The sequence below is a fragment of the Falcatimonas sp. MSJ-15 genome (assembly GCF_018918265.1).
GTDB lineage: Bacteria > Bacillota > Clostridia > Lachnospirales > Lachnospiraceae > Falcatimonas.
The window spans coordinates 1-115343 of record NZ_JAHLQC010000009.1; the positions used below are offsets into that span (position 1 = coordinate 1).

Below are 115343 nucleotides of genomic sequence, written 5' to 3' on the forward strand. Positions count from 1 at the left end.
ATGATATTTATAAATAAAGTAAGAGAATACTCAGATGACAAAGGCGTAGATATCAAGACAGCAATAACCAATGCAATAGATTACTGCATAGAAGAAAATATTATGAGAGAATTTTTGATGAAGCATAAGGCGGAGGTGTTTAGTGTGTGTATAACAGAATTTGATGAAAAAATATATGAAGCAGAGTTAAGAGAAGAAGCTCGTGAAGAAGGACGTACTTTAGGACGTGAGGAAGGACTTAAAGAAGGCCGAGAGGGAGAACGAGCAAAGAATATTCTGACAATGGTATCAATATTAAGAGGACTTGGACTAGATGACAGCACGATAGCCCAGCAGATATCAGAGAAGTTTGAACTTACACCTTTGGAGATTGACAGATACTTTGATAAGTCCTTAAAGGATTAGATAAAAGTAATTGATAGATACTTTGATAAAGCCCCTAAAGGATTAGACAGAACGTTATGGAATATATAATAAGAAGTTAATATCTATTCCAACACCACAGTATGTAGTTTTTTATAATGGAACAGAAGAATATGAAGCAAGAGTTAAGCTGAGATTATCCGATGCATTTATAAATAAGGATGACAGTGGGGATTTTGAATGGATAGCAATGGTATATAATCTTAATACCGGGAAGAATGATGAACTGTTAGAAAAGTGTAGACCACTTAAGGAATATATGATATTTATAAATAAAGTAAGGGAATACTCAGATGACAAAGGCGTAGATATCAAGACAGCAATAACCAATGCAATAGATTACTGCATAGAAGAAAATAATATGAGAGAATTTTTGATAAAGCATAAGGCGGAGGTGTTTAGTGTGTGTATAACAGAATTTGATGAAAAGATATATGAAGCAGAGTTAAGAGAAGAAGCTCGTGAAGAAGGACGTACTTTAGGATTAGAAGAAGGACGTATATTTGAACGTATTGAAATGTACAAAGAGGAAAATTACTCAGATATGGATATTATGAAAAAACTCATTTTACGATTTGATATAACACTCCAAGAAGCCCAGGAATACCTTGATAAATACTATGAAGAGACCGATAAAAACAATCCATAAGTTTATAAAAAGTTTATACTTTTTCTTGAAATTCCCCCCTAAAAGGGGGGGGATTTTTTTAATTCTCCATGTTATTCTATCTGTGCAGTTAAGAGTTATTGACGAACAAAAACTGCACAGATAAGAGCATTTATTAATTGTAGATGGCACGATAAGTATTAGTACCACCTTTTCAAAGAAGTATGTCATATATTGGACTATCTTATAAAGTAAGCTTTACAAACTATTAAATTACAGCCGGCTCTTATCTGAACATAAAACATCAACAACATGTTGATGCGACAGATTATTTATTCATTAAAAACTGTATGGCTGTAGTTAACAATATGCTTACAATATCTTTTTAATGTAACTTATAATTTATAACATGTAAGTTAATCGTATTGAAATATGTTTTCAGTATGCAAAAAACTTAATATCGTACTCTGACCAAAGTATCTGGCACAGTGCATGCCTGTTTTTTCATCCATGCATTGATATGATTTATGTTAATTCTAACTTTTAATAGCAGTGAAACGCCATATATTATGATGCCAATCCCACGATATACGAATACCCAGCAGAATTGTGGGGGTGCGTAGCACGGAGCAATTCGTAGGCATCAAAGTCGGGGCTTTTGCCTCAAACATCATATTTATTATACTATTTATCATATGTTTTACTAAATGGGGAGTTTAAAAATCACCGCTATCATTCACCAGTCTTTGGTGTCATATTATGCATACGTCTGAGATTATGTTGATTGTATTGTAATTAGTTATACAATTGATATATCTTAAGTTGTTATGTAAGCAATCTGATATGAGTGTTGTGCTAAACAGAGTAATATAATGTGCATGATTGTCTAAAATATACTACTGTATTTAATATAAGATGGAATCTTTGATATTAGAATACATATAGTATTATCAAGAATTATTCGCAACTTTGAATCATACTAAACTGAACCGTATTATATATGTATGATTCTGCTTCTACAAGGTGTATAAAGATGTATCAAGTCTTTAATTCAGTACATCTTTGTATGCTGTCTATATACTTTCTTTTTTCATGCATGACTTACAGATTAGCATTATATTATATAGCACACATCTATTTTCTATAATGTATTGTGCCATGATGGTTGGAGTATTTATTATTAATTATTGATATTCATTTCTTATATCTAATCTAATTAAATTAAAACTAATATCTTAATCGTATATCATATCTACAATTAATAAAATAAGTTACATTTAAGGCATTCTCATTGATGGGAGTGCTTTTATTCTTTTTATTTTTTATAGCAAATGAGGACGCTTAACATACAGACAAGAGAGAATTTGTATGGCATCAACTAATGAAACAGTAGGTATTAACCGTACCTACAAGGACAGACTTTTTAGATTAAGATTCGGTTCCGAAGAATATAGCAACATGGCCTTGTGGAAATAGCAGAGTTCAATTAACCCGAATATGCCGGCAAGAGATTACTGCTAGAAAAAATATGGGTTAAAGTCTCAAATAGGAAAAGCAAATTCATATAGATACCTCTTAGTTTGGGTGGTTTTTCACAACAGACTAAGAGGTATTAGATAATGTAAAAAACTAATTATAAGTTTTTTATAAAGAATGTTTAACAGGATAAGTTTTTCACAAATTCTTTAAAAAGTTCAGTCCAGCAAGAACACTCAGGTTGATAGCATTTGCCATCAGAAGTAACAGTTTCTTCTGTTGCGAGTGCAAGTCCATGACTTCCATTAGGAAATACATGATATTCAAATTTAACGTTATTTTTTCTAAGTTCATTAGCAAAGTATAATGAATTCTCAAGTGGAACTGCTTGATCTTCAAATGTATGCCATATAAATGTAGCAGGAGTGTTAGAATCAATATGTTTTTCAAGAGATACAAAATCAAGGTATTTATCATAATTAGATCCTAGGAGATTGATGAATGAACCACGATGAGCATGTTCACCTGAAGTTATGACAGGATATGCAAGCATCATAGCATCCGGTCTTAGATTCATAAGATCGATGCCAAGATTTTTAACTAATTCTGTATTATATAAAGTTCCGGCAGATGCAGCTACATGAGCACCGGCAGAAAAACCTGCGATTATGAGTTTACCTTTTGCAAGTTTGAATTCCTCACTCCTTGAACGTATTATATACATTGCCATATCGGTTTCTAGTAATTGTGATGGAAAAATATCAGGATTAATGCTATAACGAAGAATTCCTGCATTAAAACCATAAGAATTGAACTTTATAGCGATTGGTTCAGCTTCACGAGGAGAGAGATGCTGATATCCACCACCTGGACAGATTAATATAAATGGCCTTTCTTTTTCTTTCGTAACACCTTCCATATTATCAAGAACAAAAAGTTCAAGAGTTGCTTTTTTATCACTATGATCAATTCCATAGTGCTTATAATCAACATCAAGATTAATTAATTCATGTATCATATATACCTCCCTATTCTGCTTCTACAGACTGACATAGAACTTGGCAATCATAATTCAGTAATATACTATGTTGATTGTATAAGGTCGCTTTTAATTGCCAGCGTAAGTTAAAAGATTATCTGATGCAGGTAATTAATAATTAATGTCAGTATGTCAGTAATTTAATTATTGTGAACTACCCATCACCTAAAGGTAGTGGGTTTTACGCTCTGGCTTATAAATATTAATATCATTAAAATTATAATACGAAAATGTTGACAGGTAAAGACAATAAACAGATTTTGTGGTAACAGATTTTGTGGTAACAGATTTTGTGGCAATAGATTTTGTGGTAACAGATTTTGTGGCAATAGATTTTTAAGGTAAACAGATTTTGGAGCAGATTTTTGAGATAACAGATTTTAGAAAATTATATGTCAAATAAGATATGGAATAAGTTAATAATATATGATATTATTAAATATAAGGCTAAATAAATGACAAGAGGGGATAGGTGACAATATGAATGATAAACTCTATAATCTTATGAACTGGCCGGAGATAGAAGCCATAGTTTATGCTGAATGTGAAAATCCGGGAAAGATACTTGGAGAGCATATTACAGACAAAGGATTGCTAATACAGGTATATATGCCATTTGCCAAGAAAGTTGTACTTATTAAAGATGAAGATAGTACAAGCTATACGATGGAGATGGTTGATGAGAACGGATTTTTTGCAATACTTTTGCGTGGTAAAAAAAAGATAAAATATACGTTGTCTATCACTCATCAGGATGGAACAATTGAAGAAATAGTAGATCCGTATATGTTTGAAAGTCAGATTACAGTTAAAGATGTAAAGCGATTTATAGAAGGTACTGAACCAGAAGCATATAAGATACTTGGAGCTCATGAGACGGTTGTTGATGGTATTAAGGGAGTGCAGTTTGCGGTATGGGCACCGGATGCTGTAAGAGTGAGCACTGTAGGCGATTTTAATAATTGGGATGGCAGAGTACATCCAATGCGTCCGGTAGGAGATAGTGGGATATATGAACTTTTTATTCCAAAAGCTAAGAATGGTGATTTGTACAAATATGAGATAAGGACAAAAGGAGGTAAGATACTTCTTAAGTCAGATCCGTATGCATATAGCAGTGAACTTAGACCTAATAATGCATCAAAAGTGTGGAATATATCAGATTATAAATGGAAAGACAGAACATGGATGGCAACACGCAAAGATGTTGATTCAAGATGTTCCTCGCTTAATATATATGAGATGCATATAGGATATTTTAGATGCGATGATAATGGCAATTTTAAGAATTATAGAGAGATAGCCAAAGATGTCTGTGAATATGTAAAAAATATGGGATATACACACATTGAGTTAATGCCGGTTATGGAGCATACACTTGATGAATCTTTAGGATATCAGACAACAGCTTATTATGCACCGACAGCAAGATATGGAACACCACAGGATTTTATGTATTTTGTAGATTATATGCACAGTAATGGTATTGGAGTTATACTTGATATGGTTATGGCATATTTTCCGGATAATGATTTTGGACTTACATATTTTGATGGAAAGCCACTTTATGAATATCCTGATCCTAAGATGTCATCATATCCGTCACTTAATGTTAAGATATTTAATTATGCTTTAGCACCAGTAAGGAATTATCTTATATCATCAGCTTATTTTTGGATAGACAGATATCATGCTGATGGCATAAGGATTAATTCTGTATCATCTATGTTATATCTTGACTATAACAAAGGACCAGGTGAATGGACTGCCAACATGTATGGTGGTACTGAGAATAATGATGCGGTTTTTATGCTTAAAGAGCTTAATAATATTATACATAAGAAGCAAAGTGGCGTTATAGTTATAGCTGAGGAGCATGCAGCATGGCCGAAAGTTACCGGTGATGATGCAGATTCACTTGGTTTTGATTATAAATGGAATAGTGGCTTTGTGAGTGACTTTTTATCATATATGAGTTGTGATCCTCTTTTTAGAAAAAAAAGATACAATGAGTTAATGAATGGAATGTTGTATGCATATAGTGAGAACTATATATTGGCAATTTCACATGATGATGTAATGAATAGAAGAGGAACTTTGTTAGCAAAGATGCCTGGTGATATTAAACACAAATTCACTAATGTGAAACTTATGTATGGATATATGTATACACATCCTGGTAAAAAGCATATATTTATGGGGCAGGATATGGCAGAGATGGCAGAGTGGAGTGGTAAAAGAAGTATTCACTGGGAACTGACAGAATATGATATTACAAGACAGATGATGAGATATATAAGTGATATTTCAAAGATATACACAGATGAGCCTGCACTTTATATAAATGACAGCGAACCGGATTCTTTTGAATGGATTAATAATTTTTCAGCAAATGATAGTATAATAAGTTTTGCAAGAAAATCAAAAGAAGATGAGCTTGTTATCATTGCCAATTTTGATGATGTCGTTCATTATGATTATATGACAGGAGTACCACATCCTGGTAAGTATAAAGAGATATTTAACAGTGATGCTGTTGAGTATGGCGGAGATGGAGTTGTCAATCCAAGAAAAAAGACTGCAAAAGAAGAAAAATGTGATGGCAGAGATTACTCATTGAAGGTAAATCTTCCGGCACTTGGAATTATAATACTAAGATATGAAGAGATGAAGGAAAAGTAATATGACAGAATTAATTAAATCAATAAGTGAGATGCTAACAGATAATAAAGCAGTTTCTTCTCTGATAGAGCTTATAATAAGGATATTTATAGCGATTCTTATATATTATATAGGTAAGAAACTGGTAAAAGTAGTATTAAGAATATTTGACAGATTCTTAGAAAGAGCAGGGACAGATATAAGTCTTAGAAAGTTCTTATACTCAGGACTTAGAATAATCTTATATATTGTTGTATTCATATTGATGATTCGAACAGTTGGGATTGGAACGAGTTCGATAATAGCAGTGCTTGGATCTGCTGGGCTTACTTTAGGACTTGCATTGCAAGGAAGTCTTTCTAATCTGGCAGGTGGAGTGCTTATTCTGCTTCTAAAACCATTCAGGGTTGGCGACTATATAATAGAAGATACAAAAGGAAATGAAGGAACTGTTCAGAGTATAGATGTATTCTATACAAGACTTCTAACAATAGATAATAGAATGGTTGCAGTTCCTAATGGAACATTAGCTAATAGCAGTCTTACCAATGTTACGTCGCAGACAAGACGAAGAATAGATATGATTATACCAATAGCATATAATGCAGATCTAAGACTTGCAAAAGAGAAGATAAAAGAAGTAGTAGATAGAACTGAGGATGTAATGAAAGATCAGCCGATAGATATTTTTGTAAGTGAGCTTGGTGAAAGTTCTGTTAATCTCGGACTACGAGCGTGGTTTCCAACGGATAGTTATTGGAAAGCTAAATGGAAAATAACAGAAGAGATAAAACTTGAATTTGACAGATGTGGCATTGAGATACCATATAATAAGCTTGATGTTAATATATTAAGTACACCTAGCGATAATTAAGATTATTAAAAAGACGATAATAAAATTTTCAAAAAAATGAAAATCCCCCCCTTTTTGGGGGGGAATTTTTTATTTTAGAAGTGATATAGTAAGTGGGTAATTAATAAAAAGTGCAAGGAGAATGAAAATGAAAAATAAAGAAAGATAGCTGTTTCGATAAGGCTATTATCGCTATACAGAAGATATTTAACTTTTACAATTAATTTGTTATACAATTTTATAAAACTCTTTAAAATATAAAAAAATTATGGTATAATTAATACATTAAAACAAAAAAGAAGAAATATGGAGGAATTGCGATGTATAGAAATTGTATATTTGACTTGTATGGAACTCTTGTAGATATAAGTACTAATGAGAACAAGAAAAGCGTGTGGGAGAAGATGTGTGAATTTTATGTATTCAATGGAGCTGATTACATATACACAGAATTAAAGAGAGATTACAGACGTCTTATGAAGATAATGTATTCAGAATATCCTTCATACACATGTACAGAGATTGATGTAAGAAAACTATTTAAGAAACTTTATGAGAATAAAGGTGTTGAACCTAATGATACGCTCATAGATTATACTTGCTGGATGTTTAGAATTATGTCTACAGAGAAGCTAAAGACATTCAGTGGAATGAATCAGATGATTGAAAAACTTAAGAGAAATAATTGCAATGTATATCTCTTGACTAATGCACAGAGTATATATACTAAAAAAGAACTTGAGTATCTTAAAATGGATGATATGTTTGATGGAATACTTATGTCATCAGACGAAAGTGTTATGAAACCATCAGAAGAATTCTTTGATAAGCTTTTTAATAAATATGGAATAGAACGAAAAGGAAGCATTATGATTGGTGATACTTATTCAACAGATATTGCTGGTGCGTCAAGATATGGAATTGATTCAATATATATTGACAATGAAGATGGCAGATATCTCGATAAGAATCTTCATACATATGCAGTTAAAGGCAATGATTATGATGCAATAGTAGATATTATACTAAAATAGAACAGGCTAGAATAGAACATCATACATAATATATAACATGGATAATATATAATGATGTTGGGGTCAAAAGCCCCAACTTTGATGCCTACGAATTGCTCCGTGCTACGCACTCCCACAATTCTACCGGATATTCGCATATCGTGGAATTGTCATCCCACTTTTATGCTCATATCGGGGCGGGTCCCAAGGTCTTTCACCCACCTATGAGCAAGCTCACGTGGTTTTAGACCTTTTGACCCTGGCATCATATAATAGTGTTAGTATATTGAAAAACAAAAAAGTGATATAATGGTATATTAAAAGGACATCTGAGTGACGCCTCTAAGATATGATATCTTAAAGGGTGGTTTACTCAGATGTCCTTTTTCTATGAATCCATTTTTATGAATTATCTATGGCATTATTTGATTATAGTACCTGTTTTTTCATTAACAGCTTCTTTAGCTTTGGTTACGTTAGCAACAATAGCACGTTTATCATCGCCTGACTGTATGAACCAAAGTGCTGAAAGTGCTTTAGGAAGAATAGTAGTTGGCTTGAAATAACCATCATTAATATAGCTTGTTAATTCTTCTTCATTGATATTACTAAGAACCTCGCCACCTTCTGTAAGTGAGATACCTTCGCCAGCAGTCAGGAACAAAAGAGTATCTGCATCAGCAAGTTCCGCAAGTTTTTCACTTGTATAATCTTTTTCAATAATAGCACTTGCACCTTTTAGCGTTGTACCTTGTTCGAGAACAGGAATACCACCACCACCGGCTGCAATAACTATCTGACCGGCATCGGCAAGAGCTTTAATAGCATCAATCTCATATATATCAATTGGCATTGGTGAAGCTATTATTCTTCTGTATCCACCATTTTCAGCAACTGTATAGTTGCCTTTTTTCTCTTCTATATCAGATTCTTCTTTGCTCATAACACGTCCGATAACTTTAGTTGGTTCGTTAAATGCTTTATCATAAGGATCAACTCTTACTTGTGTAATGATTGTAGATACAGGTTTAAAGATACCTCTGTCTAAAAGTTCTGTACGGATTGCATTTTGTAAATCAAATCCAATATATCCCTGACTCATTGCACCACATACAGACATTGGAGCTACTGTATATTTTGAATCAAGACGGCTGAATTCAGTCATGGCAGTCTGAATCATACCAACCTGTGGCCCGTTACTGTGAGTTATAATAACTTGATATTTTTCCTCAATAAGATCCGCGATAGCTTTTGCTGCTATTTTAACATTTTTCTGCTGCTCTGGGAATGTCTCGCCAAAACAATTACGTCCAAGAGCAACAACAATTCTTTTATTTCCCATATGAATTCCTCGCTTCTATAATAAGATGTCATTATTATGTACAGGTAATTGAAGAGATGATAATTAATAAAATAAAAATCTTTGATTACCTGATAATAAGATATACTTATTATATATGATAAGTGACAAAAATACAAATAGAAATATTAAATAAACAAAAATTGAGCAATATTAATCTGATAGTAATACAAAAAGACAGATAATATAAAAATAAATAACACAATTCGACATTTGAGCTAATAAATACTTATTAAAATTACTTATATTTTGAAAAGTCAAAATAGTCATACGGTACTTATATACCAGAAAATAGCCCCTGAGTACCAGAAAAAAAGAAATAGTATCCTAAAAATAAGGAAAAAGTACCATATACGAGGTTTTGAGAAAGTGATATTATAAAAAAGTCAGTTGAATTAATGAGAAAAACAAATAAGGCTGTTGTTAATGAGGACAGAGAACATTAACAACAGCCTATTATTTACACATGATATGAGATAAAAAATGTGTTTATGATGTTGTGAACTGTTTTTTTATTAATCAACAATAGTAAAATATTGCAAGGAGAGGAAATGTATGAAAAGTAAGAAAAGTCAGATTATTGCTTTTGTTATGGCTATAACACTTGTATTCCAGATGGTATTCATAAGTGGAAATGGTTTTATGGCATTTGCAGATGAAACACAAGCTAATAATCAATTGGCAACAATTGCTGCTTGGATGTATGCGGAAGATAACATTCCGTCAAGCAGTGAAGAAGGTGCATCAGTATATGATTCAACTTCAGGGACTGGAATTTTAACAACTACAGGAACTGTAGGAACACAGTCTAAAAATGGTATCTCAGTAAGTGGATGGGATAAAGAAAGTACTTATTGGGAGATACAATTATCAACAAAAGGATATACAGGTCTAACCATCAGTGCGAAGACAAAAGGTTCAGGAACAGGTCCGGCACATATGGGAGTTAAAGTAAGTACTGATGGAGAAGAATTTACAGAAACAGATACATTTGATGTATCATCATCCTTTAAAAATGTAAGTTTTAATCTTACAGAAGCAGCATCAGATGCAGATACATTATATGTAAGATTATATGCTAAAGATGCAGACAATATCAACGGTGGAACTGTTAGTGCGACTGGTACAAACTGGCTTAATAATATCGTAGTAAAAGGTAATACAGATGGAACAGAAGTTACAACAGAGGCTACGACAGAACAGACTACAACAGAAACAGAGTCTGCAACAGAGAATGTAACTGAAGAGACAACAGAACAAGAGGCAGAGAATTTATATGATCCAATAACAGAAGATATAGTTAGTGCAGACGTTCTTACTATAGATAAGTTCTATACAAGTGACGCTGAGACTATGACAGTAATTGGACAGGTTGTATATAGATATGGTAATAATGGATCTGTTAATACAACAATTCTTGAAGATGTTATTGACGGTGAAGTAATTGGCCTTCAGGTATATAGTGCATTAAGTGGATATAATGTAGGCGATATTGTAGAAGTAACAGGTACAGCATCAACTTATGGAGATGTGAAACAGCTTCAGGCAGTATCAAAAGTTAATCTTGTAAAATCAGCAAAAGCTATTGAAGCACAGAGAGTAACAATCAATGAATTAAAAGAAAATGCAGATAAGTATATGTCAGAATATGTTGTTATCAAGAATGCGACATTAGGTGCATATTCAAAATCAAATACACCTATAACTGATGAGACAGGTTCAATGAATATATATAAAGCAGCAGAATATTCAGACGGGCTTGCAGAAGGCAGTGAAGCAGATGTATATGCAGCATTTTCAAAATATAAGACAACATTACAGTTAAGAAATGGTTCATCATCAGATTATGTATCAATTGCAAAAGATGGTGAATATACAATTGATGATTCAGTTGTACTTCCGGTTGCAACATGGGCTGGAAGCGGTCCTTACGAAACAGGTATAACAGAGATTTATGCTGATCTAGACAGTGCTAATGATCAGAAAAATACACAATCAAAAGTATCACTTTCAACAAAAGGTCAGCCATTCATTGCTAATACATCAGGAACAACAGGCTCAACATCATATTATATGGGAGCTAAAGGTTTACAGCAGGGCGATTATTATCTTATTGAGACAAGCACAGCTATGTATGGTAATGTTGAGATGTCATTCTCTATGAAGACATCAGCAACAGGTTCAAAGACATATAATATATTATGCAGCACAGATGGAACAGAATATGTTAAATGTGACACAATAACAATATCAGCAAAAGGCACATGGGAGAATTTTACAGTAACATTACCTAAGAGTGCTTCTAATGCAGATAAATTATATGTAAAAGTAGCAGTACCGGAAGATGGAGTTAACTTTAATGGAACAACTCCTGGTACAGGAGCTAATAACTATTTTACAGCTCTTACATTCACCGGAAGCCCTATAGTATCAGATACAATATGTGGAATTGCAAAAGTAACACCTGATGCAGGCGAAGTGACACTTAATAGTGAACTTACAATGACATCAGTTACAGATAACGCATCAATATATTATTCAATTAATGGAAGTGAATATGCACTTTATGATGATGCTAATAAGCCTGTATTAACAGAATTACCTAGTATTGTTACAACATATACATCAAAATCAGGACTTAAAGACAGTCTAAAAGTGACATATGGATATACTCAGTTACAGGTTGCACCTGTAAAAGCATCACCTAATGGTGGTTCTGTAAAAGCAGGAACAAAGCTTACATTAACTGATGCAACAGAAGATGCAATAATCTTATATTCAACAGATAATGGAGCAACATGGAATGAATATACAGATAAGATAGTATTAGATACACTTCCAATTACAGTACTTGTAAAAGGAACAAAAGAAGGATACAAAGAAAGCGAGACAACAACACTTTCATTTACAGAGAGATTAAATGAAAACTATAATATCTATTTTGGTCAGATTCATGCACATACATCATATTCAGATGGTGCAGGTACATGTGAAGAAGCATTTCAATATGCAACTAATGTAGATAATCTTGATTTCCTTGCAGTAACAGATCATTCTAATTCACTTGATAATGTGAACAGTGCAAGTATAAGCGATGGCTCAATGAGTACAGAATGGGTTGAGGGACATGAACTTGCAGATAAATATACAACAGATGATTTTGTAGGTCTATATGGATTTGAGATGACATGGTCTAATGGCCTTGGACATATTAATACATTTAATACTGCAGGATTCCAGTCAAGAACACAGACAGAATACTCAACATATTCAACAGCATTACAGAATTATTATGCAACACTTAAAAAAGATACTGGATCAATAAGCCAGTTCAATCATCCGGGAACAACATTTGGTGATTTTAGTGATTTCTCTTATTATGATGATGAGATAGATGAGTTAATCAATCTTATTGAGGTTGGTAATGGTGAAGGTGCAATTGGCAGCAGCGGATATTTCCCTTCATATGAATATTACACAAGAGCACTTGATAAAGGATGGCATGTAGCACCAACTAATAACCAGGATAACCACAAAGGTAAATGGGGAGATGCCAATACAGGACGTACAGTAGTTCTTTGTGATACATTAACAAGAGATAATATATATGATGCGTTAAGAAACCTAAGAGTATATGCAACAGAAGATAATAACTTAAGCATTACATATAAATTAAATGGCGAGATTATGGGTACAACAATGTCATATACACCTGACAAAGTTGAGATTACAGCAGATATCGCAGATGCAGATAATGAAGCCCTTGGAACAGTTGAAGTAATTGTTAATGGTGGACTTAGCATTGCAAGTGAAAAAGTTACATCAAATACAGCTAACTTAAAATTCGAATTACCTGCAGATTATTCATATTATTATCTAAAAGTAACAGAAGCTGACGGTGATATAGCAGTAACTGCACCAGTATGGATTAGTGATGTTGAAGCAGTTGGTATTACATCAATATCAACAGATGCACCACTTCCAGTTGCAGGACAGGATCTTAATGTAAAAACAGAATTATATAATAATGAAAAAGATGATTTTGAAATATCATCAATTGAATATTCTGTTAATGATGAAACAGTATATACAGTAGATACTGTAAAAGAAGGAATAACAACAATTCCATCATGTGGAACAGTATCAACAAGCTTTGCATTTAATCATGCAAAACCAGGAGCAGTTAATCTATATGTAACAGTAAAAGGTACACTTAATGGTGTAGAAAAAGTATATAAAGATGTACTTCAGCTTACATTTGTAGATGAAAGTATGGTAACAAAAGTAATTATTGATGGTACACATTACAATGACTATGTAACAGGATATTATGGCGGTAATGTTGGCAACTTCACAAAACTTGCTTCATCACAGAATATTGAAGTAAAAGTTGAGAAGAATGAGATTACTAAAGAGATGCTTAAAGATTGTTCTTTACTTGTAATATCAGCACCGGCTAAAAAAGAAGGAACAGCTAATGCAGGAAGTTATTATACATCACATTTTGAAGATTCATTCATTCAGATGGTAAAAGAATATACTGATAATGGTGGTACACTTGTTGTATGTGGTATAGCAGATTATCAGGATACAGCGTATGGACAGACATCAACAGAGATTAATAAACTTCTTGAAGGTATTGGCGCAACAACAAGATTATACAGTGATGAAGCATATGATACAGTTAATAATGGCGGACAGCCATATAGAATGTATTATACAGAATTCAATACAGCTAATAAGTTTGTTAACGGAGCAGTAGATGGCCAAAAATATAGTGCATATAGTGGATGTACTGTTAAGATGGATGAGACTGCACTTAATAATGGTACAGCTGATTGGCTTGTAAAAGGTCACAGTACAACATATTCAATTGATTCTAAGAAAGATGATGGTTCATATGGAGATTCATCAGTTGTAGTTCCGGAAGGCGAAGTAGTAGCACTTGGCGTTGAGACACTTGCAAGTGGTGCAAATGTATTCGTAGGTGGTTCAGTATTTATATCAGACTTTGAAGTAGAAGCAGAACTTGACAATATCTGGGATGTTCCATATCTTAACAGAACAATAGCATTAAACATTCTTGATGATGTTAAAGTAGAAGTACCTGTTACAGATATTGCAGATGTAAGAAAAGCAGAACTTGGAGAAGTATTTGCAATTGAAGGATACGTTACAGCGGGAACTGCAGTAGAAGGCAATACATTCTTTGATACAATATATGTTCAGGATAAGACAGGCGGTATTACAGTATTCCCATATTCAGTAAGTGGGCTTAAATTAGGTGCAAAAGTTAAGATTACAGGATATGTTGATGCATATCAGGGTGATAAGGAATTACAGGTTATCACATCAGAGATTATTGATAATGAGAATCTTAATGTCATTGAACCAACAGAGATGTCTAATGCTAATGCAATGGATTATGATGCGAATGGTGGCAGACTTGTAAAAGTAACAGGTAAAGTTAAAAAAGTAGAATCATCAAATGGAGTAGTATCACAGTTAATTCTTACAGATGATAATGGCGATGATGCAAAAGTATTCATAGATGGTTATATATATTCACAGACAACTGGAACTAATACAGTAGCAGAATTTGCAAAAGAGGGTAATATAGTATCAGCAGTAGGACTTGTATATCTTCATCCGGAAGGAGATTCAGAAGAATCAGTATGTGTATTAAGAGTAAGAAATACAGATGAGATTACTCTTGTAAAAGGAGCAGAAGAAGAGACAACTACAGAGATAACAACTGAAGAGACAACAGAGGCGCCAACAGAGAATCCTTCACATGGTCAGGAAGTTCTTAATCAGATAGTAGCTGCCATAGTAACAGTAGTGAAAAAAGTAATAGAGATTATTGGAAAACTGTTTGGAAGAAGATAATGTTAGTACATAATAATGCATAAAAAGTAATGGTTATAATTACTAACAGTGTGACGGAACCACCTATAAAAAGGCTGGTTCCGTATTACATATTCAATAATTTTTTTAATTCATTTTAGTAAAAATTTATGATATTGTACTAAAAAAAATACTTTAAAAAAAGGATTGATTTTCTACTATTATCGTGATAATCTAAATATGGACAAAGGAGATGTCAGTTGAAATAACTGAAAGCTTTGTTTGCCCGAATCTAATGTATACAATGTACACGCGTATATTAAGATACGCTATTACAAGGAGGATTTAAGATGTTAGAAAAGGAACAGTGGAACGGTTTCGAAGGTAGACTCTGGAAAGAAGAGATCAACGTAAGAGACTTTATTCAGAACAACTACAAACCATATGATGGAAATGAAGACTTCTTAGTAGGACCTACAGAAGCTACTAATAAGCTTTGGGGAAGACTTCAGGAGTTACAGAAAGAAGAAAGAGCTAAAGGCGGAGTACTTGAATGCGAAACTAAAGTAGTAGCAGGACTTACAGCATACGGCCCAGGATATATTGATGAATCAATGAAAGACCTTGAAAAAGTAGTAGGTCTTCAGACAGATAAGCCTCTTAAGAGAGCATTTATGCCATACGGTGGTATTAAGATGGCAGAGCAGGCAGCTCAGAACTATGGATATGAACCAGATCCAGAATTACACAAGATTTTTACAGAATATCACAAAACACATAACCAGGGTGTTTTTGATGCATATACACCAGAGATGAGAAAAGCTCGTCACAGCCATGTAATCACAGGTCTTCCTGATACATATGGTCGTGGACGTATCGTAGGCGATTACAGAAGAGTTGCTCTTTATGGTATCGATTACTTAATGCAGCAGAAAGCAAAAGATCATGCTAACTGTGGCGATGGAACAATGACAGATGATGTTATCCGTCAGAGAGAAGAGATCTCAGATCAGTACAAAGCACTTGCTGGAATGAAGAAAATGGCTGAAAGCTATGGTTACGATATTTCACAGCCAGCTAAAGATGCTAGAGAAGCTTGCCAGTGGTTATACTTCGGTTACCTTGCAGCTATCAAAACACAGAATGGTGCAGCTATGTCAGTAGGACGTGTTTCAACATTCCTTGATATCTACATTCAGAGAGATATTGAAGCTGGTAAGTTAACAGAAGAAGAAGCTCAGGAATTAATTGACCATATGGTTATGAAATTCAGAATGGTTAAATTCGCAAGAATTCCTTCATACAACGAATTATTCTCAGGAGATCCAACATGGGCAACTCTTGAAGTAGGTGGTACAGGACTTGATGGACGTTCAATGGTAACAAAGACAGACTTCAGATTCTTACATACACTTGAGAACATGGGACCTTCACCAGAACCAAACTTAACAGTATTATATTCTTCAAGATTACCAAAGAACTTTAAGAAATATGCTGCTAAGATTTCTGTAACAACAAGTTCAATTCAGTATGAGAACGATGATGTTATGAAACCAGTTTGGGGCGATGATTACTCAATCTGCTGTTGTGTATCTGCAACACAGACAGGTAAAGAGATGCAGTTCTTCGGAGCTAGAGCTAACCTTGCTAAATGTTTATTATACGCTATCAACGGTGGTGTTGATGAAAAATCAGGTGAGCAGGTTGGACCAGCTTACAAACCAATTACTTCAGAATACCTTGATTATGATGAAGTAGTAGCTAAATATGATGTTATGATGGATTGGTTAGCAGGATTATATGTAAATATCCTTAACTTAATTCAGTATATGCATGATAAATACTACTATGAAGCAGCTCAGATGGCTTTAATCGACACAGATGTTAAGAGAACATTCGCAACAGGTATCGCTGGTTTCTCACATGTAGTTGACTCATTATCAGCAATTAAATATGCAAAAGTTAAAACAGTACGTAATGAAGCTGGAATCGTAACAGATTACGAAATCGAAGGAGACTTCCCAAGATATGGTAATGATGATGACAGAGCAGATGAAATCGCTGTTGAATTATTAAGATCATTCTTAGACAAGATTAAGAAGAGACATACATACAGAGATTCAGAAGCTACAACATCAATCCTTACAATTACTTCAAACGTAGTTTATGGTAAATATACAGGAGCTATGCCAGATGGCCGTGAAGCTTGGACACCACTTTCACCAGGTGCTAACCCAAGTTACGGTGCTGAAAAGAATGGTTTATTAGCATCTCTTAACTCATTAACAAAATTACCTTATGAATGGGCACTTGATGGTATTTCAAATACACAGACAATGAACCCAGATGCATTAGGACACAATGATGATGAAAGAGAAGACAATCTTGTAAATGTACTTGACGGATACTTCGATCAGGGTGCTCATCACCTTAACGTAAACGTATTTGGCAAAGATAAATTACTTGATGCTATGGAACATCCAGAAAAACCAGAATACGCTAACTTCACAATTCGTGTATCAGGTTATGCTGTTAAGTTCATTGACTTAACAAGAGAACAGCAGTTAGATGTTATCTCAAGAACATTCCATGACAGAATGTAATTTTAAGTAGTCTTATATATAATTAGATAGTTAAGATTATAGGCGGGCAGAATACTGGTAACAGGATTTTGCCCGTTTTTTAAGTAAAAATATATTTTATGCATATACTAGTGGTAGAATATAATGCAGGCATAAGAGATTATATTTTGGTAAAGTAACCATGTGCAGAATTTTAGAACGGAGAGATTGAAATGAGCGATAAGAATATAAAAGGCCTTATTAATACTGTTGAGAGCTTTGGCTCAGTAGACGGACCAGGTGTCAGATATATAGTATTCCTTCAGGGATGCCAGATGCGTTGCAAATATTGTCATAATCCTGAGACATGGGCATTAGAAGGCGGTAAGAGTATGACAGCAGAAGAAGTATTTAAGCAGGCATACAGATATCGTAATTACTGGAAGTCAAATGGAGGAATAACAGTAAGTGGTGGTGAAGCACTCTTACAGATAGATTTTGTGATAGAGTTATTTAGACTTGCAAAAGAAAAAGGTGTTCATACTACACTTGATACATCAGGCAATCCATTTACAACAGAAGAGCCTTTCTTTAGCAAATTCAATGAACTTATGGAAGTAACAGATCTATTTATGCTTGACATAAAACATATAGATAATGACAAGCATAAAGAACTTACAGGATGTGTTAATTCTAATATTCTTCAGATGGCTAAATATTTATCTGATAATAATAAAGCAATGTGGATTAGACATGTACTTGTACCTGGATATACAGATGATGAAGAGTCATTACGCAGATTGTCAGAATTTGTTAAGACATTGAAAACTGTAGAGAGATTTGAAGTATTGCCTTATCATACATTAGGAATTGTAAAATATGAAGAGATGGGTATAAAATACAGACTTTCAGATGTAAAACCACCTTCAAAAGAAGAAATCGAAAGAGCTAACAATATCCTTTGTACTGCTGAGTATACAGGATATCTTAAATAATCCTTTATAAAAATAGAGGCAGCTGATTGCTGTCTCTATTTTTAAAATAAAACAAACTTAATAGAGACAGCGTAGTTTGAATATAACGAAAGAATTTGCAAAAAAATGCAATAAAATGAAATTTTTTTCTACTTTACGCAAGTATAGTGTTGACAATGTATGTATAATCGTATACAATGTTTTTATGCTTTAGCTTGCTAAATAGGAGGAAGAATAAAAATGGAAAACAGACCAGTTAAAATGAATGAACACACGAACCTGTTACAACTAGAGGAACATATATATCATCTTGATGATGTTCAGGTACCTAACGTGTATAGAAATCTTTTCCCTTATGATGAGATTCCTAAGATAGCTTTTAACAATAGGATAGTACCACATAATATGCCGGAGAATATCTGGATAACAGATACCACATTTAGAGATGGACAGCAGTCGAGAGCACCATATTCAACTGAGCAGATAGTTACGATGTATGATTATCTTCACAAACTTGGTGGACCTAAAGGAATAATAAGACAGAGTGAATTCTTTTTATATAGTAAAAAAGATAGAGATGCTGTATATAAATGTATGGAAAAAGGATATAAGTTTCCAGAGATTACAAGCTGGATAAGAGCAAGCAAGAAAGATTTTGAACTTGTAAAAGAGATAGGTATGAAGGAAACCGGAATTCTTGTAAGTTGTTCTGATTATCATATTTTTTATAAGATGAAGATGACAAGACGTGAATGTATGAATCATTATCTAAGCGTAATAAGAGAATGTCTTGAGACAGGTATAAGACCAAGATGTCATCTTGAAGACATTACACGTTCAGATATATATGGATTTGTAATTCCATTCTGTCTTGAACTTATGAAGTTACAGGAAGAATATAAGATACCTATTAAGATTAGAGCATGTGATACAATGGGATATGGTGTTAACTTTGCTGGTGCAGTTATTCCACGTTCAGTACAAGGAATAATATATGGTCTTACAACACATGCAGGTGTGCCTTCAGAACAGTTAGAATGGCATGGACATAATGACTTCTATAAAGCTGTAACAAATTCAACTACAGCATGGTTATATGGAGCAAGTGGAGTTAACTGCTCATTATTTGGTATTGGAGAGAGAACAGGTAATACACCTCTAGAGGCTATGGTATTTGAGTATGCACAGTTAAGAGGAACACTTGATGGCATGGATACAACAGTTATCACAGAACTTGCTGATTATTTTGAAAAAGAGATAGGTTATCATATGCCAGAGAGAACACCTTTTGTTGGTAAGAATTTTAATGTTACAAGAGCAGGTATTCATGCAGATGGACTTCTTAAGAATGAAGAGATATATAATATCTTTGATACAGAAAAATTCCTTAAGAGACCGGTACTTGTAGCTGTATCAAATACATCTGGATTAGCAGGAATTGCACATTGGATTAATACATACTTTAAGCTAAAAGATGATAAAGCAGTAGATAAGAACTGTGACCTTGTAGCAGCTGTGAAACAGTGGGTAGATAGTGAATATGAAGCTGGTCGAGTAACAGTATTAACAGATGACGAATTATTAAGTATAATAGACGAAAAATGTAAATTATTAGGAGTAGAGCTTGGAAAATAGGCGGTGAGTAAATGAATTATAGTATTGGGAAAGAGTCCATGGACAAGTATTCGCTGCGAGGGCAGGTATTTAACCGCATTAGAGAGAATATTCTGTCTGGAAAATATAATAAAAATGATGAGTTGAAAGAAGCTACGATAGGTGCCGAACTTGGAGTAAGCAGAACGCCTGTACGAGAAGCGCTAAGACAGCTTGAATTAGAAGGTCTTGTGTCAATCATACCGAACAAAGGTGCTTATGTTACAGGAATCACACTTGAAGATGTATCAGATATATATTATATACGTTCTCTTCTTGAAGGATTATGTGCAAGATGGGCAGCCGAGAAGATAACTAAGGAACAGCTTGATGAACTTGAAGAGATAACTTTTTTATCTGAGTTTCATTGCAATAAAGGTAATTATGAACAAGTACTTGAACTTGATAATAAGTTTCATGAGATAATGTATACAGCATCTGGAAGCAGAATGCTTAGACATACATTATCTGATTATCATCATTATGTTGAGAGAGTAAGAAAAGTAACTCTTAGCAATCCTGAAAGGGCTAGAAATTCTAACAAAGAACATGCACTTATAGTAGAAGCATTAAGGAATGGAAATGCCGAACTGGCAGAGCAACTTGCTAATGAGCATATGATCAATACTATTAAAAACATATCTGATAAGGGACTTAAGAATATTCTTGATGAACAAGAAGATAAAATTAAAATGTAAATTATAATTATAAAGAGGAACATACAGCCTGCCAATGGTGACAGGCTGTATTGTTTGCGTTTTAAACAGAAGTTGAGGTTAAATATGAATAAGAACTTTGATAGTGCAGGTGATACTGCAAATAAGAATATCAAAAAAGTAATAATTATAATAATTGCTGCTATTTTGTGGGGAGTGCTTATATGGCTGGCTAACCGCAATGCAGTATGGGTAGTCAGAGATGACGGAGTTAATTATACAGAATATGAAAAAGCAAAAGTAATTGAAATCTTAGAAGATAATACTGAAAAAGATCCGGCAACAGAGAATCGAAGACGTGGAAGTCAACAGGTTCTTTTAGAGATACTTACAGGCAGGCATACAGGTGATGAAGTACAAGTATACAATCCAATGAGTGCCACATATAATGTAGTGCTTAAAGAGGGAATGAAAGTAAGTGTGTCAGTAAGTACAACTTCAGATGGATATACAGTTAATATATATAATTACCACAGGACAACAGCGTTATATGTACTTATAATTGTATTTATGGTATTTATGGCTGCACTTGGTGGTAAAAAAGGAATAAAGTCACTTATAGGACTTATATTTACAGTTATAAGTGTGATATGGATATTACTGCCGTTATTGTTAAAAGGATATGCTACAATACCGGTAACAATGTTTATTGTAATTATAACAACAATAGTAAGCCTGGCACTTCTTGAAGGATTTACTAAAAAATCAGTTTCAGCTATGGCAGGAACGATTCTAGGTGTATTATTTGCAGGGCTTTCAGCATATATAGTTACAAAAATTGCTCATGTTGATGGATTCAATATGAATGAAAGCACTAATCTATTAGAAGAAGCCTATGACGGAGGACTTAAGATATCAGGACTGTTTATTGCAGGAATATTAATAGGTTCGCTAGGTGCTGTTATGGATGTTGCTATGAGTATAGCATCTTCGGTAAATGAACTTGCAACAGTTAACCCTGATATGACAAGGATACAGTTATTTAAATCCGGAATGAATATTGGTAAAGATGCAATGGGAACAATGTCTAATACATTAATACTTGCATTTGCCGGAACATCACTTAATATGATGCTTTTAATATATTCATACAATGTATCCTATTATCAGCTTATGGAGACAGATTTTGTAGCAACGGAGATAATTCAGGGTATTACAGGAAGTCTTGGAATAATATCAGCTGTTCCATTTGTAGCATTTATGTCATCACTTATAATGGCTTCAGCACATACAGAACGTAGATGATTAGCCACAATACTCTTCTTTAAGAATGAAAAAATAAAGAGAAAAATAGAAATATAAAATTAAATTAATATATGGAAAATAATTAAAACAACGAATATGCCGATAAATTCTGTGATCATAGAATTGTCTGGAGGTATATAATGTACGAAGTTTTAGTAGGAATACAGGGGATAAGCATAGTAGTCCTTTTTCTCATGATTTTTCATATATGGGAGCAGTATAATTGCAAAGAGCAGATGTATCTGATTATGTCCCTTGTATGTGTGCTTATCAATTTATTTGGATATCTTATGGAGATGTTATCGCAAAATATGGAAATGGCGATAGCTAGTACGAAAGTATCATATCTTGGAAAATGCTTTTTAGGTTGGTTTATGTTTATGTTTATAGTGAAATTTTGTGAGTATCATGTACCAAAGGCTTTTTCAAGAACACTATTGTATATACATTTGATTATTTTTATTATTGTTTTTACCTGTGACAGGCATAATTTATATTATACAGATATAAAGTTTTCAACAGATATGTTTCCACATATTGAAACAAAGAATGGAATTGTGTATTATATAAATATGGCAATTATGATATTCTATGCCCTGGCTATTCCATATGTATGTTTTTATACATATGCAAAGTTAAGATATTATAGAGATCGGATAGAATATTTTATACTTGGCTGTATAGGAATATTACAGTATGCTGGAATTGCAATATACTTTACAAAAGTATTTGAACCATATGATATTACATATCTATCATTTTTTGTATCAATAATACTTTTAGCGGTACTTGTATATAGGTATAAGACGTTTGATATGGTTGATTATGCCAAGAATTCGATAGTGGAAGAACTTAATCAACCAGTGATTGTATTTAATGTTAACTTACGGATTCTATATACTAATAGCATTGCAAAAAAGATATTTCCTGGGGTTGAAACATATTCGGTATATGCACTTGACATGCTTAAAAAATATCTTGTATCAGTTAAAGAAAATTATCTAAAAGATGGAAGATATTATGAACCTTCATTAAGTCAGATATATGACAGAAAGAAACTTAGTGGATATATCCTAATATTTACAGACATAACAGAGCATATCAAGAAGAATGTTGAGTTAGTAGAAAAAGTTGAAAAACAAAATACAGAACTTGAAATAATCCAAAAAAAGATTATAATTAGTTTTGCAAATATGATTGAGCTAAGAGATGATGTTACAGGACATCATGTTAAACGTACAAGCGCATATGTTAAGATACTTGTTGAAAAATTAATGGAAAAGAAGATATATAGTAATATACTTACTGAAGAATACGCAGAAGAAGTTGTTCAGGCGGCACCGTTACATGACATCGGCAAGATTGCAATAGATGACAGTATATTAAAAAAACCGGGAAAACTTACAAGCGAAGAATTTCAAAAGATAAAAGAGCATTCGTCAATTGGAGGACATATGCTTGAAGAGATATTACAGGAAGTTGATTCAAATGATTATCTTACAATAGCAAAAGATATGGCATATTATCATCATGAGAGATGGGATGGCTCAGGATATCCATTAGGTCTTTCTGGTGAAAACATACCACTTTGTGCAAGAATAATGGCGATTGCAGATGTATTTGATGCACTTACATCAAAGCGGACTTATAAAGAAGCGATGCCTTATGATGAGGCATTTGAAGTAATAAGAATATCAGCAGGAAGCCATTTTGATCCACTGCTTGTAGAGACTTTTCTTGAGGCGAGAGAAAAGATAATGAGTATAAAAGAAGAATAAGTAGGAGTACCGGTTATGAAAAATAATAGGTTGAAAATAATAAAATCTATATTGGCAACGACAGTAGTCTTTATAGCAATAATCGTTTTGTGTATGGGCTTTTCAAGATATTCGAAGAGATATTATAGTCAGGGCGAATTTGAAGATTGGGTAATAACAGTTAATGATTATGCTCCATATACAGGAACACTATATGATGAATCATATAAAGGCTTTGTATATGGAGATAAAATAACTCTCCAAAAGATGATCACACTTCCTAAAGATCAGGATATATGTGTGCTTAGATTTTTTTCAAGACATTTTGCAGAACAGATATATGTTAATAATGAGTTAGTCTATGAGAATGGATTAGATTCGATTGAAAAAGGAAGAGCAGTTGGAAACCATTATGCAATGGCACCATTAGAGACGGATAAGGATTTTTGCTATATAACAATTGTACTTACAGTTGGTGATTACAAATCAAGGGCATTACCTTATGTATATATAGAGAATGGATTTGAAACAACAGAACATTTTAATATTGATATATTTGTGGATATGATAATAGCAGCGATTATGGTTGTAATAGGTGTATCAATGCTATTTATAAAAATTGTTAACAAGAATTTTACAAAAGAATACAGAAAAGGAATATGGATTGGTGCATTTGCATTATGCGTTGCAGGATGGACATTTTGTAATTATGGAATATTGCAGACGGTTGTACATAATGTATATATAACGTATTTTATTACAGAGATTTCATTATTCATGATGCCGATTCCAATGATGCTATTTATTAATGAATATCAATTACCAAGTATGAAAAAGAAGATATATAGCATACTTATTGCGATGTTTATAGTATTTAATATAATAACATTCACACTTGAGGTAACAGGAATATATTCATATACATACTTTGTTCCACTGTATCAGATGATGACAATAGTGGCAATTGTATATAGTATAATAATGTTATTTGGTGGAGTAAAAGATAACGTTGATAATATATATTTGCTTGTTGGTGTTGTATATTTTGGACTCTCATGTCTATATGACCTTGCACGAAGCTATTATCATAGCTCAGAAAAAGTATTTAATTTTACACAGAGTGTAGTTCCGGTAGGAGCATTTATGTTCTTTGCATCTATGGTTATATTCTATGCAAATGGTGTTGCGAAGATGTTTTACAGAGATGCAGAACAGAAGATGTTATTTAAACTTGCATATACAGATGCATTAACGAATCTTGCCAACCGTGCAAAATGTGAAGAATATGCTAAAGAGATTGATGAAGATAAAGAGAATACTTATGCTGTCATTAGTCTTGATCTTAATGGACTTAAATATGTCAATGATACGTATGGACATGTTGACGGAGATAGTTTTATTATAGGATTTGCTGAGATTCTTATAGCTGCATTTGGAAAAGAGAAAGATAGCTTTATTGGCAGAATGGGTGGAGATGAATTCATAGTTATTCTTAAAAACTGTGAACCAAAGAAGATACAGGGACTTATAAATAATATGAATGGTATGATGCATCAGATTAACAAAGAAAAATCTACAGAGAATAAGTTTATCTTTTCTGCAGCTTATGGAGTATCAATTAGAACACTTGAAGATACACGCAAATTGTGGAAGGTATATGAAGAAGCTGATGCAAGAATGTATGAGTGTAAAAAATATCAAAGAGATCGTCTTGGAATAAGAGTAAGATAAATGCAAGAATATGCTAGCTTTTGAGACATCTGATTGAAAAATAAAAGAATAAAGTATGCAAATACAATGAATGTACGATAATGTGCAAAGAAAAACAAAAACAAATAAAGAACGGATATGGTTGTATATAAAAAAACAATCATATCCGTTCTTTTGCATGTGCGAATAATAACTTTAATAATTAATCATTACTACAATCAGTAGTACAATCATTATCACAATCAATATCAAACGGATGAACATAAGAAGCGACAATCGTCTTAACTGTTTCATTAAGATGAATACGATATTCGTCAATTGGCAATGGTTCACCATATAGAATAGAACTGTAACATGTTGAACCTACGAGTTCTATAATTATAAAGAGAAGAACTTCAGGATCATCACAGGTTAGATTATTGGCTTTCAGGCTTTCAAGATAGAAATCGTAAAAATTAAGTCCATCTTCTCCGATCGGTTCGTCTGTTGTATAAGTTTGAGCAAGAGCTTTTTTAAAGACACCCCATCCAAGATTCTTTGATATAAAAGTCAAAAGTGATTTATCCACTATTAGTCTGTCAACAATATGATTAATAACATATAGAAGTTCAGGAATAAAACTATCTATATCTGTCTGCTGTAACGAGTTAATAGCATTATTGAAAAGTTCACTTGCTTTATGTGCTATAAGTTTATTCCTTATATCATATTTGTCTGCAAAATACAAATAAAAAGTGCCTTTGGCAACACCGGCACGTTCTACTATATCTGAGATTGCAGTTTTGTTAATTCCCTTTGTTGTGAAAAGTTCAAAGGCGGTATTTAGTAATGCCTCTCTCTTTTTCTTTTTATTTGTTTCTAATTTGCTCAAAAAGCATTCCTCCAAACACCAAATAATATTAACGTTATACTTAATTTTAGGTAAAAAGTCAATAGAAATTTGACATTTTTTGCTTTGTGTATAAAACTAAAAAAACGATATTGACTAATGGTCATTTTTGCTTTATAACATTATAGAAAACAAAAATGAACGATGGTCATTTTTCATCGTAAGGAAAGAGAGGATTTTATGATAAATTTTGGAAAGAAAATAGTAAAACACAGAAAATTAGTTATTATAATCTGCCTTTTACTAATGATTCCGGCAGTAATCGGATATGCATTTACTCATGTTAATTATGATTTACTTAATTATCTGCCAGGTGACTTAGAGACAATGAAAGGTCAGGATATCTTAGTAGACGAATTCGGTATGGGTGCTTTTACAATGGTTATTGTGGAAGATATGCCGGATAAAGATGTCGCAGCATTAAAAGCTAAGATTGAGCAGGTTGACTGCGTAAAAGATGTATTGTGGTATGATTCAGTTGCAGACTTAAGTCTTCCAGTTGATTTATTACCAGATGAATTAAAAGATGCCTTTTATAAGGATAATGCGACAATGATGATTGCACTGTTAGAAGATACAACTTCAGCAGACAGATCAATGGAAGCAATCAAAGAGATTAGAAAATTATGTAATGAACAGTGTTTTGCAAGTGGTATGACAGGTCTTATCGAAGATGTTAAAGAGCTTTCAGATAAAGAGACTCCAATATATGTAGCAATAGCAGTTGTACTTTCACTTATTGTACTTGCACTTACAATGGAATCATTCATTACACCAGTGTTATTCCTTCTAAGTATTGGTCTTTCAATATTATATAATCTTGGAAGCAATATAATATTTGGTGAGATATCATACATAACTAAAGCGTTAACAGCGGTACTTCAGCTTGGTGTTACAATGGACTATTCGATATTCCTGCTTAACAGTTATGAAGCTAATAAAGAGAGATTTAACAATGATAAAGAGAGAGCGATGGCTCATGCAATATCTAATACATTCAAATCAGTAGTAAGTAGTTCAATTACAACAGTAGCTGGTTTCATCGCACTTTGCTTTATGTCATTTACATTAGGTATGGATATAGGTCTTGTAATGGCAAAAGGTGTTATTCTTGGTGTTATCTGTTGTGTAACATTTTTACCATCACTTATTCTATGCTGTGATGGACTTATTGAAAAGACGAAACATAAATCACTCATTCCTAATATGGATAGAGTATCAGAATTCATTACAAAGCATTCAATAGTATTCTTTGTATTATTCGTGGCATTATATATACCGGCAGTATATTGTAATAATCATACAGGAGTATATTACAATCTTGACAAGTCAATACCAGCAGATCTTCCAAGTAGTGTTGCTAATGAAAAATTAGCAGAAGAATTTGAGATGAATTCAGTATATATGGTTGTTCTTGACAATGATATGACTGCAAAAGATAAGATTGCAATGATAGATGAGATGGAACAAGTTGATGGAATTAAGAATGTAATTGGAATAAATAGTATAGTAGGCCCTGGTATTCCGGCAGAGATGATTCCTGGAAGTGTAGCAAGTATGCTTAAGTCTGATGAACATGAGCTTATGTTTGTATGTTCAGATTATAAAGCAGCAACAGAAGAAGTTAATACGCAGATAGCAACATTAAGCGATGTTGTTAAGAAGTATTGTCCATCAGGTATGTTAGTTGGTGAAGCACCATTAACTAAGGATTTACAGGAAGTAACAGACATTGACTTTAAAAATGTATCAGTTGCATCAATTGCAGCAATATTTGCAATTATTCTGTTAGTATTTAAATCAATATCACTTCCAATAATACTTGTACTTGTTATTGAATTCGCTATTAACATTAATATGGGTATTCCATTCCTTACAGGAACAACTCTACCATTTGTTGCCAGCGTTGTAATTGGAACAATTCAGTTAGGTTCAACAGTTGACTATGCAATTCTTATGACAAGCCGTTATGAAAAAGAGAGAAACAACGGAAAGAGCAAAAAAGAGGCAGTTTCTATTGCACATAAGACATCAATGAAATCAATTCTTGTCAGTGGTATAAGTTTCTTTGCTGCAACATTTGGCGTAGCAATGTACTCGGATATTGATATGATAAGTTCATTATGTACACTTCTTGCAAGAGGTGCAGCAATTAGTACAGTAGTAGTTATTCTTGTGCTTCCAAGTATGTTTATGATATTTGATAAAGTAATATGTAAGACATCTATTGGTTTTGGACCAGTAAAGAATACACTTGGAAGCAAAAAAGTTAAGATCGGTTAATTAATGGAGGTATATGATTATGAACGGAAATAGAAAAATGAAAAAAGTTGCAGTAGCAGGATTATCAGCAGTTCTTTGTACATCACTTGCAGCAGGTGGTGCTATAATTGCTAATCATAACAGCAATTCAAAAGCAGATACAGGTTCAACACAGGAATTAGCATCAGATAAATATGATGTAGAATATCTAAAAGCAGCAGTAGAAAAAGCAGCTAATGTTGTAAGCACAAGTGATACACAGGGCGAACTTTTTAAAGATGAAACAGTATATGCACTTGCAGATGCAAACGGAACAACTAATAAGATAATAGTATCAGACTGGTTAAAGAATGCAGGAAAAGAAACATCACTTACAGATGTGTCAAACCTTGAAAATATTACAAATATAAAAGGCGATGAGACATTCACACAGAATGGCACTAAACTTACATGGAATACTAATGATACAGACATATTCTATCAGGGAACAACTGAAGATGAACTTCCAGTAGATGTAAAGATTACATATTCATTAGATGGAAAAGAAATGACTCCTGAAGAACTTGTTGGAAAAAGTGGTAAATTAACAATTAAAGTTGATTACAAGAATAATTCAGCACAGAAAGTTACAGTAAATGGAAAAGAGCAGACAATCTATACACCGTTCGCAATGGTAACAGGTATGATGCTTCCACTTGATAATTTTTCTAATGTAACAATAGATAATGGAACAATTATCTCAGATGCTAAGAGCAATATAGTGATAGGTATAGCATTACCTGGATTTACAGATAGCCTTGGACTTGAATCTGACAAATTGGATATACCAGAGAGCCTTACAATTACAGCTGATGTAACAGATTTTGAGATGGGTGTTACACTTACAGCCGCAACAAGTGATTTCTTAAGCAAGATTCAGATTGGCGAAGTTGGAGACCTCACAGATCTTCAGGAGAAGATTAATACACTTATAGATTCTTCTAAACAGCTTGCAGATGGAAGTTCACAGTTAAAAGATGGTACAAAGACATTATCAGATGGATTATCACAGTTACAGGATGGTGCAGGCACATTAAATACAGGAATTGGTACATATGTAGATGGTGTTGATACACTTGCATCAGGAATTACATCATATACAGATGGAGTATCACAGCTTACAGGAGGTGTATTACAGTTAGCAGATGCAACCGGTGCACTTACATCTGGTGTTGGAACACTTGCAGACGGTGTTGCTCAGGCTACAGCAGGAGCAGATACACTTAATGCTAATATGGGTTCATTAACAGCAGGAGCTAATGCAGTTGTAGATGGTATTGGAACAGTTAATCAGGGCTTACAGACAGTAAATGGTGCATTTGACACAATGGATAACTATTATAATACATTATTACAGACAATACAGGCTAATCAGCAGGTATTAGATGGACTTAATGCAGCAGTTGCAGCCAATCCGGCACTTTCATCATCATTACAGCCTGCAATCACAGCACTTTCACAGACTGTAGCAGGACAGACACAGATTGTTAACGGACTTAAGGCAAGTATCGCATCCGGAAGTGATCTGAGAAATGGAATGAATGCACTTATTGCAACAACAAGCAGTTCAAATGCCGGTAACCAGAGTACATTAATAGGTGGTGCTACAGCAGTTGCACAGGGAGCAGGACAGATTCAGGCAGGTGTATCATCATTAGATGCAGCTATGCAGCAGATTAATGCAGGAACACAGACACTTAATTCATCAGTATCAGCACTTCCATCAGCAATTGATCAGTTGAAAAATGGTGCAATTCAGATTAATGATGCAACACCACAGCTTACATCTGGTGCAGGTCAGTTAACAGCTAACAGCCAGACTCTTAAGAATGGTGCATCATCACTTGCAACAGCATCAGTACAGTTAAATGATGGTGGAAAGACATTACTTGATGGAGCAACAACACTTAGTGATGGAATGAATAAATTTGACGAAGAAGGCGTTCAGAAGATTAGTGCCCTCTATGAGCAGGACTTAAAAGAAGTCGTAGATAAATTAGACGCAGTTTTAGACTGTGGCAAAGAGTATAAATCATTTACAGGACTTTCAGACAATATGTCAGGAAGTGTAAAATTCATAATTGAAACAGATGAGATAAGTAAATAATAAGCAGAAGATGCAATATTATAAGAATGTGAGTGATTATACATATATAATATGGATAATTAATTCAGTATTAACTGATTAATTATATGCTATTTCTTTCCATGAAAACGGTATAGACACAAAGATGTAGTCTGTACCGTTTTCTTTTAGTAAAAATCTTATATAGAATAAAAGGCTCTTTGTCAAAAGTAGTGGTAAAATCTATTTTTTATAAAAAAGTAATATCAAAAATACGATATTAAAGAAGTGATATTGAAAAGACGACATAGGAAATGTAGTATTGAATAGGCAATATTAAAGATACAGTGTGAAACTATAATATTAAGAATATACAGTATTGGACTACTATATTAGACGTCTAAGTCTGATTATAAAGGCTATGTATGACAGAAAATATTAAGGATATATTAAAAAAATGTAAGAAATATTATGTAGCTATTACAAAAATATTATGTTATAATATAACGAGTGCAAGAGAAAAGTAGTGGATGCAGGAGATTCTTCTATATGTGAAGTGATTGATTGCAATCATAAGATGTATTTTGCAATTAATTATGAAACCGTTGGGGGAACAAGGATGAACAGAAGAAAACAGAAAAATGGACCATTAATAGTACTATTATCAGTACTTATTGTAGTAATGCTACTATTAGTTGCTGTATGTATTACAATGATGCAGAAAAAAGATGCATCAGCTAATGAGAAGAATACTACACAAGAGACAACTCCGGTGCAAGAGGAGGCAACACCACTTCAGGAAGCGACAACTGAAGAAGAGACACCGGTAGCAGCAAGTAATGGTCATACAGTATGCATTGATCCAGGACATGGTGGGTACGATAGAGGTTCAGAAGCACTTGGATATGCAGAAGCAGCGCAGGCATATAAGTTAGGAATGCTTGTACAAAAAGAATTAGAGAGCAGAGGATATGCTGTTGTTATGACAAGAACTGATGATAATACAAAAGTAACACTTGATGAAAGAGTTGCGACATGTAATAATTCAGCAGCAGAGATAATGGTATCAATTCATCGTAATAAGTATGATGGAACAGAAGAAGTATCTGGAATGGAAGCATGGATTGGCAGTTCAGATCCAGAAGATGCACATGCACTTGCCAAGAATATACTTGATAATCTTCTTGCTACTAATACTATGCGAGACAGAGGAATAAAGACAGGAACAGAAGGTAATGCAGGAACAGATTATGCGATAAACAGAGAATGTAATGTAGCGAGTGTTATTTTAGAACTTGGATTTATATCCAACAAATCTGATAATAATTATTATGAGAAAAATATTGATGCATATGCTAAAGCGATAGCAGATGGCATTGATGGATATTTTTCAACATATAATGTAACACAATAAGTTATAGAGAGTAAGGAGGCAAAAAATATGCAGCACAGTTTTCAGCCTATAGACACAGAATTATTGGAGTTTAATCCATTTACCAAGATAGGTAAAGATTGGATGCTAATAACAGCAGGTGACGAGAAAAAAGCTAATACAATGACAGCAAGCTGGGGAGGAGTAGGAGTTCTTTGGGGTAAGAATGTAGTATATATATTTGTAAGAGAATCAAGATATACAAAAGAGTTTATTGACAATGGAGATTCTTTTTCACTAACATTCTTCGACAAGAACTTTTCAAAATCAGGGCTTAAATATCTTGGAGCAGTATCAGGAAGAGATGAAGATAAGATAAAGAATGCGAATATGTCTGTTGATTATTATGATGATGTTCCTTATATAGATGAAGGTAATGTAGTATTTATCTGTAAAAAATTATCAGAGACAAAGATTGAAAAAGAGCAGTTCATTGATAGTGATATAGATGAAAAATGGTACAAAGATGGTAATTATCATACAATGTATGTAGGTGAGATTACACAGATACTTGCAAGATAGAATGAGAATTATCAATACATAAGACAATAATATTAACATAAACAGATATTATTTTTTATGAATCCTGATAAAAATCTAAAGAGTATAAAATAAAAGAATAAAAATAGCCGGCGTAAAGTCAGATAATGAGATATTTTCTCCAATATTCTGGATACTTATGCCGGTTTCTTTTGTGAAGAGATTAAGAAAAATTAGAAAATTATTTTTTTGTCAAACTATGTGAAAAATCAGACGATTTAGTAGAATACTCTACTAAATCACTGATATTGAGAAGTATTGTAAAATCGTACTTTTTACATATTGACAAGATATATAGTTAGATGGTAAAAATATAAAAGATTATAAAGAAATTGCAAAAATTATCTATTTGAATAAAATAAATTGACATTTTTTTATCAATCATATATAATTTATTACAGAAGAAAAGCGTAGAAAACAAAATGGAAGGTGAAAAGCGTGGAACATAAAGAGATATCAAAGGCTGTTATCAGCAGATTACCAAGGTATTACAGATATCTGGGAGAGTTGTTAGAACTTGGTGTCGAGAGAATATCATCTAATGAACTTAGTTCAAAGATGAAAGTTACAGCATCTCAGATTAGACAGGATCTTAACAATTTTGGTGGTTTTGGTCAGCAGGGCTATGGTTACAATGTTAAATATCTTCATTCAGAGATAGCTAAGATACTTGGCATAGACCATAACCATAATATGATTATCATCGGAGCAGGTAATCTTGGTCAGGCAATTGCTAATTATTCAGCATTTGAAAAGAGAGGATTTATAATCAAAGGAATATTTGATGTGAATCCAAGACTTGAAGGACTCACAGTCCGAGGCGTTGAGATAAGAATGATAGATGAATTACCAGAATTCATTAAAGAGAATGATATTGAGATAGCAGCACTTACAATTCCTAAGGCAAAAGCTAAGGAAGTGGCAGCAATAGTAGTTGATGCCGGAGTTAAAGCAATATGGAACTTTGCACATACAGATCTTGTTGTGCCAAAGGATGTAATTGTTGAGAACGTTCATCTGTCAGAAAGTCTTATGAGATTATCATATAATCTGTCAAGGCTTGAGAATACTGACAAAAAAGAAAAATAATATATAGTTAAAGTAACTGCCATCATTATGCGAGAAGTATATTGATGGCAGTTTTTAAAAGCATAAGGGGGAATTAAGATGCGATATATTTTTACAGGAAGACAGATGAAAGAGATAGATAACTATACTATTAATACAACAAAAATTCCATCACTTGTACTGATGGAACGAGCTTCTTATGAAGTTGCCAAAGAGATAATGAAACGATTTGGCAAAGAAGAGAGAATTGTTGTAGTATGTGGTAATGGCAATAATGGTGCAGATGGTATGTGCACAGCAAGAATACTTAGTGAATATGGTTATCAGGCATCATATATATATGAATTTGATGCCAAGAAAGCGACTGATGAACTTAGAACACAGTTAACTATATGCGAGAATGAGGGAATAAAAAGAGCAACACTTTCAGAGATAAGTACATATAGTATTATTGTAGATGCAATATTTGGAATAGGATGTACAAGAGAAGTACTTGGTGTATATAAGGAATTAATTGAGCTTATCAATGAGCAACAGGCATATAAGATTGCACTTGATGTACCATCGGGAATTAATTCAGAGAATGCGAAAGTTATGAAGGTTGCAATAAAAGCAGATATGACAATTACATTTGGATATGAGAAGTATGGAATATTCATGTATCCTGGCAAAAATTATGCAGGTGAAATTGTCATAAAAAAAGCAGGTTTTTCAAAAAAAGCAATAAATCAGTTTGATAGAAAAATATATACTTTTGATAAAGATGATCTAAGTAATATTCCAAGACGTGATCAGGCATCTAATAAAGGAACTTATGGTAAACTTCTTGTTATAGCAGGTTCAAAGAATATGGGAGGCGCAGCTTATTTTTCAGCAGCGGCAGCATATAGAAGTGGAAGTGGATTAGTTAGAATTCTGACACATTCAGCGAACAAAGTAATGTTAAATATGAAAGTGCCGGAAGCTATAACTGAGACATATGATACTATTAGTGATGACGAGATTAGAAGGCTTGTTGCTATCTCAGATGCAGTTGTCATAGGTCCGGGGATAGGAACTGACAATGAAGCATACAGAATTATGTCAGTTGTACTATCATGTGCTGATATACCTGTTATAATAGATGCAGATGGTATAAATGTGCTTGCTAAGAATAGAGGATTATTGGATATAACGCACGATAATCCGGTTATTATAACACCACATATTGGTGAGATGCATAGATTATGTAAGATGAGTATATCAGATATAAAAGATAATCTGGTGACAGTATGTACAGATATTGCAAAAGAGTTACATGTTATATGTGTATTAAAAGATGCGAGAACTGTAGTTGGAAGAGAAAATGGTGACATATATATTAATTCATCAGGAAACAGCGGCATGAGTACCGGTGGAAGTGGTGATGTGCTTACAGGAATAATAGCAGGACTAATACTTAATGGTATGCAGCCATACGAGGCGGCAGAATATGGAGTATATATACATGGATTAAGTGGCGATGTTATGGCTAAAGAGAAAAGTGAGAGATCACTTATGGCATCAGATATTATTGAAGGAATTGGAAAAATTATATAAAGAAAATGAATATCAGATTTATGTAAATAGGTATTGAAAAACCATAAAAATTGGACTATTATGTGTAAGTATACATTAAAAAGCACAGGAAAGTTAATCTATGCTCCGACAAGATTGATAAGTATTAGTAAAACGCATTGAAGATATAATATAAGAGTGTTTGAGTAATATGATAAATCTGCCGGAGTTAATATATGCTTATAAAGCTATAATATATGTATAAAGAAATAAAAATATACAAGATAAAGAAATATTGTAAAGACATGTGTTATCAGAGTCAGTAACATAGCTGACGGAAAATGTCTGGGAGGAATTAGAATGGAAAAATATTACAGAGTGTATGCCAATGTTAATCTGGATGCCATTGTTGATAATATAAAGGAAATTAAGAAAAATATATCCGAAGATACACAGATAATAGCAGTAGTTAAAGCAGACGGCTATGGACATGGAGCAATACCGGTAGCAAAAGTATTAAGTGATTATGTATATGGCTTTGCAGCAGCTACAGTAGATGAAGCAGTTATGTTACGAGAAAATGGAGTAGATAAGCCAATTATTATTCTTGGTTTTTGTGCCTATCATGAATTTGCTAATCTTATAAGCCATGATATTACAGCGACAATATTTGACTATGAATCAGCACGTCATCTGTCAGAGATGGCAAAGACACTTGACAAAGTTGCAAAATGTCATATAAAAGTAGATACTGGAATGCACAGAATAGGTTTTGAACCATGCGAAAAGAGCGTTAAGACGATAAAGAGAATTAGTAAACTTCCTAATCTTGAGATGGAAGGGATATTTACACATTTTGCGACTTCAGATGAAGCAGATAAGAGCAGAGCTTTAGTACAATTTGATAAGTTCATATCATTTATTGATACATTAGCACAAAATGGCATTGAGTTCAAACTAAAGCATTGTTCAAACAGTGCCGCTATAATAGATATGCCACAGGCTAATCTTGATCTTGTAAGATCAGGTATTACAACTTATGGACTATATCCATCAGATGAAGTTAACAAAGACAGAGTAAAACTTACACCAGCATTAGAGTTAAAGAGTCATGTTGTAATGGTTAAGAATGTAAAAAAAGGCGAAGGAATAAGTTATAATCTTACATATGTTACTGACAAAGTTACAAAAGTTGCAACAATATCAATTGGATATGGTGATGGATATCCAAGAGCACTTTCATCAAAAGGTTATGTCCTTATAAGAGGCAAGAAAGCCAATATACTTGGAAAAGTATGTATGGATCAGATGATGGTTGATGTAACAGATATTCCTGATGCAGCAGTTAATGATGAAGTAACACTCATAGGAAGAGATGGTGATGAATTCATAAGCGTTGAAGAGATAGCTAATCTTGCAGGAAGTTTTAATTATGAATTTATCTGTGGGCTTGGTAAGAGAATTCCAAGAAACTATTATAGAAGTGGAAAGCGTATTGCAAGTAAAGATTACTTCCATGATACATTTTCATTCTAATATTTGCTGCGGATGATTATAAGAATTGGATATGATGGAGAGCAAGAATAGAATATAATGAAGAGTCAGAATAGAATATAATCGTTAAATGTGAATACACTTAAGAAAAAAGGACAATACTACGGATAGAATTAATAAAACCGGAGTGTGAGATTAAAGTGATTATAAGACGAGGAGATATCTATTATGCAGATTTGAGACCGGTTGTCGGTTCAGAGCAGGGCGGTATAAGACCAGTACTTGTTATACAGAATGATACAGGTAACAGACACAGCCCAACTGTGATAATTGCAGCAATAACATCACAGATGCACAAATCAAAACTTCCAACACATGTTGAGATTGATTCACAAAAGTACGATATAGATAAAGATTCAGTTGTTTTGTTAGAACAATTAAGAACAATTGATAAAAAGAGGCTAAGAGATAAAGTATGTCATCTTGATAATGACATAATAGCAAAAGTTGACAAAGCACTTTTAGTCAGCCTTGAGATGGATACATAAGTATGGAATAAGTGCTTAGATAGCTGATATGATTAAAAAAATATTCTAATGGAATACAGATGAAAGGTTTGGTTATAGAATTATGGACGACGGGAATCCGTATTTAGGGTTAATTGTATTTATTTTATTATTAATAGTTGATATTGTTATCTATGGATTTACGGTTGCTCTTGGAGAGATTAGCGAGGGAACGTATGAAAAAGATGCAGAGAATGGAGATAAAAAAGCTATAAAGATTCTTAAGTATGCAGAGGGAATAGACAGAGTACGAAAGACAAAGCAAGTAGTATTGGCATTCTCATATATGATACTTGGAACGATGCAGGTTAGAATGATAATTGCAATTATATATAATAATGTGCATACAGAGCTTATTATATTAAGACTCCTTGCAGGTGTTGTTGCAAGTATAATTGTGACAATGCTTTACATAGCAATTAGTATGTTTGCAATACACAGACTTGCATGCAAGCAGCCGCAGAAGTGGGTTAAGAATACACTTGGTGCTGCCGGAACTATTATGACTGTTACAAAACCGATAGTAAGAAGTATTAATTACATAGCTAAGATACTTGTAAGATTATGTGGCATAGATCCGGATGAAGATCTTGATAATGTTACAGAAGAAGATATTATGTCAATGGTTAATGAAGGCCATGAACAAGGAGTATTATTAGCATCTGAAGCAGAGATGATAACTAACATCTTTGAGTTTGGCGATAAAGAAGCAAAAGATATTATGACACATCGTAAGAATATAGTAGCAATTGATGGAAGTATAAGACTTACAGAAGTTGTTCATGTCATGCTTGCAGAGAATTATTCAAGATTTCCTGTATATGATGAAGAATTTGACAATATAATTGGTATAATACATTTTAGAGATGTTATGAAAGCATACGAAGATACAGGCAATCATGCAAAGACACTTAAAGAACTTAAAGATATTATGATGGAGCCACATTTTATTCCAGAGACTCGTAATATAAATGTTCTTTTTAAGAGTATGCAATCTGAAAAGATTCATATGGAGATGGTTGTTGATGAGTATGGACAGCTTGCAGGCGTTGTAACACAGGAAGATATTCTTGAAGAGATAGTTGGTAATATTCTTGATGAGCATGATGAAGAAGAAGAACTTATTAAGAAGATAGGTAATGATGAATACATAATGGCAGGACTTACAGAACTTGAAGACATTGAAGACGAGATAAATATTGAATTTGAAGATGAAGAATATGATACGCTTAATGGTTTTCTTATATCAAAACTTGACAGAATTCCACAAGAAAATGACAGGGCAGTAGTTGAGTATTCAGGTTTCCGTTTTAAAGTTCTTGAGGTTAAAAACAAGATAATTCAAAAAGTAAAAGTAACAAAAATAGAAGAACCAGTAAGTGAAGAGCCTTTGTCCGAGTAAGTCGGGCAGAGGCTTTTTTTGACGAAAAATTTATTAGAATGACGACACCGTATTACAAAAAACGCAATAAGAAACGTATATAATAGGCTCATAACGATAAAACGATTTCGGGGTGATTGCGAAATTAAATGTTCGTTATAAGAGCAAAGACAATATTGATAGGAAAGGGTGATGTGTTCCGTATGTAGTAGAACTTGATGTACTTTTTTTAAATAATTTCATTTTTGATATAGCTGTTATTGTTTTGCTGGGAAGGTTAATGCAGAAGAAAGTAAGATTTGGGGAAATATTACTTTCATCATGTATAGGATCAGTATATGTATGTGTTAAGATAGTTATTATAAATAAAATTATGCCGGTTGGGGTACTGGGCATGGTTATAGAAAATATAGCTACATATATTACTGTTCCATTGATAATGATTAGAATTGCTTTTGGCAGGTCTGATATAAGAGAAGGTTTTAAAAGATATTTTATGTTTGTTATGATATTTATATTTATATCGGGGGTATCTTCTTTTATAATATATAACATTTTTGCCTGGAATGTAGCAATAGACAATATAATGGGAAGGTTGTTAGTATTAGTTGGTTCGTGCTTATGTATAGAGGGTATTAAGATTTTAAGAGAGATATGTACAGAGAATATAAGAAAAAAGACCAAAGTAATAATACAGTATAAAGAAAATGAAATAGAAGGCGTTGGGTTATTTGACACAGGTAATTCGCTTATGGACCCGGTATATGGAAAACCGGTTACGATATGCGAGGATAGCTTATTCGGAATTGATGTAAGGGGGAATGTGAATTTAGAAGAGCTACAGGGTGCCCATCTGATACCGTTTAGAACGATAGGTAACAGCAGGGGGATGCTTTTAGCTATTAGAGTAAACTGTTTGAAGATATATAAAGGTACGAATGCTGCAATAGAAATACCGGATGCCGTTGTGGGATTGTATAGCGGAAAATTGTCCCTAAGTAATGAGTATAATATCATTTTGCATCCACTAAATAATAGAAAAGTAGGTGAAAAATATGTTAATTAAAGTATCGGTTCCAAATTATTTTCAATTTAAGGCAGTTCCAAGTTTTAAAAGCGTATTTTTATCAAAGGAAGGAGATGTGCACTATATAGGAGGCGCAGATGTGCTGCCACCACCACTTGAAGCTTTGGAGGAGCAGAGCGTAATTAGTGATTTGGGTACTGAATACGATAGTAATGCAAAATCAGTACTTATAGAGCACAATTTGAGGCTAGTAGTGTATATCGCAAAGAAATTTGATAATACAGGAGTTGGAGTTGAAGATCTGATATCCATTGGCACCATTGGACTTATAAAGTCTATTAATACATTTAACCGTAATAAGAATATTAAACTTGCTACATATGCTTCAAGATGTATAGAGAATGAGATTCTTATGTATCTTAGAAGAAATAATAAGACGAAGATGGAAGTATCAATTGATGAACCACTTAATGTGGATTGGGATGGCAATGAACTTCTGCTTTCGGATATATTAGGAACAGATGAGGACGTAATATATAAAGATTTGGAGAATGAAGTAGAGAAGAAACTTTTGACGAAAGCGATTGATAAACTTAATGACAGGGAGAGAATGATAGTAGATCTTCGCTTTGGTTTATCATCTGCGGACGGATGCGAAAAAACACAAAAGGAGGTTGCTGATATGCTTGGAATATCGCAGTCTTATATATCCAGGCTTGAAAAGAAGATAATAAAAAGACTGAAAAAAGAAATAGTACGATTTGAATAATCAAAATAAGAATGAGAAAAATAGAAAAAAGTAAGTAAAAATAAGACAGGTCCGGTACATTGATAATGCTTAGGTTTAACGCATAATAGATGTATCAGGATCTGCCTTTTGTGATTCTTGTAATTATATGCAGGTATTTGACTAGACAAGAAATCAGTTTAAAACATACTATCATATTATAAAGATAATGCAAAAACGAACATATTACGCCTGCAAAAACAACCTTGTTTTAACTAAAATATGTAAGATAAAAAATATATAAAAAAATAGAATTATAATAAGGCAAAAGTATAGTGAAATAAAACTATATAGAGAATCAAACTACAATAATATAAAAGTACAGCAAGATAAAGATTATATAATCTAAAGAACAATAAAGATTATGTGATAGATAATGGAATAATGTAAACAGATAAGCCTCTTAGCTTAAGTAGAAGTTGTAAAAAGCTTAAGTAAGAGGCTTATTTATAAAATAAAAGTTACTATATAAAATAAAAGTTACTACATAAAATATAAAAAGTGCTGCTACATAAACATAAAGAGTATTACTAAATATTAGACATCTGAAACTTATCTTAAGTACATTTTCATACTTTTAAGTGCATTTTTCTCAAGCCGGCTTACCTGTGCCTGTGATATCCCGACAATATCAGCAACCTCTGTCTGGGTTTTGCCAGAAAAATATCTAAGATCTATAATATTTTTCTCTCTGTCAGGAAGTCTCTTTAGTGCTTCTTTAAGGCTAAGATCGCATACCCATTCATCTTCACGACATTTCTTGTCGCTAATCTGATCCATTACATACAGAGTATCACCGCCTTCTGTATATACAGGCTCATATAATGAGACAGGAAGAGATATAGCATCAAGAGCCTGTATTATATCTTCACTTGCAATACCTATCTCAGAGGCAATCTCATTAATAGTAGGCTCTTTGTTATTTTTGTTAATGTAATTCTCTTTGGCATATATAGCTTTGTAGGCAGTATCTCTCAGAGAGCGACTTACTCTTATACTATTATTGTCCCTGAGATAACGTCTTACTTCACCCATTATCATTGGTACTGCGTATGTTGAGAATTTGACATTAAGTGTGCGATCGAAGTTATCGATAGCCTTAATAAGACCAATGCAACCTACCTGAAATAGATCATCAGGATTCTCAGAAGTGTTTTTAAAACGTCGTATAACACTAAGAACAAGTCTTAAGTTTCCTTCTATAAATTCCTCTTTGGCACTTTTAACACCTTTTTCGATTTCATCAAAAAGTTCTTCTTTTTTTTCATTATCAAGCATAGGAAGCTTAGATGTATTGACACCACATATAACAACTTTATTAAGGGACATAGTACCACCTCCTGTACGATATAATGCACAGAAGATGAAAGATTTATTCTTAATTAATAATTTTTAGTTACATTTATATAAAAAATTATATTGTATGTAATTTCGTACAAAAAATATCTATCATTCTTTTACATTTATGGTTATAATATAGATGTAAAAAATACAGATAAGATTTGTGACTTATCATTAAAGGAGATTATTATATGAATAATGTAGTAGCAAACAAATTTGAAGAACTTGGTGTAATTCCAGTAGTAGTATTAAACGATGTTAAAGATGCTCTTCCATTAGCGAAAGCATTAGTTGAAGGTGGACTTCCATGTGCTGAAGTAACATTCAGAACAGAAGCTGCTGAAGAATCAATCCGTTTAATGCATGAAGCATATCCAGAGATGCTAATCGCAGCAGGTACAGTTCTTACAACAGAACAGGTTGATCGTGCAGTTGCAGCTGGTGCTTCAATCATCGTTAGCCCAGGTTTTGATCCAGAAGTTGTTGATTACTGTATCGAAAAAGGAATCGAAGTATGTCCAGGTATCGTAACACCTTCAGAATTAGCTCAGGCTGTTAAACGTGGTTTAACAAGAGTTAAATTCTTCCCAGCTGAAGCAGCAGGCGGACTTGCTATGATCAAAGCTATGACAGCAGCTTATACTAACGTAAGAATTATGCCTACAGGTGGAATCAACGCTAAGAATATCTCAGATTATCTTGCTTGTGACAAGATTTTCTGTTGTGGTGGTAGCTGGATGGTTAAAGGTGATTTAATCAAAGCTGGCGAATTCGATAAGATCAAATCTATGACAGAAGAAGCAGTTGGATTAGTAAAAGAAATCCGTAAATAATTATTAGTACATAGAATATTGCTTATTTGAATATATAAGATGTATTGTACAAAAAGTATATTTTTATATCCGGCAGATTTTCTGCCGGATATTTTTTTCGATATTATCTGGTTCTTTGTGAAGAGTGTGGGTGGGGGTAAAATTCATTTTTTATCTACATTTAGGTCTTTATTTTTTTACATATCTATCAAAATGATGATGATAAAATAAAATAATGACGAAAACTATGTAATAAAGATAAATTAGATATTGAATAAATAATACATATATGAAAATATAATGATGTAAGAAAAGGATTGATATAAAAATATCAAAAAATATTAACAGTTTATATGGTTTTTCTAAAAATAATATTATATAATAGTAGAAAAGAGATACATAGATGCAAGCAGGGGGGGAACTAGAATGAATATATGCGAAAAATGTGGATTTGCACATAGCGATGAGAACTTTTGTCCGAAGTGCGGGGCTCCGGTAAAAGTTAATTTTGGGTTAAACGATAGTGAATTAGTGCAAAATACAGTAAGTAATACTAAAACTGAGAATTCAGATAAACCTCAGAAGCATATCAATAAGAAAAAAACTGCAATGGCTGCAGGGGTAGTTGCATTGGCGATAGCTATAATGGCAGGAGCGAGAATTCTTACAGATAAGCAAAATAGTAGTGATGGGACTAAAAAAGTTAATGATGAAGTCATGGTAGAGAATGTTAAGACTAAAGACTATACAGTAAAAAAACAGTTGCCTGTAGGAATATTTTATATGAATTCGAATGGTGAAGTCATTGATGCATCAAATGGTGAAGTATTATGCGATCAAGTTATGAACGCATCTATTGTATATGATATAGCAGTTTTTTATACATATAATGATGCTGGATATAGATACTATACAATAGAAGACGAGCAGGTTATAGAGATAAGCGAACAGGATGCAGTAGATAGAAATAGCATAATGAAAACTGATTCTAATGTATCTGTATATGAATTTCCTAATGGAGCTACAATCGGAGCAGCAACTTTGACATCTTCGGGACTTGAATATACTACAAGTGATGGAACAGTGACACAGATAGGAGGAGAACAGGCTTCATATCTCTATCTTAAGATGATGGCTACAGATGACGGAAAAAGTGTTGTTATATATGCAATTGACAATAGCGAGGATGGGACGAGCAATGATACAATCTATCTTGTTAATGAAGATGGAAGTATAAAATATACATGTACACTCCCAACAAGTGAGAAAGCGGATATAGATAAGAGAAAAATATACAAAGTAGATGATGATGGTTCATGTGTTATATCAACGCCAAAGGGTATATGTTATGTTGATGCATCAAAACAAATTATAACTAATGCTATATATTATTCAGGTGAATATGGCAGCCGTACGAATGATTGTACCATATATGATGAGAAAGCAAATGCATTCATAACATATTCTGAAGCTGAAAGCAAATTAAGTGTTATGACTGTTGATAGTAAAAGTGCAATGTCTAATATTATTGCTTATGATATAAAAGGAATATTAGCAGCAGCCAATATAACTCCGGAGAATATAGCACCAGATACACAAGGAGGAAGACTTGTAACAGGAATTAATGGTGATAATGATAACAAATATATAGTTGTGCGTAAGGAAAATTCAGGTGAATATGATTTTGTTAATGTAGCAACAAGAGACATCATAAGTGTGAAGACTACAGTTGAACGAGCCAGTATGTTCTATGAGAGCGACAAATATATAGTGATTCAGGGTGTAGATTCTGATTATGATAAACAATCAGACAGAATGGTAAGTAAGTTTGCGGTAATAAAAAAAGCAGATATGTCAGTTGTATATACAGGAACAAGACCTTTATATAGTTTCTTTGAGCAGACAGCACTTCCGTTTGAGATAGAAGAAGATACTATTATATATGACAAAAGTTATGATGAGATAGTATTTTATAATATGTCAACGGGTGAAGAAAAACAACTTATGAATAATAAAATATCATATTTTTCAAAAGCAGATATAAGTGTGGACGAAACAGATAGTGGTATATCAAATGGAATAATCATTGTAACGGATAATGGAATATATTATTACAGCCAGATAGATGGAATAGTAAATATTACCAAAGAAGATTACAATACGACAGATGGGAAGCTTGCAGAGAATTCAGGAGCATCTTTTTCATACTTCGGACAGATAAATGAACCTGTTTTATGTGGAAGAAAGATCATATACAAGAAGAAAAGCGGAGAATTGATAGTATATGATATGGACATGAAAACAGAAGACGTCTTAGCCAGCAATATAAAAGAATTCTATTCATTACATAGATAAGCCTATAAATACAATGACAGGGGGAATTGACATGATATGTGATAGATGTGGAGCGAAACATGAAGAAGACATATTTTGTCCGGTATGTGGTGCTCCGGTTAGAAAAGTTGCTATAAAGTCAAAAAGTGGATATAAGAAAAAGAACAGTCATCTTATGGGGAAGATATTGACTGTATGTGTGATACTTACAAGTGCAAGCATAATAGGGATTGCAGCTGTATCTGCTAATACAAAAGTTCAAAGTAACAAAATACAGGAAGAAGAGATGCAAAGTGAGAAACTGGTGGAGAAGAGTGATTTTAAATGCAACAATAGTGATTACAATCTGAATCTCTATTATATAACTAATAATAATGAACTAAAAAAGGCTGGGAGCGATAATGTCTATATGTCAGATACGCTTAATATTGGAAATATTGATGGAGATAATAGCATTAAGATTACATCATATAAGAATAATATAATACAGAGGAATTATGATGATGGTTCTAAGATTACTGTAGAGATGGATGTTACTGATAATGGCAGACAGAATGTAATTGTAAAAAAGGATGGCAGACAGACAAAACTTATTGAAGAATGTAATAATAATGTTACTGTAAAGTTCTCGCAAAATGGACAGTACTTTTATATCTATACGTATGATATCAGTACAAATGTAAGTTATTCTAAAGAAAATGAGATGACTTATGCAGATGTAACAGATATTATATATATAATGAATAGTGATGGTGAATGTATAAGAACGTATGAGAATGGTATGCATAATGCACTTGTGACATATTATAATAATTATGTGGTTGATATAACAGATGATGGAAGTATTTTGTATTATAATTATGGTAATGTTATTCTTGTAAGCTCGGACGGTACAGACAGAGATATGCGACTATGCGAAGATAATACAGAAGTATGTTCGCTTGCGTTTGTAGACAGAGACAGGCATATTGCAGGATTTCGCAGCAGCAGCAAAATGAATGTGATTACATACGCAAATGGAACAGTAGAGAGATATCTAGATACATTTGAATGTAGAAATGCATGGATATATGATGAAGATACAGCAGAGCTTATATATACAGATTTGAATAATAAAATAATACTTCTTGATATTATTAATAATATGCAAAAAGTATATGATAATAGTATTGCAATTACAAAGCTTATCATGAATGAGAGGTATTTTTGCATAAACCAGTATAATACCATAATTGTGATTGATAAAATAACAGGTCAGAACGTATATGAGTATAAAGTTAATGCGGAAGCTTCAGCAGGTGAACTTACTATGTCATTTATTAAAGGCAGTAATATTCTTGTGATTAATAATCCGCTTGGTGATTGTGTAATATGGAATGGAGATAGTCAAAAACTTATCAGAACTGAAAAGACGATATATAATCTTAATGTCAGTGATTCTGATGATACATATTATACAGCAGTTGTAGATGGCGAGTTAGGTCTGATTAGTGATAGTATGCAATTCTATCCGGTTACAACAGATTATATGACATATTCAGTAACAGATAATGATAAAACTGACGAATATAATTATTCAACATCAATGCCAAGAGTATATGATAATAGAGTGTTCTATATTAATTCACATAATGAACTTATAGAGTATAATATGCAGACACGTAATTCAATTACTGTAGCAGATGATGTAAAGGGATATCTGATAATAAAATGATAAAAATTGCTCAAAAAATGCGCAGAGTTAATATGACTTGCGCATTTTTTTGCGCATGAGAGAGTAAAAACAGCTAAAAAAAGTTAAAAATTTCACAAATATAATAGCAAAAACGACAAAAGATGTTGTTGACATTACTGATAACAAATGATATTATACAAATATGAACAACCGATTGCACAAAAAGCGGTGTATGTAAAGGAGATACACATGAAAGAAAATGAGACTAATACAAGATTAACAATTAATGATGTTGCCAGAGAACTTGGACTTTCAACAACCACGATATCAAGGGCGATTTCAGGAAAAGGAAGAATTAGCGATAAGACAAGGGAAAGAGTTCTTGAGTACATTAATGAACATAATTACAGGCCTAATATAATTGCCAAAGGACTTGCAGATAAGAGAACATATAATATATGTGTTAATATTCCATCTGATGCTAATATAGATGAGACTCCATTTTTTCAATGCTGCTTAATGGGAATATGTGAAGCGGCATCAAGTCGTGATTATGATGTTGTTGTAACGACAACGACAGATACAGATATTACTTATCTAAAAAGAGTAATTAATAATCACAAGGTTGATGGAGTAATCCTTACGAGATCACTTGTTAATGATATTGCAGCGAAGTTTCTTAAGGAAAATGGAATATCATATGTACTCATTGGAGATGACACCGATAAAAATGTAATCAAGATTGACAGCGATCATTTAAGCGGTTGCGCACAATTAACATCTTACATGATTATGTCTGGTTGCAGAAAGTTAGCCTTTCTGTGTGGAAGCCATGAACATATAGTTAATCGTAACCGGTATAATGGATTCTTAAAAGGTTGTGAGCAAAATGGAATGATACCATCAAAAGAATGCATCTACCTCGATGTGATAAATGATTCACAGGTAGCTCATAGTGTTGATAAAGCTTTAAAAAGTGGATGCGACTGCATTATATGTTCTGATGACCTTATTTGCACAAGGGTCTTGAGAAGACTTGATGAGATTAATGTGAGTGTTCCTGGTGATATAAAAGTTGCTTCATTCTATAATAGCTCGGCTTTAGAGAATCATACACCACCGGTTACAGCATTAACGATTAATGTAAAGGAACTTGGCGTAGCAGCGGGGAAGACACTGATTGAGATGATTAATGGACAGGAAGTCAGTGAGATGACGCTAATTGATTATGAGATTGTTCTAAAGGGATCAACAAAATAAGGAAGAGAAAGTATTTAGGAGGATTTAATATGAGAAAGAGATTTTTAGCAAGTGCATTAGTAGCAGTACTTGGATGCGTAACAGTAGCAGGTTGCGGGAGTAAGGATACTTCAAATAACAACAGTTCAGCAGATAACAAAGCTAATGACAGTTCTTCAGCAAGTGGAGAATTAACAACAGATGATATTACATTAACAGTATGGGAATCTACATTAGGTACTGATAAGTTCATAGAGCAGGCTGGTGAAGCATTCACAGAACTTCATCCAAATATTAAGATAGAATATGTTAATGTTGAAGTTGGTGATTCAACATCACAGATCGCTCTTGATGGACCAGCAGGTGTAGGTCCAGACTTATTTGCAGCACCACATGATAAGTTAGGTGAATTAGTATCAGGTGGATATGTATTACCAACAGCTGATGCAGATACTGTAAAAGACGAAGTATTATCATCATGTTCATCAGCTCTTACATATGATGGAACAATGTATGGATATCCGGTTTCAGCTGAGACATATACATTATTCTATAATAAAGATTTAATTGATGAAGCCGATGTTCCAACAACATGGGATGATTTAAAGACATTTGCTAAAGATTTTAATGATAAAAATAGTGGAAAATACGGATTTATGATGAATGTAGGTGACGGTTATTACTCAATTATATTCACAACAAGTGATGACAACCGTCTATTTGGCGCAGAGGGTACAGATACAGAGAATACTAATATTAATTCAGAAGCTTCAATTGAAGGTATGAAATTCTTCCAGGGCTTAAGAGATATTCTTGATGTTCCATCAGCAGACCTTGCAACAGCAACATGTGACGGTGCTTTTGCTAATGGTGATGTTGCATTATATATCACAGGACTTTGGAATGTATCTAACTTTGAAGAAGCCGGAATTAACTTTGGCGTAGCTTCACTTCCAAGTCTTCCAGGTAATGATGAACCTTGTGCATCATTCTCAGGAACAAGAGCTATGTTCGTATCAGCATATACAGATCATCAGGCAGAAGCAGAAGCTTTCGCACAGTTCTTGTTAACAGATGAGATGCAAAAATTAAGATTTGAACTTACAGGTTCACTTCCAGCAATCAGCTGTGATGTAGACAGTCCATATATTGAAGGATTCTTAAAACAGTTAGATTATGCATTCCCAATGCCATCAATTCCACAGATGACAAAATTCTGGGATGCTATGAACGCTGCAAGTGCTAATATCTGGGATGGAGCAGACGTAAAGACAGAACTTGATAAATGTAATGACGCAATCTTAGCAGAATAATTAATAGCTTAGAATGATTATGAGTGGTCCTGATTTGGGCAAATCAGGGCCACTTTTAAAAAAGAGAAAGCCGGTGAAATTGTGAATACTAAATTAAATACAGACGGTTCTTCAAAAAAGAAAGTCTTAATAACATCTATTATTTTTATGGGTCTTAGCCATAGTATTTATTTTAAACAGTATGTAAAAGGTATTCTATATGCCTTAATGGAAATATTATTCTTGATATTTATACCATCTATAATTGGAAAAATCACAGATATGATAACTCTTGGAAGTCCACAGCCTAATATTCCGGTAAAATTAAGAGATAATTCAATATTTATGCTGATTGACGGCGTTATGATACTTGCAATAGTTGCTATATTTGTTGCAATATATGTAATTTCTGTAAGAGGAGCATTACAGGAATACAAAGAATTCTGTATTAATAAACAATTTAAATCTAATAAAGATTCAATAAAGAATATTGAAGGAAAAGCATTCCCTATAATGGGACTTGCACCAAGTGTTGTACTTGTTGTATTTTTTGTACTTGTACCACTTGTATTCTCTGCACTTGTTGCATTTACTAATTATTCAGCACCTAATAATATTCCGCCTAATAATACAGTTGACTGGGTTGGATTTGATAACTTTGCAGCAATGTTTGGTGGCAATGCCACATGGACAGCAGCATTTGGACGAGTTGCAGTCTGGACTCTTGTATGGGGTATTCTTGCAACAGTAACATGTTATTTTGGTGGTATGATAATGGCAGTTGTTCTTCACGAGAGTAAGATTAAGTTTGCACCTGTGTTTAGAACAATATTTATTTTACCATACGCAGTTCCATCAGTAGTAAGTATGCTTGTATGGAAAAACCTTTTAAATGGTTCATTTGGTGTAGTGAATAGAACATTAATGCAATGGGGATTAATTAATTCACCGATTCCATGGTTAAGTGATCCGACAATGGCAAAATTTGTCTGTGTACTTATCAACTTATGGGCAGGTTTCCCTTATTTTATGATGTTAACAACAGGTACAATGACAGCCATTTCAGAAGATGTATATGAAGCTGCAAGAATCGATGGCGCATCAAAGTTCTATATCTTTAAGAAGATAACATTACCACTTGTATTATATCAGACGATGCCACTTATAATTATGTCATTTACACATAATATTAATAACTTTGGTGCAATCTTCTTCTTAACAGGTGGCGATCCTGTAGTAGCAGATACAACATCAACAAGTGCCGGTGGTACAGATATTCTTGTAACATGGATTTACAATCTGACAGTTAACCTTCTTAAATACAACTATGCATCTGTTCTTGCTGTAATGATATTTATTGTATTGGCACCATTTGCTATCTGGCAGTTCAGAAAGACCAAATCTTACAAGGAAGGTGAAGTATAATGGGAAACAAAGTAGTCAGAGTTATTAATAAAGTAGTAGTATATGCATTTTTACTACTAACAACATTATTTGTTATGTATCCACTTGTATATGTTGTGAGTGCGGCATTTGCACCTGGTTCATCAATTGCTTCATTAAGCATAATTCCTTTTGGAAATGGAGTAACAACAGAACATTTTAAGAATCTTTTTGAAAATACACTATATGTAACATGGTTTAAAAATACATTAATAATCGCAGTTGCAACATCAGGACTTACAATTATTGTCTCATCACTTGCGGCATATGTATTCTCAAGATTCAGATTCACAATGAAGAAGAGCATGATGATGTCAATGCTTATTCTTCAGATATTTCCATCATTCGTAGGTATGGTGGCTATATATGTAATTCTATTAAGAATTAATGGACTTGATACTCTTTGGGGATTAATCCTTGTATATCTTGCAGGTAACATACCATATAATACATGGATGGTTAAGAGTTATCTTGATACTATTCCAAAGAGTCTTGATGAAGCAGCGAGAATTGATGGAGCAAGCCACTTTAGAATATTTAGACAGATAGTTCTTCCTATTGCGAAGCCAATTATTACATTCCTTGGAATATCAAGTTTTACAGCACCATGGATGGACTATATCTTCCCTAAGATGGTACTTCGTTCATCTAATAAACAGACACTTGCATTAGGTTTATTTAATTTTGTAACAGATAAGAAAAATGAATTTACTAACTTTGCAGCCGGAGCACTTCTTGTAGCAATACCATTTGTAATCTTCTTTGCTTTAACACAGAAGATTATGGTTACAAGTCTTGGAGGTTCAGCAGTTAAGGAATAATATTATAATCTATAATGCACGAAGGCAGCAGAGGTGTTATCTTCGTGCATTATGAATAAGGAGAATAGGTAAATGGGCGAATATGGTTTTAATAGCAGATATTTGACAAGGGATGGAAAACCCTGGTTTCCTGTAATGGGAGAGATTCACTACTCAAGAGTGAAAAGTGAAGATTGGAAAAGTGAATTATATAAGATGAAAGCAGGTAATGTATCTGTTGTATCAACTTATGTAATATGGATTCATCACGAAGAGATTGAAAAAGAATATGATTTTTCAGGTAATAGAAATCTTCATGAATTTGTAAAGGCGATAAAAGAAACTGGACTTAAGATGATATTGCGAATCGGACCTTGGAGTCATGCTGAAGTCAGAAACGGAGGTTTTCCGGATTGGCTGTTAAAAAAAGAATATGAGCCAAGAACTAATGATTATAGATATTTTGAAGAAGTCAGACGTTTCTATAATAAGATATTTGAGCAGGTAGACGGTTTCCTTCACAAAGACGGTGGACCTATAATCGGTGTTCAGATAGAGAATGAATATGGACACTGTGGAGGTCTTACAGGTGAAGCTGGTGAAGAACATATGAGAACACTTACAAAGTTTGCAAAAGAAGCCGGTTTTGATGTGCCATTATATACAGCTACAGGCTGGGGTGGAGCTATGACTGGTGGACTTATTCCGGTTATGGGTGGATATTGTGAAGCACCTTGGGATCAGAGAATTACTAAGATAGAACCAAGTGGTAATTATATATTTACGCATGAACGTAATGACCATAATATTGGAAGTGATTTTGGATTCGCAGAAGGAATTACTTTTGATATTGATAAGTTCCCATTCTTAACAGCAGAACTTGGAGGAGGACTTCAGGTAACTCATCACAGAAGACCTGTTGCAACAGCAAGTGATATTGGTGCAATGACTATGGTTAAACTTGGATGTGGAGTTAATCTGTTAGGATATTATATGTATCATGGCGGTACTAATCCAATGGGCAGACTTTCAATATTAGAAGAGTCAAGAGCAACAGGCTCATGGAATGATCTTCCAATATATTCATATGACTTTAGAGCACCGATAAGAGAATTTGGTCAGATATCAGATACATTTAAAGAGATAAAACTTTTCACATATTTTGCAAGAGAATTTGAAGATGAATTCTGTGATATGCAAGTGCATCTGCCAGCAGAGAATCCTTTAAAACAGGATGATTTGGAGGATTATAGAATATCTGTGAGAGATAATGGAGAGAGTGGATATGTCTTTATTAATAATTATCAGAGAAGCTATGAGATGGCAGAACATAATGGTATCAGCCTAGAAGTGAGTATTGGCAACGAGAATATAACATTCCCTGCAATTGATATTAAGGATAGAGATTATTACTATTTTCCTGTTAATATGAAGATTGGTGATAGTGCAATTATCAAAAAATCATTATTATCACCACTTTTAAAACTTAATAATGATAAGATAACTTATATATTCTATGATAATGGAAAAGGTGATTATACAGAGATTACAGGAGAACTTAGTAATTGTGAGATTATAAAGATATCAAGGGCTGATGCACTTAATGCTTATAAGATCGTAAGAGACAGGGAATATCTATTTATATCAGAGTCACCAGTTATAGATTGTGAAACAACCATACAAGTAATTGATTCAACAATTAAAAAATTAAAGGTTTATCCAAAACCGGATTTTAAAATTGATAATTATGAATATTCACACAATGAAGATGAATTTGCGGTATACAGATTCACCGGCGAAGATAAATCCGCTATGGAACAGCCAAACATATCCTTTGAATTAACAGCAAAAGAAGCTGAATATGAGGAATATACATTCCATATTAAAGATTATTCAAAATGTGAAGATGCCCTTGTTGAACTTACTTATTATGGTGATAAAGCAGAGTTATATATTGACGATGAATTTGTCGGTGATAACTATTATCTTGGAGACAAATATGATATAAGTATGAAATATTATGGATTTCCTGAAGAATTCAAAGTAAGAATATATCCACTTAAGAAAGACCAAAAAATATTTCTTGAGAAATGGCCAGAGATAAAAGGTGAATCAATCTGTGAAATTGCTGATGTAAAGATTAAGAATGAATACAGAGTTAACATAATAAGCTTTGATACTAGCAGCTTGTAGTATGATTTTTCAGTAGATTTCTCAAATTGGTAGAATTGATAAATTCTTTAGTGAATTTTCAAATTGGTAGAATTGGTAGATTCTTCAGTGAATTTTCAAATTGGTAGAATTGGTAGATTCTTCAGTGAATTCTCAAATTGGTAGAATTGGTAGATTCTTCAGTGAATTCTCAAATTGGTAGAATTGATAAATTCTTCAGTGAATTCCTTAATTGGTATTGACATATAAGAATGAAATAATTACAATATAAACTGTAATTGGAAATTATTATTAGTGATTGTATAGTATATGCAGTCATGATGAGTTTAATTTAATAGAATTCGTTTCAGGGCAGGGTGTGATTCCCTACCGGCGGTAAAGCCCGCGAGCCGAGAGGCATGATTTGGTGAGATTCCAGGGCCGACAGTAAAGTCTGGATGAAAGAAATGAAATATGATTCATAAGAGTTATAGCGATATATAATTTGAAGTATAGCATAGTATATCTCAGACCGAGATATATGCTTTATAAGATTACAAAGCCGATGATATGAAATAGCCAGCAGAGCTGACTAGTGGTTTGTAACAAGATTTGAATTTGAAGAGTATATCAGGTGAATTATATATTTGCATTTTGCGCTGAGATTGTTATCTCAGCGTTTTTTATTTTAGTTTTATAAGAAAAAAATTTTCCTTACAAATTATAATGCTTCACAGGGATGCAACCTGTGTAGAGCAGGATATCCTGTGAGAATGAGAATTTTTCATATATTTCAAATTTTCCATCAATTTCCCGAACAATTCAACAATTAAATAAAGAACTCCAATAGACAAATTGTAGATATGCTAAAATGAAAGGAGTTTTGCAATGTGATAAAAGAAGAGTATATGCGATATGCAATTGAACTGGCAAAGCGTGCAACTGGTTTTACGAATCCCAATCCTCTTGTAGGTGCAGTGATTGTAAAAGAGGATAGGATTATCGGCAAGGGCTATCATGAAAAATGCGGTCAGCTTCATGCAGAGAGAAATGCATTTGCATCCTTAAAAGAGTCAGCAGAAGGTGCGACACTTTATGTGACTTTAGAGCCATGTTGTCATTATGGTAAGACACCACCGTGTACGGAAGCAATTGTGGAGCATAAAATAGCAAGAGTTGTTATAGGTTCAAGAGATCCTAATCCTCTTGTGGCAGGAAAGGGCGTACGCTTTTTAAGAGAGCATGGAATAGAGGTCATAGAGGACTATCTAAGAGAAGAATGTGACAGAATTAATCCTGTTTTTTTTCATTATATAACCACGAAGATGCCCTATGTAGTGCTCAAGTATGCAATGACTGCAGATGGAAAAATAGCCACAGTGACAGGAGATTCGAAGTGGATAACAAATGATGCTTCGAGAATGAAAGTGCAATATATGCGACACAGATATATGGGGATTATGGCAGGAATAGGTACAGTGCTTGCAGATGATCCAATGCTAAATGTCAGGGTAGAGGGGCTTAAGAGTCCGATAAGAATTATTTGCGACAGCAATCTAAGAATCCCATTAGACAGCCAGATAGTAAAGAGTGCGGATAAATATAAGACAATAGTAGCCTGTGTTCATCCTGATGATGAGAAGATTGCCAAATTGCAAGAGTATGGTGTGAGTGTGGAAGTGATTCCTTCAGGGGAGAAAGTGGATATGACTCGTCTTATGCAAAGACTTGGGCAGTTGGAAATTGATAGTGTTCTTGTAGAGGGTGGAGGAACTTTGAATGATAGCCTGCTACATGCCAATCTGATAGATCAGATAGATGTTTTCATAGGACCGAAGATATTTGGCGGAGGCAAAGCCAAAAGTCCGGTGGAGGGAACTGGAATAGAGAAAGTCAAGGATGCTTTAGAATTTTACCTTGATGGAATCGAAAGAATAGAAGATGATGTGCTTCTTACATATATGAAAAGAAGGTGAGAAATATTTTTACAGGAATAATAGAAGAACTTGGTGTGGTAAAAAGCATTGCGATAAATGGAGCATCAGGATGTATAACAATAAAAGCAAGAAAAGTCCTTGAGGGGACTAAGTTAGGTGACAGTATTGCGGTGAATGGAACATGTCTGACAGTGACATCCATTAACTCGGATGGTTTTAGTGCTGATGTGATGGCGGAGACAGTGAGGCGAACCAGTTTGTCGCAAGTTGGCAAAGGTGACATGGTAAACCTTGAGAGAGCGATGGCTTTAAATGGCAGATTCGGTGGGCATATTGTATCAGGACATATTGATGGAACTGGAACAATTATCAAATACACAAAAGAGGAAAATGCCATATGGGTGACTATAAAAGTACCGGAGGAGATTCTGGATTTGATAGTAGAAAAAGGCTCGATATGTATAGATGGAATAAGTCTGACGGTTGCAACAGTCAGTGATCGTGATTTTCAGGTATCAATTATTCCACATACAGCGAAGGAGACAACACTTATTCAGAAGAAAGTCGGGAGTCTTGTAAATCTCGAGAATGATATTGTTGGTAAATATATAAAGAAGTTTATGGAAAATAAGCAGGAATCACAGTCAAAGAGAGAATCTGGACTTACTATGGAGATGCTTGAAAAATATGGAATATAGAGAGGATGCAAATATGGAGATAGGTAGAGAATATAATACAGAGAAAGAATATAATGCAGATGGAAAATGTAATACAGATGGAGAATATAATGCAGATGGAAAATGTAATACAGATGGAGAATATAATGCAGATGGAAAACATAATGCAGATAGAGAATACAATACAGATGAAAAATATAATGCAGATGGAAAAGACAATACAGATAGAAAATACAATACAGTAGAAGAGGCACTAGAGGATATTAAAGCAGGAAAAATAATTCTTGTAACAGATGATCCTGACAGAGAAAACGAAGGAGATATGATATGTGCTGGTGAATTTGCGACACAGGAAAATATCAATTTTATGGCATCGTATGCCAAGGGACTTATCTGTACACCAATGAGTGCAAATTTGGCAGCAAAACTTGGCTTTCCACCGATGGTTGCTGAGAATACAGATAATCATAGCACTGCATTTACTATTGCCATAGACCATGTTGAGACAACAACGGGAATATCAGCGGCAGAGAGAGCTTTTACTATTATGAGATGCTGTGATGAGAATTCAAAGCCAGAGGATTTCAGACACCCGGGGCATGTTTTTCCACTTGTCGCAAGAGAAGGCGGTGTGCTTGTAAGGAATGGGCATACAGAGGCAACAGTTGATTTGATGAAGCTTGCAGGACTTAAGGAATGTGGAGTATGCTGTGAGATTATGGAAGATGATGGAACTATGATGCGTACCAAAAACCTCTGGAAACTTGCTAAAAAATACAATCTTAAATTCATAACTATAAAGGATTTGCAAGATTACATAAGAATACATGTAAAGCATGTAGAGAAGATGGCAGAGGCAAAGATGCCAACAAAATATGGTGAGTTTCGAATTGCTGGTTATGTAAATGATATAACGAAGGAACATCATGTTGCTCTCATAAAAGGTGACATCGGTGATGGCGAGAATGTACTGTGTCGAGTTCATTCAGAGTGTCTGACAGGTGATGTGTTTGGTTCAAGCAGATGCGATTGTGGAGAACAGTTAGAGTCAGCAATTAAGCAGATTGAAAAAGAAGGCAGAGGAATTGTTCTTTATATGAGACAGGAAGGACGAGGAATAGGTCTTATCAACAAGCTTAAGGCATATGAATTGCAAGAACAGGGATATGATACAGTGGAAGCCAACATCAAGCTTGGATTTGCACCAGACTTGCGTGAATATTGGGTAGGTGCGCAGATTCTTGCAGACCTTGGAGTGAAATCCATCCGTCTTTTGACCAACAATCCAGACAAGGTATATGGATTAGAAGAGTTTGGTCTAAAGATTAATGAACGTGTGCCAATCGAGATTAAACCACAGAAGTTCGATTTTTTTTATATGAAGACAAAGCAGGAGAAGATGGGACATATATTTAATAATATACAATTATAGGAATATCGATGTATACCTTAAAATAAATTAATATAAGAAAAGAGGAAAATATAATGAGAGAAATCAATTTATTAGAAGGAAAAGTAGTAGCAAAAGAAGGAATGAAAGTTGCAATTGTTGCATCAAGGTTCAACGAGATAATTGTAAATAAACTTCTTGGTGGTGCAGTGGATGGACTTGTAAGACATGGTGTAGAAGAAAACAATATTACAGCTGCATGGGTACCAGGAGCATTTGAGATACCTGTAGTTGCAAAGAAATTAGCATATTCAAAGAAGTATGATGCAGTAATCTGTGTTGGAGCAGTGATACGAGGCGATACATCACACTATGATTATGTATGCAACGAGGTGTCAAAAGGTATAGCACAGGTAGGATTAGAGACAGGTGTTCCAGTACTTTTTGGAATTGTAACAACTGAAAATATCGAACAGGCAATTGCAAGAGCTGGAAGCAAAGCAGGAAACAAGGGCTATGACTGTGCACTTTCTGCAATCGAGATGGTTAATCTGTTAGAACAGATTTAAAAGGTTATAGAATCAACTCTATCAATTAACTAAAAAATGTGTTAAAATTAGAAAAAAATGATATGGGGTGGTTACTATGCAGAAAAAAGCACTTGAAATGGCAGGAATTGTTATGGGAATAGTGGCTGTTTTAGTTATGGTATGTGTGATAATAAGTTATAACGATTCTGATAAGACTAATATATTCACAGCAAGGTCTAATAGTGAAGGACTTGTTATTACAGGAGTTATGAAGAATGCAGAAGTTGGAGATGAACTTGTATTTCCAGATACGATATCTGGTAAGAAAGTCGTAGGAATAAGTCTATATGCAAGCGAATATGCAAAACTTGCAAAAAATATTGAAAAAATAGAAGTAAATACAAAGATTGAAAAAGTAGATTCAAAGATGTTTTCATCATTTATAAATCTTAAAGAGATAAAACTACCTGATAGTGTAAGGATAATAGAAGATGGTGCATTCGAATTCTGTGAGAAGCTTCAGAAGATAAACATAGATGAGCTTGATAATCTTAAGGAGATAGGTGAGAATGCACTTTGTAATACACAGTGGTATAAAGATTCAATTAAGGATAAGCAGTTTCTTATAAAGAGAGACATATTAATTGGAGTTAACGTAGATACAGATAGAATAGAAGTACCAGAAGGTATTAAGATTATTGCGAAGGAAGCATTTGCTTCAAATGATACAGTAAGAGAGATTTTGCTTCCACAAAGTGTTAATAGTATTAATGCAGGTGCATTTTCTAAGATGTCATCATTAGAATCGATAGAACTTCCTAAGAATCTGCAGCGTATAGAATATGGAACGTTTAGCATGTGTAGTAATCTTAGTTATGTTAATACTGAAGAGTTACTAGAACTTACGATGATTGATGAGAAAGCTTTTTATAGATGTGTTAATCTCTATATTACATTGCCTGATGATAATATAAAAATAGGCAAGGAAGCCTTTAGAGATACAAAAGGTACTACAATATCAAATAATAATTAACCACTACCGATATAAATTGTAAGGTATACTGTGCTTATCAGTATAAAAATGTAATTCAATGGGGGTTTTGTAGTGGATAAGATAGATGAAAGAAATTTTAAAGAAAAGTTGGCATCAGCGATAGTTAAGCGTGAGCGTGTAGATTATGGAGAACATCAGATTGCAAGAATAGACCCTAACAAAGATGTCGATGCAATGCTTGAGATAGTAGATGAAAAAAACGTTAGTACATCGGCAATGATAAATGGACTTGAAGATACAGAAGAAAGTGCAGAAGCTATACTTGCACGAATTGCTAATGATAAAGCAAAATATTTGAGTAACAGCATTAATGTGGCGAAGGAGCGAATGAACGAATGAGATTCTGTGACAATTGTGGCGAGATTATTGAAGACGATACTATTATCTGTCCATTATGTGGAAAAGTAGTGAATGATTTTGTAGATGACTATATAGAGGACGATGAAGATAGTACGAAAGACATTAATATATCCAGAATAGATAATGATGAGACAAGAGTTCTTACAAAAGAAGAGAGAGAGATGCTTCTATCTGCCAACGAAGAATGTTACGAACAACAAAAAACAGCGCTATATACAAGACAAAGAAGGGTTGCTGTTAGTCTTGTAGTAGCGCTTATGCTTTCATTTGTATTTATGATCTTATTATTTTTAAAAGAAAAATCCCTAAATTCTAATATCTATTATGTAACAAATAAAGGTGATATGTATTCACTCAATGGAAAAGACAGTATCATTAATTCTGATGAATATCAGTTTATATATAATGACAGAAAGAGTGGATTGGCGTCATTAAGTGTTAAGGATAATTCAATGACAGTTGTTACAACTCTTAATACTAAGAATAATCAGCTATATTATGATAAAAATTCTAATATTTGTATATATCCATATATGAAACTTGCATATAGGTATAATTATATTAATGATTACATAGAATTCTATGAATTGTATAATATGAAAAGTCCATACGTAACTGTAAAAGCACCGGAAGGTTTTGAAGTTGCAGGTCTTCATTTTAGCTCAGATGGTAAGAAGATACTTGTTACATTTGAATATAAGAATATCTCAACTAAATATGATGCTGAATATACAGCATGTTATGTAGTTGTTGATGAAAAAAAAGTAAGTGATTATATAGAATGTAATTATGGTGAAAAACTTATATGTAACAATGGGACAGTGATTAATATTAAAAGCGATAAATATCTTGAGATATGCAATGCTAATTGTAGTTATGAGATAGGTGAAAGTAAGTGTATATTACTTGATTCACTCAATAATTATGTATATATATTAAAGGAAAATGGACAATTGTATAGGATATCATGTCGTGACAATACATTTGGAAATAGAGAGAAGATAAGTGACAATGCTGATGATATATATGCTGAAGTTACATCAATGTATACTAAAGATAAAGAAGCAAGAGAAGAATACTGCTATACAGTTACACAAGGATATGCGACAGCAAGAGAAAATTCAAAGTATATATATTATACAGAAAATAATGTTATGTATAGATATAATCTAGAGTCAGGAAAAAAGAAAAAGATGATGGAATTTGATTCAAAAGTAAGTAAAATATATAATATTCCGAATGGTAAGTGTGTAGCAATAACGCAGACTGATGTATATGATGTATCAGAAAAAAAGACAATATCTAAGTATTATAATACACTTGCTGTATGTTCGGTTCAGGTTCAGAATAATGGAAATATATATTTTATTAATGGTGAATCAGATCTTATAAAATATAATACTAATAATGGAAAACGGGAAAAATTATATGAAAATGTACAGCTGTTCTATGTATACGATAGTGGAACAGAAGCTATATTTTATTGCGGAACAGATAAAGGATATTATTATTATGATGGAAAGAAAGCACACTATCTTACACAAGCATTGGAGTGTAGTTGGCATAATGGAACATTTAATGATACTAATGATGCTGATAGGAGTAATTCTAATATGCCTGTTATTACGTATGATAGTGTCTATTATCTTATGACTAACGGAGCACTAATACAATATGATAAAGAAAGTGAAATAAAAACAGTTATTAAAGAAAATGTAGTTGAATTATTTTCACTTCCGTATTATAACTAAATATAGAGAAAATACATTTATAAAATTAGGAGGATGAAAAATGTCAAAAATTGAATTAGTAAGAGCTGAGATGATTAAAGCTATGAAATCAGGAGATAAGGAAAGAAAAGAAGCACTTTCAATGTTACTTAGTGCACTTAAAAACAAAGCAATTGATAAAAGAGCAGATCTTACAGAAGATGAAGAAAATGAAATTGTAATGAAAGAGATTAAACAGACAAAAGAAACTCTTGAAACATCACCAGCAGACAGAACAGAGATAATAGAACAGTGTAAATTAAGAATAGCTGTATATCAGGAATTTGCACCAAAAGAGATGTCTGAAGACGAGATAAAGGCAGTTATACAGGGAGTTCTTGAAAAACTTGGAATAGAAAAACCTGAAGCTAAAGATAAAGGCAAGATTATGAAAGAACTTATGCCACTTGTAAAAGGTAAAGCAGACGGAAAAGTTGTTAATTCAATTGTATCCGGATTCTTTGCATAAGTAGAATTAATGTTCATATTGAATCAGTTAGATTGCATTAATCATATTGAATTAGTTAGATTGCATTGATTAGATTATATTAATCAGATTGAATTAATTAAATTGAATTAGTTAGATTGAATTAATTAGATTGATTAGATATTTATGTAATATTAATAAAAAACAACTGTCCGATTATCAATATCACAGATATATGATAGCCGGACAGTTATTTTTATGGGCTCTTTGTCAAGAGCGGGATAAATTTTTATAAGTATTATAAGCCATAGCGTTTTTTTAGTGTGCTTTCAAGATTGTCAAGCATTGTAGGGTTAAACGGCGACAAAAGATTATTTTCTTCAAGAAGTTCAGTATAACTTAGAGATGAACCTTGAGTAACCATATTAACGTATATGTCAGCAGCTTTATCAAAATCTTTAAGAGATATCTCCCATAATTCAAAAGCAGGTACAGCTGATATAGCATAACTGATATAGTACATAGGCTGTGTAAAATTGTGAGTGACTTCAACCCAGTCATATGCTTCAGTAATAGGATCATTAGAATCTATTAAACCATATTCTTTGCATAATGAACAATATAGCTGGTTGATTTTTTCAACAGTCGGATTCTCCATTGAATAGACTTTTTGCTGAAATTCATCATAAAGGCATCCTTCAATGATTGTATCAAGTCTTTGAACAATTGTATAATCAATAGCAGAAGATACGTATTTTTCGCTTAACATATCACTGTAATGATTAGTATACATAAGTTCAAGAGCCTGTGAATAGATCTCAGATATATCAGTACTTGCAGCTACATTACCTGAAGTTATGTAATATTCATAAAAATGACCAAATTCATGTTCAAGAGACATAAGATCATAGAAATCTTCATCTGGGTTATTAAATAAAAAAGGTGAAGAATAACCATTTATATAAGTGGTAAAACCACCAGAAGCCTTATTCTCTCTGCCTTCAATGTCATAAAGATTATATTTTTTCATATAGTTAAAAGTCTCAACAAACGATTCATCAAAATCTCCAAGGTAATTACTAAGCATCTCTAAAAGTTTACGATCAGTAACTTTTGAAAAATAAGAATCAAGTTCGTCAAAACCTGCCTGATTTCTAGTTGAATAGATTTTTGAAAAAAGAGGAACAATTTTTCTTTTTACACTATTACATAGATTCAGAACGTCAGTTGGAGTGTAGTCACGATAATATGTATTGACATAACTATATTCTGCGTAAGTCTTGTAATTATAGGCTTTTGCAATACTGTTACGAACATTAATTAGTTCAATATATATAGGCCCAACAAGTTCACATTTTTTCTTTAGTTCATCATTATAGTCGGAAATGTTATCGTCAGAACCGTTATCAAGTATGCCAGGTGTATTATCGTGACCATTTATGTTATTATCATTGCTATTGTTATCGTTGTCAAAATTATTATTAGTGTTAGAAGAAGTTGCATCTTCATTATATATAAGTTCAGTATATTGATTGAGAAGCTCTTTTTCTTTAAGAAGAAGAGCACTTACTTCGGAGTTAGATGTAGCTGATGAGAATGATTCGAATAGATCATCTCCCCAATATTCACGGGCTGCATCACTACAATTTGAATTAATAATAATAGCAGCAGTATCAATCAGACTATTATACATATTCATATAAGTCTCATAAGAATAATTATATTCATCTATATAATATTGGTCAGTTACATCAAGGCTGTTGTGTATTGATGCAAGAGTACAATTAGTATCCATAGAATTATATATAGAATACATACTGTCAAAATCTTTTAATACCTGATTAGAATTATCACTGTCATTACATAGTGATGAGATCTCATCGATTAGAGAATTATATTCTGTCATATCAGTATGAGTATATGACATATTGTTAAAATCAGTTCCTTTTTTATTACGTTTATGTGAAGACGCAGAATTATCCTCATTAGAATTATTGCTATTACCAAAAAGATTAATGGAAGATAATCGGTCACCTAATTCGTTATTATTAGTTCTACTGCATCCGGAGATTGTAATAGGTATTACAACCAAAAGTGCAGTAATCTGTTTTGCTAATTTTTTCATATTCCTACCCCTTAATATATTATTTACTATAAATATATAGCAATTATTTACAAATCAACGTAGTAGATTATACAACATTAGGAGATGTTTGTCGAACAAAAAATGCATAAAATAACAATAAAAAGGCTGATTATATAATATCTGATATAAAATCCTGATGAAAATCATCAAAAAAACAGATATATATAGTCAGCCACCCTTAATAAATCACAAATTAAAAATAAAAACTATATAGAGTAAAACGGTTTATTATTTTAAATCAAATCCAAAATAACGAACAGCATTGTAGTATGAAATACCCTTTACGATCTTTTCAAGAGCTTTCATATCTGCTGGATATTCTCCATTATCAACCCATGAACCGATTAAATCACACATGATTCTTCTGAAGTATTCATGTCTTGTATATGATAAGAAACTTCTTGAGTCAGTTAACATACCAATGAAGTTACCAAGTAAACCAAGGTTAGCAAGTGAAATCATCTGATCTCTCATACCCTGTTTGTGATCGTTGAACCACCAAGCTGCCCCCTGCTGGATCTTGCCGATAGCTGCTGAATCCTGGAAACATCCAAGAATAGTACCAATAACTGCATTATCACAAGGATTTAATGAATAGATGATTGTCTTTGGAAGTTCATCTGTTGAGTTAAGAGCATTAAGGAAATCAGCCATTTCAGCAGATGGAGCAAAGTTGTTAATACAATCATATCCTGTATCTGGTCCTAACTGGTTGTAACGGAATACGTTATTATCACGTTTACATCCATAGTGAAGCTGCATAGCCCATCCAAGTCTGTTATATTCACGTCCAACGAATGTCATGAAAGCAGTTTTGAATTTTAATTCTTCTTCACGAGTAATATCATTTCCTGATAATCTCTTGGCAAAGATTGCTTCGATTTCTTCAGCTGTAGCTGGTTTGTACATAACATACTCAAGAGCATGGTCTGATACACGACATCCCATCTCATTAAAGAATGCAAGACGAACTTTTAATGCTTCACAAAGAGTTGCGAAAGATGTAACTTTAACACCACTTACATCTGATAATTTTGCAAGATAATCAGCATAATCAGGTTTTTCGATATTCATTGCCTTGTCAGGTCTCCAGGCTGGTAATACCTGAACATCAAATGTATCATCTCCAGCAATCTTTTTGTGCCATTCAAGTGAATCAATAGGATCATCAGTTGTACAGATTAATGTAACATTAGATTGTCTGATTAAGTTACGAACACTCATAGAGTCTTCCTGTAATTTGGCATTACAAAGATTCCATACTTCTTCAGCTGTATCTCCGTTTAATACACCTGTATAACCGAAGTATCTCTGTAATTCAAGGTGACTCCAATGATATAATGGGTTACCGATAGCTTTTTCAAGTGTCTCAGCCCATTTCTGGAATTTTTCTCTGTCTGTAGCGTCTCCAGTGATATATTTTTCATCAATACCGTTAGAACGCATCTGACGCCATTTGTAATGATCGCCGCCAAGCCATACCTGAGTAATGTTTTCAAACTTTCTGTCCTCAGCAATTTCTCTTGGATTGATGTGACAATGATAGTCAAGAACTGGTACCTGTGATGCAAAATCATGGTAGAGTTTTTTAGATGTTTCTGTTGTTAATAAGAAATCTTTGTCCATGAACTGTTTCATGATTATTCCTCCTAAAATTAAAAATTGGTAGTGCCTCTTTTGATTAAATCGGCAGAAATATTAGTCTTACTAGGGACGTTACTGCCATTAAAGACACCCATTAATGTATTAATAGTAGTGATGCATAAAGCCTCAACTTTACTATCTATTGATGTAAGCTCTGGTTCACATGCAAGTGATAGCAGTGAGTTGTTATAACCTACAATAGACAGATCATCCGGAATACTGATACCCTTAGACAGTGCGAATTTGATTGCACCTACAGCAAGGGAATCATCAGATGTGACAACAGCCTGAAACTTAGAACCCATTGAGTAAAGATCAAGAAGAGAATCTTTGGCACATTGGATATTCTTGTCACAAAGTTTAATAAAATGTGGCTGAGGAGTGATATTATGCACGAAGTGTGCACGCTTGTACCCCGCCATTTTGCGAAGACCACTATAAGAAGTGCTTGTGTATAGATATACAATATCAGTACGTCCGCTCCTTATAAGAGAGTCAGTAACATTAAATACAGCATCTTCATCATCACATAATGTACTGTATATATTAGGACCATCAAGATGCCCATTAACAAGCATTATAGGCAGTTCTTTGGCAGCATTGATAATATAATTGTTCTCTGCGGCTTTTTGTTCAAGATATTTTGAACCAACAAGAATAATAGCATCTACACGCTTAGACATAAGCAGATCAAGATACTTTTTCTTGGTCGCCAGATTAGGACCGGTACAGCAGAGAATTGAATCATAGCCGTTATTTCTAAGTTCCCTCTCAAGATAGTAGACCGCATTGGCAAGATATATATCAGATGAGTCCGTACACATGATACCTATAGTCTTCATTGTGTTAAGGCCTAGTCCTCTTGCGAAGACATTGGGTGTGTAACCAATCTCTTCCATAACAGCAAGAACTTTAAGACGTGTCTTCTCGCTGACATTGGAATTACCGTTTATTACACGTGAAACGGTTGCTATTGATACACCAGCCTTTTCTGATACATCATATATATTCATTATTTCACCTCCAGCATGTATAAGTACAGTTGTTAATATAATCTAGCAGTTCTGTACATGATAGATTATAAAGCACCTTATCTTACAGTGCATAATCTATGTAAGAAACTTGTAAGTACTTACACCTAATTACTATTATACATTGTAATTGAGATAAAAACAAGCTATAAAATTTTTTTTTGCAAACTAATAAAAGTTTTATTTCTTATATAAAAACAGTATAAAAATGCAGTGCAAAAAAAATATATTTAAAATTAGCAATTGACTTATTGCTAATTTATATGTACAATATCTAATGTAAGCACTTACAAAAGTCGAAACTACGATATGAAGCATATTAAAGTGTATAACAAGTAGAATATGAATAAGTCATGTTTTACTTAAAAAAATAGGCAATATGCCCTAAAATAATTATGAGGTGAAATGAAAAATGCAAAGATTAAACAAAAGTATTACAAAAGCAGTAGACAGACCTGTAAAGGTTCTTCAGTTTGGAGAAGGTAACTTCTTAAGAGCATTCGTTGATTACATATTTGATGTAACTAATGAAAAAACAGATTTCAACGGTGGCATTGTAATTGTAAAACCAATCGAATTCGGTAACCTTGACAGATTCCATGATCAGGAATGTCAGTATACTCTTCAGTTAAGAGGATTTGAAAATGGACAGCCTAAGAAGATTACTCGTCAGATTACATCAGTAGTTGACGCAGTTGCAGCAATCGATGACTATGATAAATACATACAGTATGGTCTTTGTGATACACTCAGATTTATTGTTTCAAATACAACAGAAGCAGGTATCGTATTTGATGAAACAGATGATTTTAATGCATGTCCACCTAAGACATACCCAGGTAAATTAACAAAACTTTTATTTGAAAGATTTAAGAAATATGAAGGAGCAAAAGATAAAGGTATTATCCTGATTCCTTGTGAATTGATCGCAGATAATGGTATTGAACTTAAAAAATGTATTATGCAGTTTATCGAACTTTGGAACTTAGGCGATGAATTCAAAAACTGGATTGATACAGCATGTTCATTCTGTCCAACACTTGTAGATAGAATCGTACCTGGATATCCAAGAGATGAAGCTGCGGCATTATGTGAAGAATTCGGATATGAAGATCAGCTTATTGATACAGCAGAATTATTCGGTTTATGGGTAATTGAAAGTGATTCAAATCTTGAACTTGATCAGTTAAGAAAAGAACTTCCATTTGAAAAAGCAGGTCTTAATGTAGTATTTACAAAAGATCATCACCCATACAAAGAAAGAAAAGTTAGAATCTTAAATGGTTCACATACATCATTTGTATTAGCTTCATTCCTTGCAGGCAATGACCTTGTAAAACAGTCAATGGATGATGCTACAATTAGAAAATACATGGAAGAAACATTATTTGATGAAGTAATTCCTACATTATCATTACCAGCTGACGAATGTAAAGAATTTGCTGATGCTGTAATTGAAAGATTCCAGAATCCATTCATCAAACATAAATTATTAGATATATCATTAAACTCAGTATCAAAATGGGAAGCACGTTGTATGCCTTCATTCCTTGGATATGTTAACAAATTTGGCAAATTACCAAAATATTTAACATTCTCAATTGCAGCATTAATGAGCTTCTATTCAACACAGAAAGATGGAGAAGTTAATGGAGGATATTGCCTTGTAGGTAACAGAAACGGAGAAGAATATAATATCCGTGATGACAGATTTGTTCTTGATTTCTTCAAAGAAAACTCAACTAAAGAACCAACTGAATTCGCAAAAGCATACTTAAGCAATACAAAATTCTTCGGTGGAGAAGATTTATCAAAGGTTGACGGACTTGTTGACGCAATTGCAGCTTATATTGCTGATATTAGAACAAGAGGCATGAGAGCAGTAGTAGAAGATTTAGTAAAATAATCTGGAGGACTATTATGCAGGAAATTATTAAAATTAATGAAAATGATAATGTCGCTGTAGCTCTAAAACCAATTGCAAAGGGAACATCACTTGATGTTGCCGGCACAAAGGTTGTAACAACAGAAGACATTCCACAGGGACATAAATTTGCTTTAAGACCGATTAAAGAAGGAGAACCGGTTATAAAATATGGCTTCAGAATTGGTTTTGCAAAACAGGATATTGAAACAGGTGCATGGATTCATGTGCATAATGTTAAGACAGCACTTGGAGAACTTCTTGATTATACATATAATCCAACAGGCGTTGATGTAGAGCCAACACAAGAAGCTTTCTTCAATGGTTATATCAGAAAGAATGGCAAAGTTGGTGTAAGAAATGATATATGGATTATTCCAACTGTAGGATGTGTTAATTCAGTAGTTCGTGAAATTGAGCATAGAGCAAAAGAGATGTTAAAAGACTATGCTAATGTTGAAGATGTATATTCATTCAATCATCCATATGGATGTTCACAGATGAATGATGATCAGGAGAATACAAGAACAATTCTTGCTGACCTTATCAATCATCCTAATGCCGGTGCAGTTCTTGTAGTCGGACTTGGCTGTGAGAATAGTAATATCGATGTATTAAAGAACTATATAGGTGAATATGACGAACAGAGAGTTAAATTCATCGTAAGCCAGGAATATGATGACGAAATCGAAGAATCTTTAAATCAGTTAAAAGATTTATTCGCATACGCAAATGCATTTACAAGAGAGCCTGTAAGTGCAAAAGAACTTGTAGTTGGACTTAAATGTGGCGGTTCTGACGGACTTTCAGGAATTACAGCTAACCCACTTGTTGGTAAATTCTCTGATATTCTTGTATCAAAAGGTGGAACAACAATTCTCACAGAAGTACCAGAGATGTTTGGTGCAGAGACATTACTTATGGATAGATGTGCTAACGAAGAATTATTTAATAAGACAGTAGCACTTGTTAATGACTTTAAGAATTATTTCAAGAGTCATGATGCTGTTATATATGAGAATCCTTCACCAGGTAACAAAAAAGGTGGTATCTCAACACTTGAAGACAAGTCACTTGGCTGTACACAGAAGTCAGGTTCTTCACTTGTAAGAGGTGTATTAAAATATGGTGAAACAGTACAGACAAAAGGTCTTAACCTTTTAAGTGCACCAGGTAATGACCTTGTAGCAGCAACAGCACTCGCTTGTGCCGGTGCACATATTGTATTATTCACAACAGGACGTGGTACACCATTTGCATCACCAGTTCCAACTGTTAAGATTTCAACTAATTCTAATCTTAATGGTAAGAAATCAAACTGGATTGATTACAATGCAGGAAGACTAGTTGAAGATGTCTCTATGGAAGAACTTTCAAAAGATTTCTTTAACTATATATTAGAAGTGGCATCAGGCAAAAAAGTAAAAGCTGAGATCTCAGGATTTCATGATCTTGCAATTTTTAAGCAGGGTGTAACACTCTAAAAGCTGATTCTGATAATAGATTATAATTAATCTTTAAGCAGCAGTAGTATTGCTATTACCAGATTGACATATTGTATTTCTGAAATATAATAGATATTGCTAATATTACCTGCAATGATATCTAAAACGTATCTATTGGTTGATATTAGTAATATAGTTAAAAATGAGAGGTATAGCATGAAGATAAATAGAACAACACAACGTACTATTGACATATTAAAACTTGTATCAAAAGCCAGTGAAGGCGTAACTCTTGATGAGATATGCGAGAAACTTGAGATCCCTAAGACAAGTGCGTATGATATAGTGACAACACTTGTTACGATGAATGTGATTAATGTAAATAAAGATCAGAAGATAAGATATTCAATAGGACTTACAGCATATAGAATAGGTATAAGTTATACCAATAATCTCAATTCAGTTGAGATGATGGAGCCAGTATTAAAAGCATTTGCCAAAGAAGTGGGTAAGACAGTATTCTTTGGAGTGCCAACTGGTCATGAGATAGTATATCTGTGTAAATATGAGCCGGAGAATCCGGTTATAACAACAGCAACAGTAGGCGTTAAGAATCCAATGTATTGCACTTCACTTGGCAAAGCAATGCTTGCATTTATGGATGATGATACAATAGAAGCAGTAATTAAGCGAACCAAGTTCAGAAAAAGAACGGATTACACGATCATAACTGGTGATGATCTACGTAATAATCTTGCAACCATAAGAGAACGTGGATATGCAATGGATTACCGTGAGCTTGAAGAACATATGGTATGTATAGGAGCTCCTGTCTATGACAGTACAGGCGAGGTTACTGGTGCTATTAGTATTTCAGGATTATACAGACCCGACGAAGATTATGAATGTCAGGGAGAACTTGTAAAGCAAAAAGCAGAAGAAGTTTCAAAACTTCTTGGATTTGTATATTGACAAAATAGCTTGGTAGGTTATAAACTAGATTATGAAGTTGCAATTATGAATTGCAATCGTATATACGAATTAATGCTTATATAAAGGGATAACATTAATTAGGTAACAAATAATAATTTTATAAGTTAAGGAGATTATTACAATGGCAAAAGTTATTACTATGGGTGAGATCATGTTAAGATTATCTACACCTAGCAATGAAAAATTCATTCAGGCTAATGAATTTGATGTAAACTATGGTGGAGGTGAAGCTAACGTAGCAGTTTCACTTGCTAACTATGGACATGATGTACAGTTCGTTACAGCAGTTCCTGATAACGAAATTGGTGAATGTGCAGTAGCTGCTCTTAGAAAATACAATGTTGGTACAGAAAACATCGCTAGATGTGGTGAAAGACTTGGTATCTACTACTTAGAGTCAGGTTCATCAATGAGACCATCAAAAGTTGTATATGATAGAGCTCATTCTTCAATCTCAACAGCAACAGCTGCTGACTTTGATTTTGATAAAATTTTCGAAGGTGCTGATTGGTTCCACTTCACAGGAATTACTCCAGCTGTATCAGATTCAGCAGCAGTATTAACTGAAGAAGCTCTTAAAGCAGCTAAGAAACATGGCGTAAAAGTATCAGTTGACTTAAACTTCCGTAAAAAATTATGGTCATCAGAAAAAGCTCAGAAAGTTATGAAGAACTTAATGCAGTATGTTGACGTATGTATCGGTAACGAAGAAGATGCTGAATTAGTATTAGGTTACAAACCAGGTAATACAGATGTTACAAGTGGTGAACTTGAACTTGCTGGATACAAATCAATCTTCGAACAGATGGTAGCTGATTACAACTTTGAATATTGTATCTCATCATTACGTGTAAGCCATTCAGCTTCAGATAATGGTTGGTCAGCTTGTATCTATTCAAGAGATACAAAAGAATTCTATCATTCAAAAGAATACGCAATTCATCCAATCGTTGACCGTGTAGGTGGTGGAGATTCATTCGCAGGTGGTGTTATTTGTGGTTTAGTTGATGGTAAGAACTTCAAAGATGCTCTTGAATATGGTGTAGCAGCTTCAGCTCTTAAACATACAATTCCTGGTGACTTCAACCTTGTATCAAGAAAAGAAGTTGAAGCACTTGCTGGCGGAGATGCTTCAGGACGTGTTCAGAGATAGTCTTTTCGATTAATCGAAAAAGATAATTATACAATATAATATATGCATTTGGATTGAATATATAAGATTCATATTGAGATGCGAATAAAAAAGCTGTTGCTTTAGCGATTGTATAATCGCTTAAGTAACAGCTTTTTTGATGGATTTTTGTTAAGAAATATTATCTAATTAAGTCCTTCTAATGATTCAAAAAAATTGATCACATCACCACCAATATTAATCAACAATAGAACAAAGACTATAATGAATAATACAACTGTAGTAAAGTACCATACAAGCAGTGAAGCAGGTGCTGGATTATTACCGACAACTTCAATGATATCTTCATCAGAAGATATAGCACCACAATTAGGACAATGTTCAAGCTTCTTGTCATGGCTTTCACCACAGAATCTACAGCGACATATTTTTTTACGTCTTATGAAGATAGAATAGAGAATGAATCCTATAACCGGCAGCAGAGCATTAATAACAGTCCAAAGTTCATATTTTAAATGGCGATTCTTACCATCCTTAATAGTCCATCGGCATATAAATACAAGACTTAGTATCCATAGTGCTAATAGAGCAATAATGAAAAAAACGTACTTCATCAAAAATTTCCTCCCGTAAGTAAACTCATTACATTATTATACATTGTTCATATTAATAGTGCAATATGCTAAATCATGCTGTATAATTGTAATTATGATGATGGTAGAATTGTGGGAGTGCATAGCATGGAACAATTCGTAGGCATCAAAGTCGGGGCTTTTGACCACGACATCATAATAAGAAGGACAGAATGAAAGGCGGAGATTTACATGAAGATTAATTCAGTTGCAATATTAGGAGCTGGAGCAGTTGGTTCGTATGTTATATGGGGGCTTATGGAGTCAGGTGTTACAGATTCTGTGAGACTTGGAGTAATAGCACAAGGAGAGAGAGCTGAGCGATTAAAGAAGGGAATTATAATTAATGATAAAGTATATAATCCTGAAGTATGGACACCAGAAGAAGCACAAGGAGTAGATCTCTTAATTGTATCTGTAAAATATGGCGCACTTACACAAGCAGTTACAGATATTAAGAAGATTGTTAGCAAGAATACAATAGTAATGAGCCTGATGAATGGTGTTGACAGTGAAGAGATAATAGCAAAAGAGATAGGAATGTCAAATATTGTTCATTCGCTAATAAAAGTTGCATCTCGTAGGGATGGAGAAGGATATAGATTTGATCCGGAGACTACAATAGGAATTATATTCGGGGAGAAAAAAGAACCTTATAGAAGTGAGAGAATAGTTGCTATTGAAGAACTTTTTAAAGATTCAGGAGTTCATTATCGAAATACAGAATATATAGTTGAAGAGATGTGGAGCAAATTCAGACTGAATGTATGTAATAACCTTCCACAGGCAGTTCTTGGTGCGGGAGTTGGATGCTATCAAGACAGTGAGCATATGAAAGCAATAAGTGACGGACTTAAAGGAGAGCTTGAAGCAATAGCGAATGCAAAAGGCATAGATATGAGTAAGTTAGACAAATCATCAGCACGAGGAAGTAAAGTACCAAAGACAGCAAGATATTCAACACTACAAGATCTGGATGCCAAGAGACATACAGAGATAGATATGTTCTCAGGTGCACTTATTCGAATGGGTAGAGAACTTGGAATACCAACACCATATAATGAGTACACATATCATATAATAAAGGCATTAGAAGAAAAGAATGATGGAAGATTTGATTACTAAAATACTAGCCGCTTAAAAACGATATTATAAAATAAATTTATGAAAAAATGAATTTATAAGAAAATGAATTTATAAAAATGGATATATATAGTTTTTTATAAAAGAAAGGTTAGGTAGTATATATGGGATTTTGGATATTTATGTTTACGCAGAATTTATTAATACCAATATTAATGATTGTTGCTGGAAAATGGATGCATTCGACTAAAGTATCTATAAACGGAATAATGGGTTATAGGACAAGAATGTCAAGTAAAAACGAAGATACGTGGTATTTTGCACAGCGGTATTGTGGAAAGCTGTGGATGAAACTAGGACTTGTAATGCTTGTTCCATCAATAATAGTCAATTTTTTTGTGATTAACCGAAATGATGATATTGTTGGCGTAGTAGGTTCAATTATTATATCAATACAATGTATAATAATGTTTGCGACTATTGGTATTGTAGAGAAAGCATTAAAGCAGGAATTCGACAAGGATGGACACAGAAGAACTGGAAAACCAAAATTAGAAGAATGAATGATATGAAGATGCAATTAAAGAATTAGAAGAGGCAGGAGCGAATGTATAGTGCGAGGCTTTTATTTTATCAGACGCATATTAAGTGAAGTGAAGGATAAAAATGTTACCAGTATGAGCGAAATTAAAAAAATTAACTGGGATACAATAAAGCCATATAATAATGTTACACTTACAAGATTATTAACTATATCAACAAGTGTTTTTTGTGCAATTGATTTAACAGATGCAGTTGTGACGGAACAATATTTTGTATCAGTTAATTATGTAGGATTAGGAAGACTTACACTAGCATTAGGAGCAGAATATGTAAATCTATTAAAGACTCGTAACCTTAAGAAAATAAGAGATATGTATAAAATTATTGAGCAGAATGTATATGCCAAAATGGATGAAAAAATATATGAGAGGATATATGCTGATATGAAAAGTGAAAAATTTGGATTAACATTGCAACAGACAGAGATATTATATAATATTGAATATCTGAAAGTACTTAATGACATTGAGCAGACAAAAGGTTTAATTGGCGGTGAAAAAGTAGCAGCTTTAAAAAGAGAATGGCTTCAAGAGTGGAAAAACTATATGACAATAGGTTTTCCAAAATTCATGAATAATGAGAATGTAAGTCTTAATTGGTATGATAAAGATGAAATTATAGCAATTGTTGAAAGCAATAATCCATCTGATACATGGTTTAGATTAGTGTTACTTGAAGCAATGCTTTTTGAACCATATTATGCATTAAGTACTGTTAAAAATGACAAGGGAGAAGAAGTACCATCTAAAAAATATAGAGAATTGCAAGTTCCAATTAAAAAATATTCTGAGTCAAAGGGTGATGATTTCTTAGATGAATTATTTGATGGCGAATATTATCAAAAAGGATATATAAAACGTTTAAGAAAGACATATAAAAAAGTAATATCAGAACTTAATGAAGTTATGAAAAACATTATTAAAGGTATAGCGATAGCAGCCGGAGTTACTATCGTTGCTGTCGTGACAGCCGGAGCATTTGCACCGTCAATTGCTGTAGGATTAGTCGGTTCTAATTTTGTAGGATTAAATGGAGCAGCATTAACAAGTGCGTGCCTTGCATATCTTGGAGGCGGCGCAGTTGCATGTGGTGGACTTGGTATGGCAGGTGGAACTATGGCTATTGTCGGCGGTGGAGCAATGCTTGGAATTGGTGCCGGAGCTGGAGTCGGAACATTAGTTGGAGCATCAGGAATTATTGGGAAAAAGAGTACTATTATTCAATCAGCAAAGCTTATTGTCTCAGTTAGAGAGATATTTCTTAACGATGAGCATGATATAGAATATTCAAACACGATATATGAACAGTACGTTAAGAATGTATCAGAACTTGAGAAAGCCTTAGTAGATTTAAAAATAAAAGAAGAAAATATTGATGATAAAGAAGAGAAAAAGAAATTAAAGACAGAGATTAAGGATACAGAAGAAACAGTTGAAGCTATGAAAATAGCTATGAGAAGCATGAAAAAATATAATACCGCATTTGCAACAGGAGAAAGTGCCAAAAAGAGTAAGTATCCCGTAATTACATTGTGTGGAAGTACACGATTTAAGAAAGAATTTATTGAAGCTCAAAAAAGGCTTACATTAGAAGGAAATATTGTGTTGTCGGTTGGATTATTCGGACATTCTGGAGATGAAGAAGTATGGGAAGATATGGACGAAGGAACTATAACAAAGACAAAAATAATGCTTGATGATATGCATAAGAGAAAAATTGATATGTCAGATGAAATATATGTTATAAATGTAGGCGGTTATATTGGTGACAGTACAAAATCTGAGATAGAGTATGCTAAAAAGAATGGTAAGAGAGTTAGATATCTTGAAACGGATGAAGATTAGCATTAAAAATACATATCATAAAAATCTTATAATTGATAAGTAAGATGTAAAGATATTGAAGCTGTCCTCTAATTTGATATATTATTAGTTATAGGGTACAGATATCACATTATAATAATTAAACAAAGAGCCGATTATATAGATGATAATAGCAGATAAGCATCATGGTTAATAAAACTTAATTATTATTAATTATAAGATTAAACATGGGTTAGAGAATGGAGGGTGTTGTTATGAGAGACTGGATGGATTTTGATGGTGACGGAGATGTTGATATTGTTGATATGCTTATAGCTGAAGACTTATTACGTGCAGATGAAGAGAAACATACAGGATTATCAGCTGATTATGAAGATGAAGAAGATGATGAGGATGATGAAGACGAGCTAGAAGCTGCACTTCTTGCAGCAGGGATAGATCCATTGGATTTGAGATTCATGGATCCGTATGAGAAAGCCGAAGTACTAGAAGAAGCCGGACTAGATCCGGATGATTATGAATTCTATTAGTAATGGTAAATATAGAAGCGAAAAGTGTAATATATACCTAAAATAGAGATGATAAAAAATTAAATATAGTAAAAAGCAAATATAGTAAAAGCAAACGATATTAGTTTAAATAAAAAATACTAGTATCGTTTGTTTTTATTTAAATGTTGGAGTAAATAAAATGGAAGAAGAGAAGAAAAAACGAGAGAAATGTGCTATGATAATAATAAAAATTATAATAAGGAAGAAAATAAGATGATGACAATAAGAGAAGCAATTAGAAAATATGTATCAATACACAACGAATATAGTATTATAGAAGAGTATGAACCACAATGCATGATTGACGAAAATGTAAAGTGTCTTGCAGTTGAGCTTGATGCACAACAGTCATATATGCAACTTATAATGGATCTTACAGAGTATTTCGATTCTAATAATATAGAAGATACAGACTTTGAATTAGAAGGTGCATCGGTGGAAGCAGCAGAAGACAGAAGTGTTGTATTTTTCCCACAGGTGAAATAGATAGGTATGTAACAAAGTGTTAGAATGGTTTTGCTTTTGGTTGTAAAAAGTTTTGTGGGGTAAAATGTGGTTATATATAACTAACTAATGTTATCTCGTTATAACATATCTTACAATAATATTGATTTTTACTCAAAATATGATAAAATAGCATCGGGTTAGATTAAACTAACTTAATGCTGTTTTTTTATGCAGACTAAAGATTAGTCTTGTGATTAGACATAGTGTAATCACAATAATATAATCATAATTAATGAGGAGAAATATATATGGATATGGTAATGGAGAAAAATGAGAAGAAACTTGAGGGAATAGCGCAGACAATGTTACTTACAGTATATGCAAGAGCTAAACATTCAATGGCTAAAAATCATAAATTCTATGATGCAAAAGCTATTGAGATTACAAGCAAACTTGATTATGATTTTACTAAAGCATCTAAAGATATAATGATGAGTAGTGGAACAGCTGCACGAACAATAGTATTTGATGAATTGATTAAAGACTATATTGAGAAGAATCCAGATGCTGTAATTGTTAATATAGCATGTGGACTAGATACACGTTATTACAGACTAGATAATGGTAAGATAACATGGTATAATCTTGATCTTCCAGAGACAATAGCGGTGCGTAGACAATTCCTTAAAGAAGAAGGACGAGTAAGCCAGGTCGCCTGTTCGGCACTTGATGATAATTGGCCAAAATATATTACAAAACGTGGGAAGATGTTATTTATAATAGAAGGCTTAACGATGTATTTTGAACGTGAGGAAGTTGCACAGCTGTTAAAGATTATAAGAGATAATTTTGATAATGCGTATGTAATGATGGAGACGACTTCGCCTATGTGGGTAAAACAGGAAAAATTAGAAAAATCAGTTCAGGCGACAGGAGCCAGATTTAAGTTCGGAGCTAATACTTTTTTGGAGATGCAGGATATCGCAGAAGGTTTTCACAGTATAAAAGATGATAATATAATAAGAGGGATGATAGCACTTAAACCTATATTAAAACCATTTAAGAATATTCCGATTATCAAGAAAGTTACAGAGAAGATACTTATATTTGAGAAGAACTGAAGAATTGATAAGTCTGCCTATTATTGATGAGGAAAACTAATAGGCTGATAGTAACTGTTTATTGCACAAAAATTGATAAGTTGATAAGCAGGTTTCTTATTTAGAAGCAAATACTACTATATACAATAAGAAAAAATATTAACAATACCTAACTCTTAACCGATAACAAAAATATGTAAGTAGGTTTTTATAATTGATATGAACTATCAAAACTTTAATAGAAGTTGATTCATGGAGGTTAGAGTTATGGAGAGAGTTAGAAAGTATTGGAAGTACATAGTCGGGCTTATGGTAGTGTTTGGAGTTACGGCTGTGGGAATAAGGTATGCGACAGCGAGTGCAGACTTAGCAGTTACGATAAGTGGTGGCAACATCACAGGAAGTGGAACAGCAGATAGTCCATACATTGTAGAGATTGATAAAGATTCATCTGCAGAGATTAATTATAGTTATATAAATGGACTTGATGAAAATGGTAAAGGTAAAGTTGAAGCAGTATATACTGTAGCAAGTGATGACAGAGATGTTGTAAAAATTGAAATGATGTCAGGTGGAACAGGTGTAGCCAATGCAACAGCTCCTGCTGATACTGATTATGAGATGTTGCGAGATTATAATGCATCAACAGGTACTGATAAGATTAAAATAACAGCAGAAAAAAGTGGTATAGCTAAGATTACGATTATAACAAGTGAATATGGTGTTGATGCTAATGGGGCAATAGATCTTACAAAAAAAGAACAAAGAGCAGAAACTGTTATATATGTAAAAGTTCCATTTGTACAAGGTGCAATAACATCAAGTAGGGGAAATGACCTATTAAGTGCTGTAAATCATGATACACTTCAAATTCAAGATTTGGGTAATACAGTGGCAAAGTTAGATGATGTTGTGTTTGAAGCAAAACATAATATTGTTGAGAAAAGTCAGACAGATAGTAAGTTATTTGAAGCTAAATATGGTGGAACAACAAGCATCAAAGGTACATATACTAATTATAATCTTACATTAGAAACAGAAGAGATACCTGTATATGTAAAAGTTGAAATGAAAACAGAGGATGGAAGCTTTGTATCTCCAAGACCAAGTGGAACAACTTATAAATATTTTGAAGTATTAAAAGATGAGGGACGTTTACTCTCAGATATGTTTAATGTACTTGATGATGGAACACTAGCTGACACAGTCGGTTGGGAATATGAGAAGATACCTACAGAAGCAGATAATATATTTGAAAATAGTGCTAATGGAATTATTGGTAAGACATATGGCGTAGGAAAAATATTGTGTTATCCTAAAGGAAGAAATGCAGATGCACCGAAAGATGTATATATTGTTGTACCACGTTCAGTATTAACAAGTGATGTACTGACTATTAATGTAGGCGATACATATCAGATTGTTGATGATGATGATAATCTTGCGTCAGTATTAGTAAGTGGTGGTCTTGCTCAAAGTGTTATTAGTACAACAGGAAAATCAATAACAGCATTAAGTAGTGGTACTGCCAAAGCTACAGTTAATATGGATGAAATAACAACAATATATGGTGATTATTATATTAAAAAGAGAAACCTACAGCAGTATTCCAATCCAAGTCAGGTAGGTAGTAACGGTGGTTATGTGGATGCTGGTACTACTAATGGTTACCAGATTATAATACCATTTAATGTAAAAGTAATTGATAATTTTAGATTAGATAAGGAACAGGCATATGTAACTGTTCATCAGGATAGTACAGATAATCCTGATAATGGAATAATAGAATTAGTGGCATATGTAACTAATACAGTTAACCCGGTTACATGGTCAGTAAGTGCTAATGGATGTGTAACACTTATTGACGAGAATGGTACAGAGAGTAGTACAATAACAACTACAACAGTATATGATGAGAATGGTAATGTAGTAACTAACGAGACTAATAGTAATGGTAAAGTAAGATATCATAAGATAAGAATAAAGGGTATAAAAGCTACAACTGATAATACAGGAATGGCAGTTGTAACTGCAGTTCAGAAAGTTGGTGGAAGTACAAAATCAGCAAGCTGTAATATAACAGTTGGTAATCCGGTAACCGGATTGATTATTGATGATAAGGCTATAACACCGGTAATAGGTAATACTTATGAACTTACAGCATCATTTACTAACGAATTACAACCATATAATGGTAATCTTAAGTGGATATCATCTAACAGCAATATAGCTGAAGTTGAACAGGATTCAACTAATCCACGAAAAGTTCAGGTAACATTTAAAGCAGGTGGAACAGTAACAATAACAGTTGTCTCAGAAGATGGAATGTATGAGGCACATGTAACTTATGAAGTCACACAGGCTTTAACAGGAATTAAGATTGATCAGAAGACAGGAGATCAGGCATTAGAATTAGATTACAGATTAGGAAGTTTTCAGTTATCAGCTACAATAACACCGGATGGTGATGGTGTTAATAAAGGAAAGACATGGAAGTCATTAAATCCATCAGTAGCAAAGGTTAATGAAAATGGTCTTGTAGAATTTATAGCGCCTGGTACAGCAGCAATTGTAGTACAGGCAGATGGCGTTAATGAAAATGGTGAAGTTGTGACAGATCAGATTCAGTTAGATATAACTAATCCTGTAACTAATATAACACTTGATTATACAGAATTAACATTAAGAATTGGTTTTGGACAGAGATTATCAGCAACAGTTGAACCGGCTAATGCAACAGATACAACAGTAACATGGAGTTCATCAGATCAGTCAGTTGCAACAGTAGATGAAAATGGATATGTGACAGCAGTAAATGCAGGCTCATGTAATATATTATGTGTTGCAAATGATGGCAACTATACAGCAATCTGTACAGTAACAGTAGTTCAGCCAGTACTTTCCGTATCACTTAGCGAAAGTCAGATGACAGTTGTAAAAGGAACTTATTTCTGGCTTAGTGCTACGGTATCTCCAGACAATGCTAATAATAAGCAGGTTAACTGGGTATCATCTAATTCAGAGATATGTACAGTAGGTTCTGATGGACAGTGTGTTGCAGTAGCAGCAGGTAAATGTACAATATCAGCAGTCAGCCTTGACAGTGGTGTCGCAGGATATTGTGAAGTAACAGTAACAGAACCGGTAACTGGTATTTTATTAAATACATATAGTGAGAATATGATAGCAGGTAACAAGTTAATGCTTCTACCAACTGTTTTACCGGTTGAAGCAACTAATAAAAATGTTACGTATGTATCAAGTGATCCATCAGTAGCAACAGTAGATGTTAATGGTATTGTAACAGCAGTAGCAGGTGGTTCATGTTCAATAAAAGTTACAACAGAAGAAAGACAGCTCACAGCAGTATGTAATATAACAGTAAAAGAATATGTATCATCTATTACACTTGACAGAACACAGGCATACTTAAATTATGGTGCATCAATGCAATTAGCAGCAACAGTTGCTAAGGAAACTGCAACAGATAAAGGTGTAACATGGTCATCTAATAATCCGGGTATTATATCAGTAGACCAAGCCGGTGTTGTAAGAGCAGTTAATTATGGTACAGCAGTAATATCAGTAGTAGCAAACGATGGCGGTGGTGCAGTCGGAACATGTACAATAACAGTAATAAAGCCAGTTACAGAGATAGGACTTGACAGAAGAAAAGTAACAATAATTGTAGGTGAAACAGTATATGTAACACCAACAGTATATCCGTCAGATGCAACAATACAGGGTGTAACATGGTCATCAAGTGATTCTAATATAGCAACAGTAGATTTTGATGGACAGGTAACAGGTATGGCAGTTGGTAAGTGTGAAGTAACTGCAACGTCAACAGATGGTAATAATGTTCGTTCATCATGTATAGTAACAGTAGTTCCTGCTATATCAGCATCAGGAGTTAAGATTAATTCAGATGATCTTGTAATGTTAAGAGGTAAGACAAGAACATTAAAAGCAAGACTTACACCTGGTAATTCAACAGAAGGAATCAATTGGGTATCATCAGATACATCAGTAGTTGTAGTTGATGGTAATGGTACGATATCAACAGTAGGTCCTGGTGTTGCAGAAGTAACAGCATATTCATCAGTAACAGGAACAGAAGACAGTTGTAAGATAAGTGTAATACAGATGAATTCGACAGCTATAAGTCTTGAACAGTATGATACTTATAATCTATTCGTTGATTATGCACCAGATAAGACAATATCATGGCGAACAAGTAATAACCGAGTAGCAACGATATCACAGAGTGGACTTGTAACAGCAAGAAAACCGGGAACATGTACAATCTATGCAACAATAGAAGGTAAGACAGTATCATGTACAGTAACAGTAGTTGCACTTAAGAGATAGCAGGGAATTGGTTAGAGAATATAGAGATAGAAAAAAATACGGGTAGTGGGGGCTGCCCGTATTTTTGCGTTTGTATTTTATGTATTTAATGTAATGTTTGCATTTTATGCAGGTAATGTAATGAATTATATTTTTGAATTGCAAAAAGATAGTAATGCTAAACCTTGTGGTTATTGGAAGAATACTAGTGATAATGCGATTATAAGATCATTTATAGATTGTTCAGGAACAGAGATTACAGGCAAGATGGAAGAACTATTAGCGGGTCATTATATAGTTCAGCATATAGAAGATAATCTTACATATGATTATCTCAATTCATCTGAAGATAATCTTTGGAGTATTTTATATCTGACAGGTTATCTTACCATTGATAAAGATAGTAATATTAGGGAACAGATACCAGATGGAAAGAGTGCACTTATTATTCCAAATCTTGAGATTAAAGAGATCTTTGAACAAAAAATCAGGTACACAATCCCCTTCCTCTACGAAGTAGGGAGGGGTTAGTACCGTTATATTGACAATATTGTTATGTTGTGATATAAAACAGTACATACAGTCACAAGGGAGGAAGTCTGATGGCTAATAAAGCAATTATTTATGCTATATATCCAAACAACAAACAGAATGAACAATGCCAAAAGACTTTTGGCTGTTGCAGGTTTGTGTATAATCAGATGCTTACAGTTCAGCAGAACAGGCATAAATCGGGCGAGAAACATTTATCCAAAATGTCAGCCAATACATACTGTAACCAACATTTAAAGACAGATTATCCATTTCTTAAAGAAGTGGATAAATTTGCATTAACGAATGCTGTTTATCATTTGTCTGACGGATATGACAGGTTTTTCAAGCATCTCGGCAAGTTCCCAAAATACAAAAATAAACATAAAGCCAGGAAATCTTATACAACCAATTTTACAAACGGAAACATTGAGATTGGAAATAACTACATTAAATTACCTAAACTTGGCAAAGTAAAAGCCAAAATACATCGTGTTCCGGATAATAACTGGAAGATAAAGTCAGCTACAGTAGTCCAGAATAGAGATAATACATATCAGGTATCAGTTCTGTTTGAGTACGATAAAACTGTTTGTGACGTTCCTGTAACAGATGCAGTTACTATTGGATTGGATTATAAATCAGATGGCTTATATGTGGATAGCAACGGTAAAACCGCTGATATGCCTCATTATTATCGCAAATCAGCTGAGAAACTTGCCAAGTCACAGCGTAAACTGAAACATATGATTATCGGCAGCAACAACTATAATAAACAGCAAAAACGAATTGCCAAAATTCACAGACATATAGCAAACCAAAGAAAAGATTTCCTTCATAAAGAGTCTACTGCGATAGCCAAACAGTACTCATGCGTATGTGTGGAAGCTCTAAATATGAAGGCTATGTCAAATAAAGGTTTTGGCAATGGTAAGGCTATTTTGGATAACGGATACGGTATGTTTTTAAATATGCTTTGCTATAAATTACAAGACAGAGGCGGATATTTTATAAAAGTAGATAAGTTCTTTCCGTCAAGCCAGTTATGTCACTGCTGTGGATTTAAGAACTCCAAACTTAGAGATTTATCTATAAGGCGTTGGGATTGTCCTGCCTGTGGTACAAAAAATATAGACAGGGATATTAATGCCGCACAAAACATAAAATACGAAGGACTAAGACTTTTGTCAGCTTAAATAATAAAATATAGTAGGTGAGGAACTCGCCAAACTAATACGCTTGTGGAGATTTTGGGAAAACTGCCAAATAGGTGTGATAATAACCGAGGTCGGATTACAAAGGATTTTTGTATGATGCTATATATATGGCAGGAAGCAAGAAGCTCCGACTTCTACAAGTCGGAGTAGTTCACGCTAAATATTGCAAAGCCCAGTCACAGCTTAAAGAATCATGTATGAGAGCTATAGAACAGATAGATGATAAGATGTATGCAATAGAATTTGAGGATACTTATGATGAAGCACTATGTTACGGAATATCATTTTTCAAAAAAAGATGTATAGTAATGAAAAAATAGCATCATAAAACGACTTGCAAAGGAAGTATTACTTATCTATAATATAATTCAGATATATTTTAGTTATAAAATATTATAGAATGGGAAGATTGGAAGTGTGAAAATGAATATTAATTATGCAGTTCTTAGTAATATGGGAGGGTATACGGTTTTTCGTTATAAAGATTGTGTAATACGATTTAAAGCACCATATTCATTGGAACGGTATACCGAAGTTAAAACGTGGGATAATGGTTATCTTGTTGTTATGGCAAAGTATAGTCACAATGATAAGAGTGAAGAAGAATATATTGATTTAATTCCAATATTAGAGAAGTTGTATATTGTGCCAGAGACGTTTTTAGAACAAATTAAGGAGGTGAGAATTGAACAGTGATTGATATAAAAAAAATAGCTGATGAAGCAGATATGATTGTTAATGGGTATGCTTTTAAAAGATGTGAAGACGGATTTAGAGTTCTTAATCTTAATAAACCGAATAAAGCAAGTGTATTATCTTTAAAAGGAGAAATTTTAGAAACTACAATGGATGATATCGAAATTCAAATAGTTAGAGATTATTATATGAAAAATAAGAAATTTTTGGAGGAAGAATAATGCCTAAATATTATGAATTTAAGGTGTCTGGATACTATTTATATTTCACATCATTTTGTACAGTTGAATGTATGCATGTTCATGCTAGTGATAGAAAACTTACAGAATCTGGTTCGGCAAAATTTTTTGTTAAAGATAATGGAGATACAATAGTTCAAAAAAAGGGTATTCTTACAGACAGGGAAGTAACCAAAATACAGGCTTTTATAAAAGATAATTATAAGGATATGTATATAAAATGGGCTGAGTATAGTGAAAATGGTTATTATGGACAAGAAAACTAACAATATAAAGGAGAAAAGTATGAAAAAGATTGATATCGAAGATTTTTGTAAATTAAAATACCTTTCAGGTATTACATATGCACCGGATGGCAAGTGTGCAGCAGTAGTTGTAACTGATGTTAAAAAAGATGAGAATAAGTATGAAGGCCACATTAATATTGTAAAAGATGGCAAGATAAGTAAACTTACATCAGGAAGTGGCGAGAGTAGCTTCTTTTGGGAAGATAATGAGACAATTATCTTTAGAAGTAACAGAGAGAATAAAAAAGATGAAAAGAATCTTAATTCATATTTTTACAGAATTAAGACAACTGGCGGGGAAGCGGAACTAGCATATACAATTCCGGTTCCTGTTGCAGAGACAGTACATCTTAAGAATGGTAATCTACTTGTGACAGCATCTGTATATCCTGGATATGAAGATCTGTATAAGGGAGATAAAAAGAGAGTAGAAGCATATTTTGCACATACACAGGAAGAAGCAGATTATGAAGTCATCACACAGAATCCATGGTGGTGGAATGGTGGAACATTCATAAGAGGTGAATATACAAGCCTCTATTATTATGATGTTAAGAAAAATAGATTAACATTGCTTACTGATACAGGAATGGGTATATCTAATGTAAAAGTTGATGAAAAAGAGGAATGGGCATATTTTACACAGCTTGATCAAAGTATTGCAAGACCTGAATATTTTGCCGGTGGTGAATTAGTAAGAATTAACCTTAAGACTTTTGAAAAGACAGTTATTAAGAAACTTAATAAAGATTTCAAAATACATGATTACTATCTTGGAGAATCAAAAGCACTTCTTCTAGTAGCAGATGACAAATATGGAATGAATACAGATGCTGATTTTTATACAATGGATTATGATACTCTTGAGATTAAACCATATCTTACATTTGGTCAGGCTTTTGGAAGTTCTGTAGGTTCAGATGTGCGTTATGGTGGTGGAAGACAGACTAAGATAGTTGGAGATACATTCTATTTTGTATCAACACAGTATGACAGTGCCAAACTGTATAAACTTGAAGATGGAATAATTACATGTATTATTGATAAAGAAGGTTCAATTGATAATTTTGATATATATGGTGATAAGATTCTTATGTCTGCATTATGGGATATGAGACCACAGGAACTTTATGATGAGAAGTGTAAAAAAGTAAGTTCATTCAATGATAAAGTGATGCGTGGTAAGTATATAGCAATTCCTGAGATTCTTAATTTTACAACAGCAGGACATGAAGTTCATGGATTTGTATTAAAACCTTACAATTATGAAGAAGGTAAGAAATATCCGGTTATTATAGATATTCATGGTGGACCAAAGACAGTATATGGACCGGTATTCTATCATGAGATGCAATATTGGGCTAATCTTGGATATTTTGTAATATATTGTAATCCTACAGGATCAGATGGACGTGGAGAATATATGGATATTCGTGGTAAATATGGTACAGTTGATTATGATGATATTATGGCATTCTGCGATGAAGCTTTAAGAGCATATCCGGATATGGATGTAGAGAACTTCTTTGAGACAGGAGGTTCTTATGGCGGATTTATGACTAACTGGATCATCGGACATACAGATAGATTTAGAGCATGTGCGAGTCAGCGTTCTATATCTAACTGGCTCTCATTCTATGGAGTGTCAGATATAGGTGTTGAATTTGCAGAGGATCAGAATGATACAACAATATGGCCATCAGTTGATGATATGTGGTGGCACAGTCCATTAAAATATGCTAATAAGTGTAAGACACCGACTTTGTTCATACATTCATTTGAGGATTACAGATGTCCGATAGATCAGGGATATCAGATGTATACAGCACTTGTTGCACATGGTATAGAGAGTAAGATGGTATGTTTTAAAGGTGAGAATCATGACCTTTCAAGAACAGGTAAGCCAAAACATAGAATCAGAAGACTTAAAGAGATTACTGAATGGTTTGAGAATCATAGAGGATAAGAATATACAATAATTTAACACAGATTCTTTCTGAAGTTGAGTATAGTAGAAAAAGCAGGTATGAAAAATATCTGCTTTTTCTATATTACTGAATATTGTAAGTTTTTTTTAGTATACTTCAATAAGCGAAAAGTTGTATATAGGTTCATAACCTTGTTAATGTTATCTAGTAAAAAAGTTCACTTCTAATAAATATTTAAGTAAACAAAATAAGATTAGATAAAAAACTATGCCGATAAATATTAAGGTGATGAATATGAAAAAATATAATATGAAAAAGTATAATATGGATATGAAAAAATATAATAAAGATAATATAAGAACTTCATTATTGGTATATATGCCATATATATTAATATGTATAATATGCCTGATAATAGAGATTATGTATTTGAACTTGTGGGAATATCCTATATATGCAGCACAGCTTATGGATAATGCAAAAATAGAATATTGTGATGCTAATGCAGAAAACATAGATACAGATGCTGATATGAATATTCTGCGAAGTAATCTTGACAAAGACATAGCCAAACTTGCAGATGGTCTGCGAAGTGAAGATGTAGCAAGAACTATTTTTAATGCTTATAATTATATATATTATAATACAGAACCAAAGAGTGATAATAGTATAGCAAAGACTGATTCAGATATCTTATATAATATTTATTATAATAAGATTGGCGATAGTGAAGGATATGCATTATTTTTTAAAAAATTAATGGACTGTTATGGATATGAGTGTCAGATAGAATATGGAACTTCTGAGTCTGGTGATAATGCATGGAATGTAGTAAAAATATCAGGCGAATGGTATTATGTCGACTGCTATGCTGATGATGTGGCAGGTACACCGGAGAATTATTGTCTTGCAGGAAGTGACAGAGTCCAACATGGCAGTTATGGAGATATTACACTTGCAACAGTATCATATTTTGACAGAGAAGTGTCAGATAGTGATGATAATGATGAAGATAATAATATATATAATGAAATAGATAATGTAGACGATTTGGATAGCAACAAATCAAGTAATAATAGTGCAGTTAATAATAAAGATAATCAGAATAGCAATGCTAATAATATATCACAGGATAATAGTTCTTCACAAAATAATGGTGGAAAAGTTGAAGTGATTACACTTGATGGTAACTCAAATAAAGATGGAGAAAGTGAAGAGATGAATGGAGTAGATGACAAACAAAGCGGTAATGTTGATAATATATCAACTATTAATGAAGCAAGTAATCAAAGACCACTAAAGAGAGTATTCTATTATGTATCTTCATTATCAGTGATTGTGTTAAGTTATGTAATAGCAAGATATTATATAAATAAGATGAATATAGAATAACTAAATATATTACTAAAAGAATGTTACTAAAAGAATATTAGTAAAAAATGTTCATACAGAAGTGTAAAATTAAATAAAAAGACATATTATACAAAATGTATGTCAAGTACTTACATTTTGTATAGTATGAGAGATAATACTTACGAAATGTAACAAATATGTTATAAAGTGTATTTACAAAATGAAATTTGTGGTATTATATATATATTACAGCCAATGAAGATTTATGAATTTTTTTTGCAATGAAGGAGGGACTTGATTGTGAGAATTAATGGACTTGATAACATTGACAATACATTACTTACACTGCTTAAGGAGAATGCAAGATATACATATTCTGAACTTGCAGAATATGTTGGTATCTCAAGAGTAGCAGTTAAGAACAGAATTCAGGATATGGAGGAGATTGGTCTTATAAGAGGCTATGAGGTGAAGATTGCACCTAAGAAGGTTGATACTTCGGTTGAATTTATAGTTAATGTAAGCCCAAGACCGGAACATTATGATTATGTTGTTAAAGTTTTGGCAAAAAGTGATATGATACTTAAAGTTCAGGCATCTTCAGGGGATTGTAAGATTATTGCAATTGGTGTTGCCGGTGATATGCAGGCAATGGATGTGTTTTATCGAAAATTGAGAACGATTTTTACGGATGTAAGAGAATTTTCTTTTGATGTAATCACATCAACTTATAAAGACGTAGATGGAGGAATTGATTATGAAAGAAGAGAAGAGATCAGTATTACAGATGCCAGAGGATTTGATAGTAGACATGAATGAGAATCTGCCGGGGGATCTTACAATGGAGGACATACAGACTGTTGTAAAAGGAAAATCATTTAAGGTTATTTTTTACATGAATGAAGCATTACTAAGTACAGACTTTGCAGATATGGATCTGTCAGTAAGATCTTCAAATGCATTAAAAAGAGCAGGCTACCATACAATTGGAGAACTTATTGAGAATATAGAGTCTTTTTCAGAACTTGAGAAGATTAAAAATTGTGGTAAGACAAGTGTATATGAGATAAGTGGAAGATTATTCTTTTATCAGTATTCACAGTTATCTAAAGACAAAAGACAGCAATATCTTATGGATGTATTAAAACTTAATGGAATAATGCCTGAATAAAAATGGAAAAAAATTTTAACCTTGTAATATGTTGTCATATAGTATAAAATATATTTTGAAGTTCAAAGTATAATGCAATTAAAATATTACCTATAATTTACTATATTATAGGTAATATTAATGTATAATATTTTGCAATGAGAATTACTGAAACATAGTTTCAGATATACGGGAGGAGAATAGGTTATGGCAATGATTGAGATTAATAATCTTACTAAGATATATAAGCTTAGTAAGAAACAGATGCAGGCAGCCAAGACTAAGAAGAATATGAAGACAGCTGTTGATAATGTGAGCCTAAGCGCCGAGAATGGCGAGATATTCGGACTTTTAGGACCAAATGGTGCCGGTAAGACAACGACATTAAGATGTATATCAACACTTCTTACACCTACAAGTGGAGATATCAGTGTTGCAGGTTATGATACTGTGAAGAATGCAGAGATGGTAAGAAGCAAGATAGGTTTTCTTACTAATGAGATAAAACTCGATCCACATTTTTCACCAAAGTACCTTTTTAATTTTTTTGGAAGACTTCATGGTGTAGATGATGATGTGATAGATAGTAGAAGACAGGAACTTTTTGATTATTTTGGAATAAGAGAATTCGAAGATAAGAAGATAGAAGAACTCTCAACAGGTATGAAGCAAAAAGCAGCGATAGCAGTAAGCCTTGTACATGATCCACAGATTGTAATATTTGATGAGCCTACATCGGGACTTGATATTATTACAGCACGTTCTGTAACAGATTATCTAAAAAAACTTAAGGAACAGGGAAAGCTTGTCATAATATCAACGCATATAATGTCGGAGGCTGAGAAACTCTGTGACAGAATTGCTGTAATAATTGGTGGACAAAAAGTATGCGAAGGAACATTAAAAGAGATATTACAGAGTACAGATACTAAGGATCTCGAAGATGCATTCTTTGAGTTATATAAGAATAATTCAAAGGAGGATATGTAATAATGAGAGGAATAACAACTATTTTACAAAAAGAATTAAAAAGAGTATTTCAGGATAAAAAACTTGTTATGTCATTGTTCGTACTTCCAGTTGTACTTATCATAGCAATATATGGAATTATGTTTGTAATGGCTAAGAATGCAAGTGATGATGTAGCAGCACATATATCAAAAGTATATATTCAAAACGCACCGGAAGAATTAATGGATGTACTTAGAGATAATAGTTATAATGGTGATGTTACGCAGAATGTAAGAGATGTAACAGAAGTTACGGATGATAGTGAGATTGATAGTATAAAAGAACAGATTCTCACAGGTGATATTGATCTGCTTATAATATTCCCTGATAATTTTAAGGAGAGTGTTGAGAATTATAAAGAAGGTGATATTCCGGAGATAATGACTTATTACAATCCATCAGAAGAATATTCGGCAGCAGCAAGAGAAGAATATGTTGATTACATTCTTGAAAATTACAGAGAAGAACTTCTGGAACAGAGAGTGGGAGATCTTAGTTATATAACAGTATTTACAGTAGATTCTACTAACAATGCTGTTATCCAGGATAATGACAAAGCCTCAGGGAAGATTATAGGAATGATGCTTCCTTATTTTATAACAATAATGCTATTCGCAGGTGCGATGAGTATGGGAGTTGATATGATCACAGGTGAAAAAGAGCGAGGAACAATGGCAACTATGCTATTAACACCAATTAAGAGAAGTGATATTGTTCTTGGTAAGATATTTGCACTTATGATATTCTCACTTTTATCAGCGGCAACATATATAATATCCATGATAGCAGCAATGCCATTAATGGGTAATTCGATGGGAGAAGGAGCAGGTGCAGACCTTCTTAAGAATGTAAGCCTTACTTTAGGTCAGTTTGGAGAACTTGCAATAATACTATTTGGTACAGTTTTCTTATATGTAGCAATTATCTCATTAGTATCAGTTATTGCAAAGACAAGCAAGGAAGCACAGACATATATGTCGCCGGTTTATATTGCAGTTATGTTCATAGGACTTATAACAATGATGCAGACCAAAGATGCGAAGACGATAGAATATGCAATTCCTGTATATAATATCTCAGTAGCACTTAAGAATATATTTACAAGAGATATTACAACATCCCAGTTTGTAATATCAGCAGTCACTACATATGCATATTCAGGTATTCTTGTATACTTTATTACGAGAGCATTTAACAGCGAGAAGACTATGTTTAATGCATAAAATATAGAGTTTTTCTTTTCTTTTACATGTATGAAGTTAGAGTAAAATAAGAATAAACAGATGGAGATAAAAAAGATTGTTATTATTTATACAATTCATGCATCTTTTAGAGAATGTACACAATTTGCTCACAACTATTGGATATAATAATAAAGGATAGTGAAGTTAATCTTTCTATCTCCCCCCTCATATTTTGAAGAGCGAGTCAGCTTCCCCTGGCTCGCTCCTTTTCTTTTATTCTTTTGTTTGAAAATCAAACATCTTGCTCATGGCATTAATCTATGGTATTATAATTAAGAATTATAAGCAGAGATTATGAACAATAATGGAATATTATTTTTCATAAAACATATAATAAAAACTATAAGGAGTGTGCTTGGATATGAGTTCAGAATTTAATCCTGATGATATAGATATAGAAGAACAGTTAGCAAAATCAATAGAACAGATAGTAAATGATGAAGAAGAGAGAGCTTACGGATATGAAGTAAAGAGCAAAGAGCCAAGAGAAGAAAGCCAGTCTCTTAATTCTAATAATACTACTAAGAATATGAATAGTAATAATAGTGGCACGAATGCAAATAATGTACCGTACAATGGCTGCGATAACGAAGATGAATTAAGAAGAAATGCTAAAGAAAATTCAAAAGAACAATCACTAAAAGATGAATTATATAGAAATCCTGGTGATGCAGAATATAATGGTGGAAAGAGAAGTACGAATAACTCAATTAAGAAAAAGAATAATAAGCCTATTATAATTGCATCAGTTATAGTAGCAGTTGCAATTGTGATTATAATAGCAGTATTAGTTATAGATAATAAGAAAAAGGATACTTATACATATCAATACAATAAAGGCGTTGAGAGCCTTGATAAAAAGCTTTATAAGGAAGCAGCGTCATATTTTAAAAAGGCGATGGAATATGATGAAGCTAAGAATAAAGCAGAAGTAAGAATTGACCTTGCAAAAGCATACGAAGGCAATAAAAAATATGGTGATGGAATTAATGTGCTATATACAGTTTTATCTTTTGATGAATACAATGAAGAAGCTATAAGTGGAATCTGCAATCTGTTAAAAGAGAGCAAAGACATAGATGGACTTAATGAATTCATTGATAAATATACAGGTACAGATGGAGAAAAAGGTCTTGCCGGATATATGGTTAGCACACCTAAAGCTTCAGAAGATTCAGGTGATTATACAAAAGAGATTGAGATAGAACTTGCATCTGATGATAATACAGTAATATATTATACAACAGATGGCAGCGAACCTGATGAAAAGAGCGAGAAGTACAAAGAACCTATTGAACTTGGAAAAGGTGAGCATCAGATTAAAGCTATGGCTATAAATGCAGATGGAATTAAGAGTGCAACATCATCATATTCTTATGGAATTAAGATTAATAAACCGGCAGCACCTGCTGTAACACCTAAGAATGGTAACTATACAGAAGTTCAGAAGATAATAGTAAGCGTTCCGGATGGTTCGAAAGCATATTATACACTAGATGGAACAACACCAAATACTGAATCATCAGAATATAAAGAGCCGATTGATATGCCGGAAGGCAATACAGTATTCTCAGTTGTAATTGTTGACAAATATGAACAGATGAGTAATGTTACAAGAATGAATTATACGCTTGCAGTTAAGAGTAAATATGGATTTGATGATGCAGTTAATGTATTAAAAGGCAGATTAAAAGAACTTGGAGTGATGTCATCTGACCGTAAGGATAGTGATGGTAATGCAATGTCTCTTGTATATTATTCTAAGAAGACAATTGATAATAGAGAGATATATCTTATATCAGTAGATATAACTAAGGATGGTCAGACAGAGCGAAAAGAGTATTGGTATGGTGTAGATGCTAACAACTGTGAGACATTTACTGTAACTGGTGATAGCGAGGGCAATTATTCAATTAGTCCTTTATAATCAGCGATAGGATTATTAATATTAATATGTTCACAAGCAAGTAAAATCAACATCTGACATAGTAAAGTTTATATAATTAAGCTGTAAAATAAAAAACAGGTAAAAATTGTTAACGAAAAAACAATGTTTTACTTGTTTTTTATGCTTTAACGTATTATCATTAATACATAACGTATTACTATTAATACATAGAAATTTATTTCACATTAGAATTAGGAGGGCTTTATGTACAAGATTTTAAAAGCAGAAAAATTAGCTGATAAGATTTATCTATTCGAAGTATCTGCACCGAGAATAGCGAAATCATGTGAGCCGGGACAATTTATTATTGCAAAGATGGATGAACAGGGTGAGAGAATTCCTCTTACAATCTGTGATTTTGACAGAGAGAATGGAACTATAACAATTGTGTTCCAGATAGTTGGAGCATCAACAGAGAAGATGTCAACATTAAAAGCCGGTGACAGCTTTAGGGATTTTGTCGGACCTCTTGGAGTTGCATCAGAATTTGTTAATGAAGACGTAGAAGAACTTAAGAATAAGAAGTTTTTATTCGTTGCCGGTGGTGTAGGAACAGCTCCTGTATATCCACAGGTTAAATGGATGAAGGAACATGGAATTGACGTAGATGTAATTATGGGCTCAAAGACAAAGGATCTTCTTATCCTTGAAAAAGAGATGAAAGAAGTTGCTGGTAATCTCTATATAACAACTGATGATGGTAGTTACGAGAGAAAAGGAATGGTAACAGAAGTTATTAATGATCTAGTTGTTAACAAAGGTAACAAATATGATGTATGTGTTGCAATAGGACCTATGATTATGATGAAATTCGTTGCAAAACTTACAAAAGAACTTGGAATCAAGACAATTGTCAGCCTTAACCCTATTATGGTTGATGGAACAGGTATGTGTGGTGCATGCCGAGTAACTGTTGGTGACGAAGTTAAATTTGCATGTGTTGATGGACCAGAATTCGATGGACATCTTGTTAATTTTGATGAAGCAATGAAGAGACAGCAGATGTATAAGACACAGGAAGGCAGAGCTATATTAAAACTTCGTGAAGGCGATACACATCATGGTGGATGTGGACATTGTGGAGGTGACAAATAATGGACGTATTAAAGAAAGTACCAGTTAGAGAACAGAAACCAGAAGTAAGAGCTAAGAATTTTGATGAAGTATGTCTTGGATATAATAAAGAAGAAGCAATGGCAGAAGCTGAGAGATGTATTAATTGTAAGAATGCAAAATGTATAACTGGATGTCCTGTATCAATTAATATTCCAGCATTTATCCATGAAGTAAAAGAAGGTAATATTGAACAGGCTTATAGTATTATCAGTGAATCATCAGCACTTCCAGCTATCTGTGGACGTGTATGCCCACAGGAGAGTCAGTGTGAAGGCAAATGTATAAGAGGTATCAAAGGAGAAGCAATATCAATTGGTAAGCTCGAAAGATTTGTAGCTGATTATGCAAGAGAGAATGATATATCACCAGAGAAACCAGAGTCAACTAATGGTAAAAAAGTAGCAGTAATTGGTTCAGGTCCTGCAGGTCTTACATGTGCAGGAGATCTTGCAAAACTTGGATATGAAGTTACTATATTCGAAGCACTTCACGAAGCAGGCGGTGTTCTTGTATATGGTATTCCAGAATTCCGTTTACCAAAATCAACAGTTGTAAAACATGAGATTGAGAACGTTAAGAAACTCGGTGTTAAGATAGAGACTAACGTAGTAATTGGTAAAGCTACAACTATTGATGAATTAATGGATGAAGAAGGTTTTGATGCAGTATTCGTAGGTTCAGGTGCCGGACTGCCAAAGTTCATGGGTATTCCAGGAGAGAATGCTAATGGAGTATTCTCAGCTAATGAATATCTTACACGTAATAACCTTATGAAAGCCTTCAAAGAAGATTATGATACACCAATTGCAGCCGGAACTAAAGTTGCTGTAGTAGGTGGTGGTAACGTTGCAATGGATGCAGCAAGAACAGCATTAAGACTTGGAGCTGAAGTACATATTGTATATAGAAGAAGTGAAGCAGAACTTCCAGCCAGAGTAGAAGAAGTACATCATGCAAAAGAAGAAGGAATCATCTTTGATCTGCTTACTAATCCAAAAGAGATTCTTGTTGATGATAATGGCTGGGTTAGAGGAATGAAGTGTGTTAAGATGGAACTTGGTGAACCTGATGCATCAGGAAGAAGAAGACCAGTAGAAGTTCCAGGTTCAGAATTTGAACTTGATCTTGATACAGTAATCATGTCACTTGGTACATCACCTAATCCACTTATATCTTCAACTACAAAAGGTCTTGATGTTAATAAGTGGAAATGTATCATTGCAGATGAGAATAATGGTAAGACAACAAAAGAAGGCGTATATGCCGGTGGTGATGCTGTAACAGGTGCAGCAACAGTTATTCTTGCAATGGGTGCAGGTAAAGCAGCAGCTAAAGGTATTCATGAATATTTATCTGCTAAATAAGATGATTTTATATAAAAACTAAATAAGAGAATCTTAATATAAAAATAGAATTTTAATAATTAAAATGGCAGAATGGATTAAGTAATGTATTCTGCCATTTTTCTATAATAAAACATAAAGATAGGACTATTTGATAAGAGTAAGGATATTGTAATATTTGAAATCTATTGTATAGTATATATTGTATTAATCAAATTGTAGTATGTGCACATATATTGTAATAATTGAGCCTTAATATATAGTGGAACTAATACATCGTTTCGTAAATAACTGAATTTTAATTAAATTAAAAGAATGGAGAAAAAATAAGATTATGTATAATAGTAAAAAGCTTCTAAAGGCTGTTATATTCGATATGGATGGACTTTTGTTTGATACAGAGAGTCTGCTTGTAAAATTCTGGCATGAAGCTGGGATGAAGTATGGATATAATATAACACCAGAACATGTAATTAGTATAAGAAGTCTTGCAAGAGTTAAAGCAATACCTGTATTTCAGGAATATTTTGGCTCAGGCTTTGATTATGAAGCAGTAAGAAATGAACGTATACGTCTTATGAATGAGTATATTAATGAATATGGTCTTGTTAAGAAAAAAGGTGTTGATGATATACTTGAATTTTTAAAATCAAATAATGTTAAGATGGCACTTGCGACAGCAACTGATTCTAAGCGAACACCTTTATATCTTAAAAAAGCTGGAATATATGAATATTTTGATGAGATAATATGTGGAGATATGGTTAAGATAGGAAAGCCGGAGCCGGATATATATAGATTAGCTGTCAAAACATTAGGGTTAGAAGCCGATGAGTGCATGGCACTTGAAGATTCACCTAATGGATTAATCTCAGCTAAGAGAGCTGGATGTATACCGGTGATGGTTCCAGATCTGTCAGAACCAGATGAAGAGTTATTATCTAGTATATATGCAAGAGAAGATAGCCTTATAGACGTTATTGGCCTTATAAAAAAAGATTTCATACTATCCTAGTAGGAAAACTATTGACAGCCTTTCTCATTATGTGTATCATATAATTACAACCCGGTAAATAGGACTAAAGCAGGTTTTATGAAAAAATTGGGGAATAATATGAGAAAGGAAAAGCTATATATGATATATATTAGAGTGAGATTATGCTATGACAATATATAGTCATATATGATAGATATCACTTTATAGAATAATATCAGTCAGATAGTAGGATATAGTATGAAGATTTCAACAAAAGGAAGATATGCATTAAGATTAATGCTCGATATGGCACTTAATAATACAGGTAATCCAATTAGAATTAAGGATATAGCCGCAAGACAGAATATATCAGACAAGTATCTTGAGCAGATAGTATCAGTGCTTAATAAAGCAGGTTTTGTTAAGAGTATAAGAGGTCCACAGGGTGGTTACAAACTTACTAAACGACCAGAACAGTATACTGTTGGCATGATCTTAAGACTTACAGAGGGAAGCCTTGCACCGGTATCATGTCTTGATGATGAAGTTAATATGTGTGATAGACAGGAAGAGTGTGTAACACTTATATTATGGCGTAAGTTAGATGATGCTATTAAAAGTGTAATTGATAATGTAACTTTGGCAGATCTTATGGAATGGGATGAACAGCAAAAGGGCAATTATATAATCTAATATATGTTTAAGCTGAGAAATATAAGAATTAGAAAAGTATTAATAAAGAGACAATTTAGAAAATTAATTAAACTTTGAATTTAGTAAAGCAAAGTGGTGAAAAAATATTTGTAAATTTTGCGAGAACTTTACAAAATTACAAATAAATTTTATCTGCAAAATTAAGTTGACAAAAAATAAAAAAGAGATAATAATGTTCCTATCATCAATGCAACACTTTAAAGATGTAACAAGATATACATCATGAGTGATATAGTGCAGACAATTAATACATAAGATGAAGAGGAAAACGAAGCCGTTTATATGCATAGCATATAAGCGGCTTTTGTAATGATTGGATGCAAATGCAAATGATAAGCATAGTAATTGTTATGATGAACTATGCAATTACAAAAGTATGAGTCAAAGGAGGAGCATTATTATGAGAAAAGGAATTATCAGAAATAAAATCTTTAAAAAAGGTTTTGGCTTATTGCTCACAGCAGCAGTTGTATCGGCAACATTCATGGCAGGATGTAGTGGAGGTGGTGCTACGTCAGATAATGGAGCTGTATTATCAGATGAAGCATCCAATGATGCAGTAATAACGTATGCACAGATAGCAACATGGGATACACTATTTCCGTGGTCTAAGAGTAATTATTATTCAATAGGACCAACAGATAAGATATTCGATACTCTTACAGTAAGTAATATCGATGGAACAGTATCACCAAGAGCAGCTGAGAGCTGGGAATTCTCAGAAGATGGATTAACAGTTACAGTTCATCTTAATAAGAATTCAAAATGGCATGATGGTGAACCTGTAACATCAGCAGACTGGCTTTGGACATTTGAGACAATAGGTAATCCTGAAGTTACAACTGCAACATCAAAGTCATATCTTAACATTTTAAGAGGATATGATTCTTCAGGTAATATAGATGCTTCAGAAGAACCTGGTGTAGAAGCACCAGATGATTATACACTTATATTCCATCTGGATAGTCCATCAAGTGAAGTACCATTTTTCGGAACAGCAGGTATGTATTATGCAGTAATGCCAAAACACCTTCTTGAAAATATAGCACCGGCAGACCTTGTATCTAATGAATTCTTTACACATCCTATAGGCTCAGGTCCATGTACTTTTATCAGTGAAGTGTCAGGACAGGAACTTACAATGGGAGCATTTAAAGATTATTATCTTGGAGCACCAAAATTCAGTAAATTAATCTATAGAGTTGTGGCATCAGCCAATCTTACAACTTCAATGATGGCAGGAGAGATAGATGCATGCTATCCTAACATAACTCCAGACGAAGCCAAAGACTTAGAAGGAGTTGATTCAATAACAGTCACCAAGAATACAGATGTAACAGCGCTTATGTTCGTAAGCCTTAATAATGAAAAATATGAACCGGCAATACGTAAGGCAGTAAATTATGCAATTGATAAGCAGATGATAGTAGATCAACTTCTTCTTGGTGAAGGTTCAGTTGCAACATCGACAGCAATTCCGGGGAGCGTGAATGATGTATCCGGTATTAAGTATGAGGGACGTGACGTAGAAAAAGCAAAAGAACTTCTAAAAGAGGCAGGATGGAAAGACGGTGATACAATAAAATGTGCTATTCCAACAGGTATAAGAGAACGAATAGCTACAATAATGCAGCAAAATCTTGAAGAAGTTGGAATTAATCTTGAAGTAATCACAGTTGATGCAGCAACAATGTTCACAGGTATAAAAGATGGAACATACGATATGGCGATAATTACATCTAACTTAAGTCCTAATCCTACAAGTCTCAAATCACTTTATAATTCAGAAGTAGTAACGTTTGGACACATAACAGATCCTTATTATTACAATACAATGGTTGAGATTGAAGGAATACAGGATAAAGCGGCTAGGGAAGCTAAACTTAAAGAATTATATGAAAAAATGGACGAAGATCAGCCATATATACTTCTGTATCATGAATATATATTCAACATAACATCACCAAGGATATCAGGTCCATCAATTGTGGGTTATGATAAAGTATGGACTTGGGAAGTAAAATAGATTTACATAGGAGGTAGCAGATATGGTTAAATATGTTATAAAGAGACTTCTTTTGGCAATTCCAATATTCATTGGCATAACAATATTTGTATTTGTATTGTCCAATATGGCACCTGGAAGTCCTGCTGATATAATTGCTGCCTCCTCTGGTGAGATGTCAGAGGAAGCACTTGAAGAATTAAAAGTGTCAATGGGACTTGATAAGCCAGTTGTAGTGAGATATTTTCTCTGGTTAAACGATCTGTGCAGCGGAGATCTTGGTACATCAACAAGAACTAATCAGCCTGTATCACAGATGATAGGTCAAAGAATAGGACCATCGCTTACACTTACATTAACATCAGTAGTAGTAGCATTGTTGATAAGCATACCACTTGGAGTTATAGCTGCGATAAAGCCCTACTCGTTTTGGGATAATCTTTCATCTGCAATAGCATTTATCGGAACTAGTACTCCTAATTTTTTTATAAGTCTTGTACTTATATATATATTCTCAGTAAAACTTGGAATATTTCCATCACAAGGAATGTATAATTCAGGCGAAATGGCGAATTTCCCATCATTATGCAGACATCTTGTACTACCAGTTATAGTAATGGCGATTCAGATGATGGGTAATTTTATAAAACAGACACGAGGAAGCGTTCTTGAGGTGCTTAATGAAGAATATATTAAGACAGCAAGAGCAAAAGGAATTAAAGAGATTCGGGTGACTATCAAACATGCACTTCGTAATGCACTTATACCAATAGTAACGTCAGTAGGACTTACAGTTCCATTCTTAATAGGCGGTGCAGTAATAACAGAACAGATATTTAGCTGGCCGGGAATAGGAAGTCTTATGATTCAGTCAATCAGCACAAGAGATTACAATGCGATTATGGGAATAACAGTAATGATCTCATTAGCAGTAATATTGGTTAACATATTTCTTGATGTACTTTATTCATATCTTGATCCAAGAATTAGTTACGAATAGATTGATCATAAAAAATAGTCGTAAAGAATTAATTATGAATAGATTGATCATAAAAAATAGTTGTAAAGAATTAATTATGAATAGATTGACCATAAAATAATTAGTTACAAAGAATTGGTTATGAAAAAAATTAATCTTAAAAGATTAGTTACGAAATAGTTAGCTATGAATTGTTAACTATAGAGCGTTGCTGTTATAAGAAAAGAGGTGCTTGTAGATGAAACAAAAAAGAAAAACGGAATTTTTTAAAAAATTCCGAAAACATAAATTAGCGAATGTTGGACTGATAATAATTATTATCGAGATACTTATGGTAACTTTCCTGCCAATAATACTTGGACTTGATCCCTATTCCATAGATAGTACCGGATTCAATCAGGCACCTTGTGCGAAACATATACTTGGTACAGATGATATAGGACGAGATTTATTTGCAAGAGTACTCTATGGTGGACGAGTATCACTGATAGTTGGTATATGTTCAACAATAATAAGTATAATAATTGGTCTTCCACTTGGAATTTTGGCAGGTTATTATAGAGGAATTATAGAAAATATAGTAATGAGACTTGCAGATATATTCATGTCAATTCCAGCGATGGTTCTGATACTTGTTATTGTTGCAGTGTTTGAACCATCAATAATAACAATAATAGTAGTAATTGGAATTACAGGATGGACAGGTGTTGCAAAGCTTATATATGGCAATGTATTATCTGTCAGAAATAAAGAATATGTTGAAGCAGCAAGAGCGATAGGAACAAAAGACAGAGAGATAATTATGAGATATGTTCTTCCTAATTCGATAGCTCCACTTTGGATGTCAGTAGCATTTCGAATATCTCAGGCGATTATGACAGAATCAGGATTAAGTTTTCTTGGTGCAGGAATACAGTCACCACAAGCTTCATGGGGTAATATCATATATGCAGCACAGAATCTGGTAGTACTCACAAAGAGATGGTGGGTGTGGGTTCCGGCAGGTGTACTTCTCATGATAACAATAATATGTATTAATCTTGTTGGTGAAGGAATAAGAGATGCACTAGATCCTAAGATGAAGAGATAGGGGTGAAGAGTATGGCTAGGAATAACAATATTAATTTAGATGAAGTAGGTTACAATACTGATGATAAAACGAAGTTAAAAATAGATAAAAACAACCAGGATATAATTCTTGATGTTAAGAATCTGCAAGTTGATTTTCACGTTGGTAAGAATAAGATGACAGCTATAAAGAATGTGAACTTTCAGGTAGCAAAAGGTAAGACACTTGGAATTGTAGGCGAGAGTGGATGCGGTAAAAGTGTTACAGCTAATTCTATTATGAGACTTTTTCCAAAAACAGTAGGCGAGATTGCTGATGGAAGTATAATCTATGAAGGCAGAGATATAGTTAAGATGACAGATAGTGAGATTAGAGAGATTAGAGGTAATAGAATATCAATGATATTTCAGGATCCTATGACAGCTCTTAATCCGGTATATAAGATAGGCGAGCAGCTTATGGAGATTCTCTTTGCACATCAGAACATATCTAAAAAAGACGCATTTGAACGTTGTGTTAATATGCTTGAAAAGGTAGGTATTCCGGCTGCAAGACAGAGAATGAAAGAGTATCCGCATGAACTCTCTGGAGGAATGAGACAAAGAGTTATGATAGCGATGGCACTACTTACTAATCCAGACATTTTAATAGCAGATGAGCCTACAACAGCACTTGATGTAACAATACAGGCGCAGGTGCTTGAACTTATTGAAGAATTAAAGAAAGAGTATAATACAGCAGTTTTATTCATTACACATGATATGGGAGTAATAGCAGACATAGCAGATTATGTAATGGTAATGTATGCAGGTGAGATAGTCGAATATGATACAACAGAAGGTCTTTTTGAAAAGCCACTTCATCCATATACGTATGGACTTCTAAAGTCAATTCCAAAACTCTATGAAGATATAGATAGATTATATACAATAGAAGGTGTTGTGCCTGCACTAAATGAGATGCCTGATGGTTGTAGATTTAGTACAAGATGTGAATATTGTACTGAAAAGTGTAAAAGAGAAAAACCACCATTAATTAATCTGTCAGGTGAAAAAAAGGTGGCATGTTTTAGATATGTATAATCAAATATAGTATCAGAAAGAGAAATACACCTTATAATCAGAGATTAGAGAATCTATACAAAAAGAAAATGCAGACATTAATTAGATTGTACTTGTGGATATGAAGCAGAGAAAAGTTGTAAAGTAAGTAGGATTTACATTAGGCAGAATTTATGTAATGAAGTTTGGACAATTGGTTGATGTCTGTGAATTGGAGATGAATAATATGGAAAAGAGAGAATTATTATTAGATGTAGTAGATCTTAAGAAATACTATCCGGTTAATAAAACGATCATAAAAGAAAAAAGAAAATATCTAAAAGCAGTTGATGGAATAAATCTTCGTATATACAAAGGAGAGACAGTTGGACTTGTAGGCGAAAGTGGATGTGGCAAATCAACACTTGGAAGGACAATTCTTAAATTGCATCAGTTAACAGATGGTGCAATATGGTATAAAGGCAACCAGATAGAATCGTATGGATTTGAAGATATGAGAGAACTTAGAAAAGATATGCAGATGATATTTCAAGATCCGTTTGCTTCGCTTAATCCAAGAATGACAATATTTGACGCAGTAAAAGCACCACTTGATGTATTTAAAATCGGAACTAATGAGGAGCGTACAGACAGAGTAAAAAAACTTCTTAACTATGTAGGATTAGGAGAGAATCATATCTATAAATATCCACATGAGATGTCTGGTGGTCAGAGACAGAGAGTAGTAATAGCAAGAGCAGTTATATCTAATCCGGAATTCATTGTATGTGATGAACCGGTGTCAGCACTTGATGTATCAGTTCGTTCGCAAGTACTTAATCTTATGAAAGATATGCAGGAGAACATGCAGCTTTCATATCTGTTTATATCACATGATCTTAGTGTAGTACGTTATCTGTGTGACAGAATTGCAGTTATGTATCTTGGAAGAATAGTTGAGATAGCATCAAAAAAAGAACTTTTTGAAAATCCTATTCATCCATATACCAAAGCACTTATATCAGCAATTCCTATACCGGATGTTAAAGTTAAGACAAAGAGGATAATACTAAAAGGTGATGTTCCAAGTCCAATTGATCCACCAACAGGATGTAGATTTCATACAAGATGCCCGTATGCCACTAAAGAGTGTGCCGAAGTTATGCCTGAACTTAAAGAGATTAATTCACAACATCAGGTAGCTTGTATACATGCGATATAGTGACTGTCTTAGCTGAATTGATTGCCAAAATAGATTAGTAAAAATGACAGTTTGGAGGAATAGTGTATATGAGAAAAAGAGTATCAGCAAAACTTTTGCTTGCATTTATGTGTGTATTCTATGTCGGAGCTAATATGGCGCATCCATTTACTCCAACTCTTTTTAAAAATCTTAACCTTCCGGATTATATGTTTGGAGTTGCACTTGCGTGTATGTCGGTTATGGGATTTTTGATTGGCCCTTTCTGGGGAAAAAGCTCTGATGTGATAGGAAGAGTAAAGATTATGTTTATCGGATGTATCGGATATTCAGTCGGTCAGTTTCTGTTCAGTATAGCATATAATATTCCAACAGTTGTAATAGCAAGACTTTTTTCGGGAATATTTTGTAATGCTACGATAATCTGTTCAATGGCATATATGGTTGATAATATAGAGGTTAAATCAAGAAGCAGATTTATGTCATATATGGCAGCATTATCAGCAGTATTTTCAGCAACAGGCTATCTTCTTGGTGGAATTCTTGCAGATATATCAATAAGACTTGCATTTAATGTTCAATGTATAATTTTGCTTACAGCAGGTATGTTGATGTGGCTGTTTATACAGGATAACAGACATGAAGATGTCAATGCTTTTGTAAAGAATGATATATATAAGTATGAGCGTGGTAGTGATAAGAATAGTCTTAAAGATAGTATAAAGAAAGTATTATTGATGTTAAAAGACAACAATCCATTATCAGCAATAAAAAGTTCAAAAAGCATATTAACGTCAGTAATGATAGTGTTCTTAATATCAGTATGTCTTGCTAATTTTGCAACAATATGTTTTGACAATGCTTTTAATTATTATCTGAAAGCGGAATTCAATTTTCCATCGACTTATAATGGAATTATAAAAGCAGTTGTAGGAATAATCGGGCTTATAGCTAATTTTACAATTAATATATGGCTTAGCAGACATACTGAAATTAGAAAGACAATTATATTCGTATTTATATTGGCTTCTATTGCTATATTAATTATAATGCAGCAGACACAGATAAGAACATTTATTATTGCAAGTCTGGTATTTTATCTGGTTAATGCTATTTACCTTCCTATGCAACAGACATTAGTTACAATTAATGCTGATGCAGATAATGCAGGAATGATATCAGGAATGTTCAATTCGATGAGATCTATCGGTCAGTTTACAGGTTCGCTTATGGCGGGATTTGCTTATGGATTTGGAAGCAGGCTGCCATTCATATTTGCAGGAATAGTATTCTTTATGGCGGCAGTTACAGCATTAATTAATTACATACAGAATCAGAGACAAAAACAGGTTCAATTGGAATTATCAAGATAAAGATATATGTAACTTATATAATACATACAATTCGTATGATTATACAGTTCGTGTGATTATGCAGTTCGTGTGATTATGCAGTTCGTGTGATTATATAGTTCGTGTGATTATGCAGTTCGTGTGATTATATAGTTCGTGTGATTATGCAGTTCGTGTGATTATGCAGTTCGTGTGATTATATAGTTCGTGTGATTATGCAGTTCGTGTGATTATATAGTTCGTGTGATTATGCAGTTCGTGTGATTATACAGTTCGTGTGATTATGCAGTTCGTGTGATTATATAGTTAGTATGGATATATGCAGTTTGTATAATATATGCAGTTAGTATGATATATGCAATTCATAAATTATATTTTGCAGAAGAAGTGTTACAAAATTATATATATATATAATAAAATTATGAGAGGAAGAATGAGATATGATGAATGAAAATATTAAGAGCTGGTTTGAGACTCACAAAGAGGAAGTTGCTAATCTTAAGAAGACGTTTTGGGAAAATCCGGAGACTGCGTTTACTGAATATGTAGCGGCCGAGACGACAAGAGAATTTTTGCTTAATCATGGCTTTACCGAAGTAAATGCTTTTGACGCAGAAGAAAAAGGCGGAAAGCCTAATACAGTTATTGCAAAGTGGGGAAGTGGAAAACCTGTTATCGGCTTGCTTGGTGAACTTGATGCACTTCCAGGCTTAGGACAGGACGCAGTTCCATATTATTCACCAAAAGAAGGCCCCGGACATGGATGTGGACATTGTCTTATGGCAACAGCCGGAGTAACATCAGCAGTTGCATTAAGAGAGGCTATGGAGAAAGAGAATATTCCCGGAACACTTGTATATATAGCATGTCCGGCAGAAGAAACTTTAGCCGGAAAAGCAGTTCTTGCACGAGATGGATATTTTGATGATCTTGATATTGGACTTATATGGCATCCATCAGGAAGTGATATGGATTTTTCAACAGGAATGGTTATGTCAGCTACGACTAATATATTGTTTGAATTTCAGGGAAAAACAGCACATGGAGGTACAGCATGGCAGGGCAGAAGTGCACTTGATGCTGCAGAACTTATGAATGTTGGAGTACAGTATCTTAGAGAACATGTTACAGATGATTGTCGTATGCATTATGTATATAGAGATGGAGGTGAAGCACCGAATATAGTACCGGAGCATGCTTCAGTTTATTATTTTTTACGTTCAAGAGAAGAGAATAATGATGACCTTGTAAGAAGAGTGAAATTAATAGCAGAAGGTGCAGCTATGATGACAGAGACAAAGGCAAGTTATAGAGTGGAAGCCGGATGCCACAGCTATCATGGCAGTCGTGTGCTTAGCAAGTATGGATATGAATCAGCGATAAAAGTTCCTGATATTGAATATACTGAAGAAGAATATGATTTTGCAAAAACGATGTATAAGAATGCAACAGGAAAAGAGCCACCAAAAGACCTTGATAAACTTCTTCCGTCAAAAGTATTAAAAGGTGAGCATATTGATGGATATGCAGGAGGTTCAACAGATGTAGGCGATCTTGCGATGAAATGTCCGACATTACAACTTAGTGGTTTTGGAACAGCAATGGGACTTCCGGGACATCATTGGACAGTAGTTGCATCTGCCGGAACTGATATAGGGCTTAAAGCCGCAGTAAAAGCCGGAATGACACTTGCACAATTTGCTTATGATATATTCCACAATCAGAAGATAATAGATGAAGCATGGGAAGAATTCCATGAAGATTATAAAGAGCCTTATGTATGCAAGATACCAAAATATTAATATTAAACAGTTAACCGAAGTATAATTTAGAAAAAACTATACTATCGCTGTAATATGTTGATATGCACAAAAGTTGATGTGCTAAAGCGTAAAAATATAAGCAGAATTAATAAAAAACATAAAAAAATTAAGAAAATTAAAATTAACCGTTGACAAAATCAAAAAATGGGTTAATAATGTCAACAACGAAAACAAAAAACAAAAAATAAAAAAGCACATTAACGAAGGCGTTAAAGTAAAAAATTACTTTGACGCCTTATTTTTATCCATTTTTATGAGATTAATCTGATCTGATATATGTGGATGGGTGCGAGAGGAGGACGACATTATGTCAGCTATTAACACAATGTGGGTATTACTTGGAGCAGCAATGGTATACTTCATGCAGGCTGGTTTCGCAATGGTTGAAACTGGTTTTACAAGAGCCAAGAACGCAGGTAATATTATTATGAAAAACATGATGGATTTTTGTATCGGTACACCATTGTACTGGTTCGTAGGATTCGGAATTATGTTTGGTTCAACAGGAAAACTTTTTGGTACATTAGATTTCTTCACAAGAGGTGATTATTCAGCAATCTTACCTGACGGAGTTCCAATGTATGCATACTTAATCTTCCAGACAGTGTTCTGTGCAACAGCAGCAACAATCGTATCTGGAGCGATGGCAGAGAGAACAAAGTTCATCTCATACTGTATATATAGTGCAGTTATCTCATTAGTTATATATCCAATATCAGGTCACTGGATATGGGGTGGCGGCTGGTTAGCTCAGTTAGGATTCCATGATTTTGCAGGTTCAACAGCAGTTCATATGGTTGGTGGTGTATCAGCATTAATCGGAGCTAAGATACTTGGACCTAGAATTGGTAAATATGATTCAAAAGGCAATTCAAGAGCAATTCCAGGTCATTCACTTACACTTGGTGCACTCGGAGTATTTATCCTCTGGTTCTGTTGGTTCGGATTTAACGGATGTTCAACAGTATCAATGGAAGGCGATGCAATAGAGTCAGCCAGCAGTATATTTGTAACAACTAACCTTGCAGCAGCATGTGCAACATGTACAACAATGTTATATACATGGATTAGATATAAGAAGCCAGATATCTCAATGACATTAAATGGTTCACTTGCAGGTCTTGTAGCAATCACAGCAGGTTGTGATCTTGTAACACCAGCCGGTGCAGCAATTATTGGTATTGTAGCAGGTATTGCAGTTGTAGTAGCAATTGAATTTGTTGATAAAGTATTAAAAATTGATGATCCAGTTGGTGCAATTGGTGTTCATGGATGTTGTGGATGTCTTGGAACATTACTTACAGGTCTTTTTGCAAAAGAAATAGGTGTGTTCTATGGCGGTGGATTCAAATTCTTCGGAATTCAGTGTCTTGGTGTTGCAGCAGTTATCTTATGGGTAGTTGTAACAATGACAATAGTATTTACAGTAATTGATAAGACAATAGGTTTAAGAGTTTCAGAAAGAGAAGAAATTGAAGGTCTTGATAGTACAGAGCATGGTCTTGCAAGTGCTTATGCAGATTTCGCACCAACAAGTTTCTCAGGTATGCCTTTAACAGAGCCAGTAACAGGTACAACTCCAGTAGAAAAGGCAGTCCCAGTAGAAGTAAAAACAACAGACAAGATTACAGCATCAGATGTAACACTTACTAAGATAGAGATTCTTACAAGACAGGATAAATTTGAAGCACTTAAGAATGCAATGAATGAGATAGGTGTAACAGGTATGACAGTTACTCATGTACTTGGATGTGGTGTACAAAAAGGTGCAAGAGAGTATTATAGAGGTGTTCCTGTAGATATTCAGTTACTTCCTAAGATTCAGGTAGAGATAGTAGTTGCAAAAGTTCCAGTAGAAGAAGTTGTAGCAACAGCAAAGAAAGTTCTCTATACAGGACATATCGGCGATGGTAAGATATTCATCTACGATGTTAAGAATGCAGTTAAGATTAGAACTGGTGAAACAGGTTATGATGCAATGCAGGGAACAGACGAATAGAATATAAGATTCAAAATATAACACAAATACATAACAAATACATAACAAATACATAATATAGTAAAAACTCAATTTTATAAAGAATGCCATTTTTCATTAATGCACGCTCCTGTATATCAGGGGCGTGTATTTTTGAGAGAATAATCTTAAGATAAAATTAAGAGAAATGTTACTTTTTTGTAAGGTATTCGTAAGTTAATATTATGGTTTGAAACTCCGAAGTCTGTTAATATAGTATTATATTAAGATGTCAGGGTAAAAAAGGTCTAAGCCAACATAAACATCAAAGTCAGGGGCTTTTGTTCCCAACATCATATTAATAGACAAAGGAGAATGACAATGAAGAAAAAAAAGAAAAGACTCCGTAGAATAATACTATCTATTATAATATTAATTATAACAGTATGTGGTGTTTTAGCAGCACCAATTATAAAAAGAGGATATGTAATGTATGAGGAAGCAGTTGCAGCTAAAAGTGTAGATGAAGCAATTGCCGAGATGAGAGATAAAGATGATTACATAAAATATGAAGATATATCGCCAACATATATAAATATTATGCTAAAATCAGAAGATAGGCGATTTTACTATCATTATGGTTTTGATCCAATAGCTACAGTACGGGCTATGTGTAATAATATAATTGCCGGTAGATATGTACAAGGCGGAAGTACATTAACACAGCAGCTTGCCAAGAATATGTATTTTTCATTTGAAAAGAGAATGGAGAGAAAAATTGCAGAGTTATTTGTAGTAGTGCAGCTTGAGAATAAACTTACAAAGAAAGAGATTATTGAATTATATTGCAATATGGCATATTTTGGACAAGGGTGTTATGGAATAGAAGAAGCTTCAGAACACTATTATGGTATAAGTGCTTCAACACTTAATAAGGAACAATCCGAAGCACTTGCATGGACATTAAAAAGTCCGGAGAATTATAATCCTAACGTATATAGTAAGTAAATTGAAAAAGTAATTGATAAAATATCCTTTCGTAGCTCCTTTTTTCGTATATCGTAGTAAAGTTCCCATTATCTATATGCAATGGGCGTCATAAAGAAAATACTGATTATTGGTTAATCGTAATAAAGCCCCCATTATCTGTATGCAATGGGGGCTTTTACATTGTAAGATTTACTAATACCTTTAGTATATAATTATGAATTCTTTAAAGAAGCCATACTCTTTCTGAATTGAAAAAGAAACATGATTGCTGTTGTTGTAACTGCGATTAAGTCGGCAACAGGTTCTGCCATGAATACTCCGGTTGTCTTATCTCCAGGATAGATATGTGGCATAATGTATATAAGTGGTATCAGAAGAATTATTTTTCTAAGTAATGCTAAGAAAAGAGAAGTCTTAGCGTTGCCAAGAGCGATAAAAGTCTGTTGACATGCAACCTGTATACCAAATATCAGACATACTGCCATATATATTCTAAGAGCTTTAGAAGCAAATGCTACGAGTTCTGGTTTGTTATTAAATATAAGAACAAATGCACTAGGGAATAGCATTGCAAGTGCCCATAGAATTGTTGAGTAAGTAACGCATGATATGAGAAGAATTCTAAAGGCATCTTTTACACGTTTGGCATTCTTAGCACCGTAATTAAAACTTATGACAGGTTGTGCACCCTGAGTAAGTCCTTGAAGTGGTAACATAGCAAACTGCATAACACTTGTAAGAATTGTCATTGAGCCGACAGCAAGGTCATTACCATATTTTAACAATGAAGAATTAAAACATACAGCTATAAGACTTTCAGTTGACTGCATGATAAATGGTGCAAGACCTAGTGCAATGCTTGGAAGAAAGATATTCTTATCCAACTTTAAGTATTCTTTTTTTATTCTAAGTGTTGACTTCTTGCCTGTAAGAAAAGAAAGAGTCCATATCATTGAAATTGCCTGTGATATAATAGTAGCAAGAGCAGCACCTTTAACGCCCATATTAAATAAAAAGATAAAAATAGGATCAAGGATAATATTGCATATAGCACCGATGAGGACAGTGAACATACTGATTTTGGCAAAACCTTCAGCACTTATGAATGCGTTAAGTCCAAGAGTAAATTGAACAAAGATAGTTCCAAGACTGTATATTTTTATATAATCGAGAGCATAATTAATTGTATTCTCACTTGCTCCAAATACCATTAACATATCTTTTGAAAAGATCTGAAAAATAATAGTCAGAATTATGGATATTATAGTAAGAAGACTGACAGAGTTGCCAAGTGTCTTTTCTGCATTCTCCATATCATTTTTACCAAGAAAAATAGATGAACGTGGAGCAGCTCCCATACTTACAAGTGCAGCAAATGCCGATATAATCATAATAAGCGGAAGACATACACCAACACCTGTAAGTGCAAGATCACCAATATCTTTGATATGACCAATATACATTCGATCAACCAGATTGTACAATAGGTTTATTATCTGTGCGGCAATAGCAGGAGCTGATAGAGTAAAGAGTAATTTTCCAACACTTTTTGTGCCGAGTTCTTCTGTTTGATTTTGATTCATTTGTGAACGACCTCTTTTCTGAATTAATATAATATAGTAGTATGTTGATAATTTCACTACATCATAATAGAAAGGCAAGTATGAGTGTTTTATTATACTATGATGTTGTGAAAATAATATGCAATATGATTATAGAAAGATGATTATAGTGCATATTAAAATTAATATATCGATCATAAATTGAGGATATATGTTATAATAAAAGGAAGAGAAAAGTAATGTGCTTAATGTGTCTATATAATGATAGTATAGCATAGAAGCAACCTCTCTTAAGAAACACCGAAGTTATAACTTCGTGTGTAGTTCACAGAATAGTGTATAAAAATAGGCTTAAAAAGTCAATTGATTTATAAACATTTTGTATAGTAAAGTATATTGATTGATCTAATTAATAAAAACAAGTGATATAAAGCGAGGAATAGATATGGAAGTAGAGAATAAGAATAAAAATATGGAGAGTCGTCTGTCAAATCTCTTAGGAGGTGTTATTGATGAGGCTGAACCATTTATGCATCTTATGATGCAATATAGATGTGCAATGCTTGAAGTTACTACTAAACTTGAAGTTCTTAATAATGAACTTTCGATGCAGAATAATAGCAATCCGTTTGAATCAATAAAATGCAGGCTTAAGACGCCAGAGAGTATTGTTGAGAAGATGCAAAGACGAGGAATAGAATTCTCTGTAAAGAACGTTGAAGAAAATCTTACAGATATAGCCGGAGTAAGAGTTATATGCTCATTTATAAGTGACATATACAGGCTTGCAGACTGCCTTGCATCGCAAGATGATATTATAGTTGTAGCAAGAAAAGATTACATAAAACAGCCTAAGGAGAATGGATATAGAAGTCTTCATCTAATTCTTGATGTACCAATATTCCTTACCAATGAGAAGAAACATATGAAAGTTGAGGTTCAATTTAGAACGATTGCTATGGACTTCTGGGCAAGCCTTGATCATAAAGTTGAATATAAGAAAAAAATACAGGATTCAGAAGAGATTGCCAATGAACTTAGAGAGTGTGCGAAGATAATAAGTGAAGTAGATACACGAATGGAGAATATTAAGAATCGAATACGTGAATAATTCTTATATTAAATATGAGATGTAGAATATTAGATGTAAAATATTAGATAATAAAATATGAGATAATAAAATATTAGATATAGAATATGAGATAATAAAAAGGAAAGTGTATATATTAAAAATTAAAACACTTTCCTTTTTGAATATGAATTAGTTATGTCTATAATTATGTTAATGATTAACGTCAATCATTAATATCAAAGATTAATATAGTCATTGGTTATGATAATTATATTAATATTATATTCTGTGTAAATGCTTGAGTGATACATCAAGGATTGGTGCAGAATGTGTTAATGCGCCACTTGATATATAGTCAACACCGATATCTACAAGGCGTGCTACGTTCTCTAATGTTACATTACCTGAACATTCTGTTTCAGCACGTCCGTCAATAATCTTTATTGCTTCTTTCATCATGTCTGGTGTCATATTATCTAACATAATAATATCAGCACCGGCTTCAACAGCTTCACGAACCATATCAAGATTCTCAACTTCTATTTCAATCTTTCTTACGAATGGTGCATATTCTTTTGCCATTGTAATAGCTTCTTTTACACCACCGGCAGCACCGATATGATTGTCTTTTAGAAGGATTCCATCTGACAGATTGTATCTATGGTTGTATCCACCACCTGTCTTAACAGCATATTTTTCAAAAATACGATTGTTAGGTGTTGTCTTTCTAGTATCTAAGAGCTTAGTCTTGCTTCCTGCTAAAAGATCAGCAATCTCTCTTGTATAAGTAGCAATACCACTCATTCTCTGAAGATAGTTAAGTGCAGTTCTCTCACCAGAGAGAAGTACTCTTATGTCGCCTCTTACTTTACCGATGAGATCACCTTTTTTTACTCGGTCACCATCTTTGTATGATGTCTCAAATACTGTAGATTCATCAAGTAATTCAAATGTACGTCTGAATACTTCAAGACCTGATATTATACCGTCCATCTTACAGATAAGATCAACTTCACCCATTACAGCTTCATGCATAACAGCATTAGTAGTAACATCTTCGCTTGAGATATCTTCTCTTAGAGCCTGCATAATAAGATTATCGGCATTCAACTTCATTGTTATGTTGTTCATGTTCAGTTTTCATCCTTTCGATTTCATCTAATACAATTTTTTTATATTCACTTTGTAATCTCTGATAGTTCTTATAATTGTTAAGATTAACATTAGCGATATCATATCCTGACAGAGATTCATAGTTCTTGGTCATATCAAGTGCAGCACGTTTTGCAAATACAAGACTCTCAAGAAGAGAATTACTTGCAAGACGATTCTTGCCATGAACACCATTGCAAGCTGTCTCACCAACTGCATACAGATGTTCCATGGAAGTCTTACTATATCTGTTAACATCTATTCCACCCATA

General features: G+C 33.4%; 87 protein-coding genes, 2 pseudogenes and 1 riboswitch (1 of these 90 running past the window's edge). Of the genes and pseudogenes, 78 read left to right on the forward strand and 11 right to left on the reverse strand.

What is annotated here, in order from left to right; all coding sequences use genetic code 11:
- Positions 1–405, forward strand: a pseudogene (locus KQI85_RS08305) (hypothetical protein); the annotation flags it as partial.
- A 208-nt stretch (positions 406–613) separates the two neighbouring features.
- A complete protein-coding gene (locus KQI85_RS08310) occupies positions 614–1072 on the forward strand; it encodes a hypothetical protein (protein ID WP_216575632.1) in 459 nt (152 codons plus the stop codon).
- Positions 1073–2687: 1615 nt separating this feature from the next.
- On the opposite strand, the gene KQI85_RS08315 is transcribed toward KQI85_RS08310, so the two are convergent.
- Positions 2688–3524 carry an alpha/beta hydrolase gene (locus KQI85_RS08315; RefSeq protein ID WP_216575633.1) on the reverse strand — a complete coding sequence of 279 codons (837 nt, stop codon included), beginning with the start codon at positions 3522–3524 and terminating at the stop codon, positions 2688–2690.
- Between the two features lie 501 nt (positions 3525–4025).
- Here KQI85_RS08315 and glgB point away from each other — a divergent pair.
- The 3 genes from glgB (at position 4026) to KQI85_RS08330 (ending at position 8093) form a co-directional block, all read left to right on the forward strand.
- Positions 4026–6227, forward strand: coding sequence for a 1,4-alpha-glucan branching protein GlgB (glgB, locus tag KQI85_RS08320; protein ID WP_216575634.1), 2202 nt, complete (start codon positions 4026–4028; stop codon positions 6225–6227).
- A gap of 1 nt (position 6228) precedes the next feature.
- Positions 6229–7080 carry a mechanosensitive ion channel family protein gene (locus KQI85_RS08325; protein WP_253293799.1) on the forward strand — a complete coding sequence of 284 codons (852 nt, stop codon included), beginning with the start codon at positions 6229–6231 and terminating at the stop codon, positions 7078–7080.
- A 299-nt stretch (positions 7081–7379) separates the two neighbouring features.
- Positions 7380–8093, forward strand: a complete 714-nt coding sequence (locus KQI85_RS08330) for an HAD family hydrolase (protein ID WP_216575635.1) — start codon at positions 7380–7382, stop codon at positions 8091–8093.
- A gap of 400 nt (positions 8094–8493) precedes the next feature.
- Here KQI85_RS08330 and arcC read toward each other — a convergent pair whose 3' ends face one another.
- On the reverse strand, positions 8494–9414 hold the full coding sequence (gene arcC / locus KQI85_RS08335; RefSeq protein WP_216575636.1) for a carbamate kinase: 921 nt from the start codon (positions 9412–9414) through the stop codon (positions 8494–8496).
- A gap of 573 nt (positions 9415–9987) precedes the next feature.
- On the opposite strand from arcC, the gene KQI85_RS08340 reads away from it, so the two are divergent.
- The 8 genes from KQI85_RS08340 to KQI85_RS08375 all read left to right on the forward strand — a co-directional run bounded on the left by KQI85_RS08340 (position 9988) and on the right by KQI85_RS08375 (position 25916).
- Entirely contained in the window at positions 9988–15321 is a 5334-nt protein-coding gene (locus tag KQI85_RS08340) for a CehA/McbA family metallohydrolase (RefSeq protein ID WP_216575637.1), read from the forward strand.
- Positions 15322–15629: 308 nt separating this feature from the next.
- Positions 15630–17882, forward strand: coding sequence for a formate C-acetyltransferase (gene pflB / locus KQI85_RS08345; RefSeq protein WP_216575638.1), 2253 nt, complete (start codon positions 15630–15632; stop codon positions 17880–17882).
- 191 nt (positions 17883–18073) lie between these two features.
- On the forward strand, positions 18074–18835 hold the full coding sequence (gene pflA, locus KQI85_RS08350; RefSeq protein WP_216575639.1) for a pyruvate formate-lyase-activating protein: 762 nt from the start codon (positions 18074–18076) through the stop codon (positions 18833–18835).
- A gap of 219 nt (positions 18836–19054) precedes the next feature.
- Positions 19055–20449, forward strand: a complete 1395-nt coding sequence (locus KQI85_RS08355; RefSeq protein WP_216575640.1) for a 2-isopropylmalate synthase — start codon at positions 19055–19057, stop codon at positions 20447–20449.
- Between the two features lie 11 nt (positions 20450–20460).
- The gene (locus tag KQI85_RS08360) at positions 20461–21165 is read left to right on the forward strand and encodes a GntR family transcriptional regulator (protein ID WP_253293800.1); all 705 of its coding nucleotides are present in this window, start codon (positions 20461–20463) and stop codon (positions 21163–21165) included.
- Between the two features lie 84 nt (positions 21166–21249).
- Positions 21250–22428, forward strand: coding sequence for a YibE/F family protein (locus KQI85_RS08365; RefSeq protein WP_216575641.1), 1179 nt, complete (start codon positions 21250–21252; stop codon positions 22426–22428).
- A 140-nt stretch (positions 22429–22568) separates the two neighbouring features.
- Positions 22569–24206: an HD domain-containing phosphohydrolase gene (locus KQI85_RS08370; RefSeq protein ID WP_216575642.1), complete on the forward strand. Its 1638-nt coding sequence runs from the start codon at positions 22569–22571 to the stop codon at positions 24204–24206.
- A gap of 15 nt (positions 24207–24221) precedes the next feature.
- Positions 24222–25916, forward strand: coding sequence for a GGDEF domain-containing protein (locus KQI85_RS08375; RefSeq protein WP_216575643.1), 1695 nt, complete (start codon positions 24222–24224; stop codon positions 25914–25916).
- 181 nt (positions 25917–26097) lie between these two features.
- Here the strand turns inward: KQI85_RS08375 and KQI85_RS08380 are convergent, their stop codons facing one another.
- Positions 26098–26766, reverse strand: a complete 669-nt coding sequence (locus KQI85_RS08380) for a TetR/AcrR family transcriptional regulator (RefSeq protein ID WP_216575644.1) — start codon at positions 26764–26766, stop codon at positions 26098–26100.
- 198 nt (positions 26767–26964) lie between these two features.
- On the opposite strand from KQI85_RS08380, the gene KQI85_RS08385 reads away from it, so the two are divergent.
- The 11 genes and pseudogenes from KQI85_RS08385 to sigE all read left to right on the forward strand — a co-directional run bounded on the left by KQI85_RS08385 (position 26965) and on the right by sigE (position 40963).
- Positions 26965–29067, forward strand: a complete 2103-nt coding sequence (locus KQI85_RS08385) for an RND family transporter (protein WP_216575645.1) — start codon at positions 26965–26967, stop codon at positions 29065–29067.
- Positions 29068–29086: 19 nt separating this feature from the next.
- Entirely contained in the window at positions 29087–31192 is a 2106-nt protein-coding gene (locus KQI85_RS08390) for a hypothetical protein (RefSeq protein WP_216575646.1), read from the forward strand.
- A gap of 577 nt (positions 31193–31769) precedes the next feature.
- A complete protein-coding gene (locus KQI85_RS08395; RefSeq protein WP_216575647.1) occupies positions 31770–32564 on the forward strand; it encodes an N-acetylmuramoyl-L-alanine amidase in 795 nt (264 codons plus the stop codon).
- Between the two features lie 27 nt (positions 32565–32591).
- On the forward strand, positions 32592–33104 hold the full coding sequence (locus KQI85_RS08400; RefSeq protein WP_216575648.1) for a flavin reductase: 513 nt from the start codon (positions 32592–32594) through the stop codon (positions 33102–33104).
- Between the two features lie 456 nt (positions 33105–33560).
- Entirely contained in the window at positions 33561–34211 is a 651-nt protein-coding gene (locus tag KQI85_RS08405) for a redox-sensing transcriptional repressor Rex (RefSeq protein ID WP_216575649.1), read from the forward strand.
- Positions 34212–34289: 78 nt separating this feature from the next.
- Positions 34290–35768, forward strand: a complete 1479-nt coding sequence (locus tag KQI85_RS08410) for an NAD(P)H-hydrate dehydratase (RefSeq protein WP_216575650.1) — start codon at positions 34290–34292, stop codon at positions 35766–35768.
- A 318-nt stretch (positions 35769–36086) separates the two neighbouring features.
- Positions 36087–37262, forward strand: a complete 1176-nt coding sequence (gene alr / locus KQI85_RS08415; RefSeq protein ID WP_216575651.1) for an alanine racemase — start codon at positions 36087–36089, stop codon at positions 37260–37262.
- 158 nt (positions 37263–37420) lie between these two features.
- Positions 37421–37768, forward strand: a complete 348-nt coding sequence (locus KQI85_RS08420) for a type II toxin-antitoxin system PemK/MazF family toxin (RefSeq protein WP_216575652.1) — start codon at positions 37421–37423, stop codon at positions 37766–37768.
- 82 nt (positions 37769–37850) lie between these two features.
- The gene (locus KQI85_RS08425) at positions 37851–39188 is read left to right on the forward strand and encodes a hemolysin family protein (RefSeq protein ID WP_216575653.1); all 1338 of its coding nucleotides are present in this window, start codon (positions 37851–37853) and stop codon (positions 39186–39188) included.
- A gap of 205 nt (positions 39189–39393) precedes the next feature.
- Positions 39394–40233 (forward strand): annotated as a pseudogene (locus tag KQI85_RS08430) (sigma-E processing peptidase SpoIIGA); the annotation flags it as partial.
- Complete coding sequence (sigE, locus tag KQI85_RS08435; protein WP_216575654.1) at positions 40223–40963, forward strand: RNA polymerase sporulation sigma factor SigE; 741 nt, start codon at positions 40223–40225, stop codon at positions 40961–40963. The pseudogene KQI85_RS08430 and the gene sigE, both read left to right, overlap by 11 nt.
- Positions 40964–41533: 570 nt before the next feature.
- Here sigE and sigG read toward each other — a convergent pair.
- Positions 41534–42310, reverse strand: coding sequence for an RNA polymerase sporulation sigma factor SigG (gene sigG, locus KQI85_RS08440; RefSeq protein WP_216575655.1), 777 nt, complete (start codon positions 42308–42310; stop codon positions 41534–41536).
- A 203-nt stretch (positions 42311–42513) separates the two neighbouring features.
- Between sigG and KQI85_RS08445 the strand changes: the two genes are divergently transcribed.
- From KQI85_RS08445 to KQI85_RS08520, 16 genes are all read left to right on the forward strand, one after another.
- Positions 42514–43155, forward strand: coding sequence for a bifunctional 4-hydroxy-2-oxoglutarate aldolase/2-dehydro-3-deoxy-phosphogluconate aldolase (locus KQI85_RS08445; protein WP_216575656.1), 642 nt, complete (start codon positions 42514–42516; stop codon positions 43153–43155).
- A 405-nt stretch (positions 43156–43560) separates the two neighbouring features.
- Positions 43561–45489 carry a zinc ribbon domain-containing protein gene (locus KQI85_RS08450; protein ID WP_216575657.1) on the forward strand — a complete coding sequence of 643 codons (1929 nt, stop codon included), beginning with the start codon at positions 43561–43563 and terminating at the stop codon, positions 45487–45489.
- A 31-nt stretch (positions 45490–45520) separates the two neighbouring features.
- Positions 45521–47182, forward strand: a complete 1662-nt coding sequence (locus KQI85_RS08455) for a hypothetical protein (RefSeq protein ID WP_216575658.1) — start codon at positions 45521–45523, stop codon at positions 47180–47182.
- Between the two features lie 210 nt (positions 47183–47392).
- Positions 47393–48403 (forward strand): LacI family DNA-binding transcriptional regulator, encoded by a 1011-nt coding sequence (locus KQI85_RS08460; protein ID WP_253293802.1) that lies wholly within the window; start codon positions 47393–47395, stop codon positions 48401–48403.
- Between the two features lie 29 nt (positions 48404–48432).
- Positions 48433–49695, forward strand: a complete 1263-nt coding sequence (locus tag KQI85_RS08465) for a maltose ABC transporter substrate-binding protein (protein ID WP_216575660.1) — start codon at positions 48433–48435, stop codon at positions 49693–49695.
- Between the two features lie 81 nt (positions 49696–49776).
- Positions 49777–51099, forward strand: coding sequence for a carbohydrate ABC transporter permease (locus KQI85_RS16920; RefSeq protein WP_216575661.1), 1323 nt, complete (start codon positions 49777–49779; stop codon positions 51097–51099).
- Positions 51099–51938 carry a sugar ABC transporter permease gene (locus KQI85_RS08475; RefSeq protein ID WP_216575662.1) on the forward strand — a complete coding sequence of 280 codons (840 nt, stop codon included), beginning with the start codon at positions 51099–51101 and terminating at the stop codon, positions 51936–51938. Before KQI85_RS16920 ends, KQI85_RS08475 begins: the two co-directional genes overlap by 1 nt.
- Positions 51939–52010: 72 nt before the next feature.
- Positions 52011–54110, forward strand: a complete 2100-nt coding sequence (locus KQI85_RS08480; RefSeq protein ID WP_216575663.1) for a beta-galactosidase — start codon at positions 52011–52013, stop codon at positions 54108–54110.
- Between the two features lie 317 nt (positions 54111–54427).
- A riboswitch (FMN riboswitch) is annotated at positions 54428–54542 on the forward strand.
- Between the two features lie 416 nt (positions 54543–54958).
- Complete coding sequence (gene ribD, locus KQI85_RS08485; RefSeq protein ID WP_216575664.1) at positions 54959–56044, forward strand: bifunctional diaminohydroxyphosphoribosylaminopyrimidine deaminase/5-amino-6-(5-phosphoribosylamino)uracil reductase RibD; 1086 nt, start codon at positions 54959–54961, stop codon at positions 56042–56044.
- A 5-nt stretch (positions 56045–56049) separates the two neighbouring features.
- Positions 56050–56703: a riboflavin synthase gene (gene ribE, locus KQI85_RS08490; protein WP_216575740.1), complete on the forward strand. Its 654-nt coding sequence runs from the start codon at positions 56050–56052 to the stop codon at positions 56701–56703.
- Entirely contained in the window at positions 56693–58114 is a 1422-nt protein-coding gene (locus tag KQI85_RS08495) for a bifunctional 3,4-dihydroxy-2-butanone-4-phosphate synthase/GTP cyclohydrolase II (RefSeq protein WP_253293803.1), read from the forward strand. Before ribE (KQI85_RS08490) ends, KQI85_RS08495 begins: the two co-directional genes overlap by 11 nt.
- Positions 58115–58167: 53 nt before the next feature.
- Entirely contained in the window at positions 58168–58641 is a 474-nt protein-coding gene (gene ribE, locus KQI85_RS08500) for a 6,7-dimethyl-8-ribityllumazine synthase (protein ID WP_216575665.1), read from the forward strand.
- A 76-nt stretch (positions 58642–58717) separates the two neighbouring features.
- Complete coding sequence (locus KQI85_RS08505) at positions 58718–59635, forward strand: leucine-rich repeat domain-containing protein (protein WP_216575666.1); 918 nt, start codon at positions 58718–58720, stop codon at positions 59633–59635.
- 72 nt (positions 59636–59707) lie between these two features.
- Positions 59708–59995 (forward strand): hypothetical protein, encoded by a 288-nt coding sequence (locus tag KQI85_RS08510; RefSeq protein ID WP_216575667.1) that lies wholly within the window; start codon positions 59708–59710, stop codon positions 59993–59995.
- A complete protein-coding gene (locus tag KQI85_RS08515; RefSeq protein WP_216575668.1) occupies positions 59992–61767 on the forward strand; it encodes a zinc ribbon domain-containing protein in 1776 nt (591 codons plus the stop codon). The genes KQI85_RS08510 and KQI85_RS08515 overlap by 4 nt, the downstream gene beginning before the upstream one ends.
- A 40-nt stretch (positions 61768–61807) precedes the next feature.
- Entirely contained in the window at positions 61808–62254 is a 447-nt protein-coding gene (locus tag KQI85_RS08520; RefSeq protein WP_216575669.1) for a GatB/YqeY domain-containing protein, read from the forward strand.
- 256 nt (positions 62255–62510) lie between these two features.
- On the opposite strand, the gene KQI85_RS08525 is transcribed toward KQI85_RS08520, so the two are convergent.
- From KQI85_RS08525 to KQI85_RS08535, 3 genes are all read right to left on the reverse strand, one after another.
- Positions 62511–64337: a hypothetical protein gene (locus KQI85_RS08525; protein WP_216575670.1), complete on the reverse strand. Its 1827-nt coding sequence runs from the start codon at positions 64335–64337 to the stop codon at positions 62511–62513.
- A gap of 249 nt (positions 64338–64586) precedes the next feature.
- Complete coding sequence (gene uxaC, locus KQI85_RS08530; RefSeq protein ID WP_216575671.1) at positions 64587–65996, reverse strand: glucuronate isomerase; 1410 nt, start codon at positions 65994–65996, stop codon at positions 64587–64589.
- 17 nt (positions 65997–66013) lie between these two features.
- On the reverse strand, positions 66014–67015 hold the full coding sequence (locus KQI85_RS08535; RefSeq protein ID WP_216575672.1) for a LacI family DNA-binding transcriptional regulator: 1002 nt from the start codon (positions 67013–67015) through the stop codon (positions 66014–66016).
- A gap of 430 nt (positions 67016–67445) precedes the next feature.
- Here KQI85_RS08535 and KQI85_RS08540 point away from each other — a divergent pair, with 430 nt between their 5' ends.
- The 4 genes from KQI85_RS08540 to KQI85_RS08555 all read left to right on the forward strand — a co-directional run bounded on the left by KQI85_RS08540 (position 67446) and on the right by KQI85_RS08555 (position 72548).
- Positions 67446–68939, forward strand: a complete 1494-nt coding sequence (locus tag KQI85_RS08540; protein ID WP_216575673.1) for a tagaturonate reductase — start codon at positions 67446–67448, stop codon at positions 68937–68939.
- Positions 68940–68953: 14 nt separating this feature from the next.
- Positions 68954–70441: a UxaA family hydrolase gene (locus KQI85_RS08545; protein WP_216575674.1), complete on the forward strand. Its 1488-nt coding sequence runs from the start codon at positions 68954–68956 to the stop codon at positions 70439–70441.
- Positions 70442–70618: 177 nt separating this feature from the next.
- Positions 70619–71374: an IclR family transcriptional regulator gene (locus KQI85_RS08550; protein ID WP_216575675.1), complete on the forward strand. Its 756-nt coding sequence runs from the start codon at positions 70619–70621 to the stop codon at positions 71372–71374.
- 142 nt (positions 71375–71516) lie between these two features.
- Positions 71517–72548, forward strand: a complete 1032-nt coding sequence (locus KQI85_RS08555) for a sugar kinase (protein WP_216575676.1) — start codon at positions 71517–71519, stop codon at positions 72546–72548.
- A gap of 164 nt (positions 72549–72712) precedes the next feature.
- Here KQI85_RS08555 and KQI85_RS08560 read toward each other — a convergent pair whose 3' ends face one another.
- Positions 72713–73141, reverse strand: coding sequence for a hypothetical protein (locus KQI85_RS08560; protein ID WP_216575677.1), 429 nt, complete (start codon positions 73139–73141; stop codon positions 72713–72715).
- A gap of 210 nt (positions 73142–73351) precedes the next feature.
- Here KQI85_RS08560 and KQI85_RS08565 point away from each other — a divergent pair, with 210 nt between their 5' ends.
- The 33 genes from KQI85_RS08565 (at position 73352) to KQI85_RS08725 (ending at position 111303) form a co-directional block, all read left to right on the forward strand.
- Positions 73352–74284: a ketopantoate reductase family protein gene (locus KQI85_RS08565; RefSeq protein WP_216575678.1), complete on the forward strand. Its 933-nt coding sequence runs from the start codon at positions 73352–73354 to the stop codon at positions 74282–74284.
- A 122-nt stretch (positions 74285–74406) separates the two neighbouring features.
- Positions 74407–74805: an SdpI family protein gene (locus KQI85_RS08570; protein ID WP_216575679.1), complete on the forward strand. Its 399-nt coding sequence runs from the start codon at positions 74407–74409 to the stop codon at positions 74803–74805.
- 114 nt (positions 74806–74919) lie between these two features.
- Positions 74920–76689, forward strand: coding sequence for a hypothetical protein (locus KQI85_RS16550; protein WP_253293804.1), 1770 nt, complete (start codon positions 74920–74922; stop codon positions 76687–76689).
- Between the two features lie 233 nt (positions 76690–76922).
- Positions 76923–77198, forward strand: a complete 276-nt coding sequence (locus KQI85_RS08580; RefSeq protein ID WP_216575680.1) for a uroporphyrin-III methyltransferase — start codon at positions 76923–76925, stop codon at positions 77196–77198.
- Between the two features lie 234 nt (positions 77199–77432).
- Positions 77433–77705 carry a hypothetical protein gene (locus KQI85_RS08585; protein ID WP_216575681.1) on the forward strand — a complete coding sequence of 91 codons (273 nt, stop codon included), beginning with the start codon at positions 77433–77435 and terminating at the stop codon, positions 77703–77705.
- Positions 77706–77974: 269 nt separating this feature from the next.
- A complete protein-coding gene (locus KQI85_RS08590) occupies positions 77975–78787 on the forward strand; it encodes a class I SAM-dependent methyltransferase (RefSeq protein WP_216575682.1) in 813 nt (270 codons plus the stop codon).
- Between the two features lie 246 nt (positions 78788–79033).
- Positions 79034–83137, forward strand: a complete 4104-nt coding sequence (locus tag KQI85_RS08595) for an Ig-like domain-containing protein (protein WP_216575683.1) — start codon at positions 79034–79036, stop codon at positions 83135–83137.
- 120 nt (positions 83138–83257) lie between these two features.
- On the forward strand, positions 83258–83647 hold the full coding sequence (locus tag KQI85_RS08600) for a hypothetical protein (RefSeq protein ID WP_216575684.1): 390 nt from the start codon (positions 83258–83260) through the stop codon (positions 83645–83647).
- Between the two features lie 71 nt (positions 83648–83718).
- Complete coding sequence (locus tag KQI85_RS08605; RefSeq protein ID WP_216575685.1) at positions 83719–84843, forward strand: RNA-guided endonuclease TnpB family protein; 1125 nt, start codon at positions 83719–83721, stop codon at positions 84841–84843.
- Positions 84844–84971: 128 nt separating this feature from the next.
- Positions 84972–85184 (forward strand): hypothetical protein, encoded by a 213-nt coding sequence (locus KQI85_RS08610; protein WP_216575752.1) that lies wholly within the window; start codon positions 84972–84974, stop codon positions 85182–85184.
- Between the two features lie 103 nt (positions 85185–85287).
- Positions 85288–85560 (forward strand): hypothetical protein, encoded by a 273-nt coding sequence (locus KQI85_RS08615; RefSeq protein WP_216575686.1) that lies wholly within the window; start codon positions 85288–85290, stop codon positions 85558–85560.
- Positions 85557–85781, forward strand: coding sequence for a hypothetical protein (locus tag KQI85_RS08620; protein ID WP_371820577.1), 225 nt, complete (start codon positions 85557–85559; stop codon positions 85779–85781). Before KQI85_RS08615 ends, KQI85_RS08620 begins: the two co-directional genes overlap by 4 nt.
- A complete protein-coding gene (locus KQI85_RS08625) occupies positions 85781–86065 on the forward strand; it encodes a DUF4160 domain-containing protein (RefSeq protein WP_216575687.1) in 285 nt (94 codons plus the stop codon). Before KQI85_RS08620 ends, KQI85_RS08625 begins: the two co-directional genes overlap by 1 nt.
- A gap of 19 nt (positions 86066–86084) precedes the next feature.
- Positions 86085–88052, forward strand: a complete 1968-nt coding sequence (locus KQI85_RS08630; protein ID WP_216575688.1) for a S9 family peptidase — start codon at positions 86085–86087, stop codon at positions 88050–88052.
- Positions 88053–88308: 256 nt separating this feature from the next.
- Positions 88309–89406: a transglutaminase domain-containing protein gene (locus KQI85_RS08635; RefSeq protein WP_216575689.1), complete on the forward strand. Its 1098-nt coding sequence runs from the start codon at positions 88309–88311 to the stop codon at positions 89404–89406.
- A gap of 261 nt (positions 89407–89667) precedes the next feature.
- The gene (locus tag KQI85_RS08640) at positions 89668–90186 is read left to right on the forward strand and encodes an Lrp/AsnC family transcriptional regulator (RefSeq protein WP_216575690.1); all 519 of its coding nucleotides are present in this window, start codon (positions 89668–89670) and stop codon (positions 90184–90186) included.
- Positions 90125–90538 carry a DNA-directed RNA polymerase subunit alpha C-terminal domain-containing protein gene (locus KQI85_RS08645; RefSeq protein WP_216575691.1) on the forward strand — a complete coding sequence of 138 codons (414 nt, stop codon included), beginning with the start codon at positions 90125–90127 and terminating at the stop codon, positions 90536–90538. The genes KQI85_RS08640 and KQI85_RS08645 overlap by 62 nt, the downstream gene beginning before the upstream one ends.
- A gap of 186 nt (positions 90539–90724) precedes the next feature.
- Positions 90725–91507 carry an ABC transporter ATP-binding protein gene (locus tag KQI85_RS08650; RefSeq protein WP_371820578.1) on the forward strand — a complete coding sequence of 261 codons (783 nt, stop codon included), beginning with the start codon at positions 90725–90727 and terminating at the stop codon, positions 91505–91507.
- A gap of 2 nt (positions 91508–91509) precedes the next feature.
- Entirely contained in the window at positions 91510–92751 is a 1242-nt protein-coding gene (locus KQI85_RS08655) for an ABC transporter permease (RefSeq protein ID WP_216575692.1), read from the forward strand.
- 382 nt (positions 92752–93133) lie between these two features.
- Positions 93134–94699 carry a chitobiase/beta-hexosaminidase C-terminal domain-containing protein gene (locus tag KQI85_RS08660; protein ID WP_216575693.1) on the forward strand — a complete coding sequence of 522 codons (1566 nt, stop codon included), beginning with the start codon at positions 93134–93136 and terminating at the stop codon, positions 94697–94699.
- A gap of 225 nt (positions 94700–94924) precedes the next feature.
- A complete protein-coding gene (locus KQI85_RS08665) occupies positions 94925–95815 on the forward strand; it encodes a sulfide/dihydroorotate dehydrogenase-like FAD/NAD-binding protein (RefSeq protein ID WP_216575694.1) in 891 nt (296 codons plus the stop codon).
- Positions 95815–97200: an NADPH-dependent glutamate synthase gene (gltA, locus tag KQI85_RS08670; protein WP_253293806.1), complete on the forward strand. Its 1386-nt coding sequence runs from the start codon at positions 95815–95817 to the stop codon at positions 97198–97200. Before KQI85_RS08665 ends, gltA begins: the two co-directional genes overlap by 1 nt.
- Positions 97201–97513: 313 nt before the next feature.
- Positions 97514–98194 carry an HAD family phosphatase gene (locus tag KQI85_RS08675; RefSeq protein WP_216575695.1) on the forward strand — a complete coding sequence of 227 codons (681 nt, stop codon included), beginning with the start codon at positions 97514–97516 and terminating at the stop codon, positions 98192–98194.
- A 219-nt stretch (positions 98195–98413) separates the two neighbouring features.
- Positions 98414–98848, forward strand: a complete 435-nt coding sequence (locus tag KQI85_RS08680) for an Rrf2 family transcriptional regulator (protein ID WP_216575696.1) — start codon at positions 98414–98416, stop codon at positions 98846–98848.
- A 421-nt stretch (positions 98849–99269) separates the two neighbouring features.
- Complete coding sequence (locus tag KQI85_RS08685; protein WP_216575697.1) at positions 99270–100895, forward strand: ABC transporter substrate-binding protein; 1626 nt, start codon at positions 99270–99272, stop codon at positions 100893–100895.
- A gap of 22 nt (positions 100896–100917) precedes the next feature.
- A complete protein-coding gene (locus KQI85_RS08690) occupies positions 100918–101874 on the forward strand; it encodes an ABC transporter permease (RefSeq protein ID WP_216575698.1) in 957 nt (318 codons plus the stop codon).
- Positions 101875–102091: 217 nt separating this feature from the next.
- Complete coding sequence (locus KQI85_RS08695) at positions 102092–102943, forward strand: ABC transporter permease (protein ID WP_216575699.1); 852 nt, start codon at positions 102092–102094, stop codon at positions 102941–102943.
- Between the two features lie 155 nt (positions 102944–103098).
- Positions 103099–104004 (forward strand): ABC transporter ATP-binding protein, encoded by a 906-nt coding sequence (locus tag KQI85_RS08700; RefSeq protein ID WP_253293815.1) that lies wholly within the window; start codon positions 103099–103101, stop codon positions 104002–104004.
- A 205-nt stretch (positions 104005–104209) separates the two neighbouring features.
- Entirely contained in the window at positions 104210–105184 is a 975-nt protein-coding gene (locus tag KQI85_RS08705; RefSeq protein WP_305854865.1) for an ABC transporter ATP-binding protein, read from the forward strand.
- A 68-nt stretch (positions 105185–105252) separates the two neighbouring features.
- Positions 105253–106536, forward strand: coding sequence for an MFS transporter (locus KQI85_RS08710; RefSeq protein ID WP_216575701.1), 1284 nt, complete (start codon positions 105253–105255; stop codon positions 106534–106536).
- Between the two features lie 419 nt (positions 106537–106955).
- Complete coding sequence (locus tag KQI85_RS08715; protein WP_253293807.1) at positions 106956–108317, forward strand: amidohydrolase; 1362 nt, start codon at positions 106956–106958, stop codon at positions 108315–108317.
- A 328-nt stretch (positions 108318–108645) separates the two neighbouring features.
- Entirely contained in the window at positions 108646–110337 is a 1692-nt protein-coding gene (locus KQI85_RS08720) for an ammonium transporter (protein ID WP_216575702.1), read from the forward strand.
- A 339-nt stretch (positions 110338–110676) separates the two neighbouring features.
- A complete protein-coding gene (locus tag KQI85_RS08725; protein ID WP_216575703.1) occupies positions 110677–111303 on the forward strand; it encodes a biosynthetic peptidoglycan transglycosylase in 627 nt (208 codons plus the stop codon).
- Between the two features lie 194 nt (positions 111304–111497).
- On the opposite strand, the gene KQI85_RS08730 is transcribed toward KQI85_RS08725, so the two are convergent.
- Complete coding sequence (locus tag KQI85_RS08730; RefSeq protein WP_216575704.1) at positions 111498–112868, reverse strand: MATE family efflux transporter; 1371 nt, start codon at positions 112866–112868, stop codon at positions 111498–111500.
- A 424-nt stretch (positions 112869–113292) separates the two neighbouring features.
- Here KQI85_RS08730 and KQI85_RS08735 point away from each other — a divergent pair, with 424 nt between their 5' ends.
- Entirely contained in the window at positions 113293–113958 is a 666-nt protein-coding gene (locus tag KQI85_RS08735) for a GTP pyrophosphokinase family protein (RefSeq protein WP_216575705.1), read from the forward strand.
- A gap of 240 nt (positions 113959–114198) precedes the next feature.
- Here the strand turns inward: KQI85_RS08735 and nadC are convergent, their stop codons facing one another.
- Together nadC and KQI85_RS08745 are read right to left on the reverse strand one after the other, a co-directional pair.
- Positions 114199–115050 carry a carboxylating nicotinate-nucleotide diphosphorylase gene (gene nadC / locus KQI85_RS08740; protein WP_216575706.1) on the reverse strand — a complete coding sequence of 284 codons (852 nt, stop codon included), beginning with the start codon at positions 115048–115050 and terminating at the stop codon, positions 114199–114201.
- A protein-coding gene (locus KQI85_RS08745) for an L-aspartate oxidase (RefSeq protein WP_216575707.1) crosses the window boundary here: on the reverse strand, positions 115016–115343 show its 3' portion. Its footprint extends 1013 nt past the window's final position; 328 of the gene's 1341 nt are visible here — the last part of the coding sequence; its start codon lies beyond the right edge, outside the window — the gene reads right to left on this strand; its stop codon occupies positions 115016–115018. The genes nadC and KQI85_RS08745 overlap by 35 nt, the downstream gene beginning before the upstream one ends.

What these genes read in the sequence shown, in the direction of transcription:
- pflA (WP_216575639.1), top strand. Translation starts at nt 18,074, where the DNA reads ATGAGCGATAAGAATATAAAAGGCCTTATTAATACTGTTGAGAGCTTT.
- KQI85_RS08625 (WP_216575687.1), top strand. Translation starts at nt 85,781, where the DNA reads ATGCCTAAATATTATGAATTTAAGGTGTCTGGATACTATTTATATTTC.
- KQI85_RS08715 (WP_253293807.1), top strand. Translation starts at nt 106,956, where the DNA reads ATGATGAATGAAAATATTAAGAGCTGGTTTGAGACTCACAAAGAGGAA.
- KQI85_RS08325 (WP_253293799.1), top strand. Translation starts at nt 6,229, where the DNA reads ATGACAGAATTAATTAAATCAATAAGTGAGATGCTAACAGATAATAAA.
- KQI85_RS08375 (WP_216575643.1), top strand. Translation starts at nt 24,222, where the DNA reads ATGAAAAATAATAGGTTGAAAATAATAAAATCTATATTGGCAACGACA.
- KQI85_RS08465 (WP_216575660.1), top strand. Translation starts at nt 48,433, where the DNA reads ATGAGAAAGAGATTTTTAGCAAGTGCATTAGTAGCAGTACTTGGATGC.
- sigE (WP_216575654.1), top strand. Translation starts at nt 40,223, where the DNA reads ATGTTAATTAAAGTATCGGTTCCAAATTATTTTCAATTTAAGGCAGTT.
- KQI85_RS08590 (WP_216575682.1), top strand. Translation starts at nt 77,975, where the DNA reads ATGGATATGGTAATGGAGAAAAATGAGAAGAAACTTGAGGGAATAGCG.
- KQI85_RS08565 (WP_216575678.1), top strand. Translation starts at nt 73,352, where the DNA reads ATGAAGATTAATTCAGTTGCAATATTAGGAGCTGGAGCAGTTGGTTCG.
- KQI85_RS08650 (WP_371820578.1), top strand. Translation starts at nt 90,725, where the DNA reads ATGGCAATGATTGAGATTAATAATCTTACTAAGATATATAAGCTTAGT.
- KQI85_RS08580 (WP_216575680.1), top strand. Translation starts at nt 76,923, where the DNA reads ATGAGAGACTGGATGGATTTTGATGGTGACGGAGATGTTGATATTGTT.
- glgB (WP_216575634.1), top strand. Translation starts at nt 4,026, where the DNA reads ATGAATGATAAACTCTATAATCTTATGAACTGGCCGGAGATAGAAGCC.
- KQI85_RS08360 (WP_253293800.1), top strand. Translation starts at nt 20,461, where the DNA reads ATGAATTATAGTATTGGGAAAGAGTCCATGGACAAGTATTCGCTGCGA.
- KQI85_RS08570 (WP_216575679.1), top strand. Translation starts at nt 74,407, where the DNA reads ATGGGATTTTGGATATTTATGTTTACGCAGAATTTATTAATACCAATA.
- KQI85_RS08690 (WP_216575698.1), top strand. Translation starts at nt 100,918, where the DNA reads ATGGTTAAATATGTTATAAAGAGACTTCTTTTGGCAATTCCAATATTC.
- KQI85_RS08660 (WP_216575693.1), top strand. Translation starts at nt 93,134, where the DNA reads ATGAGTTCAGAATTTAATCCTGATGATATAGATATAGAAGAACAGTTA.
- KQI85_RS08555 (WP_216575676.1), top strand. Translation starts at nt 71,517, where the DNA reads ATGGCAAAAGTTATTACTATGGGTGAGATCATGTTAAGATTATCTACA.
- KQI85_RS08425 (WP_216575653.1), top strand. Translation starts at nt 37,851, where the DNA reads ATGGACGACGGGAATCCGTATTTAGGGTTAATTGTATTTATTTTATTA.
- KQI85_RS08540 (WP_216575673.1), top strand. Translation starts at nt 67,446, where the DNA reads ATGCAAAGATTAAACAAAAGTATTACAAAAGCAGTAGACAGACCTGTA.
- KQI85_RS08725 (WP_216575703.1), top strand. Translation starts at nt 110,677, where the DNA reads ATGAAGAAAAAAAAGAAAAGACTCCGTAGAATAATACTATCTATTATA.
- KQI85_RS08665 (WP_216575694.1), top strand. Translation starts at nt 94,925, where the DNA reads ATGTACAAGATTTTAAAAGCAGAAAAATTAGCTGATAAGATTTATCTA.
- KQI85_RS08700 (WP_253293815.1), top strand. Translation starts at nt 103,099, where the DNA reads ATGACAGCTATAAAGAATGTGAACTTTCAGGTAGCAAAAGGTAAGACA.
- uxaC (WP_216575671.1), bottom strand. Translation starts at nt 65,996, where the DNA reads ATGAAACAGTTCATGGACAAAGATTTCTTATTAACAACAGAAACATCT.
- KQI85_RS08495 (WP_253293803.1), top strand. Translation starts at nt 56,693, where the DNA reads ATGGAATATAGAGAGGATGCAAATATGGAGATAGGTAGAGAATATAAT.
- KQI85_RS08560 (WP_216575677.1), bottom strand. Translation starts at nt 73,141, where the DNA reads ATGAAGTACGTTTTTTTCATTATTGCTCTATTAGCACTATGGATACTA.
- KQI85_RS08635 (WP_216575689.1), top strand. Translation starts at nt 88,309, where the DNA reads ATGAAAAAATATAATATGAAAAAGTATAATATGGATATGAAAAAATAT.
- KQI85_RS08535 (WP_216575672.1), bottom strand. Translation starts at nt 67,015, where the DNA reads ATGAATATATATGATGTATCAGAAAAGGCTGGTGTATCAATAGCAACC.
- KQI85_RS08370 (WP_216575642.1), top strand. Translation starts at nt 22,569, where the DNA reads ATGTACGAAGTTTTAGTAGGAATACAGGGGATAAGCATAGTAGTCCTT.
- ribE (WP_216575665.1), top strand. Translation starts at nt 58,168, where the DNA reads ATGAGAGAAATCAATTTATTAGAAGGAAAAGTAGTAGCAAAAGAAGGA.
- KQI85_RS08395 (WP_216575647.1), top strand. Translation starts at nt 31,770, where the DNA reads ATGAACAGAAGAAAACAGAAAAATGGACCATTAATAGTACTATTATCA.
- KQI85_RS08600 (WP_216575684.1), top strand. Translation starts at nt 83,258, where the DNA reads ATGAATTATATTTTTGAATTGCAAAAAGATAGTAATGCTAAACCTTGT.
- KQI85_RS08630 (WP_216575688.1), top strand. Translation starts at nt 86,085, where the DNA reads ATGAAAAAGATTGATATCGAAGATTTTTGTAAATTAAAATACCTTTCA.
- KQI85_RS08720 (WP_216575702.1), top strand. Translation starts at nt 108,646, where the DNA reads ATGTCAGCTATTAACACAATGTGGGTATTACTTGGAGCAGCAATGGTA.
- KQI85_RS08545 (WP_216575674.1), top strand. Translation starts at nt 68,954, where the DNA reads ATGCAGGAAATTATTAAAATTAATGAAAATGATAATGTCGCTGTAGCT.
- arcC (WP_216575636.1), bottom strand. Translation starts at nt 9,414, where the DNA reads ATGGGAAATAAAAGAATTGTTGTTGCTCTTGGACGTAATTGTTTTGGC.
- KQI85_RS08645 (WP_216575691.1), top strand. Translation starts at nt 90,125, where the DNA reads ATGAAAGAAGAGAAGAGATCAGTATTACAGATGCCAGAGGATTTGATA.
- KQI85_RS08410 (WP_216575650.1), top strand. Translation starts at nt 34,290, where the DNA reads ATGCGATATATTTTTACAGGAAGACAGATGAAAGAGATAGATAACTAT.
- KQI85_RS16550 (WP_253293804.1), top strand. Translation starts at nt 74,920, where the DNA reads ATGAGCGAAATTAAAAAAATTAACTGGGATACAATAAAGCCATATAAT.
- KQI85_RS08705 (WP_305854865.1), top strand. Translation starts at nt 104,210, where the DNA reads ATGGAAAAGAGAGAATTATTATTAGATGTAGTAGATCTTAAGAAATAC.
- KQI85_RS08455 (WP_216575658.1), top strand. Translation starts at nt 45,521, where the DNA reads ATGATATGTGATAGATGTGGAGCGAAACATGAAGAAGACATATTTTGT.
- KQI85_RS08595 (WP_216575683.1), top strand. Translation starts at nt 79,034, where the DNA reads ATGGAGAGAGTTAGAAAGTATTGGAAGTACATAGTCGGGCTTATGGTA.
- KQI85_RS08310 (WP_216575632.1), top strand. Translation starts at nt 614, where the DNA reads ATGGTATATAATCTTAATACCGGGAAGAATGATGAACTGTTAGAAAAG.
- nadC (WP_216575706.1), bottom strand. Translation starts at nt 115,050, where the DNA reads ATGAACAACATAACAATGAAGTTGAATGCCGATAATCTTATTATGCAG.
- KQI85_RS08685 (WP_216575697.1), top strand. Translation starts at nt 99,270, where the DNA reads ATGAGAAAAGGAATTATCAGAAATAAAATCTTTAAAAAAGGTTTTGGC.
- KQI85_RS08480 (WP_216575663.1), top strand. Translation starts at nt 52,011, where the DNA reads ATGGGCGAATATGGTTTTAATAGCAGATATTTGACAAGGGATGGAAAA.
- KQI85_RS08680 (WP_216575696.1), top strand. Translation starts at nt 98,414, where the DNA reads ATGAAGATTTCAACAAAAGGAAGATATGCATTAAGATTAATGCTCGAT.
- KQI85_RS08515 (WP_216575668.1), top strand. Translation starts at nt 59,992, where the DNA reads ATGAGATTCTGTGACAATTGTGGCGAGATTATTGAAGACGATACTATT.
- KQI85_RS08585 (WP_216575681.1), top strand. Translation starts at nt 77,433, where the DNA reads ATGATGACAATAAGAGAAGCAATTAGAAAATATGTATCAATACACAAC.
- KQI85_RS08365 (WP_216575641.1), top strand. Translation starts at nt 21,250, where the DNA reads ATGAATAAGAACTTTGATAGTGCAGGTGATACTGCAAATAAGAATATC.
- sigG (WP_216575655.1), bottom strand. Translation starts at nt 42,310, where the DNA reads ATGTCCCTTAATAAAGTTGTTATATGTGGTGTCAATACATCTAAGCTT.
- KQI85_RS08475 (WP_216575662.1), top strand. Translation starts at nt 51,099, where the DNA reads ATGGGAAACAAAGTAGTCAGAGTTATTAATAAAGTAGTAGTATATGCA.
- KQI85_RS08340 (WP_216575637.1), top strand. Translation starts at nt 9,988, where the DNA reads ATGAAAAGTAAGAAAAGTCAGATTATTGCTTTTGTTATGGCTATAACA.
- KQI85_RS08525 (WP_216575670.1), bottom strand. Translation starts at nt 64,337, where the DNA reads ATGAAAAAATTAGCAAAACAGATTACTGCACTTTTGGTTGTAATACCT.
- KQI85_RS08695 (WP_216575699.1), top strand. Translation starts at nt 102,092, where the DNA reads ATGAAACAAAAAAGAAAAACGGAATTTTTTAAAAAATTCCGAAAACAT.
- KQI85_RS08675 (WP_216575695.1), top strand. Translation starts at nt 97,514, where the DNA reads ATGTATAATAGTAAAAAGCTTCTAAAGGCTGTTATATTCGATATGGAT.
- KQI85_RS08385 (WP_216575645.1), top strand. Translation starts at nt 26,965, where the DNA reads ATGATAAATTTTGGAAAGAAAATAGTAAAACACAGAAAATTAGTTATT.
- KQI85_RS08610 (WP_216575752.1), top strand. Translation starts at nt 84,972, where the DNA reads ATGGCAGGAAGCAAGAAGCTCCGACTTCTACAAGTCGGAGTAGTTCAC.
- KQI85_RS08390 (WP_216575646.1), top strand. Translation starts at nt 29,087, where the DNA reads ATGAACGGAAATAGAAAAATGAAAAAAGTTGCAGTAGCAGGATTATCA.
- KQI85_RS08655 (WP_216575692.1), top strand. Translation starts at nt 91,510, where the DNA reads ATGAGAGGAATAACAACTATTTTACAAAAAGAATTAAAAAGAGTATTT.
- KQI85_RS08735 (WP_216575705.1), top strand. Translation starts at nt 113,293, where the DNA reads ATGGAAGTAGAGAATAAGAATAAAAATATGGAGAGTCGTCTGTCAAAT.
- KQI85_RS08330 (WP_216575635.1), top strand. Translation starts at nt 7,380, where the DNA reads ATGTATAGAAATTGTATATTTGACTTGTATGGAACTCTTGTAGATATA.
- KQI85_RS08400 (WP_216575648.1), top strand. Translation starts at nt 32,592, where the DNA reads ATGCAGCACAGTTTTCAGCCTATAGACACAGAATTATTGGAGTTTAAT.
- KQI85_RS08550 (WP_216575675.1), top strand. Translation starts at nt 70,619, where the DNA reads ATGAAGATAAATAGAACAACACAACGTACTATTGACATATTAAAACTT.
- KQI85_RS08460 (WP_253293802.1), top strand. Translation starts at nt 47,393, where the DNA reads ATGAAAGAAAATGAGACTAATACAAGATTAACAATTAATGATGTTGCC.
- KQI85_RS08450 (WP_216575657.1), top strand. Translation starts at nt 43,561, where the DNA reads ATGAATATATGCGAAAAATGTGGATTTGCACATAGCGATGAGAACTTT.
- KQI85_RS08730 (WP_216575704.1), bottom strand. Translation starts at nt 112,868, where the DNA reads ATGAATCAAAATCAAACAGAAGAACTCGGCACAAAAAGTGTTGGAAAA.
- KQI85_RS08355 (WP_216575640.1), top strand. Translation starts at nt 19,055, where the DNA reads ATGGAAAACAGACCAGTTAAAATGAATGAACACACGAACCTGTTACAA.
- KQI85_RS08445 (WP_216575656.1), top strand. Translation starts at nt 42,514, where the DNA reads ATGAATAATGTAGTAGCAAACAAATTTGAAGAACTTGGTGTAATTCCA.
- KQI85_RS08505 (WP_216575666.1), top strand. Translation starts at nt 58,718, where the DNA reads ATGCAGAAAAAAGCACTTGAAATGGCAGGAATTGTTATGGGAATAGTG.
- KQI85_RS08710 (WP_216575701.1), top strand. Translation starts at nt 105,253, where the DNA reads ATGAGAAAAAGAGTATCAGCAAAACTTTTGCTTGCATTTATGTGTGTA.
- gltA (WP_253293806.1), top strand. Translation starts at nt 95,815, where the DNA reads ATGGACGTATTAAAGAAAGTACCAGTTAGAGAACAGAAACCAGAAGTA.
- pflB (WP_216575638.1), top strand. Translation starts at nt 15,630, where the DNA reads ATGTTAGAAAAGGAACAGTGGAACGGTTTCGAAGGTAGACTCTGGAAA.
- KQI85_RS08520 (WP_216575669.1), top strand. Translation starts at nt 61,808, where the DNA reads ATGTCAAAAATTGAATTAGTAAGAGCTGAGATGATTAAAGCTATGAAA.
- KQI85_RS08605 (WP_216575685.1), top strand. Translation starts at nt 83,719, where the DNA reads ATGGCTAATAAAGCAATTATTTATGCTATATATCCAAACAACAAACAG.
- KQI85_RS08615 (WP_216575686.1), top strand. Translation starts at nt 85,288, where the DNA reads ATGAATATTAATTATGCAGTTCTTAGTAATATGGGAGGGTATACGGTT.
- KQI85_RS08315 (WP_216575633.1), bottom strand. Translation starts at nt 3,524, where the DNA reads ATGATACATGAATTAATTAATCTTGATGTTGATTATAAGCACTATGGA.
- alr (WP_216575651.1), top strand. Translation starts at nt 36,087, where the DNA reads ATGGAAAAATATTACAGAGTGTATGCCAATGTTAATCTGGATGCCATT.